The sequence below is a fragment of the Proteus sp. G3927 genome, assembly GCF_963894685.1.
Taxonomy (GTDB): domain Bacteria; phylum Pseudomonadota; class Gammaproteobacteria; order Enterobacterales; family Enterobacteriaceae; genus Proteus; species Proteus mirabilis.
In genome coordinates this window covers 1-115,343 of record NZ_CAWQGX010000024.1, presented here as the reverse complement: position 1 = coordinate 115,343, position 115,343 = coordinate 1, and the positions used below count along the sequence as shown (strand labels likewise).

110 protein-coding genes and 1 other RNA gene (1 of these 111 running past the window's edge) are annotated in these 115,343 nt (G+C 40.8%); 58 read left to right on the top strand and 53 right to left on the bottom strand.

Going from position 1 to position 115,343, the window contains the following annotated elements; genetic code table 11:
- The 3 genes from AACV00_RS08005 to AACV00_RS07995 all read left to right on the top strand — a co-directional run.
- On the top strand, window positions 1-912 hold the 3' end of the coding sequence (locus AACV00_RS08005; protein WP_161679955.1) for a TonB-dependent receptor. It extends 1,839 nt beyond the left edge of the window; only the last 912 of its 2,751 coding nucleotides appear in the window; the start codon falls outside the window, past its left edge; it ends in the stop codon at window positions 910-912.
- 62 nt (window positions 913-974) lie between these two features.
- On the top strand, window positions 975-2,684 hold the full coding sequence (locus AACV00_RS08000) for an ABC transporter ATP-binding protein/permease (protein ID WP_104459381.1): 1,710 nt from the start codon (window positions 975-977) through the stop codon (window positions 2,682-2,684).
- A complete protein-coding gene (locus AACV00_RS07995; protein WP_036971268.1) occupies window positions 2,674-5,472 on the top strand; it encodes a M16 family metallopeptidase in 2,799 nt (932 codons plus the stop codon). Before AACV00_RS08000 ends, AACV00_RS07995 begins: the two co-directional genes overlap by 11 nt.
- A 116-nt stretch (window positions 5,473-5,588) precedes the next feature.
- Here the strand turns inward: AACV00_RS07995 and AACV00_RS07990 are convergent, their stop codons facing one another.
- Window positions 5,589-6,005: a DoxX family protein gene (locus AACV00_RS07990; protein ID WP_004245241.1), complete on the bottom strand. Its 417-nt coding sequence runs from the start codon at window positions 6,003-6,005 to the stop codon at window positions 5,589-5,591.
- A gap of 269 nt (window positions 6,006-6,274) precedes the next feature.
- Between AACV00_RS07990 and AACV00_RS07985 the strand changes: the two genes are divergently transcribed.
- Window positions 6,275-8,293 (top strand): oxidoreductase, encoded by a 2,019-nt coding sequence (locus AACV00_RS07985; protein ID WP_104459382.1) that lies wholly within the window; start codon window positions 6,275-6,277, stop codon window positions 8,291-8,293.
- Between the two features lie 138 nt (window positions 8,294-8,431).
- Here AACV00_RS07985 and sstT read toward each other — a convergent pair whose 3' ends face one another.
- Window positions 8,432-9,685 (bottom strand): serine/threonine transporter SstT, encoded by a 1,254-nt coding sequence (sstT, locus tag AACV00_RS07980; RefSeq protein WP_004245243.1) that lies wholly within the window; start codon window positions 9,683-9,685, stop codon window positions 8,432-8,434.
- Between the two features lie 723 nt (window positions 9,686-10,408).
- Between sstT and AACV00_RS07975 the strand changes: the two genes are divergently transcribed.
- The 5 genes from AACV00_RS07975 (at window position 10,409) to AACV00_RS07955 (ending at window position 12,897) form a co-directional block, all read left to right on the top strand.
- Window positions 10,409-11,077: a DedA family protein gene (locus tag AACV00_RS07975; protein WP_004245245.1), complete on the top strand. Its 669-nt coding sequence runs from the start codon at window positions 10,409-10,411 to the stop codon at window positions 11,075-11,077.
- Between the two features lie 244 nt (window positions 11,078-11,321).
- Window positions 11,322-11,627: a DUF883 family protein gene (locus tag AACV00_RS07970; RefSeq protein WP_004245246.1), complete on the top strand. Its 306-nt coding sequence runs from the start codon at window positions 11,322-11,324 to the stop codon at window positions 11,625-11,627.
- Window positions 11,628-11,633: 6 nt separating this feature from the next.
- Window positions 11,634-12,044 (top strand): phage holin family protein, encoded by a 411-nt coding sequence (locus AACV00_RS07965; RefSeq protein ID WP_004248939.1) that lies wholly within the window; start codon window positions 11,634-11,636, stop codon window positions 12,042-12,044.
- Window positions 12,028-12,333 (top strand): YqjK-like family protein, encoded by a 306-nt coding sequence (locus AACV00_RS07960; RefSeq protein WP_049203185.1) that lies wholly within the window; start codon window positions 12,028-12,030, stop codon window positions 12,331-12,333. Before AACV00_RS07965 ends, AACV00_RS07960 begins: the two co-directional genes overlap by 17 nt.
- A gap of 171 nt (window positions 12,334-12,504) precedes the next feature.
- Window positions 12,505-12,897 (top strand): DoxX family protein, encoded by a 393-nt coding sequence (locus tag AACV00_RS07955; RefSeq protein WP_004245249.1) that lies wholly within the window; start codon window positions 12,505-12,507, stop codon window positions 12,895-12,897.
- Window positions 12,898-12,969: 72 nt separating this feature from the next.
- Here the strand turns inward: AACV00_RS07955 and AACV00_RS07950 are convergent, their stop codons facing one another.
- Complete coding sequence (locus tag AACV00_RS07950; RefSeq protein WP_017827065.1) at window positions 12,970-13,872, bottom strand: LysR family transcriptional regulator; 903 nt, start codon at window positions 13,870-13,872, stop codon at window positions 12,970-12,972.
- A gap of 114 nt (window positions 13,873-13,986) precedes the next feature.
- Here AACV00_RS07950 and AACV00_RS07945 point away from each other — a divergent pair, with 114 nt between their 5' ends.
- Window positions 13,987-14,691, top strand: a complete 705-nt coding sequence (locus AACV00_RS07945) for a pirin family protein (RefSeq protein ID WP_108717134.1) — start codon at window positions 13,987-13,989, stop codon at window positions 14,689-14,691.
- A 105-nt stretch (window positions 14,692-14,796) separates the two neighbouring features.
- Here AACV00_RS07945 and rnpB read toward each other — a convergent pair.
- Both rnpB and rsmI read right to left on the bottom strand, forming a co-directional pair.
- An RNA gene (gene rnpB, locus AACV00_RS07940) (RNase P RNA component class A) lies at window positions 14,797-15,171 on the bottom strand.
- 59 nt (window positions 15,172-15,230) lie between these two features.
- The gene (gene rsmI / locus AACV00_RS07935) at window positions 15,231-16,109 is read right to left on the bottom strand and encodes a 16S rRNA (cytidine(1402)-2'-O)-methyltransferase (RefSeq protein WP_004245252.1); all 879 of its coding nucleotides are present in this window, start codon (window positions 16,107-16,109) and stop codon (window positions 15,231-15,233) included.
- Window positions 16,110-16,170: 61 nt separating this feature from the next.
- Between rsmI and AACV00_RS07930 the strand changes: the two genes are divergently transcribed.
- From AACV00_RS07930 to dolP, 4 genes are all read left to right on the top strand, one after another.
- A complete protein-coding gene (locus tag AACV00_RS07930) occupies window positions 16,171-17,943 on the top strand; it encodes a penicillin-binding protein activator (protein WP_074561702.1) in 1,773 nt (590 codons plus the stop codon).
- 104 nt (window positions 17,944-18,047) lie between these two features.
- Window positions 18,048-18,425 (top strand): YraN family protein, encoded by a 378-nt coding sequence (locus tag AACV00_RS07925; protein WP_108717135.1) that lies wholly within the window; start codon window positions 18,048-18,050, stop codon window positions 18,423-18,425.
- A gap of 22 nt (window positions 18,426-18,447) precedes the next feature.
- Entirely contained in the window at window positions 18,448-19,038 is a 591-nt protein-coding gene (diaA, locus tag AACV00_RS07920) for a DnaA initiator-associating protein DiaA (protein WP_004245257.1), read from the top strand.
- A 9-nt stretch (window positions 19,039-19,047) separates the two neighbouring features.
- Window positions 19,048-19,626: a division/outer membrane stress-associated lipid-binding lipoprotein gene (gene dolP / locus AACV00_RS07915; RefSeq protein ID WP_004248935.1), complete on the top strand. Its 579-nt coding sequence runs from the start codon at window positions 19,048-19,050 to the stop codon at window positions 19,624-19,626.
- Between the two features lie 94 nt (window positions 19,627-19,720).
- On the opposite strand, the gene ureG is transcribed toward dolP, so the two are convergent.
- From ureG to AACV00_RS07880, 7 genes are read right to left on the bottom strand one after another with little or no spacing between them, the layout of a single operon-like run.
- On the bottom strand, window positions 19,721-20,338 hold the full coding sequence (gene ureG / locus AACV00_RS07910; RefSeq protein WP_004245259.1) for an urease accessory protein UreG: 618 nt from the start codon (window positions 20,336-20,338) through the stop codon (window positions 19,721-19,723).
- A gap of 9 nt (window positions 20,339-20,347) precedes the next feature.
- Window positions 20,348-21,016 carry an urease accessory protein UreF gene (locus AACV00_RS07905; RefSeq protein WP_012368848.1) on the bottom strand — a complete coding sequence of 223 codons (669 nt, stop codon included), beginning with the start codon at window positions 21,014-21,016 and terminating at the stop codon, window positions 20,348-20,350.
- Window positions 21,017-21,043: 27 nt separating this feature from the next.
- Window positions 21,044-21,529 (bottom strand): urease accessory protein UreE, encoded by a 486-nt coding sequence (gene ureE / locus AACV00_RS07900; RefSeq protein ID WP_004245261.1) that lies wholly within the window; start codon window positions 21,527-21,529, stop codon window positions 21,044-21,046.
- A gap of 27 nt (window positions 21,530-21,556) precedes the next feature.
- Window positions 21,557-23,260, bottom strand: a complete 1,704-nt coding sequence (ureC, locus tag AACV00_RS07895; RefSeq protein WP_004245262.1) for an urease subunit alpha — start codon at window positions 23,258-23,260, stop codon at window positions 21,557-21,559.
- Window positions 23,257-23,583: an urease subunit beta gene (locus AACV00_RS07890; RefSeq protein ID WP_004245263.1), complete on the bottom strand. Its 327-nt coding sequence runs from the start codon at window positions 23,581-23,583 to the stop codon at window positions 23,257-23,259. The genes ureC and AACV00_RS07890 overlap by 4 nt, the downstream gene beginning before the upstream one ends.
- 8 nt (window positions 23,584-23,591) lie before the next feature.
- On the bottom strand, window positions 23,592-23,894 hold the full coding sequence (gene ureA, locus AACV00_RS07885) for an urease subunit gamma (protein ID WP_004245265.1): 303 nt from the start codon (window positions 23,892-23,894) through the stop codon (window positions 23,592-23,594).
- A gap of 21 nt (window positions 23,895-23,915) precedes the next feature.
- Window positions 23,916-24,740 carry an urease accessory protein UreD gene (locus tag AACV00_RS07880; RefSeq protein WP_004248933.1) on the bottom strand — a complete coding sequence of 275 codons (825 nt, stop codon included), beginning with the start codon at window positions 24,738-24,740 and terminating at the stop codon, window positions 23,916-23,918.
- A 493-nt stretch (window positions 24,741-25,233) separates the two neighbouring features.
- Here AACV00_RS07880 and AACV00_RS07875 point away from each other — a divergent pair, with 493 nt between their 5' ends.
- Entirely contained in the window at window positions 25,234-26,115 is an 882-nt protein-coding gene (locus tag AACV00_RS07875) for a helix-turn-helix transcriptional regulator (protein ID WP_004245268.1), read from the top strand.
- 3 nt (window positions 26,116-26,118) lie between these two features.
- On the opposite strand, the gene mtgA is transcribed toward AACV00_RS07875, so the two are convergent.
- From mtgA to arcB, 3 genes are all read right to left on the bottom strand, one after another.
- Complete coding sequence (mtgA, locus tag AACV00_RS07870; RefSeq protein ID WP_004252674.1) at window positions 26,119-26,820, bottom strand: monofunctional biosynthetic peptidoglycan transglycosylase; 702 nt, start codon at window positions 26,818-26,820, stop codon at window positions 26,119-26,121.
- A 20-nt stretch (window positions 26,821-26,840) separates the two neighbouring features.
- Window positions 26,841-27,491, bottom strand: a complete 651-nt coding sequence (gene elbB, locus AACV00_RS07865) for an isoprenoid biosynthesis glyoxalase ElbB (protein ID WP_012368845.1) — start codon at window positions 27,489-27,491, stop codon at window positions 26,841-26,843.
- Window positions 27,492-27,727: 236 nt separating this feature from the next.
- Window positions 27,728-30,064, bottom strand: a complete 2,337-nt coding sequence (arcB, locus tag AACV00_RS07860; RefSeq protein WP_004245272.1) for an aerobic respiration two-component sensor histidine kinase ArcB — start codon at window positions 30,062-30,064, stop codon at window positions 27,728-27,730.
- A gap of 665 nt (window positions 30,065-30,729) precedes the next feature.
- Here arcB and gltB point away from each other — a divergent pair.
- The 5 genes from gltB to AACV00_RS07835 all read left to right on the top strand — a co-directional run bounded on the left by gltB (window position 30,730) and on the right by AACV00_RS07835 (window position 40,849).
- Window positions 30,730-35,187, top strand: coding sequence for a glutamate synthase large subunit (gltB, locus tag AACV00_RS07855; RefSeq protein WP_161679957.1), 4,458 nt, complete (start codon window positions 30,730-30,732; stop codon window positions 35,185-35,187).
- Between the two features lie 10 nt (window positions 35,188-35,197).
- The gene (locus tag AACV00_RS07850; protein WP_026090455.1) at window positions 35,198-36,595 is read left to right on the top strand and encodes an FAD-dependent oxidoreductase; all 1,398 of its coding nucleotides are present in this window, start codon (window positions 35,198-35,200) and stop codon (window positions 36,593-36,595) included.
- Window positions 36,596-37,118: 523 nt separating this feature from the next.
- Window positions 37,119-38,393, top strand: a complete 1,275-nt coding sequence (dcuC, locus tag AACV00_RS07845) for a C4-dicarboxylate transporter DcuC (RefSeq protein WP_004245277.1) — start codon at window positions 37,119-37,121, stop codon at window positions 38,391-38,393.
- A 14-nt stretch (window positions 38,394-38,407) separates the two neighbouring features.
- Window positions 38,408-39,673 (top strand): amidohydrolase, encoded by a 1,266-nt coding sequence (locus tag AACV00_RS07840; protein WP_161679959.1) that lies wholly within the window; start codon window positions 38,408-38,410, stop codon window positions 39,671-39,673.
- A 150-nt stretch (window positions 39,674-39,823) separates the two neighbouring features.
- A complete protein-coding gene (locus AACV00_RS07835; RefSeq protein ID WP_004248926.1) occupies window positions 39,824-40,849 on the top strand; it encodes a MerR family transcriptional regulator in 1,026 nt (341 codons plus the stop codon).
- A 78-nt stretch (window positions 40,850-40,927) separates the two neighbouring features.
- Here AACV00_RS07835 and sspB read toward each other — a convergent pair whose 3' ends face one another.
- The 5 genes from sspB to zapE all read right to left on the bottom strand — a co-directional run bounded on the left by sspB (window position 40,928) and on the right by zapE (window position 45,125).
- A complete protein-coding gene (sspB, locus tag AACV00_RS07830; protein WP_036894177.1) occupies window positions 40,928-41,437 on the bottom strand; it encodes a ClpXP protease specificity-enhancing factor in 510 nt (169 codons plus the stop codon).
- A gap of 6 nt (window positions 41,438-41,443) precedes the next feature.
- Window positions 41,444-42,085 carry a stringent starvation protein SspA gene (gene sspA, locus AACV00_RS07825; protein WP_004245282.1) on the bottom strand — a complete coding sequence of 214 codons (642 nt, stop codon included), beginning with the start codon at window positions 42,083-42,085 and terminating at the stop codon, window positions 41,444-41,446.
- A 635-nt stretch (window positions 42,086-42,720) separates the two neighbouring features.
- On the bottom strand, window positions 42,721-43,113 hold the full coding sequence (rpsI, locus tag AACV00_RS07820) for a 30S ribosomal protein S9 (RefSeq protein WP_004245284.1): 393 nt from the start codon (window positions 43,111-43,113) through the stop codon (window positions 42,721-42,723).
- 15 nt (window positions 43,114-43,128) lie between these two features.
- Window positions 43,129-43,557: a 50S ribosomal protein L13 gene (gene rplM / locus AACV00_RS07815; protein WP_004245285.1), complete on the bottom strand. Its 429-nt coding sequence runs from the start codon at window positions 43,555-43,557 to the stop codon at window positions 43,129-43,131.
- Between the two features lie 449 nt (window positions 43,558-44,006).
- Window positions 44,007-45,125, bottom strand: a complete 1,119-nt coding sequence (gene zapE / locus AACV00_RS07810) for a cell division protein ZapE (RefSeq protein WP_036894175.1) — start codon at window positions 45,123-45,125, stop codon at window positions 44,007-44,009.
- A 202-nt stretch (window positions 45,126-45,327) separates the two neighbouring features.
- Between zapE and zapG the strand changes: the two genes are divergently transcribed.
- The 3 genes from zapG to degS all read left to right on the top strand — a co-directional run bounded on the left by zapG (window position 45,328) and on the right by degS (window position 48,613).
- Window positions 45,328-45,732, top strand: coding sequence for a Z-ring associated protein ZapG (gene zapG / locus AACV00_RS07805; protein ID WP_004245287.1), 405 nt, complete (start codon window positions 45,328-45,330; stop codon window positions 45,730-45,732).
- A gap of 227 nt (window positions 45,733-45,959) precedes the next feature.
- A complete protein-coding gene (gene degQ / locus AACV00_RS07800) occupies window positions 45,960-47,351 on the top strand; it encodes a serine endoprotease DegQ (RefSeq protein WP_004248924.1) in 1,392 nt (463 codons plus the stop codon).
- A gap of 191 nt (window positions 47,352-47,542) precedes the next feature.
- Window positions 47,543-48,613: an outer membrane-stress sensor serine endopeptidase DegS gene (degS, locus tag AACV00_RS07795; protein WP_004245290.1), complete on the top strand. Its 1,071-nt coding sequence runs from the start codon at window positions 47,543-47,545 to the stop codon at window positions 48,611-48,613.
- Between the two features lie 40 nt (window positions 48,614-48,653).
- Here the strand turns inward: degS and AACV00_RS07790 are convergent, their stop codons facing one another.
- From AACV00_RS07790 to mlaF, 8 genes are all read right to left on the bottom strand, one after another.
- The gene (locus AACV00_RS07790) at window positions 48,654-49,703 is read right to left on the bottom strand and encodes a hypothetical protein (protein ID WP_049219494.1); all 1,050 of its coding nucleotides are present in this window, start codon (window positions 49,701-49,703) and stop codon (window positions 48,654-48,656) included.
- A gap of 205 nt (window positions 49,704-49,908) precedes the next feature.
- On the bottom strand, window positions 49,909-51,171 hold the full coding sequence (gene murA, locus AACV00_RS07785) for a UDP-N-acetylglucosamine 1-carboxyvinyltransferase (protein ID WP_004245292.1): 1,263 nt from the start codon (window positions 51,169-51,171) through the stop codon (window positions 49,909-49,911).
- A gap of 48 nt (window positions 51,172-51,219) precedes the next feature.
- A complete protein-coding gene (gene ibaG, locus AACV00_RS07780; protein ID WP_004245293.1) occupies window positions 51,220-51,474 on the bottom strand; it encodes a BolA family iron metabolism protein IbaG in 255 nt (84 codons plus the stop codon).
- Window positions 51,475-51,614: 140 nt separating this feature from the next.
- Window positions 51,615-51,908 (bottom strand): lipid asymmetry maintenance protein MlaB, encoded by a 294-nt coding sequence (mlaB, locus tag AACV00_RS07775; protein ID WP_036894171.1) that lies wholly within the window; start codon window positions 51,906-51,908, stop codon window positions 51,615-51,617.
- 1 nt (window position 51,909) lies between these two features.
- Window positions 51,910-52,539 carry a phospholipid-binding protein MlaC gene (gene mlaC / locus AACV00_RS07770; protein WP_004245295.1) on the bottom strand — a complete coding sequence of 210 codons (630 nt, stop codon included), beginning with the start codon at window positions 52,537-52,539 and terminating at the stop codon, window positions 51,910-51,912.
- Between the two features lie 73 nt (window positions 52,540-52,612).
- Window positions 52,613-53,149, bottom strand: coding sequence for an outer membrane lipid asymmetry maintenance protein MlaD (gene mlaD, locus AACV00_RS07765; RefSeq protein WP_004252690.1), 537 nt, complete (start codon window positions 53,147-53,149; stop codon window positions 52,613-52,615).
- A gap of 3 nt (window positions 53,150-53,152) precedes the next feature.
- Window positions 53,153-53,932, bottom strand: coding sequence for a lipid asymmetry maintenance ABC transporter permease subunit MlaE (gene mlaE, locus AACV00_RS07760; RefSeq protein WP_004248921.1), 780 nt, complete (start codon window positions 53,930-53,932; stop codon window positions 53,153-53,155).
- Between the two features lie 3 nt (window positions 53,933-53,935).
- Window positions 53,936-54,748, bottom strand: a complete 813-nt coding sequence (gene mlaF / locus AACV00_RS07755) for a phospholipid ABC transporter ATP-binding protein MlaF (RefSeq protein ID WP_004245298.1) — start codon at window positions 54,746-54,748, stop codon at window positions 53,936-53,938.
- Between the two features lie 243 nt (window positions 54,749-54,991).
- On the opposite strand from mlaF, the gene AACV00_RS07750 reads away from it, so the two are divergent.
- From AACV00_RS07750 to rnk, 12 genes are all read left to right on the top strand, one after another.
- On the top strand, window positions 54,992-55,972 hold the full coding sequence (locus AACV00_RS07750) for a calcium/sodium antiporter (RefSeq protein WP_004252691.1): 981 nt from the start codon (window positions 54,992-54,994) through the stop codon (window positions 55,970-55,972).
- A 17-nt stretch (window positions 55,973-55,989) separates the two neighbouring features.
- A complete protein-coding gene (kdsD, locus tag AACV00_RS07745) occupies window positions 55,990-56,964 on the top strand; it encodes an arabinose-5-phosphate isomerase KdsD (protein WP_017628220.1) in 975 nt (324 codons plus the stop codon).
- A 27-nt stretch (window positions 56,965-56,991) separates the two neighbouring features.
- Complete coding sequence (gene kdsC, locus AACV00_RS07740; protein ID WP_004245301.1) at window positions 56,992-57,549, top strand: 3-deoxy-manno-octulosonate-8-phosphatase KdsC; 558 nt, start codon at window positions 56,992-56,994, stop codon at window positions 57,547-57,549.
- 17 nt (window positions 57,550-57,566) lie between these two features.
- Window positions 57,567-58,145: an LPS export ABC transporter periplasmic protein LptC gene (gene lptC, locus AACV00_RS07735; RefSeq protein ID WP_004245302.1), complete on the top strand. Its 579-nt coding sequence runs from the start codon at window positions 57,567-57,569 to the stop codon at window positions 58,143-58,145.
- Entirely contained in the window at window positions 58,126-58,659 is a 534-nt protein-coding gene (gene lptA, locus AACV00_RS07730) for a lipopolysaccharide ABC transporter substrate-binding protein LptA (protein WP_004245303.1), read from the top strand. Before lptC ends, lptA begins: the two co-directional genes overlap by 20 nt.
- Window positions 58,660-58,665: 6 nt before the next feature.
- Window positions 58,666-59,391, top strand: a complete 726-nt coding sequence (lptB, locus tag AACV00_RS07725; RefSeq protein WP_004245304.1) for an LPS export ABC transporter ATP-binding protein — start codon at window positions 58,666-58,668, stop codon at window positions 59,389-59,391.
- 59 nt (window positions 59,392-59,450) lie between these two features.
- Complete coding sequence (gene rpoN / locus AACV00_RS07720) at window positions 59,451-60,926, top strand: RNA polymerase factor sigma-54 (RefSeq protein ID WP_004248917.1); 1,476 nt, start codon at window positions 59,451-59,453, stop codon at window positions 60,924-60,926.
- Window positions 60,927-60,949: 23 nt separating this feature from the next.
- Window positions 60,950-61,237 carry a ribosome hibernation promoting factor gene (gene hpf, locus AACV00_RS07715; protein ID WP_004248916.1) on the top strand — a complete coding sequence of 96 codons (288 nt, stop codon included), beginning with the start codon at window positions 60,950-60,952 and terminating at the stop codon, window positions 61,235-61,237.
- A 155-nt stretch (window positions 61,238-61,392) separates the two neighbouring features.
- The gene (ptsN, locus tag AACV00_RS07710; protein WP_004245307.1) at window positions 61,393-61,860 is read left to right on the top strand and encodes a PTS IIA-like nitrogen regulatory protein PtsN; all 468 of its coding nucleotides are present in this window, start codon (window positions 61,393-61,395) and stop codon (window positions 61,858-61,860) included.
- An 84-nt stretch (window positions 61,861-61,944) separates the two neighbouring features.
- Window positions 61,945-62,799, top strand: coding sequence for an RNase adapter RapZ (gene rapZ, locus AACV00_RS07705; protein WP_004245308.1), 855 nt, complete (start codon window positions 61,945-61,947; stop codon window positions 62,797-62,799).
- Window positions 62,796-63,068 carry a PTS phosphocarrier protein NPr gene (gene npr, locus AACV00_RS07700; RefSeq protein WP_004245309.1) on the top strand — a complete coding sequence of 91 codons (273 nt, stop codon included), beginning with the start codon at window positions 62,796-62,798 and terminating at the stop codon, window positions 63,066-63,068. The genes rapZ and npr overlap by 4 nt, the downstream gene beginning before the upstream one ends.
- Window positions 63,069-63,242: 174 nt before the next feature.
- Complete coding sequence (gene rnk / locus AACV00_RS07695) at window positions 63,243-63,653, top strand: nucleoside diphosphate kinase regulator (RefSeq protein WP_004245312.1); 411 nt, start codon at window positions 63,243-63,245, stop codon at window positions 63,651-63,653.
- A 105-nt stretch (window positions 63,654-63,758) separates the two neighbouring features.
- Here the strand turns inward: rnk and pmbA are convergent, their stop codons facing one another.
- Complete coding sequence (gene pmbA / locus AACV00_RS07690; protein WP_004248914.1) at window positions 63,759-65,087, bottom strand: metalloprotease PmbA; 1,329 nt, start codon at window positions 65,085-65,087, stop codon at window positions 63,759-63,761.
- 186 nt (window positions 65,088-65,273) lie between these two features.
- Between pmbA and yjgA the strand changes: the two genes are divergently transcribed.
- The gene (yjgA, locus tag AACV00_RS07685; protein WP_004248913.1) at window positions 65,274-65,834 is read left to right on the top strand and encodes a ribosome biogenesis factor YjgA; all 561 of its coding nucleotides are present in this window, start codon (window positions 65,274-65,276) and stop codon (window positions 65,832-65,834) included.
- 90 nt (window positions 65,835-65,924) lie between these two features.
- Here yjgA and AACV00_RS07680 read toward each other — a convergent pair whose 3' ends face one another.
- From AACV00_RS07680 to mreB, 10 genes are all read right to left on the bottom strand, one after another.
- On the bottom strand, window positions 65,925-66,206 hold the full coding sequence (locus AACV00_RS07680; RefSeq protein WP_004245317.1) for a barstar family protein: 282 nt from the start codon (window positions 66,204-66,206) through the stop codon (window positions 65,925-65,927).
- Window positions 66,206-66,712, bottom strand: a complete 507-nt coding sequence (locus tag AACV00_RS07675; RefSeq protein WP_004248912.1) for a ribonuclease — start codon at window positions 66,710-66,712, stop codon at window positions 66,206-66,208. The genes AACV00_RS07680 and AACV00_RS07675 overlap by 1 nt, the downstream gene beginning before the upstream one ends.
- An 87-nt stretch (window positions 66,713-66,799) precedes the next feature.
- A complete protein-coding gene (gene tldD, locus AACV00_RS07670) occupies window positions 66,800-68,245 on the bottom strand; it encodes a metalloprotease TldD (protein WP_004245322.1) in 1,446 nt (481 codons plus the stop codon).
- Complete coding sequence (gene nit1, locus AACV00_RS07665) at window positions 68,242-69,102, bottom strand: deaminated glutathione amidase (RefSeq protein WP_004245324.1); 861 nt, start codon at window positions 69,100-69,102, stop codon at window positions 68,242-68,244. Before nit1 ends, tldD begins: the two co-directional genes overlap by 4 nt.
- Entirely contained in the window at window positions 69,099-72,902 is a 3,804-nt protein-coding gene (gene yhdP / locus AACV00_RS07660; RefSeq protein ID WP_161679961.1) for an AsmA2 domain-containing protein YhdP, read from the bottom strand. Before yhdP ends, nit1 begins: the two co-directional genes overlap by 4 nt.
- 44 nt (window positions 72,903-72,946) lie before the next feature.
- A complete protein-coding gene (gene rng / locus AACV00_RS07655; protein WP_004245326.1) occupies window positions 72,947-74,416 on the bottom strand; it encodes a ribonuclease G in 1,470 nt (489 codons plus the stop codon).
- Window positions 74,413-75,000, bottom strand: a complete 588-nt coding sequence (locus AACV00_RS07650) for a Maf family protein (RefSeq protein WP_004248907.1) — start codon at window positions 74,998-75,000, stop codon at window positions 74,413-74,415. The genes rng and AACV00_RS07650 overlap by 4 nt, the downstream gene beginning before the upstream one ends.
- Window positions 75,001-75,051: 51 nt before the next feature.
- Window positions 75,052-75,540, bottom strand: coding sequence for a rod shape-determining protein MreD (gene mreD / locus AACV00_RS07645; protein ID WP_026090452.1), 489 nt, complete (start codon window positions 75,538-75,540; stop codon window positions 75,052-75,054).
- 5 nt (window positions 75,541-75,545) lie between these two features.
- Window positions 75,546-76,592, bottom strand: a complete 1,047-nt coding sequence (gene mreC, locus AACV00_RS07640; RefSeq protein ID WP_004248904.1) for a rod shape-determining protein MreC — start codon at window positions 76,590-76,592, stop codon at window positions 75,546-75,548.
- 101 nt (window positions 76,593-76,693) lie between these two features.
- The gene (mreB, locus tag AACV00_RS07635) at window positions 76,694-77,737 is read right to left on the bottom strand and encodes a rod shape-determining protein MreB (protein WP_004245330.1); all 1,044 of its coding nucleotides are present in this window, start codon (window positions 77,735-77,737) and stop codon (window positions 76,694-76,696) included.
- Window positions 77,738-78,423: 686 nt separating this feature from the next.
- Between mreB and acuI the strand changes: the two genes are divergently transcribed.
- The 9 genes from acuI to fis all read left to right on the top strand — a co-directional run bounded on the left by acuI (window position 78,424) and on the right by fis (window position 86,569).
- Window positions 78,424-79,398 (top strand): acrylyl-CoA reductase (NADPH), encoded by a 975-nt coding sequence (gene acuI / locus AACV00_RS07630; RefSeq protein ID WP_004248901.1) that lies wholly within the window; start codon window positions 78,424-78,426, stop codon window positions 79,396-79,398.
- A gap of 433 nt (window positions 79,399-79,831) precedes the next feature.
- Window positions 79,832-80,275 carry a type II 3-dehydroquinate dehydratase gene (gene aroQ / locus AACV00_RS07625; RefSeq protein ID WP_004245332.1) on the top strand — a complete coding sequence of 148 codons (444 nt, stop codon included), beginning with the start codon at window positions 79,832-79,834 and terminating at the stop codon, window positions 80,273-80,275.
- A gap of 32 nt (window positions 80,276-80,307) precedes the next feature.
- The gene (accB, locus tag AACV00_RS07620; protein WP_004245333.1) at window positions 80,308-80,778 is read left to right on the top strand and encodes an acetyl-CoA carboxylase biotin carboxyl carrier protein; all 471 of its coding nucleotides are present in this window, start codon (window positions 80,308-80,310) and stop codon (window positions 80,776-80,778) included.
- 12 nt (window positions 80,779-80,790) lie between these two features.
- Window positions 80,791-82,140 (top strand): acetyl-CoA carboxylase biotin carboxylase subunit, encoded by a 1,350-nt coding sequence (accC, locus tag AACV00_RS07615; RefSeq protein WP_004245336.1) that lies wholly within the window; start codon window positions 80,791-80,793, stop codon window positions 82,138-82,140.
- Window positions 82,141-82,369: 229 nt separating this feature from the next.
- Window positions 82,370-82,618, top strand: a complete 249-nt coding sequence (locus AACV00_RS07610; RefSeq protein WP_004252713.1) for a YhdT family protein — start codon at window positions 82,370-82,372, stop codon at window positions 82,616-82,618.
- Window positions 82,608-84,053 (top strand): sodium/pantothenate symporter, encoded by a 1,446-nt coding sequence (gene panF, locus AACV00_RS07605; RefSeq protein ID WP_004245338.1) that lies wholly within the window; start codon window positions 82,608-82,610, stop codon window positions 84,051-84,053. The genes AACV00_RS07610 and panF overlap by 11 nt, the downstream gene beginning before the upstream one ends.
- A 24-nt stretch (window positions 84,054-84,077) precedes the next feature.
- On the top strand, window positions 84,078-84,959 hold the full coding sequence (gene prmA, locus AACV00_RS07600) for a 50S ribosomal protein L11 methyltransferase (RefSeq protein ID WP_004245340.1): 882 nt from the start codon (window positions 84,078-84,080) through the stop codon (window positions 84,957-84,959).
- Between the two features lie 321 nt (window positions 84,960-85,280).
- A complete protein-coding gene (dusB, locus tag AACV00_RS07595) occupies window positions 85,281-86,252 on the top strand; it encodes a tRNA dihydrouridine synthase DusB (RefSeq protein WP_004248899.1) in 972 nt (323 codons plus the stop codon).
- A gap of 20 nt (window positions 86,253-86,272) precedes the next feature.
- Window positions 86,273-86,569 carry a DNA-binding transcriptional regulator Fis gene (gene fis, locus AACV00_RS07590; RefSeq protein WP_004245342.1) on the top strand — a complete coding sequence of 99 codons (297 nt, stop codon included), beginning with the start codon at window positions 86,273-86,275 and terminating at the stop codon, window positions 86,567-86,569.
- 40 nt (window positions 86,570-86,609) lie between these two features.
- On the opposite strand, the gene AACV00_RS07585 is transcribed toward fis, so the two are convergent.
- Together AACV00_RS07585 and AACV00_RS07580 are read right to left on the bottom strand one after the other, a co-directional pair.
- A complete protein-coding gene (locus AACV00_RS07585; RefSeq protein WP_004248896.1) occupies window positions 86,610-87,044 on the bottom strand; it encodes a DUF1240 domain-containing protein in 435 nt (144 codons plus the stop codon).
- 86 nt (window positions 87,045-87,130) lie between these two features.
- Window positions 87,131-87,451 (bottom strand): hypothetical protein, encoded by a 321-nt coding sequence (locus AACV00_RS07580; RefSeq protein ID WP_017628214.1) that lies wholly within the window; start codon window positions 87,449-87,451, stop codon window positions 87,131-87,133.
- A gap of 38 nt (window positions 87,452-87,489) precedes the next feature.
- Here AACV00_RS07580 and AACV00_RS07575 point away from each other — a divergent pair, with 38 nt between their 5' ends.
- On the top strand, window positions 87,490-87,906 hold the full coding sequence (locus AACV00_RS07575) for a hypothetical protein (protein ID WP_107337075.1): 417 nt from the start codon (window positions 87,490-87,492) through the stop codon (window positions 87,904-87,906).
- A 30-nt stretch (window positions 87,907-87,936) separates the two neighbouring features.
- Here AACV00_RS07575 and AACV00_RS07570 read toward each other — a convergent pair whose 3' ends face one another.
- The gene (locus AACV00_RS07570; protein ID WP_237584905.1) at window positions 87,937-88,818 is read right to left on the bottom strand and encodes an acetyltransferase; all 882 of its coding nucleotides are present in this window, start codon (window positions 88,816-88,818) and stop codon (window positions 87,937-87,939) included.
- A 371-nt stretch (window positions 88,819-89,189) separates the two neighbouring features.
- Between AACV00_RS07570 and AACV00_RS07565 the strand changes: the two genes are divergently transcribed.
- Window positions 89,190-90,386, top strand: a complete 1,197-nt coding sequence (locus AACV00_RS07565; RefSeq protein ID WP_004248890.1) for a cyanate transporter — start codon at window positions 89,190-89,192, stop codon at window positions 90,384-90,386.
- A 62-nt stretch (window positions 90,387-90,448) separates the two neighbouring features.
- Here AACV00_RS07565 and AACV00_RS07560 read toward each other — a convergent pair whose 3' ends face one another.
- Complete coding sequence (locus tag AACV00_RS07560; RefSeq protein WP_004248889.1) at window positions 90,449-91,165, bottom strand: glycerophosphoryl diester phosphodiesterase; 717 nt, start codon at window positions 91,163-91,165, stop codon at window positions 90,449-90,451.
- Between the two features lie 175 nt (window positions 91,166-91,340).
- Between AACV00_RS07560 and ugpB the strand changes: the two genes are divergently transcribed.
- From ugpB to AACV00_RS07535, 5 genes are all read left to right on the top strand, one after another.
- A complete protein-coding gene (gene ugpB, locus AACV00_RS07555; RefSeq protein ID WP_004248888.1) occupies window positions 91,341-92,645 on the top strand; it encodes a sn-glycerol-3-phosphate ABC transporter substrate-binding protein UgpB in 1,305 nt (434 codons plus the stop codon).
- 67 nt (window positions 92,646-92,712) lie between these two features.
- Entirely contained in the window at window positions 92,713-93,597 is an 885-nt protein-coding gene (ugpA, locus tag AACV00_RS07550) for a sn-glycerol-3-phosphate ABC transporter permease UgpA (protein WP_161679963.1), read from the top strand.
- The gene (ugpE, locus tag AACV00_RS07545) at window positions 93,597-94,445 is read left to right on the top strand and encodes a sn-glycerol-3-phosphate ABC transporter permease UgpE (RefSeq protein ID WP_012368825.1); all 849 of its coding nucleotides are present in this window, start codon (window positions 93,597-93,599) and stop codon (window positions 94,443-94,445) included. Before ugpA ends, ugpE begins: the two co-directional genes overlap by 1 nt.
- A 1-nt stretch (window position 94,446) precedes the next feature.
- Window positions 94,447-95,541: a sn-glycerol-3-phosphate ABC transporter ATP-binding protein UgpC gene (ugpC, locus tag AACV00_RS07540; protein WP_004248885.1), complete on the top strand. Its 1,095-nt coding sequence runs from the start codon at window positions 94,447-94,449 to the stop codon at window positions 95,539-95,541.
- A gap of 489 nt (window positions 95,542-96,030) precedes the next feature.
- Window positions 96,031-96,783, top strand: coding sequence for a M48 family metallopeptidase (locus tag AACV00_RS07535; RefSeq protein WP_161679965.1), 753 nt, complete (start codon window positions 96,031-96,033; stop codon window positions 96,781-96,783).
- A 39-nt stretch (window positions 96,784-96,822) separates the two neighbouring features.
- On the opposite strand, the gene AACV00_RS07530 is transcribed toward AACV00_RS07535, so the two are convergent.
- On the bottom strand, window positions 96,823-97,299 hold the full coding sequence (locus AACV00_RS07530; RefSeq protein ID WP_017628211.1) for a MarR family transcriptional regulator: 477 nt from the start codon (window positions 97,297-97,299) through the stop codon (window positions 96,823-96,825).
- A gap of 114 nt (window positions 97,300-97,413) precedes the next feature.
- Between AACV00_RS07530 and AACV00_RS07525 the strand changes: the two genes are divergently transcribed.
- Together AACV00_RS07525 and panM are read left to right on the top strand one after the other, a co-directional pair.
- Window positions 97,414-98,601: an MFS transporter gene (locus AACV00_RS07525; RefSeq protein WP_004252729.1), complete on the top strand. Its 1,188-nt coding sequence runs from the start codon at window positions 97,414-97,416 to the stop codon at window positions 98,599-98,601.
- 11 nt (window positions 98,602-98,612) lie between these two features.
- Entirely contained in the window at window positions 98,613-99,029 is a 417-nt protein-coding gene (gene panM / locus AACV00_RS07520; protein ID WP_161679967.1) for an aspartate 1-decarboxylase autocleavage activator PanM, read from the top strand.
- On the opposite strand, the gene AACV00_RS07515 is transcribed toward panM, so the two are convergent.
- The 5 genes from AACV00_RS07515 to ftsY form a co-directional block, all read right to left on the bottom strand.
- Window positions 99,005-100,153: a glycerate kinase gene (locus AACV00_RS07515; RefSeq protein ID WP_004245382.1), complete on the bottom strand. Its 1,149-nt coding sequence runs from the start codon at window positions 100,151-100,153 to the stop codon at window positions 99,005-99,007. The two genes, panM and AACV00_RS07515, sit on opposite strands and share 25 nt — an antisense overlap.
- Before the next feature lie 94 nt (window positions 100,154-100,247).
- Window positions 100,248-101,102 (bottom strand): RNA polymerase sigma factor RpoH, encoded by an 855-nt coding sequence (gene rpoH / locus AACV00_RS07510; RefSeq protein WP_004245383.1) that lies wholly within the window; start codon window positions 101,100-101,102, stop codon window positions 100,248-100,250.
- Window positions 101,103-101,443: 341 nt separating this feature from the next.
- On the bottom strand, window positions 101,444-102,421 hold the full coding sequence (gene ftsX / locus AACV00_RS07505) for a permease-like cell division protein FtsX (RefSeq protein WP_004248880.1): 978 nt from the start codon (window positions 102,419-102,421) through the stop codon (window positions 101,444-101,446).
- Window positions 102,414-103,079, bottom strand: a complete 666-nt coding sequence (ftsE, locus tag AACV00_RS07500; RefSeq protein ID WP_004245385.1) for a cell division ATP-binding protein FtsE — start codon at window positions 103,077-103,079, stop codon at window positions 102,414-102,416. The genes ftsX and ftsE overlap by 8 nt, the downstream gene beginning before the upstream one ends.
- A gap of 5 nt (window positions 103,080-103,084) precedes the next feature.
- The gene (ftsY, locus tag AACV00_RS07495) at window positions 103,085-104,869 is read right to left on the bottom strand and encodes a signal recognition particle-docking protein FtsY (RefSeq protein WP_161737334.1); all 1,785 of its coding nucleotides are present in this window, start codon (window positions 104,867-104,869) and stop codon (window positions 103,085-103,087) included.
- A 227-nt stretch (window positions 104,870-105,096) separates the two neighbouring features.
- On the opposite strand from ftsY, the gene rsmD reads away from it, so the two are divergent.
- Together rsmD and AACV00_RS07485 are read left to right on the top strand one after the other, a co-directional pair.
- A complete protein-coding gene (gene rsmD, locus AACV00_RS07490) occupies window positions 105,097-105,681 on the top strand; it encodes a 16S rRNA (guanine(966)-N(2))-methyltransferase (RefSeq protein ID WP_004252744.1) in 585 nt (194 codons plus the stop codon).
- Between the two features lie 17 nt (window positions 105,682-105,698).
- Window positions 105,699-105,992: a DUF1145 family protein gene (locus AACV00_RS07485; RefSeq protein WP_004248877.1), complete on the top strand. Its 294-nt coding sequence runs from the start codon at window positions 105,699-105,701 to the stop codon at window positions 105,990-105,992.
- Between the two features lie 63 nt (window positions 105,993-106,055).
- Here the strand turns inward: AACV00_RS07485 and AACV00_RS07480 are convergent, their stop codons facing one another.
- Window positions 106,056-106,460 carry a DUF2500 family protein gene (locus AACV00_RS07480; protein WP_017827656.1) on the bottom strand — a complete coding sequence of 135 codons (405 nt, stop codon included), beginning with the start codon at window positions 106,458-106,460 and terminating at the stop codon, window positions 106,056-106,058.
- A 146-nt stretch (window positions 106,461-106,606) separates the two neighbouring features.
- On the opposite strand from AACV00_RS07480, the gene AACV00_RS07475 reads away from it, so the two are divergent.
- Window positions 106,607-107,233, top strand: a complete 627-nt coding sequence (locus tag AACV00_RS07475) for a lysoplasmalogenase (RefSeq protein WP_004248875.1) — start codon at window positions 106,607-106,609, stop codon at window positions 107,231-107,233.
- A 170-nt stretch (window positions 107,234-107,403) separates the two neighbouring features.
- Window positions 107,404-109,794 carry a zinc/cadmium/mercury/lead-transporting ATPase gene (locus AACV00_RS07470; protein WP_017628206.1) on the top strand — a complete coding sequence of 797 codons (2,391 nt, stop codon included), beginning with the start codon at window positions 107,404-107,406 and terminating at the stop codon, window positions 109,792-109,794.
- A gap of 86 nt (window positions 109,795-109,880) precedes the next feature.
- Here the strand turns inward: AACV00_RS07470 and AACV00_RS07465 are convergent, their stop codons facing one another.
- From AACV00_RS07465 to AACV00_RS07455, 3 genes are all read right to left on the bottom strand, one after another.
- A complete protein-coding gene (locus AACV00_RS07465) occupies window positions 109,881-113,015 on the bottom strand; it encodes an efflux RND transporter permease subunit (RefSeq protein WP_004252755.1) in 3,135 nt (1,044 codons plus the stop codon).
- A gap of 25 nt (window positions 113,016-113,040) precedes the next feature.
- Window positions 113,041-114,180 carry an efflux RND transporter periplasmic adaptor subunit gene (locus AACV00_RS07460; protein WP_049210239.1) on the bottom strand — a complete coding sequence of 380 codons (1,140 nt, stop codon included), beginning with the start codon at window positions 114,178-114,180 and terminating at the stop codon, window positions 113,041-113,043.
- Window positions 114,181-114,923: 743 nt separating this feature from the next.
- Window positions 114,924-115,343 (bottom strand): RNA-guided endonuclease InsQ/TnpB family protein (locus tag AACV00_RS07455; RefSeq protein ID WP_161680061.1); only part of this gene is annotated, 420 nt, incomplete at its 5' end.

Here is a 115,343-nt window from a genome sequence, read left to right as displayed (position 1 = left end):
AACCGTTACTATGGACGTTCAATGCTCACTTACGCCCTTTATGGTGCGCAAAATGCCGGTTTACAACACTGCTATTTTGACTGTCAAACATCGGAGGAAAAGTGGACTAATCGTACCGACTTTGATGGTGTTGATTCACTAAAAACCCCTTATAACGATGAATTCACTCTAGGTCTACAACAAGAGATAGCCTCAACCACTTGGCGTTTACAGTATGTGCATCGCAATGGTCGTGATGAGGTGCGTAGTGATACTAAATATCCAGACTCAACCATTGATGAAAAACGTGCTATTCGCCACTTCAATAATAATGGTCGTAGTACACACGATACCTTAACGCTCTCCGTGAGAAATAGCCAACCATGGGAGCTTGCTAAAGCCGATCACGTCTTTAATGCTTCGATTAGCTGGCAAAAAAGCAAAACCAATACGCCAAAAGACTCAGGTTATGCCAATTTTGATCCCAGCGTTCAAGGGATGAACTATGACAAGGTGTGGTATGGCGGAAAAATTATCAATGCCAAAGACTTACCCTCTGACAACTTTAACTCGCCGTTAAAAGTGACCGCTGAGCTAACCAGTGTTTGGGATGATGTAGGAGTGACTTGGTTTAACCGTTTGCAATGGAATGGAGCTCGTTCACAAGCAGAGAAAGCCAATAATGGTGCGCCAAAACCAAGTGAGTACGGCCCGCTATTTGAATATAAAAAACGTCATTACAGTAGTCGTTTTACTTGGGATACCAAGCTCAGTTGGCAGCCTGAATTTGCTTACGGTGTAGGTATTTCCGTTGAAGTGAATAACGTACTCAATACCAAAAATGTCAATGATTACATTACCTATCAAGATAAAGAGTACAAATCTTACGAGCCAGGTCGACAGTTCTGGCTACAAGTCAGCTATGACTATTAAAAATTGATGAAGTTAATGTGAGCAACCGAGTCAATAAACAATAAAAACATGACAAATAAGCAATGAAAACAATAAAACAATTTTTCTATTTGGTTTCACCTTTTTGGGGGCGGCGTGCCGCCCTTTACTGCTGGTTCCTATTAATTCTCTCTTTAACGTTAACCCTCTCATCCGTTTGGTTTAACGTCAAAATGAATGAATGGAATGGCAGCTTCTATAACGCCCTACAACAACTCGATGGGCAAGCCTTATATAAACTGCTTCAACAGTTTGTGATTATTATTGCCGGATTAATTACCGTAGTCGTGATGGGTGATTTCTTACGCCAAAAAATGATCATTCGCTGGCGTGAAGGTATGACAGAGCAAGTGCTTGAGCGCTGGCTATCAAAAAATAGTAAACACTATATATTGCGGTTAACCTCACAAGAGCCAGACAATCCCGACCAACGAATTGCCGAAGATATTCGTTTACTGATTGAATCGACAATGCGCTTAACAGTGACCTTTTTACATTCACTGTTAACACTTATCTCTTTTGCCACTATTTTATGGTCACTCTCTGGTGCACTCTCTTTCTCTTTAGCAGGCAAAGAGTGGAATATACCGGGTTATATGTTCTGGGCCTGTATTATTTATACTCTTATCGGGATCACCATCACCCAGCTCATTGGTTCTCCATTACGTAAAATCAATATGGATAAACAGCGTAAAGAGGCGGATTACCGTACTGCGCTTATCACACGTAAACAACATGGTGATGCTATTGCTGGTCAACGGGGTGAAATGAGCGATCGTCATGAACTGATGGGACGCTTTTTAGAGGTGATCCGCAACTGGAATAACCTTATCCGTTATGAAAGAAACCTTGCTTTCTTTACTGTGGGTTATCAGCAAGCCACGGCAATGGCGCCAATTATTTTTGCTTTGCCAAAATTCCTCGCCGGCGAATTAATGCTAGGGGGATTAATGCAGTTACGACAAGCCTTCTCCAGTGTTGCTGGAGCATTAAGCTGGTTTATTTTCTCCTATAAAGAGATTGCCGCATGGCAGGCAACGGTTACCCGTCTTTATCATTTTGTGGTGTTGTTAGAGCATGATCACCAGCCTGAGATCACCGAATTAGATGATAAACAAACTAAGCTGACAGCCAATTTATCGTTGTTTATGCAAGACGATAGATTATTAATTAACAATATTCACTTTTCTCTCAAAGCGGGTGAATTGGCGGTAATTGAAGGTAGCTCAGGTATCGGGAAATCAACGCTGTTACGTGCGTTAAGCGGCCACTGGCCTTATTTTAAAGGAGATATTCAACGGGTAACCAATATCAGTTGGCTCCCACAACGTATGTATCTGCCTGTTGCCCGCTTAGATAGCTTATTAGCTTATCCTTGCCAAGCATCTCAGTTCTCACAACAAGAGTACCAAGAAGTGCTTCATTGGGTGGGGCTAGATAAAATAAAAAATCAGCTCTCACTGGAAACAGATTGGACAACACGCTTATCCGGTGGTGAACAACAACGTCTTATCTTTGCCCGTTTATTACTCAATAAACCCGATCTTATTTTATTAGATGAAACCACATCCGCTCTTGATGAACAAAATGCCCTACATATGTTGTTATTACTTAAACAGCATCTACCAACCTCGGGCATTGTCTTAGTCAGTCATCAGCGTTTCACTCACGCTATTGCCGAGCAAGTAATTTCATTACAAGCGCCGACTGCGTCCTCCTCTCAATCAGCTGGAGTTACTGAATATGTATCGTAAGTTACTGATTATCTCAGTCAGTTTATCACTTCTGGGTTGTGCAACAGGCACCTCGTCTGAGCATACCAATAATGCCCTTTCACTGCGCCCCGATATTCGCCATTTTACGCTTGATAATGGCTTAAATGTCTATTTGCTACAACGCCCACAAACGGGGGTTGAAATGCGTTTACTGGTGAAAAGTGGCTCGGTACAAGAAGATGAAAAACAACTTGGCTTTGCCCACTTTACCGAGCATATGGCCTTTAAAGGCACGACTCATTTTCCGGGAACAACTGGGTTTAAACAGCTTGAAAGCCTAGGAATGAAGTTGGGGAGTCATGTTAATGCGGCAACGAGCTTAAACTCAACAACCTATAAATTATCCCTGCCTAATGCCAATCCGACCCAAATAAAAACAGGGCTGAGGATCTTATCCGATTGGGCCTTTGGCATGACATTTGATCCCGTTGAGTTTGATAAAGAGCGTCCGGTGATCGTCGAGGAGTGGCGATTACGCCAAGGTATTGGTTTTCGTATTAATCGCCAACTTGAAGAGTTACGTTATTATGGCAGTCGTTATCTAGATCGTGATCCCATTGGGGACTTAGATATCGTTAAGCATGGTGATGTCAAAGAAGCAAAACGTTATTACGATACTTGGTATCAGCCTGAAAGAATGGCATTGGTGTTAGTGGGTAATTTTAATCAAGGTGATGCGATTGCTGATATTACCCAGATGTTCAATGCAAAAAATAGTGAAAACAAAGGCGTTGACTCTCCATCATGGCACCGCTTTATCGACAATAAAGATTTATTAGTAAAGACGATTTTTGATAAAGAGCAAGGCTCACGCATTGTGCAATTCACTCTACAGCGTACACTGCCTGCACCATTAAATAGTCGCCAAGGTCAATATGATGATTTAATGGACTCGTTGTGGCTCTCCATCTTAAACCAGCGCTTTTCAACCATTGTTGATAATGGGTTAGTGCCTTCCGTCAGTGCCAATACACAAGGTGCGATGTTAGATGCCCGTCGCTCACAACAATTGATGATTGCCCATCCTAAAGGGGATGATTATCAAGGTACATTAGATATTCTATTTACTGAAGTACAGCGTTTAGCCTCACAGCCAGTATCTCAGCAAGAGTTAGATAATGCCCGCAATGCGCTGTTAAAACGTCTTAGCCAACAAGCTGCTGGTGAAGAGCGCTATGAGCATGGTTATTTAGCTAACCAAATTACTACGGCACTTGAATTAGAAATGCCAATCCAAAGCAAAAAGCAGGCGTTAAACTTAAGTTATCAACTAATAAATAACGTTACACCTGATACCTTAAAACACTATTTTGCCCAATACCTAACACAAGCTTCACCACGAGTGGCAATTATCGGCCCAGATAGTGATAGTCAGGTATTTAGTGCCACTAAAGCCTCGCAACGCTGGCAAGAGATTAGACAATCTGATCCCGGTGCGTTTACATTGAAAACCCATGCGGTGGTATTAGATATTAAACCTGAGCAAACCGGTACTGTTGTCACCACACAAACACTTCCGATTGAAAAAACACAGCTGTGGACACTGAGCAATAACGTAAAAGTTATTATTAAAAATGACCAGTGGCTAAAAGACAATATCCAAGTATCACTGCGTATTCCCGGAGGTGTTTCTCTGGAAACAGGACAAAGTTTAGGCTTGGTACAGTGGGCATTAAACTTACCAGAAGTGAGTGGATATGGGCATTACAACGCAAGAGAGTTAGCGTTATTTAGTAAACAGCATCAAATCAGTTTGCGTCCATACAGTGAGTTGTTATTCCACGGCTTGCGTGGCGAAGCGCCTATTGATGAGTTAGACACCTTGTTGACCTTATTGCATTTAAAAGTGACGGCACCACAATTTAATGGGCAAAAATTAGAGCAACAAAAACAAGCAACAGCATTAGGGATCGCCAAAACACCGGTTGAACGTATTTTCTTAGATCATATTAATAAAGAGAGCTATCAAAACGGTGAGCGTTTAGTAATTTCGCCACAAGGCCCTTGGCAACAGTTTACCGCACAACAATTACAACAAACGAATCAATCACTTCTAGGACAGCCTGCCGATATGGTATTGGTGATTAGTGGGCCTATTAACCTAAATCAGGCTAAACCGATGATCGAACGTTGGATAGCAACGCTACCGACACGTTCATCGCAACGTCTATTTTGGGCTGATCCGGCGATTAATCCCAAATTAAGCTCATTTAATAAAACCTACCCTATTGCCAGTAGCGATAAGAGTATGATCAGTATTCAATACGCAGCCAAAGCCCAATGGTCACAACAGCAACTGTTAGCACTTAACTTGCTTGATACCGTTGTCAGCCAACGTTTAAGACTTAATCTTCGTGAACGAGCGGGCGGGATCTACTCGCTAGGCTTTTCTGAGTCACTAACCAAGCTGCCAAGTAGTTTTTATACCGGACGTTTAAACTTTACCGCATCACCACAGCGGGCAGATGAATTAATTGCACTTGCGCGTAAAGTGGTCAATGACGTAAAACAAGCGGGTATTACCGATAAAGAATTACAAGAGGCAAAAAATATTTGGTTAACTGAATATGGGCAAGCCAAAGAGAGTGCTAGCTATTGGACTGATGCACTTGCTCAAGTGGCAACAGATGACCAACAATATCAACGACTATTAACTGAGACTGCGATTGTCAACGGAATAAGTGTCAGTGATGTTAATCAAGTTGCTCGTCAGTGGTTGGGTGAAAATGAAAAAATCTTCAAACTAACACCACCAACAAAGCAATAAATTTCTATTTATCACTTTAATAATAAACGCCCAGCATATCTTTATTCTGGGCGTTTATTCATCTAACCTGAATAACTTAGCAATGTTTCATTCAATATTATTGTCTATTAAATTTATTAATCTTTTTTGAGCGCCCAACGACCACTCCCCAAAAACATCACCGCAATCGCAGCAAACATATAGAAGCCAGCACTTTCAGGTGCCCATCCCCCCGTTTTGGGATCTAAGGCTAAAAGATCACCGGAATGTACCATCAGCACCGCAACCCCCATGGTTGCCGCCACAACAAATGCTGAAAATCGAGTAAATAAACCGATAATCAGTAAGATAGGACATAGAACTTCACCCAGTAATGTGCCATAAGCAATAAATGCAGGTAAGTTAATATTTGCCAACATTCCCTGTATACCGGCAAGTCCTCCTGGCTCCATTTTGTGTAATCCGTGTAATAACATTAAGACACCTAGCGAAACACGTAAAACAAACTTACCTAAATCGGGGTGGTTTGTAAGCTGATTAAATTTATTAATCATAACGTCTCCAAAATCAACAATGTGATGGGCATTTTTAATACGTATTAATGGGTATTTATTATTATATGATTAAAAAATATGAATGAGTGCAATTTTTATTATCATTATTTGTTATGGTTGACGAGGCATTTAGATTATTATCGTTTAATTAGGAGCTATTCACCTTTTCCATGATTAAGATCACAACTTATTAACATAATCAACTCTTAATCAGCAACTTCTCGTTATGCTATAGATATCTCATCTGACCAGTATAAAAAAGGTATCTGATGGCACACTATTCTTATTTATTTACTCCCCTTGATTTAGGGTTTACTACGCTTAAAAATCGTATTTTGATGGGCTCGATGCATACCGGACTAGAAGAAGATCCACATGATGCACCTAAGCTTGCTGAATTTTATGCTCAAAGAGCTGCAGCAGGGGTGGCACTTATTGTCACCGGTGGGATCTCCCCTAATAAGCAAGGTGTATTGTTGCCACATGCAGCAACGCTAATGTCAGAAGATCAACTCGCTTCTCATCAATTAATCACTGATGCGGTACATAAACAGGATGGGAAAATCGCTTTACAGATTTTACATACTGGTCGTTATAGTTATCAGCCTAATTTAGTCGCCCCTTCAGCGATCCAATCGCCTATCACCCCTTTTATGCCCCAAGCAATGAGTCATGAGCAGATAGAACAGACTATTGAAGATTATATTCATTGCGCTAAGTTGGCTCAGAAAGCAGGCTATGATGGTGTTGAGATCATGGGATCTGAAGGCTATTTAATTAACCAGTTTTTAGTAAGTCATACGAATCAACGCGATGATCAATGGGGTGGCTCTATTCAAAATCGTTGTCGTTTTGCATTACGTATTTTAGCTGGCATAAGAGAAGCTGTGGGTGAACACTTTATCATTATCTATCGTTTATCAATGTTAGATTTAATTACCGAGGGAGCTAATGCCTCAGAGGTATTTTATCTTGCTCAAGCAGTAGAAAAAGCCGGAGCAACCCTAATCAACAGTGGTATTGGTTGGCATGAAGCCCGTATCCCCACTATTGCCACTATGGTGCCAAGAGGGCAATTTGCTTATGTCACTCGCCAATTGATGGGGAAAATCAATATTCCTCTTATCACTTCTAATCGTATCAATACACCTCAAGTGGCTGAAGCTATTTTAGCGGAAGGCTGTGCAGATATGGTGTCTATGGCGCGTCCTTTTCTTGCCGATCCGCAATTCGTATTGAAAGCGCAACTTGGTCGCGAGGATGAGATAAACACCTGTATTGCCTGCAACCAAGCCTGCTTAGATGAAATATTCAGTGGTCACCCGGCATCTTGTCTTGTAAACCCTTTTGCCTGTCGAGAAACAGAGCTTATTTTAACCCCGACTCAAGCCCCTAAAAAAATTGCTGTCGTTGGCGCAGGCCCCGCAGGATTAGCATTTGCCATTACAGCAGCTAAACGTGGTCATCATATTACTTTATTTGAAAAAGAAGACCGTATTGGTGGACAACTCAATATTGCCAGTCAAATTCCGGGTAAAGAAGAATTTAAAGAGACATTGCGCTACTTTAAGCGGCAATTGCAAATCACAGGGGTGATCGTAAAAAATAATACGGAAGCGACACTTTCCCATCTGCAACATTTTGATGAAATTATTTTAGCCAGTGGTGTTATCCCTCATATTCCAGAGATTGATGGCCATGATAATCCGATAGTAAAAACCTATCTTGATGTCCTTAAATACCATCAGCCAACCGGCGAAAAAGTGGTGATTATTGGCAGTGGTGGTATTGGTTTTGACACTGGCCTTTATCTTACCCAAACAGGCCAATGCAGTAGTTTAAGCCCTTGTGCATTTAATAAAGAGTGGGGAATTGACCCAACACTTACGCATCGCGGAGGGATCACCTCAGCCGATCCTTTTATTAAAAAAGACAAACAGATTGTTATGACGCAACGTAAAAGTGGGAAATTTGGCTTAAGTTTAGGTAAAACAACAGGCTGGATACATCGCTTAACATTGCAGAAAAAAGGGGTCAAATGGCTAACGGGCTGCCATTATCAAAAAATTACCGAGCAAGGAGTAATAATTGAACATAATGAACAACAGCAACTGCTCGCGGCTGATAGCGTGATTTTATGTACCGGACAACAATCTTATCGTCCGCTACTGCAAGCGTTACAACAAGAAAATAAAACCGTCCATCTTATTGGCGGGGCAAAAGAGGCTAAAGCATTAGATGCCAAACGAGCCATTAAGCAGGGAACAGAATTAGCACTTACTATTTAACACTCGATTTATCATATCAATAACCAGAAACCCCATATAGTTTCCTATATGGGGTTCTGTTTTTATTATTAATTTTTGTTGTTACTTACTACCCTTCCTGTCTTACTACTCTTTATATCTATTTACTACTTATACTCTTTAGCCATTATTTTTTTCAGTTAATGGGTTGGCAACTAAACGCTCATCTTCGGCTATGCAGACCGTTGCGGTAAATAGCACATCAGTTGATGAGTTTAATGCAGTCTCTGCTGAATCTTGTAAGACACCAATCATCACACCTACCGCAACCACTTGCATCGCAAGATCATTACTAATACCGAACATGCTACAAGCAAGCGGAATTAACAGTAACGAGCCACCAGCAACCCCTGATGCACCACAAGCACAAATAGCAGCAACAAGGCTTAGCAATAAGGCTGTTGGAATATCCACAGGCATACCCAAGGTATTTACCGCAGCAAGTGTTAAAATAGTAATAGTGATTGCCGCTCCCCCCATATTAATGGTCGCACCTAATGGGATCGAGACAGAATAGGTATCTTCATTTAAATTCATACGACGACACATTGCCATATTCACCGGAATATTAGCCGCTGAACTACGCGTAAAGAAGGCAGTAACACCACTTTCACGTAAGCAAGCCCATACTAATGGATAAGGATTACGGCGAATTTTCCAAAATACAATCAATGGGTTGACAACGAGCGCAACAAACAGCATACAACCAATTAAAACAAGTAAGACATGCAAGTAGCCAGCTAAAGCTTTAAAGCCAGTCGTAGCAATGGTTGATGACACCAAGCCAAAAATCCCGATTGGCGCTAAACGGATCACCACACGCACAAGGTTAGTTACCGCATCTGCAAAATCTTGTGTTAATGCTTTAGTCGTATCACTTGCATGGCGTAACGCTAAACCTAAGCCAATAGCCCAAGCTAAAATCCCCATATAATTGCCGTTAATCAGTGCATCTACAGGGTTAGCCACCACATTAATTAATACACCTTTTAAGACTTCAGCAATATTTTCAGGTGGCGATAGTTGTGAATTATTGACAACTAGCGTTAATACTGAGGGAAACACAAAGCTTGCCACTACTGCTGTTAGTGCAGCAAAGAAAGTCGCGAGCAGATAAAGCACTAATATGGGACGTATACTGGTTTTTTGTCCTTGACGGTGGTTGGCAATCGAAGCCATAACTAATACCCAGACTAAAACAGGCGCAACGGCTTTTAAGGCACTAATAAATAAGTTACCTAATAAGCTCATCATTTTAGCCACTTCTGGTGCTAACCAAGCCAGTAAAATACCCGCAATTAAACCAGCAAGTATTTGTTTAACGAGACTTCCCTGAAAAAGCAGGTTAAGTACTCTGGATTGTTGTTTATCCATAGTTATTCCATTACTTAAAATAATATTTAAAAAAGCAATTGTGTGCTTGCTTTTGCCAGTATAAGGAAATGAATCTTGCTGAAAAGCTTATTTTGCAAAATATACATCATTAGCTATTTTTGTTAACAACAAAATAACACAATTGTGATCATAATAGGATTTTGTTCTTTTTAACGTACAGTCCACAAATGAAAGAAATTATTATTATCATAAGGTTAGATTTAATCGTTAAATAAAAAACTAACTCTTATACTATTTACCTTGATTTTTCTTAATCACTTGATGAGTTTAATTTTAACTTTTTAATAACATTTTAATCAGTTTAACTAGCCAATTGGCAACTTTAAAACACTTTTTTTGATAAATAAATAACCATGACATTAGCTTCAATCAGCAAGGAAAAATAATGCTTTTTTATCTCAGTAAAACATCATCATAGTAATTCTATTATTACGTTTTCTTAAGGTTTTTTCTTTAAAACAACGTATCCTAAACTGGAAAACAAAAGTGAATGTCTTTTTTCAAATATTCTTGCTCAATGAAGCGCTTGTAGGGTATTTAAGTGAAAAAATTTTCTGTCTAGTTTTTATTGATTTTGTTAGAGTGTTGCTGTTTTAAACAATGAAAAATAAACCCTATGATATGTATTACGGGTAAATAGATAACAAGAGAGAATGTTTTTGTATTTACCCCCGAATGACTCAGTTTTAGGAAGCCTTTTATATGGAAATCGTAAGAGAGCTGTTCTTGGCGCTTTGGCATCAAGATTACGAAACCTTAGCGAATCCCTCACTGCTTTGGATTATTTACATTTTATTATTCAGCATACTATTCCTAGAAAACGGAGTACTACCCGCAGCTTTCTTACCAGGAGACAGCTTATTAATTTTAGTGGGTGTGTTAATTGCTAAAGGAACCATGGATTTTCCATTAACCTTACTTATTCTAACGGCAGGTGCTAGCTTAGGTTGTTGGCTGGGTTATCTGCAAGGGAAGTGGCTTGGTAACACCCGACTTGTACGAAGTTGGTTATCACATTTACCAGAACACTACCACCAACGAGCCCATGGACTTTTCCATCGACATGGCTTGGCGGCGTTACTTATTGGTCGTTTTCTCGCTTTTGTTAGAACATTATTGCCGACTATTGCCGGCCTTGCTGGCTTACAAAACGGTCGTTTTCAAGTTTTTAATTGGCTAAGTGGTCTGTTATGGGTTGGTATTTTAACCACCTTAGGCTATTTATTAGGAAATAGTCCGTTATTCCGCCAATATGAGCATCATTTAATGAATTTTCTGATGCTACTGCCTGTTTGTTTATTAGTGATTGGCCTAATCGGGAGTGTATGGGTCGTCATTAAGAAGAAAAGTAAACAGAGTAATCAACCGTAATCTGTCGCTATTTCTATTATTTTCTATAGCGTTAATATTTAGCATCTTAAAGCCTGTTTTATGATTAAAACAGGCTTTTGTTTTTTATTTCAAGCTATTACTGATTATTTTTTTAATATCACCCTTGGCAAGAATAAGACTTTTCTCTTTTTTAGGGAATTAAGTCATTATTTAATTTTATTATATGGTAAATCTAGTCTATTGTTATAGGTATAACCTCATATCTTGATTAAAGGAGTTACTCATGTCACACCAACGTTCAAATGAAGATCTGCGTAGTGAATTAAAATCTCTGGCTGATACTCTAGAAGAAGTTCTGAACTCCTCGGCAGATAAATCAAAAGAGGAATTACAAAGTTTACGAGAAAAAGCTGAATATGCGCTACGTGGCTCTCGTGCAAAACTCAGTGATGCAGGTAGAGAAATCGTCGATAACACTAAAGAAATGGCGGGTAAAGCGGACAACTATGTGCGTGAAAACCCATGGACAGGTGTTGGTATTGGCGCGGCAGTAGGTGTCGTACTCGGTGTTCTACTTTCGAAACGTTAATCCATAATGAGTGATACTCAAAGACCACAGGGCCCCGCATCCGGGGTTCTGAATTCTCTTAGTCGTATTGGCGCTGTTATCGTTGGCATGGTTGAAACCCGCCTAAAATTAATCGCCATCGAACTAGAAGAAGAAAAAATTACACTTATTCAGCTTATTTTAATGGCGGGGATCACCTTATTACTCACCGCCTTTGGCTTAATGAGTCTACTTATTCTCCTCTTTTGGGTGATCCCACCTGAATATCGTATTCATGCTTTAGCGATTACAACGGCTATTTTGCTAGTTGGTGCCTTAATAGGTGCTATCATGACATTGAGAAAAGCCCGTAATTCAACGCTGTTAGGTGATACTCGCCAACAACTAGAATTAGATAAGCGTCTTTTGGAGCAATACCGCGATGAGCAAACAAAATAGACGCACCCTAGCATTAGCAAGACGCAAAAAGCTGTTGTTGGATGAAATTCAACAACAGCGCACTCAATTAGCGCAAGAGGGGCAAACATGGTTAGAGGTCACCGCGCCTTATGATAAAGCATGGAATATCTTAACCTCGTTAAAACCTATCTTGTTAATAGGGGCAAGCGCGGTATCTCTTTATAGCATTAAGCACCCTAAAAAACTGGTTCGTTGGGGACGACGGGCGATAGGCGCTGTTGGTTTAATACGTACATTACAGAAGTCTGTCAAAAAAACCGCTGACTAAACATCAATTTTTTTGTGTAAGAATGTTAATTCTTCTTAATATCCTCCATATTATTTTTTCTTTATTGTATACCTCAAGCCAAACAGTGGTTATTTACACTAAAAACTGGCAATTAAACAAATAAAATACAGATATATTAAATAATATAAAATTTTATCAGGAATAAACATCATGAAGAATTTTGAAAACATTGCCTTATTAATCGCACGTATTCTCATGCCAATTTTATTTATCAGCGCAGGGTATGGAAAAATTGAAGCCTATGAAGGTACTCAACAATATATGCAATCAATGGGTGTGCCGGGAGCCTTATTACCTTTAACCATTTTATTAGAGTTAGGGGGTGGATTAGCCATATTATTCGGTTTCTTAACTCGCACAACGGCTATCTTTACCAGTGTATTTACGCTGTTAACCGCACTACTGTTCCACACTAACTTTGCAGAAGGTGCAAATCAGTTAATGTTTATGAAAAATATGACTATTGCGGGTGGCTATTTATTACTGGTTATCACAGGTCCGGGTAAATGGAGCTTAGATCGCCTATTTAAGAAAAATTGGTAATAATAGATTTAATAATAAAAAGATCCTCTAGGGGATCTTTTTTAATTGCATTATCAAACTCTAGCGAACAAACTATTTTTTATCCGTGGCAAAGAGTTTAGGAATTTCGCGTAAACACCAGGATTTAGCTTCTCCCATACTGTCTCTGCGCCACGCCATAATAATATTATTTTCATGATGATATTCAGGGCCAACCACACGTAAACGCCCCTCTTTTAAATCATCTTCAATTAAATCAATAGGCATAGTAGCAACCCCTAACCCTGCAATTAATGCTCGACGTTTATCTTCAATCGAACTCACCGTTAAACGACGCTGTTTATCTAATAACAGTACAGTTAAAACAGGTCGTTCTCTTGCGGTATCGGCGATAGCAATACCGCGATATTTTAAGCGAGTTTCTTCTGCAAGTGGTTCAGGTTCATTATGGATAGGGTGATCAGGGCTGGCAACATAGACACTGGTGGTATTATATAAAGGGCGGAAATTGATTTCTGATGAAGAACGAAAATGCATATCCGGTGAAATAACAATATCACATTTACCACTTTCCAAGCTTTCCCATGCTCCAGCAAGCACTTCGGTGACTAAAGAGAGTTGTGTATTGGATTTTTCAGCTAATTTTTCAACTAACGGGAATAAGCGAGATGCGGGTGTTAATGCTTCACACACAATCGTAATATGTGGCTCCCAACCGCGAGCTAGCGCTTCAGCATCAGAAGTTAATTTATCTGCAGCTTCAAGAAGAATACGCCCTCTTTCAAGTAACATTCTTCCCACATTAGTAAATTTAGTTCGATGTCCTGAACGGTCAAATAGCACAACATCCAAATCTTCTTCTAATTTCTGCATGGTATAACTGAGTGCTGATGGGACGCGATTTAGCTCATCAGCGGCGGCAGCAAAACTTCCTCTACGATCAATGGCATCCATCACTCGTAGAGATTCCAATGTAATGGCTTTATCTTTACTCATTATACTTATCTCTATCAAATAATTTGATTATTGGCACCAGATTAACTTGCTAACAATCTACAGTCCATATCTCTATGATGAATATATTGATTAATCGACTCGAAAAGTACCGCGATGATAAAATACAGAACAGCACAACAGTGTGGCAAAGCGGACTATGGCTGGCTACAAGCTCGCTACACATTCTCCTTTGGCCACTATTTCGATCCTCATTTTTTAGACTATGGCACATTAAGAGTACTGAACCAAGAAGTGCTCGCACCAAATTCTGAGTTTAAAGCAAAAACCTATCCTCATGTGGATGTCGTCAACCTGATCTTAAGAGGTGAAGCGACTTATCTTGATAATATGGGGCGAACACTTACCGCCAAACAAAACGAGTGTTTATTAATTTCGCCTCATAATACAGAAACTTACATTGAAAGAAATAGTAGTCCAGATACCCCATTAACTCGTATTCAATTATGGCTAAACGCGTGTCCACAACAAGAGAGCATCGCTTCACAAAAATTAGCTTTAAATGAAGATTTAAAATATCAATTATTGGCTTCCCCATCAGGGGGTAATGGCAGTTTGATGCTAAGGCAAAATATCTGGCTCTATCATATTAATTTAGCGCAAGGGGATGAAATAACCTTGCCGATACAGGGTCAGAAAGGCTATTTGCAATCTATCAAAGGCGGTGTCCATTTCCAAACCTCAGAGCAAGAGCTTGGGGAAATCCGTTGTGGTGATGGTGCTTTTATTCAAGATAGCAATATGCTAGCGCTAAGATGTCAAAAGGCTTTTCGTGGTCTTTTTATTGATATCGTTTCTTAATCAGCTAGCGATATCAGCGAGCAATCATTTATCATCACACTAGCAATAGCAATAGCAATAAAGCAGAAAACCCTCGAGCCACAGAGTGAATCGAGGGTTTTATATAAGGTGAGTTGACCGTTAAGCCGGGTTCTGTCGTGGACAACCATTCATCTAGGCCAGAACTTGCGCGCTGGCTCCAGCAACCTACCCGGGTTCAATGCGGGCCGCACCATAAGAACCCCTATTTGGTCTTGCTCCGGGTGGAGTTTACCATGCCACAAACTGTTACCAGTTGCGCGGTGCGCTCTTACCGCACCCTTTCACCCTTACCTGATCCTGTAAACAGGCCATCGGCGGTTTACTCTCTGCTGCACTTGTCGTAGGCTCGCGCCTCCCAGACGTTATCTGGCACCCTGCCCTATGGAGCCCGGACTTTCCTCCCCTCTATCCGTCTCCCCGAAGGGACAACGATAAAGCAGCGGTTGTCTAGTCAACTCAGGGGGCGGATTATAAGGATTTTCCGCGTTAATGTATAGCGAAAGAAACAAAAAATCGTTTTACTGATCTTGTTCCGCTTCATTTTGCGCAATGACGTGTTTGTACAATGCATTTTTCTTCACGCCATAAATCTCAGCGGTAACTGCTGCCGCCTTTTTCAAAGGTAACTCTTTTTGTAAAATCGCCAATGTGCGTAATACTTCTGGGGCAAAATGGTCTTCTTGTGGCTTTTGATACCCTTCCACAATTAATACCATTTCCCCTTTACGGCGATTTTCATCTTCACGAACCCAGTTAAGTAATTCCCCAACAGGCATTCCTTGAATGGTTTCCCACGTTTTGGTTAATTCTCTTGCCAATACAACATAGCGCGCTTCCCCCCAAACCGTCACCATATCCGCTAAACTATCTAATAAACGGTGGGTGGACTCATAAAAGATTAAAGTACGAGGCTCTTGTGCTAAATCACGCAAACAATCTTGACGACTTTTTGTTTTTGCTGGTAAAAAACCTTCATAACAAAAACGGTCAGAAGGTAATCCGGCGGCTGATAGCGCGGTAATTGCCGCACATGCCCCAGGTAATGGCACCACTTTTATACCGTTTTTGCGACACTGATTGACTAAATGATAGCCGGGATCATTAATTAATGGTGTACCTGCATCAGAGACTAATGCGATACTTAGCCCTTGTTGTAATTTGCTAATTAATTGATCTGCTTTTTGCTGTTCATTATGATCATGTAACGCAAACAAACGTGCGTTAATGGCAAAATGCTGTAATAGAAGCCCTGTATGACGGGTATCTTCTGCAGCTATTAAATCGACATGAGACAGCACATCAAGTGCCCGCTGGGTGATATCGCCCAGATTACCAATGGGTGTGGGTACTATGTACAGTGTGGATGTCGTTACCGCTGCTCGATTAGGTTGATTCATTGTTTATTCCGAATGACCGATTTAAAATTGAGCATAATTATAAAACATCACTGGGTACAGTATGCTTTCCTCAATTTTTGTGCGTTTTAAAACAGGTTTATCCTATACTGCAATACTTTCTGCCTTGATTATGTCAGGTTGTACCCTGACGGGGCAACAACAACAGCCACTGACACCTGCTGAAAAAGCGCAAGTGGAAATGAAACAATTTCAGAAAGTCATTGATGATGCGAACGGACAAGCCTCTTTAGATGTGATCCGTGCCTATATTGGCCTAGAACCCCTTATCACTGATCCTGTATTACATCAGCAAAATATTGATGATACTTGGTTAACACTCACGAAGCTTACGCCTGAACAACGTCGTAGTGTGGTAATCAAAGCTGATGAAAATACATTACAAGGCTGGTTAGATTTACTCAACACTTATGAATATAACCAAGATGATGCGGGTAAATTATCCCAAGCAATACGCGAATGGCAAACACGCTATCCACGCAATCCAGGAGCGCTAACATTACCGACGCTGTTATTGCGCCAATCACAATCTGCCGTCAGTAACAGCGGAAAAATCGCATTATTATTACCGTTAACAGGACAAGCTAAAGTGTTTGGTAATGCTATTATGCAAGGCTTTACCGATGCTAAAGAAGGTTTACCTCAACCTCAAGCTAACGCAGCGCCAGAAGCGCCCCAACAAGATAGTTTAGCTTCCATTTTAGCAGAATTAGGTATTTCATCTCCGAATGCAGACACAGCAACAACGGAAAACGATAATTCAACGGATGATAATACAGCGGAAGGCGCTGAAAATAGTGATGCTACTTCAGCAAAAGAAACCGAAGCCTTTGCGGGTAATAGCCGCGTGCAATTAGATCCTATTGTCCAAAATAATCGCCAAGTGATTATGTATGATACCAATAGCCAACCCATTGATCTGTTACTGAAACAAGTGCAACAAGAGGGTGCTGATTTAATTGTGGGGCCACTATTAAAACCCGAAGTGATCAAAACTATTGAATTAAAAAGTGGTTTACCTGTTTTAGCACTAAATGAAGTTGATAATATTCCTCTGGCTACTACAGTGTGTTTCTTTTCACTTTCCCCAGAAGATGAAACTCGTAATGCGGCTCAACACTTACGCCAGCAACAAAAATCTAACCCACTCATTATCGTTCCTGACAATAAATTCGGTCAAAGAATGGCACAAACTTTTGCGGATGAGTGGCAGCGTAGCGGGGGTGGAACCGTCTTACAACAAACTTTCGGCTCTCTTGATAGTCTAAAAAGTTCAATTAATCGTGGCGTGGGTATTCGAATGACAGGAACCCCTGTATTGCCAACAGACAATGCACCACTGCCATTAGATACCGCTTCAATGCCAACAACAAACGGTGCTATCGATTCTGTGTATATCATTGCCACTAGCGATGAGTTAACATTGATTAAACCAATGATTGATATGGCAATCAGTACCAAAAAACGCCCACCGATTTATGTCAGTTCACGCAGTAATCAAGGAGGAATGGGGCCAGATTTTCGTATGGAAATGGACGGTATCCAATTTAGTGATATTCCTCTTATGACGGGAGCAAATTTACCGTTAATGCAAAAAGCATCCAGTAAATTTGCGAACGATTACTCATTAATGCGCCTTTACGCTATGGGTATTGATGCATGGTCATTAGCAAACAATTACAATGAACTCACCAAAGGAACCTTACAGTTCAATGGTGTTTCTGGCTCTTTACGTGTGGAAGATAATTGCACTATTTATCGACAACTCCCATGGATGCAATTTAAACAAGGTAAAATTGAACCTGTGGGACAATAAGTAAGCAATTTCCCCCATAAACCGCCTCTTTGAAGTCTCCAGATAAGGAGCTGACTTTATCTTGAGGCGGTTTATTTATAAGAGATAACATCAGGAAATCATGGATGATTATTCCTAAAAGTACTTATCTAGTCGGACAATATTATGAGAGAAAAGCGTTAAATTACTTGCGCCAACAAGGGTTAAAGTTAATTGAGCGTAATGTCCGATATCCCTGTGGAGAAATTGATCTTATTATGCAGGGTAATAGAACATGGATATTTGTTGAAGTCCGCTTTCGGCGTAGTGCACAATTTGGTGATGCAATCAGCTCAGTGACCTGCAGTAAACGGCGCCGCTTATGGTACGCCGCCAATTGTTGGTTAGCTCAACGCCAACAAAGTATCGAGACGGTTAACTGTCGCTTTGATATTTGTGCATTTGATCAACGCCAGTTAATATGGCTAAAAAACATTCTCGATCATACGGAATTTATTCGTTAAATTAGATTATATAGGTCTTAACGTGCTTGATAGAATAAAAGTCTGCTTTACAGAGAGTATTCAAACTCAAATTGCAGCAGCAGAAGCGTTACCCGATGCCATTTCCAGAGCTGCCATGATGATGGTTCAATCTTTGTTAAACGGACATAAAATATTAAGCTGTGGCAACGGTAGCTCAGCAGCAACGGCTCAACGCTTTGCTGCTAGTATGATCCATCGTTTTGAAACAGAGCGCCCAAGTTTACCGGCATTATCTTTAAATACCGACAGTGTTGTGATGACCGCCATTATGGGAAATCAGCAACATGATGAAATTTATGCCAAACAAGTACGGGCATTAGGGCAAGCAGGTGATGTACTGTTAGCTATTTCCACTCATGGTAATAGCAGAAGCATTATTAAAGCTGTTGAAGCCGCTGTTACTCGAGATATGACCATTGTTGCACTGACTGGCTATGATGGCGGTGAGCTTGCTGGATTACTAGGCCCTCAAGATGTGGAGATCAGGATCCCCTCTCAACGTACAGTCAGAATACAGGAAGTGCAGATGTTAACGGTCAATTGTCTCTGCGACTTAATTGATAATACATTATTCCCACATCAGGATGACTAAGGAGTTACTATGAAATTGCTTCCGATTACCGCAGTACTTTGTTCCGCGCTATTGCTACAAGGCTGTATTGGTGCCGCTGTGGTGGGTACTGCTGCCGTTGCAGGCAAAACCGCAACCGATCCTCGTTCATTAGGACAACAAGTTGATGATGGCACATTGGAAGCCCGAGTTTCTGGTGCTCTAAATAAAAACCAACAGATCAAGAACAGTAATGCGCGCATTGTCGCCACCGCTTATCAAGGTAATGTATTGTTAACTGGGCAAAGTCCAGATATGTCGGTTGCTGAGACGGCCAAACAAGTTACCAGCAAAGTGGAAGGAGTAAACAATGTTTATAATGAAGTTCGCCAAGGTGAGCCTGTGACATTAGGCACTGCTTCTTCAGATACATGGTTAACCACTAAAGTACGTTCACAAATTTTAGCTAGCGATGCCGTCAAATCATCTTCCGTAAAAGTGATCACCGAAAATGGCGAAGTATTCTTGTTAGGGATATTGACCCGTCAAGAAGGGGCTGCAGCCGCTAAAATTGCCAGTGAAACCAAAGGTGTTGTTAAAGTAACAACGGCATTTACCTATCTAAACTAAATGTATCGCTGATGGGTATCACGTGGTGATAGCGTATTATTTTACCAGTATCGGTCATTGTAACAGCGATAACCGATACTGGTACTCATAGTGATTAACGTCTCAACATACCCTTATCAATAATAAAATCGATAATCGTCTCTAAACCTACTTTCTCTTTTAAGTTAGTAAAAACATAAGGTTTCACAGGACGCATTTTTGCTGTATCCGCTTCCATCACTTCTAATGACGCTCCCACATAAGGCGCAAGATCGATCTTGTTGATCACCAGCAGATCAGAATGTGTGATCCCCGGCCCCCCCTTGCGAGGGATCTTCTCACCTTCTGCAACATCAATAACATAAATAGTAAGATCAGCCAATTCAGGGCTAAAGGTCGCACTTAAGTTATCTCCGCCACTTTCGACAAAAACAATATCTAAGTTTTTATGGCGCATCGCCAACTCTTCTACGGCAGCCAAATTCATTGAAGCATCTTCACGAATAGCCGTATGAGGACATCCTCCTGTTTCAACACCAATGATCCGATCCGCATCAAGAGCCTGCGCACGAGTTAAAATTTTTGCATCTTCTTGTGTATATATATCATTGGTAACAACGGCGATTTGGTAACTATCGCGCATAGCTTTACAAAGAACTTCTAATAGTGCTGTTTTTCCTGATCCAACAGGGCCACCAACACCAATACGCAGTGGTTGATTATATTCTTGCATCTCTTTATCTCATGAACGAAAAAGTCGAGTATATTGAGTTTCATGGCGACTACTGGCGATCACTTGAGCTGGCGTAAAACTGCCAATATCCTCTTGTGGCCAATGTGCCGATAACTCAACAATAGCGGGGATCTGCTCAGCTAGAGCAAACAACATTTTTTGCCCTGCGCTTTGCCCTAATGGCACCAGTTTTACCCCAGACATCACCGTATTTTCTAACCAGCCCCAAACATAGGCACAACAGAGCTTTTCACTATCGATATGCCAATGCACGGCAGCTAACGCAAACGCCATTAATTGCGTCTGTTTAACCCGCTGTTGTAACGTATCGTCTAATTCAATGCCTAATTGAGGAAGTAAACGGGCAAAAGCGATCCCCCGTTGACGCTCTTCCTGCCTTAACTCTTTGGTTTCGCGACTTGCGACCATAAAGTCACACCAATATTTCACTGTATCGCTATCACCCTTTGCCAAACTCGTTTGTAATTGCCGCAATATAGGAAGCTCGAGTGTGGCTAATGTTCCGGTCATTTGTGCGCTTAACCAATCTGACAAGGTTTCTGCTGAGCATACCCAACCTTTTTCAATGGCCCACTCTAACCCTTGAGAATAAGTAAAAGCACCTACCGGAAGAGAGGGGCTAACTAATTGATATAAGCGCAGATCAGCTAGCATCATGCACCTCCTTTGATGATCGCAGTGCCATTAATGGTGGTGATCATGGTGGTGGTGATGACCACCGGATGACCCACCATAAGCCCCCGGCTCAGGTTGGTATTTTTCTAAGCCAACCACCACCGTAGCCCCTAAGCCGCGAGCCATATCATCTAATACATGATCGTGAAAATAACGACACCAACCCGCTTCTATTTGCAATGGTACATGTCGGTTACCTAAGTGATAACAAACACGAGCAAGCAATAATGGATCGTCACTATAAACCGTTGATACTTGCTCTTTAGCCGCTTCAATGGTGACAACATCGCCCTCTTCTGACAGCAGAATATCCCCCTCTTTAAGTACGGTGCCTCGAGGCAAAAATAGCCCGGCTTCTTGCCCGTCACTTAAAGCCACTTTTAAGCGACTTTTGGTGCGCTCATCCATGGTAAGACAAAGGGTTAACTTTGGCTTTTCTGTAGAGGTTAGTTCAAGCGCTTTTTGTTGATCAATAATCTGAGTAAATTTTTTCATTCAATAAATTCTCAATAAAAACGCTGGTTAAAATAAGAAATAGCGTTGAGCCATCGGTAATTCAGTCGCTGGCTCACAAACCAGTGGTACACCATCCGCTTTAACAATGTAAGTTTGTGGATCTAATTCGATATGAGGAACATAGTTATTGTGGATCATCGAAGCTTTTGTGATATGACGACAGCCCTCAACACGACCAATTAAGCTTTTTAAGCCTAATTTTTCTGGCACTCCCGCCTCAATACCCGCTTTTGACATAAAGATCATCGACGTTTGATATTTTGCTTTTCCTAGACAGGCATACATTGGACGATAATGAACCGGTTGCGGTGTTGGAATAGCCGCATTAATATCCCCCATTGGCGCATAAGCGACCATACCACCTTTTATGATAAGTGCCGGTTTGACGCCAAAGAAAGCGGGATCCCATAGCACGATATCCGCAAGTTTACCTTTTTCTATTGATCCCACCGTATGAGCAATGCCATGTGCCAGTGCCGGGTTAATCGTGTATTTAGCGATATAACGTTTAATACGATTATTATCATTATCTGCGCTATCACCCGCTAATGTGCCTCGTTGCAATTTCATTTTATGTGCACACTGCCAAGTGCGTAAGATAACTTCTCCGACTCGTCCCATGGCTTGTGAGTCTGACGACATCACCGAAATTGCCCCCATATCATGTAAGATATCTTCTGCAGCAATGGTTTCGCGACGAATACGAGATTCAGCAAATGCCACATCTTCAGGAATAGAGGGATCGAGATGATGACAGACCATCAACATATCAAGATGCTCGTCCACGGTATTAATGGTATAAGGCATCGTTGGGTTGGTTGATGCAGGTAAAATATTGGGCTCTCCTACCGACTTGATCACATCAGGGGCATGACCACCACCTGCGCCTTCGGTATGGAATACATGGATCACTCGACCGGCAATGGCTTTTACTGTCTCTTCATAAAAACCACCTTCATTTAAGGTGTCAGAGTGAATAGCCACCTGTACATCCATTTCATCGGCGACATTAAGGCAATTGTGAATTGCCATTGGCGTTGCCCCCCAGTCTTCATGTATTTTAAGACCTATAGCACCCGCTGTTATTTGTTCGCGGATTGCTTCGGGCTGACTGACACAACCTTTGCCAAATAAACCCACATTAATAGGTAATTCATCCACCGCCTCTAACATGCGGTACATATTCCAAATACCGGGGGTAACTGTGGTTGCATTAGTACCCGCCACAGGGCCTGTTCCTCCACCAATAAAGGTGGTTACGCCAGAAACGAGACCTTCTTGGGCTTGTTGTGGACAAATAAAGTGGATATGGGTATCAATACCACCAGCAGTGACTATTTTACCTTCTCCAGCGACAACTTCTGTTCCGGGGCCAATGACAATATCCACATTGGGCTGAACATCTGGATTACCTGCCTTGCCAATACCGACAATACGGCCATCTTTAATGCCAATATCTGCTTTTACAATGCCCCAATAATCTAAAATAATGGCATTGGTGATCAGAACATCGACACACTCAGCACTAACAACTTGGCTTTGCCCCATACCATCACGAATAACTTTACCACCACCAAATTTGACCTCTTCGCCATAAGTGGTGAAATCTTTTTCAATTTCAAGAAACAGCTCGGTATCTGCTAATCGCAAACGATCGCCTGTTGTTGGGCCAAACATATCCGCATAAGCTTGACGTGAGATAGTTTTCATTTTTTCTCACTCTCCAATTTACCCATCACTTTGCCATGAAAACCATAAATTTCACGTTTTCCTGCAAAAGCCACTAACTCAACAGTGCGGCTTTGACCGGGCTCGAAGCGCACAGCCATACCAGCAGGAATATTTAAACGAAAACCTAATGTCTCTTCTCGTGCAAACCTGAGTGCCTCATTAACTTCATAAAAGTGGTAATGAGAGCCGACTTGTACAGGTCTATCGCCATGATTAGCCACCTGTATGGTTTTTGTCTCGCGACCAGCATTCAGTTCAATATCGCCTAATGCTGCATTAACTCTAATTTCACCGGGGATCATGTTATTACCTACACAATAGGTGAGTGAATTGAAACCAATTTGGTGCCATCGGGGAAAGTGCACTCTACTTGAACATCTTTTATCATCTCTGGCACCCCTTCCATTACTTGCTCTGCGGTTAAAACAGTACGTCCTTCACTCATTAATTGAGCAACTGTTTTCCCCTCTCGTGCGCCTTCCATAATGGCGCAACTAATCAAGGCGACAGCTTCAGGGTAATTAAGTTTTAATCCCTTAGCTAAACGTCTTTCTGCAACAAGGCCTGCAGTAAAAAGCAGTAATTTATCTTTTTCTCTTGGTGTTAATTCCATTTCTGCTCCTAAAATAAACGATTATGTCGCCCAGATCCGCGGTGGCTCAGGGCAATAACCTAGCCAGTGCTGTCTGACGATTTGCCATACTTGCGCAAAACACGCCATCATCGGCTCGGTTTGCGTCCCTAATACACGTAAAACTAAAATGCCATCAACATCCGTTAAACCATATTCAACTAGGGGATTTACCTTCTCTAAATGGTGTTGAATAATCTCTTTTAATGCATCGGTTGCAGGATAAATATAAAGCGAGCCAAACATAGGAAATTCACGCATTGCGGCAGCTTGTTTTTGTAAGCCTTCAACCCGCATTGACTCTGTTAAAATTAATCTCTCATCAACATAAAAATTTAAGCGCCCTTTTACCTTGCCAGTTTCAAACCACTCATTTAAAACTGGGCGTCCAAAACACTGCATTTCCCAGCCGATAAATTTCGCTGATGAGGCTAAATGAATATGTGTGGTTAAACACACTTGAGCATCAGGAAAAAAGATATTCTCTTGGGGTAACCACTCTAAAAAGCCCTCTTGTGCAACCGTCAATGTCTGCGTTTGCGATGCAGTGCCTCCTGCACTACGATAAAATTTTGTCGCCCCCGGCGTTGTTAATAGGGCATGTGCGTAAGGTTGCACATTAATATTAATGGATAACGTATCACCACCGACCACCCCACCAGGAGGATGCAACAAATAGGTATGTGCAACACCTTGCTCTGGATAAAAAGGTCGCTGAACCATTAAGGGGCCGAGATGACGTTTTTCAGTAAGACATGTCTTTCCTCGCTTTAACTCATATCGTAAAGCGATGTCAGCAAGCCAACCCTTCTCAGAAAAGTCAGGCATACCCACTCCTGCCAACTTGGCAAAATTGATCAAATAAATCAGGAAATAGACGAATATATACCGCACTACCCATCAGATTATGTCATTCAATATCACCGAGAAAATAATGAAATGAATGTTGGGTAGGGTGTGAATAAAGATAAATTGCATTTTCCTCAAACAGGATAAAGCGCTCCATCAATGCCGCGCGATTTTACACCGAGTTTCAAAAAATGCGTTTTAAATAAACAGCAATTTGTTTAGAAAAAATAACAATGGTAAAAATAAAAGTAAAAAATGAACAGATATCGATATTGTTATTGCTCAGCAACAAGATTATATTCTGAGCCACTCTTATACTATTCGGTATAACGACGCGGTTTCGCAATAGGAATATTGTGATAATAAAACCCATGCTTACTGCTTATAAGTTCACAAATTAAGTGGTTAACTTTAAGCTTTGTTTATTTTAACCCATGTTCATTTTGAACTTGCCTGTGGTATATCTAAGACAATGGAATACAAACACATACTTTCTTCTAACCAAATATCCTTAAAAACGTTTTACATCGAAAACCCGATGATCGCGATGGTATATGGTGCAAAAGGTGAGATTTGTATTAATGGGCAAACTATCACAGTCACCACTAATCTCACGTTGATTATTCCTAAATATAGTCAAGTTTCTTGTGATGTGACAAATTTTTTCCCGACTAAACCGATTGAATTACATACCTTAGTACTGTCTGAAACTGAATTACAATCTGTGTTCTCTTTACTTAAACCATTAATAAAATCAGGGGCGCCGATTACTCGTCATCTTCCTGATTATCATCTATCAACACCTGAGGTGGTTAAAACTAATTTTACGTTACTTCAGCAATGTCTACCGCTTGAACATGGCACCCCCTCTCAAGAGACCCTGTTTATGCAACAGAGCCTCTTTTTTATTTTGCTGGCGGTTTATCACGAAGGGGTCGATATTCTTAATATTTTTCGTTTTAATTATGATGAGCCAAAAAATCAGGCGATTACTCATCTAATAACACAAGATCCGCAACGTAAATGGCATTTAGAGGATGTAGCAAAAACGCTCTATACTACGCCATCAACATTACGTCGCCATTTAAGTAAAGAGGGCGTTTCGTTTTGCCAATTACTGTTGGATGTCAGAATGGGGATCGCATTAAATTACCTCACCTTTTCTAACTATTCTGTGTTTCAAATTAGTCATCGCTGTGGTTTTGGTAGTAATGCTTATTTTTGTGACGCATTTAAACGTAAATATGGTATGACACCATCGCAATTTCGCACCCAATCTCGCCAAGCAAACGATCCGAATGCAATAGCAACAATGGCGTCACAAAATGACGAGTCAATAAAAAAAGTATTTTAATGGTTATAACAACGCATTTTTGCTTAAAAACGAAGTTCCTCCCATTAATCGCATTTGATTTAAGATCCACTGCTGTCGTTTTAGCAAATACGCGGAAGGCTTATTAACATGAAGAATATGTGGATTAGGTAAAACAGCGGCTAATAAAGCCGCCTCATGGGCGGTGAGTTGTTTAGCAGGCTTGCGAAAATAGTGCTGAGAAGCCTGCTCAACCCCAAAAATACCGTCGCCAAACTCTACGATATTCAGATAAACGGTTAAAATACGTTTTTTAGACCAAATTAGCTCCACCACTGGCGTCATTCCGGCTTCAAGTCCTTTTCTTATCCAACTACGCCCATCCCACAAAAATAAGTTTTTGACCGTTTGTTGTGAAATAGTAGAGGCACCTCGTATCGTTTTTGAGCTTTGCAGGCTATTTTGGAAAACTTTTTCAATCGCATCGAAATCAAATCCCCAATGTTTTGGAAAATTTTGATCTTCAGAGGCTATTACCGCTAAATAGATCTGTGGGGATATCTCATTTTCATTAACCCATGTAGAATGGGATACATAAGAAAAATCAAACTTACTCCACGAAGAAATTTGTCTTTGTAGCATTACAGCAGAAAAAGGCACCGGTAAAAAAGAAAACAGGACAACTATCCCTAACCATAAAGCAATTAGAATAATTAATAGTTTCTTTAACTTTCTCACTAGTACCATCTGCTGTATTCACTCTATTGTTATGCCATTTCTAGTACTTTTTTAACCAGCTTCTCAATCCCCACCTGAGCTTGTGCTATCGATTCTGCCAGCATATATGCAGGGGTGGTCACAACCCGATACTCATCATCAACCACTATTTCGTCGACAGGACAATTAATATGTATCCCTCCCATTTCGGTGATCATTTCTGCCGTTTTTGCATCATTACCAATGGTTAGTTTTACTGGGGCATTTAACATCTTTGGTAACATAACGGGGGCGATACACATTAAACCTAGTGGTTTTTTCTGTTGATGCATCTTTTGAACAAAAGTTAAGAGCTGTTGGTTAATTTCACACTGAACACCTTTCGTGGCGAAATTACATAAGTTCTTTGCTGCACCAAAACCTCCGGGGATAATTACTGCATCAAAGTTTTCAGCCTTAGCATCTGATAAAGGCGATATTTTCCCACGAGAAATACGCGAAGCCTCCTCCATCATATTCCTTTTTTCTGCTTTTTCTTCTCCAGTAATATGATTAATTACAGTAGGTTGAAAATCATTAGGTGAAAAATAATGAACCTCAGCTTTATTTTGGCTTAAAGCAAGCATTGTGAGCACTGATTCGTGAATTTCACTGCCATCAAAGACACCACAACCACTTAAAATTACCGCAATTGATTTCATATCTTTCTCCATTTGTAGTAGATTACTAGTTACCCATTTATAGGTGTAAACACCAATCGCCATCACATATTTAAATGTTTCTTGTAACAAAAAAACTTATATTTGCTATTTTGTTGCTTGTATGATGTATGGAATAGCTTCATCCTATTCGCCTATGTAATGATAATCAAAAAAGCGAGTAGAAAAGTTTCCCTGGTGTTGGCGCAGTATTCGCGCACCCCAACCTTCGGTTGGGGTTATTTTTTTCTAGCGTCTGCCAACCAGTTTCTTAAACTTTCTACATCCTTTCTCCAATCTCTTTCTAACTCATCTACCCATTCCTGAACATTATCCCACCATGCAGGTAATTCTGGAGATTGGATCTGTTTTGCCAGTTGCTGTAAATGTTTTAAACCTATAGAGCCTGCCGCGCCTTTGATTTTATGTCCTTCCTCAGTGATGCCCTTTTGATCACGTGCCGTCAGATTAGATTCAAGGACAGACAGGTAACTTGGCATCATCTTTTCAAAAACATCTAAACCATCCGTGATTAATTGAGGTCCGACAAGTTCGATGTATTGATTCAGCATGTCGATATCGAGTAACTCTTCATTTTTACTCAACAATTGAGGTGACTCACTCGATGTCACGGAAACCGCTTCATCTCCCCAGAATTTATTAATAATGGCTGTCAACGCATCCACAGAAAGCGGTTTACTGAGCACATCATTCATTCCAGCGTCTAAATACTCTTTTTTGTCTTTTAAGACATTGGCGGTTAAGGCAATCAATGGCGGCAATTCACTGCTATCAAACTCTTGACGTAATTTTCTTGAAATATCAAATCCGGTCATATCAGGTAATTGAATGTCTAACAATACTAAGTCATATTCACCCGGCTTAAACATTTGCAAAGCCTCTTGCCCAGTCATCGCCACATCTACCGTGTTGCCTAATTTTTCTAATACTGAACATGCTACGATAACATTTAGCTCAATATCCTCAACCAGTAAGATATTAAGGGCAGGAAGCAATAATTCATCATCCTCTTCAAAATCACTTTGCTCTTTAATCGCAGGAGCGACAATGGAAAGCGTAAAGATAGAACCATGTCCTAACTCACTCTCCACATGAATATCGCCTCCCATATGCTGTGCTAAGCGTTTTGAGACAGCAAGACCAATACCTGTTCCCGTTGCAGAACGTCCACCTTGACTGTCGTTGACCTGATAGTACATGGCAAAGATTTTCTCAAGTTCACCTTGAGGGATACCAATACCACTATCTTTCACCTCAAAGAACAACTTATCAGGCGCTTCTTGCCAAATGCGTACTTTAATTTCCCCTTCTTGGGTAAATTTCACCGCATTACCAATTAAGTTCCATAAGATTTGACGCAAACGAGTCCCATCGGTGGTAATTTTATGCGGTAACGTTTCTTGCGCTTCTAAGGTGAATTTTAACCCTTTAGGTTGGACTAATAATCCCGATAGGTTTTCTAAATCAGAGATAAATTCAGTAAAGTCGATAGGTTGGTTATCAAGCTGGATCTTTCTGCGCTCAATTTTATCCATTTCAATCACATCGTTAAAAATATTACCTAACGTTATGGCACTGACATGGATAGTTTTTAAGTAGTTGAGCTGTTCTGGTGATAATTCGGTATCCAATAAAATACGACTTAACCCCACAATCCCATTAAGCGGCGTACGTAGCTCATGGCTGATTGTAGAAATAAAGGTGGTCTTATCACGGCTAGCATTTTCTAACGCGTCTTGATAGCGCTTACGCTCTGTAATGTCACGTCCAAAGCCCATTAAGCCGTGACGCTTACCAATTCGGTCATAAAAGGGCACTTTGCGTAACTCAAAACACGCTTTACGCCCATCCGGATACACCAACCACTGCTCATAAGTGAGTGACACATTATGGCGAAAGACTTTCTCATCGGTTTCCATCACTTTGACGGCGATATCTTCGTCATACACATCCAGTGGTGTTAAGCCAATTAATTGCTTTTCACTTTTACCGGTCAATAGCTCTGTAGCACGGTTACAACCAGAAAACTCATTATCTTCGTTGCGATAGTAGACCAGATCTGGCGAGGCATCTAAGAAGGAGCGTAACAATGAAGATTGTTGCTCTAGTTCAATTTGCGTCAATTCACGACGCTTCATTTCGCTTTTGAGTTTTTCCAATAGTTCAAGATGGGCTTTTTCTACTTTTTCACGCTCTTGGATCTCTAAATTTAATTGCTCAATATTCTCTTTTAATTGTGAATTCAGCTCTAAGTCTCGCTGTCGCATTACGCCTAATTTATCGACCATCCGCGATAAACGACGTCGTGATTCTTCAAGTTGCTCTACCACCACGGAAAGAAAATAGACAGCCCAAGGGGTAATAATCAAACCAAAGAAGATAGAGCGTACCAGATCGATACTAGTGACATCACCGGCAAGTAGGAATGTCACGGCCATCTGTACGACCATCGCTAATACAACCAATGCGGATGCTAACAGTAATGAGAAGCGGATTAACCCTAGCCTCATCATTAAATCTACATAATATTGGGCAAGCCCTTTGAGCAATTTCATTGAAAACTCCAATAGATTGAATCTAGAGAATGATACCTTAAAAATACATTGACGAAGTGGTGAACATTCAGAAAATTGTAGCCAAAACACGATTTTTCACCTTGTATCTTGCCTTTGCATTATTTTGTATCAGTGATCCTCCTTTTCCCGCGGGTATTTATAAAAACAATTTATAGAGGCATTACATAAATAATAGTTATATTCTTTACCAAAGAGAGAAATTAAAAAATGCAATTTGTCTTTTTTTAGATAAAAAGTATAAAAACAATAAAATACTAAAATAGATTAATAATTAAGATAAATTCACTGGCATTACCTAACATCAAAGAATGCAATAAAGCAGAACCCCATAAAAAAAGTGAGATAGCTCACACTCACTATCCCATAACCAATGAAATAATTTTCAAATAATATTTTTATTTATCAAATAATTAAAGAAAAAAAACGCTCATCACGCTGGCTATAGTCAAATATCCTTGCTGATTGACCTGTTTTTTATTTATCGATAATTTGACTAGTAGCTTAGCAAAATAAAAAACCGAGATAGCAAAGCTAAAGACACCATCACCCGATGAGCACCCATAAATTTACCTACACCCTTGAGACAAAATCGTTCCTTTTGCGCTCGTTCTTGAGGTGCCCATAAACTAAGTAGGAAGCAAACTATGCTCTATCAAAAAACAGCGGAAAAAGAGAATTGTGGTTTTGGGTTAATAGCCCATATTGAGGGGAAAGCCAGCCATAAAATTGTCAGAAATGCGATCCATGGCCTTGCCCGTATGCAGCATCGTGGCGCGATCCTTTCTGATGGAAAAACCGGCGATGGTTGTGGATTATTATTACAAAAACCAACGCGTTTTTTTCAGTTAATTGCCGAGGAAAATGGCTGGCATTTAGCGAACAATTACGCAGTAGGCATGCTGTTTCTAAGCCAAGATAATGCTATCGCTGCACAGTGCCGTCAAATTGTTGAAGAAGAATTGCAACGAGAAACACTCTCTATCGTTGGCTGGCGTAAAGTACCAACTAACACAGATATTTTAGGCAGTATCGCCCTCTCTTCTTTACCGTCAATAGAACAAATTTTTGTCAATGCACCTGCCGGATGGCGTATTAATGATATTGAGCGTCGTTTATTTATCGCTCGTCGCCGAATTGAAAAACGTATTACCGATAATGATTTTTATATTTGTAGCCTCTCTAATTTAGTGACTGTCTATAAAGGGCTGTGCATGGCAATTGATTTGCCTCGCTTTTTTACTGACTTAGCGGATTTACGGATGGAATCGTCCATCTGTCTTTTTCATCAACGTTTTTCCACCAATACCACCCCAAAATGGCCGCTTGCGCAACCTTTTCGCTATCTTGCCCATAATGGTGAAATCAATACCATTACCGGAAATCGTCAATGGGCAAGAGCAAGAGCCTATAAATTTCATACGCCGCTGATCCCCGATTTACAAACTGCAGCGCCTTTTGTAAATGAGAGTGGCTCAGACTCAAGCTCACTGGATAATATGCTCGAACTCTTTCTTAATGGGGGGATGGATATTGTCCGCGCTATGCGCCTATTAGTGCCACCTGCATGGCAAAATAATCCACAAATGGATGATGATCTACGTGCTTTTTTTGATTTTAACTCTATGCATATGGAGCCTTGGGATGGACCTGCGGGGATCGTGTTATCTGACGGTCGCTATGCAGCCTGTACACTCGATAGAAATGGCCTGCGTCCAGCTCGCTATGTTATCACGACCGATAATATTATTACCTGTGCTTCTGAAATTGGCATTTGGGATTATCAACCTGATGAAGTTCTAGAAAAAGGGCGTGTCGGCCCTGGCGAACTAATGGTAATAGATACTTATCAAGGTCGCATTTTACATTCTGCTGAAACTGACGAAGATTTAAAAAGGCGACACCCGTATAAACTTTGGTTGGAGCGTAACGTTAAACGCCTGATCCCTTTTGAGCAATTGCCTGAGCCACAAGCGACAGGAGAGCGCGCTTTTGATGATAGCTTACTGGCGACATACCAAAAACAGTTCGCTTATAGCCAAGAAGAGCTGGAAACGATTTTGCATGTACTGGCTGAAAATGGGCAGGAAGCCACCGGCTCGATGGGAGATGACACGCCCTTTGCCGTGCTTTCTCAGCGCCCACGCTTAATTTATGACTATTTTAGACAAAAGTTTGCGCAAGTGACCAATCCGCCGATTGATCCATTAAGAGAAGCGCATGTGATGTCTTTAGCAACCTGTATTGGTCGCGAAATGAATGTCTTTAGTGAAGCGGAAGGACAAGCCCATCGCCTCAGTTTTAAATCACCCATTTTGCTTTATAGTGATTTTCAACAACTACTCAATCAAGAAAGCCCTTATTATTCATCCATCACGCTAGATATCACCTATCAACCGACTGAAAATAATTTAGAAACCGCACTACACATCTTATGTGAAACGGCGCAACAAGCGGTTAATCGTGGCGCAGTATTACTGGTTTTATCCGACAGAAATATCACTCAAGCGCGATTACCTATTCCTGCGCCTATGGCGGTAGGTGCGGTACAAAAAGCCTTGGTAGATAATAATTTACGCTGTGATGCCAATATTATTGTTGAAACTGCAAGCGCCCGTGATCCCCACCACTTCGCTGTACTATTAAGTTTTGGCGCAACCGCTATTTACCCTTACCTGGCTTATGAATCCTTAGCGCAACGAGTCGATAAAAAAATATTGTCGGGTACTTATGCGCAAGTCATGCTCAATTATCGTAATGGGATCAACAAAGGTCTGTATAAGATAATGTCCAAAATGGGGATCTCCACCGTTGCCTCTTACCGTTGCTCACAGCTATTTGAAGCCGTAGGGTTGCATGATAATGTCGTTAAACGTTGCTTCGATGGGGTTGATAATCGTATTAACGGTGCAGATTTTAGCGATTTTGAACAAGACTTATTTAATCTATCCAAACGTGCTTGGCTAACTCGCTATCCTCTAGACGCTGGTGGGTTATTAAAATATACCCATCAAGGAGAATATCACGCCTATAATCCTGATGTGGTTCAAGCGTTGCAAAAAGCGGTAAATAGTGGTGACTATGCTGATTACCAACATTATTCCCAATTAGTGCAACAACGCCCTATTACCACCTTACGTGATCTATTAGCTCTCAATGACACAACCCCTATTGCAATTGAAGATGTCGAAGCAGAAAGTGAACTGTTTAAACGCTTTGATACTGCGGCGATGTCAATTGGTGCATTAAGTAAAGAAGCCCATGAAGCCCTTGCGCAAGCAATGAATACCTTAGGCGGATTTTCAAACTCTGGAGAAGGTGGTGAAGATCCGGCACGCTACAACACCAACAAAGTTTCGCGTATCAAACAGATAGCTTCAGGTCGTTTCGGTGTCACGCCGTCTTATCTAATGAGTGCGGATGTATTACAAATCAAAGTGGCACAAGGGGCAAAACCCGGTGAAGGTGGCCAGTTACCCGGTGATAAAGTCACGCCTTATATTGCGCAACTGCGTTATGCCGTACCGGGCGTCACACTGATTTCCCCGCCTCCCCATCATGATATCTACTCTATTGAAGATTTAGCACAACTGATTTTCGATTTAAAACAGATTAATCCCCGTGCGCTTATTTCTGTCAAACTGGTCTCTGAGCCGGGTGTTGGTACAATCGCCACCGGAGTCGCTAAAGCTTATGCAGACTTAATTACTATTGCAGGTTATGACGGCGGTACTGGTGCCAGCCCATTAACGTCAGTTAAATATGCAGGTAGCCCTTGGGAACTAGGGCTAGTAGAAACGCAACAAGCATTAGTTGCCAACAATCTGCGTCATAAAGTGCGCTTACAAGTTGATGGTGGATTAAAAACGGGGGTTGATATTATAAAAGCGGCCATTTTAGGGGCTGAAAGTTTTGGTTTCGGTACCGGGCCAATGGTGGCGTTAGGCTGTAAATATCTGCGAATTTGCCATTTAAATAATTGCGCTATGGGGGTTGCAACCCAAGATGAAACCCTACGCCGCCAACATTTTCATGGTTTACCTGAGCGCGTTATCAACTATTTCCGTTTTATTGCCCAAGAAACCCGTGAGCTTATGGCACAACTTGGCGTAAGGAAAATAACCGATTTAATCGGCAGAACGGACTTGCTTTCTTGCTTAGAGGGGATAACCAGTAAGCAGCAAAAATTATCACTCACAGGATTATTAGAAACCGCGACCTCTCCTACAGGTAAAGCGCTCTATTGTCAGGAGCACAATGATACTTATGATAAAGGAGAATTAAATCAACGTATTGTTGCGCAAACCATCACGGGCGTCGAACAAAAGATAAGCCAAACCCACTATTTCGCCATTCGTAACACAGACCGTTCAGTGGGAGCCACGTTATCCGGGATCATTGCCAAAACCTATGGTGAAAGTGGTTTATCTGCTACACCAATAAAACTTCACTTTACGGGTACTGCTGGTCAAAGTTTTGGCGTTTGGAATGCGCAAGGGGTGGAATTAACCTTAGTGGGTGATGCCAATGATTATGTCGGGAAAGGCATGGCGGGTGGACGCATTGTTATTTCACCGCCAGTCGGTTCTGCCTTTAAAGCCCATCAGACCACGATTATGGGAAATACCTGTTTATATGGCGCAACAGGTGGAAAACTCTATGCATCTGGATTAGCGGGTGAACGTTTTGCAGTCAGAAACTCTGGCGCCATTGCGGTTATTGAAGGGGTTGGGGATAATGGCTGCGAATATATGACCGGCGGTATTGTCTGTATTCTTGGTAAAACAGGGATTAACTTTGGTGCAGGGATGACGGGGGGCTTTGCCTATCTGTTAGATGAAGATACCACACTATCACAACGGATCAATAACGCCTCTATTGAGCTTCTTCCCGTGGCTAATTATGCGATTTTGGCAGAGCATCTTCGCGGTATGATCGCAGAGCATGTACGGCTAACTGGCTCCCAACAAGGAGAAAGACTACTTTCTCAATGGGAATATTGGTCACAACACTTTAAATTAGTCAAACCTAAATCGAGTGATGTTCATGCCTTATTAGGTCATCCTCGCCGTTCAGTCGCTGAATTACGCGTTCAGGCACAATAGGAGAAAAATGATGGGTCAGAATGTGTATCAATTTATCGACTTAAATCGCGTTGAACCGACTAAAAAACCGTTAGCTGTGCGTAAAATTGAGTTTGTCGAGATTTATGAGGCATTTTCTGCTGAGCAAGCCTCTGCACAAGCCGATCGCTGTTTAGACTGTGGTAATCCTTATTGTGAATGGAAATGCCCGGTGCATAACTATATCCCTAATTGGCTAAAATTAGCCAATGAAGGACGAATAATAGAAGCAGCAGAGCTTTCTCATCAAACCAATAGCTTACCGGAAATCTGTGGTCGTGTTTGTCCACAAGACCGATTATGCGAAGGCGCTTGTACGTTAAATGATGAATTTGGTGCGGTCACTATTGGTAATATAGAACGCTATATCAATGATACCGCCTTTGCGCTGGGCTGGCGCCCTTCCCTGTCTCAAGTCACCATGACAGATAAAAAAGTCGCCATTATTGGTGCAGGCCCTGCGGGATTGGCTTGTGCTGATGTGCTGATCCGCCAAGGAGTAAAACCCGTAGTCTATGATAAACACCCTGAAATCGGTGGATTACTCACTTTCGGTATTCCCTCTTTTAAACTTGAAAAATCGCTGATGGTAAGACGACGCGAGTTATTTAGCGAAATGGGAATAACCTTTTGTCTTAATACAGAAATAGGCAAAGATATCTCACTAAAAACACTGACGGAGCAATATGATGCTGTTTTCCTTGGCTTGGGTACTTATCAAAGTTTGAGTGGTCATTTTGCCCATGAGAACGCAATGGGGGTTTATAATGCCTTACCTTATTTAATTGGTAATACTCGCCATTTAATGGGTTATGCAGAAGATCCCCAATCACCTTATATCGACCTCAATAAAAAGCACGTGGTGGTGCTAGGGGGTGGGGATACGGCGATGGATTGTGTACGAACCGCGATCCGCCAAGGTGCCACTAAAGTAACTTGTGTTTATCGTCGCGATGAAAATAATATGCCCGGCTCTAAACGTGAAGTAAAAAATGCCAAAGAAGAAGGTGGCGAATTTTTATTTAATCGCCAACCCCTTGATATTGAAGTAGATGCTAATAATAACGTCATCGGTGTTCGTGTAATAAAAACACAAACCAACGGGGAATTAAAATATATAGAAGGCAGCGAACATATATTATCCGCAGATGCGGTTATTCTTGCATTTGGTTTTAAACCTGCACACTATCCGTGGTTAGATGAAAATAATATTCAATACGCATCATCGGGTAGAATTATTATTAATGATGATCCACTATTACCTTTGCAAACGACCAATCCTAAGGTGTTTGCTGGAGGTGATATTGTAAGAGGCTCCGATCTGGTGGTCACCGCGATAGCACAAGGAAGAGAAGCAGCGGAAGGGATCTTGCGTTATTTATCTTGTTAAAGATAGCAATATTCAATATTACTTATCTTTAATACTAAAATAGTAACAATACAATTTTATTTATAAATTACCCTGTTTTATTAAAATGGGGTAATTTATTTTTAACTATTATAAATATTAATCCCCCCTCCTAAAAACAACTATTTTAATAATTATTCTCATTATTGTTTAATAATAATTTCCTCCAACACCTTTCTACAAAAAATAGTTGTTTTATTTTGTATAAAAATAACATCTATGCTCTATAGTTAATTTAATTTATTTTCCTAATTTTTACTTTATCTGTTTTTATTTAACTTTTACGCTAATTTTTGTCCATCATTATTTGACTGCAATTGTTAATAACATCACAGTCTAAAAAAATAGATTTTATTTCAGTGCGCAAACTTGATAACAATCAAATATTGTCAGCCTAGCAACTTCATAATGGAATTACCTGATAACTTTACCGAAAAATATAACTTATTGATATTGGGTTATTTTATTCATTAAGCACATTGTCATAATTAACTAGGGGATCACCATGGTGATGCAACTTATAGCCGTAGCCGTTATTATCGTAACGGTCTATTTGCTAATAAAAAAATATGAAACCCGTATGGTATTGATCGGTGCCGGCTTATTGTTATGTATTTTAAGTCTGACACCGCTTGATGCTTTCACTGCATTTAGTGATCGCATGGTTTCATCATCATTAATTCAAGCTATCTGTTCAAGTATGGGTTTTGCCTACGTGATGAAATACACCAAGTGCGATATGCACTTAGTCCATGTTTTATCAAAAGTCCTGACTCGTCTTGGTTTCTTTCTTATTCCAGCAACAGTGATCGTCACTTATTTTATTAATATTGCGATCCCATCAGCAGCCGGATGTGCAGCGGCCGTTGGTGCAACACTTATTCCGTTATTAATCGCGGCACGTATTCACCCCGCAATCGCAGGTGGTGCGGTGTTATGTGGTACTATCGGTTCCATGTTAAGCCCTGGTATGTCACATAACGCTTTTGTGGCGAATATGGCCAATATGGAAGTCGTCGATTTAATCGCTCGCCATAGCCCATATAGTTTAATGGCAGGAGCAATAGCAGCAGTTTCACTCGCTGTTGTCGCTTTAGTGAAAAAAGAGTTTAAAGTCTCTTCTGTAGCCACAGATGTCGCCAACTCATCTTCTCAAGCAACACCAGAAGCAGTACGCCCTAATTATTTATATGCAACTGCGCCTTTTATCCCATTAATTCTATTAATACTACCTTTCTTCGAAACATTTAGTACTTTTAAACTATCTGTGCCAGCAGCAATGTTAATTGGTGCCATTTATGCACTGATCATCACATTAACCAATCCGGCTCAAATTACTAAAGAGTTCTTTAAAGGGATGGGTAATGCTTATGGGGATGTACTGGGGATCATTATCGCAGCAGCCGTATTTGCAGCCGGTCTAAAAGCATCAGGTCTGATTGATGCCTTTATCAACTTCTTAACTCACTCACCTGAATTTGCCCGTTGGGGTGGTACATTAGGGCCATTCTTAATGGGGATTATTACTGGCTCTGGTGATGCTGCAGCATTTGCTTTCAACGAAACCGTCACACCACACGCTGCACAATTTGGTTATGAAATTCCTGACATGGGTATGGCAGCAGCATTATCAGGTGCATTAGGTCGTACAATGTCACCATTAGCAGGGGCAGCCATTGTTTGTGCTGGTCTTGCCAATATCAACCCTATGGAAATCGCAAAACGTACTGCACCGGGTATGATTATCGGCGTCATCGCTGTTGCGTTATTCATGTTATAAGTGGAGAAATGATTATGTCAGTTTCACTAGAACAATTAATTAAATGGCGTCGCGAATTTCACCAATACCCTGAAATTGGCTGGTCTGAATTTTTAACCACTGCCAAAATCGTCAAAGTGCTACGTGGCTTAGAATTAGAAGTTAAAGTCGGCCCTGAAGTTATTAACCAAGACTTTGCTTTTGGACGCCGTCGTCAGGTGGTTGAAAAAGGATTGGCTGTAGCAAGAAAACACCATGTTGACGAAGCACTGCTTGATGAAATGCAAGAGCTTACGGGTTGTGTCGCTATTTTCGATAGTGGCAAACCAGGGCCTACTGTTGCACTACGTTTTGATATTGACTGTGTTGGGGTAACAGAAACAACAGAGACTCAACATCGTCCACAGGTAGAAAATTTCGCCTCTTGTCATCCTGGCGAAATGCATGCTTGTGGTCATGATGGTCATATTACTATTGGTTTAGGGGTTGCTCACTGGTTAGTCGACAATAAAGATAAAGTGAGCGGTAAAGTAAAAATTTTATTCCAACCCGCAGAAGAAGGCGTTCGTGGTGCAAGAGCAATGGCGGAAAGTGGCATTGCTGATGATGCAAATTACTTCTTAGGCTCACACTTAGGCTTTATCGCCAATAGTGGTGAAATCGTTCTTAACCCAACACATTTTTTATGTACCACTAAATATGATTTCCGTTTTAAAGGTACTCCTTCTCATGCGGGGGCAGAGCCAGAGCTAGGTCGTAACGCATTAGCAGGTGCTTGCCATGCCGCAACACAAATGCTGGGGATCTCTCGCCATGGTAAGGGGATGTCTCGTATTAATATTGGGGTATTAAAAGCCGGTGAAGGTCGTAACGTCACTCCTGCCAATGCCGAAATGCAAATCGAAGTGCGTGGTGAAAATGAAGAGATCAATAGCTTTATGGCTGCCAATGCTGTACGTATGGCAGAAGGTGCCGCACATAGCTTCCAATTAGAAATGGAAAGCGAAGTGATGGGGGAAGCGGTTGATTTAACCAATGACCAAGAACTGATTGATGTGATGGCCAAAGTGGTGGGTAAACACCCAGAACTCACTGCGATCCCAACCCGTCCATTCGGCGGAAGTGAAGATGCAACGGTGTTAGCAAAACGAGTACAACGCTGTGGTGGTAAATCTCTTTACTTTATTGTTGGTGCCGATAGAACTGCCGGACATCACCAAGCAGGCTTTGATTTTGATGAACAACAACTGATGACTGCGGTAAATCTTTATACGGGTTGTTTAGAAGAATTACTGAAATAATCTCTTTTATTTAATTGACTCATTAAAACGCTCTATATCACTATAGGGCGTTTTTTTATGCTGTTTTATCGTACAAAAAAATTTAAATTAACCTATTGACCCTTACGTTACGTGAGGTTTTAACCTGCATGACATACAGGAGGTGAAGATATGCTATTTCAAGTAGGAGAGATCGCTAAAAAGACGGGATTAACGGTCCGTACTCTCCATCATTATGAAGAGATAGGTTTATTGCAACCGACTGCAAGAACCGATGCAGGTTATCGACTCTATGATATGAAAAGCATAGAGCGATTAACGCAAATTCAAATGCTACGTCAAATTGGCGTCAAACTGAAAGACATCGGTCATATTCTTAATGGTCATAGTGCAGAGATAGCTTGTTTAATTGAAGAGCGCATTAGCCAATTAACCACGCAAATGCAACAAATTGCCAAATTGCGTTATCAGCTAGAGCATGTTCAACAACAAATACAAACAGGCACTCCATTTACGCAACATGACTGGTTTTCTTTATTGGAGATGATGTCTATGTACGATAAATATTTTACTTATTCTGAGTTAGCGCAGTTACCCCTCTATACTGCGCACACATTAAAAAGCCAAGCATGGCAACAGCGTATTTCAACTGTCAATAATTTGATTAAACAAGGTAAATCAGCCGATTCAAATGAAGCGATGCAAGTTTCAAGAGAGTGGATGATAGCTTTAGAGCAAGATACTGGGGGAAATCCCGACTTTTTTGTCCGTTTAAATAAAATGCATATTTCTGATGATAAGTTTGCGACGGCTACCGGTATTACTAAACAGATGATAGATTTTGTTGCTAAAGGCTTTAGCGAATATCAATTATCTGTTTTTAAACCTCATCTGACTCCGGAACAATTTGCCGTAGTACATCAGCACTATTTTGATGCTGGCAGTGTCTGGCCTGAGCTTATTTCTGGATTATATAATGCACTCACTTGCGGAGAAAAAGCAGATTCAGAGCAGGTGCAAAACCTCGCTAAGATGTGGCTAAATATGTTCAATCAGTTTACACAGGGTGATAGTGATATTCAGGCCAAGATCCGTACCATTTATCAAACTGATCATGAAATCGCTAAAGGTACATGGATGACACCTGAGATTGGTCAATATTTATTTACGGCTATTAGTTTGCTAGTGCAAAAATAGCGTTAATTGAAAAATCAAATAGATATAAAAAAGCCCAGTATTTAACTGGGCTTTATGCAATGAAAATAAAAACGTTATTTATTTCACTACACGCAATGATGGGCGACCTGTTGGGCGAGGAGGTTCAGGATCATCATCTGGAGAAGATGGGTTTTCAACCTGTGTCTCATCTTTCACTAAAGACAATCCTTCAGTGGCCGAAGCTGAACTGCCGTCTTGCTGCTCATCATCCACCAATGATGGTGTATAACCTTCCTCATAGGCTGGCTCTGGCTCAAACATCATACCCGCACCATTTTCTCGCGCATATATTGCTATTACAGCCGCCATAGGTACGCGCACTTTACGAGGTACACCACCAAAGCTTGCACTAAATAGTACCTGATGCGGCATCAATTCAAGATGACTTACCGCAAAAGGAGAAATATTTAGTACGATTTGACCATCGTGCGCATATTCCATAGGGACTTGAACACCCACGACATTAACATCTACCACTAAGTGGGGGGTTAACTCGTTTTCAAGGATCCAATCATAATGCGCACGCAATAAATGCGGACGGCGCGGAGACATATCCTTAATCTCCATGCTCTATTATCCTCTTGAAGGTAAACGCATTTCGCGCTCTGCTTCGGTTAATGACGCAAGGAAAGAATCCCGCTCAAAAACACGTTGCATATAAATTTGTACATCTTTCGCACCTGCACCGCTTAAATCCACGCCTAATACAGGTAAACGCCATAAGAGAGGAGCTAGGTAGCAATCCACTAAGCTAAACTCTTCACTCATAAAATAAGGGTATTCTTTAAATACCGGAGATACCGCCAATAGCTCTTCGGCGAGTTGTTTACGTGCTGCATTAGCTTGTTGATCGTTACCCTTTTCAATAACATTCATTAAAGAGTACCAATCTTGTTCAATGCGATGCATCATTAAACGGCTACTACCACGAGCAACAGGATACACTGGCATCAAAGGAGGATGAGGGAAGCGTTCATCAAGATATTCCATAATAATACGTGAATCATATAAAGTCAGTTCACGATCGACCAAAGTCGGCACACTCTGGTACGGGTTAAGATCGATAAGATCTTGTGGAAGATTACCAGCTTCAACCTGTTCAATTTCAACACTGACACCTTTCTCCGCAAGGACAATTCTGACCTGATGGCTGAAAATATCAGTCGGACCGGAAAACAAAGTCATTACCGAACGTTTGTTGGCAGCGACAGCCATGAAAACCTCCAAGTTAATCAATTAAAGGAACAAACATGCTTATGCATCTTCCATTCCCCCATTCCTACAAGACAAACGCACTCATGCCGTTAACTTAAAAAGTTATAAATAACTTAACTTCATTGAGTACGACATTGAGTACCACCTGCATAATAGTCTTATCCTAAGATAATTGTATTTTACAGGTTCAAAAAACCGTTTGTCTTTGCGGCACATATCATAATCAAGCAATACCAAAACAATCACAATATCAATTTGTCATAATAGTTTTGGTATGACTGTCAAATTCTTTATGGACATTAACCACAGTAAAATGGCCATAGGCAGCATGCAGCATTAAGAAATCGTCGAAAGAAAGACACTAAAGCAGGCTATTCTATCAGATTTCATGTCACTTAGGGTGAACAATGCGAATAATTCAATTCAATCTGCTAATATACACAAAAACTAAGTTTATAATATCATAAAAAAAAGATATTAAGGATTAAACTCTAAAAAAACGTATTTTTGATCTGCTTTTAATCCATGCTTTTTTCGGCCACAACACCACATTTTCAAAACAATTTTAAAAATAAAAAAACCCGCCTGTAAAGACGGGTTTTTCAACATCAAATTGATATCTAAAAGATAACAAATTAACGTTTTGAGAACTGTGGACGACGACGTGCTTTGCGCAGACCCACTTTTTTACGTTCAACAGAACGCGCATCACGGGTAACGAAACCAGCTTTACGCAGATCAGAACGTAGAGTCTCATCGTACTCCATCAGTGCACGAGTGATACCGTGACGAATCGCACCTGCTTGACCAGAGATACCACCACCTTTAACAGTGATATATAAATCCAGTTTACCAAGCATATCAACTAATTCCAGCGGTTGACGAACAACCATACGTGCTGTTTCGCGGCCGAAGTAAACTTCAAGGCTACGTTTGTTGATTACGATATTACCGCTACCTGGCTTAATGAAGACACGTGCGGAAGAACTTTTGCGGCGACCTGTGCCGTAGTATTGATTATCAGCCATTGCCTATTATCCCGATTAAATGTCCAGAACTTGCGGTTGTTGTGCCGCGTGGTTGTGCTCAGCGCCTGCGTAAACTTTCAGTTTACGGTACATAGCACGACCCAGAGGCCCTTTTGGCAGCATGCCTTTTACCGCGATTTCGATTACACGCTCAGGACTACGGGCGATCATCTCTTCGAAAGTCGCTTGCTTGATACCACCTACGTGACCAGTATGACGGTAGTAAACTTTGTCAGTACGTTTATGACCAGTTACCGCTACTTTCTCAGCGTTTAAAACGATGATGTAGTCACCAGTATCAACGTGCGGAGTGTATTCCGCTTTATGTTTACCGCGTAAACGGCGTGCGATTTCAGTTGCTAAACGACCTAAAGTTTTGCCGTCTGCATCAACAACATACCAGTCGCGTTTTACGGTTTCTGGTTTAGCTGTAAAAGTTTTCATTATTGAAAATTACCCAATGTTTAGTTACACGTTGGTGAACACTCGGTTCAAATGCTATTGAGGTTCACACGACTCTTGTGTCCAGCAAACCTACCCCTTCGAGTAGCACTGCTGACTCTAAAATGCGAGTTTTTTGGGAAATAAAAAACTTGCTGCAACGTGGGGTCGCAAGATTATAGAGAAGTCAGAAAAAAAAATCGAGTCATAATTGAAAAACAATTGGATTCTTTTTCAATATTTCAGCAAAAAATACCTTATGGCGCTATTTTTGTTAGCCTACTCGCCATCTCTGTCATCAACTATTACCACCTGAAGAGAAGCATTCTCCCTTGCCAAAGCGATTGTAATCACTTAATAAGTACCGTTTTGCCATTTTTATAACAATCAATAGCATCAAGCGTTACAATGAGCGCCATCCTACCATAATCAAAACAGAGTTTCTTTAACAATTAAGCGAGATGAGGCTGTGAAAGATACTCTTCACTTTGCATTTCTTGCAAACGCGATAAACAACGTTGGTATTCAAAACGTAAAAATTGCCCTTGATAAATCTCGCTCATCTCAACATCAGCATTAATAATTAGTTTCACCTTACGCTCATAGAACTCATCAACCAATGCTAAGAAACGACGGGCAACATCTTCATTTCTACTCCCCATCTGCACCATTTCATAAAGCAACACAGTGTGATAGTGCTTTGATAATTCAATATAATCAAGTTGACTCCGCGCTTGTACACATAACGTATCAAAGTTAACCGCCAGTACACCATTAGCCACTTTTCTCATTACCATTGGACGATGATTAATGGTTAATGTCGGCGCGAATACAACTTCACTACTGCTGGCAAGCTGAGTAAAAATTTTATCCATCTGCTGGCGGTTATACTCTGTTAATGGAGATAAAAATAGATGGGCTTGAGTTAATGTTCTTAAGCGATAATCAATCCCCGCATCAACATTCAAAATTTCACAATGGCTTTTTATTTGTTCTATAGCAGGTAAAAAACGTGCGCGTTGTAGTCCATTGCGATAGAGATCATCAGGGGGAATATTAGATGTCGCCACTAAAGTAATACCTCTGGCAAATAACGCTTCAAGTAATGTTCCTAAAATCATCGCATCAGTAATATCTGAAACAAAGAACTCATCAAAACAGAGTACATCGGTTTGCGCTTTAAAGCCGTCAGCAATGATATCCAGTGGATTTTCTTGCCCTTGTAAGCCTTTTAATTCATCTTGCACCCGTAACATAAAGCGGTGAAAGTGCAGACGCAGTTTTCGTTCTGTGGGTAAGCTTTGATAGAACATATCCATCAACCAGGTTTTACCTCGCCCAACCCCTCCCCACATATAAACGCCACGCTCAGGGACAATTGCGCTTTTTTTCGCACGAAACTTTCCTAACAACCGCTGAGTAATAGAACTTTTTTCTGGTGATGTCCGGTTTAATAATGCATGGTATAACTGTTGCAGATGGAGAACGGTTTGTCGCTGAACCTCATCAGGTTGATAATCCCCTTGCTGTAACGCGGTTTCATAAAGTGATAATGGCGTGCTAACGGTCATGGATGCTCTCTTATCCTTAAAATTTTGACATAAGTAAATACCTTGCGAATGCCTCTATTATAAGCAGTAAGAATTGTTTTAACATCGATGTAACACAGGAATTTTCATATTAAGCTTAAGGATATTATTCCACCCATGCCTTTTAGCGGTTATGATGTTATAAGAATCCATCGTCCTCACTATTAGATGAAAAGGAGTTGCCATGGTTTGGGTTTATGCACTGATTGGATTAGTTGTTGGTCTTATTATCGGCGCACTGGCAATGCGTTATGGTAATAAAACCATGCGCCAACAAGATGCTATAAAAGCAGAATTAGATACTAAAAAAGAAGAACTTGATACATATCGCAACGAGCTTGTCAGCCACTTTGCTCGAAGTGCTGAACTACTGGACAATATGGCGAAAGACTACCGCCAACTTTATCAACACATGGCAAAAAGCTCCAATGAGTTAATGCCAGACATGCCTGTTCAAGATAACCCATTTAATTATCGGTTAAGTGAATCAGAGGCAGCCAATGATCAATCCCCGATCAAAATGCCGCCACGGGATTATTCCGAAGGGGCATCTGGATTATTTAGACCTACCGATAAAAAAGATGATTAACACACAAACGCCACAACTATTGTGGCGTTTATTTTATATTATTTTGTAAAAAGTTAATGATTTAATGGGACGGTTTAAAGATAGCTATTGTCTTGTAAATCCATGTAAAAGAAAGCCCTACTGATAGCTTACCAATGAACTTTCCTTTATTTCTATATGTCTTAGTAACATCGAGCTCATATTGAGCAATAAATATTTTTGATAACAATATCAAGAGACTCATATTCATGTTGACTAAAAAAAGAAAATTACTACTTAGCGCATTAGCGATGAGTGTTGGTTTATCACTCTCTACTCTCCCGGCAACCAGTATGGCTGCCCTGCCTTCGGTAATGCCATCTGGAGAACAACTACCTAGCTTGGCTCCGATGCTAGAAAAAGTCTTGCCCGCTGTGGTCAGTGTGCATGTTTCTGGAACTCGAGTGCAAAGCCAGCAGGTTCCAGAAGAGTTTAAATTTTTCTTTGGTCCAAATTTTCCTTCACAACAACAAAGCATCCGCCCTTTTGAAGGCTTAGGTTCAGGGGTGATTATTGATGCTGAAAAAGGTTATGTATTAACCAATAATCACGTTGTTGATGGAGCCGATAAAATTCAACTCCAAATTAATGATGGCCGTGAATTTGACGCCAAATTAATTGGTAGCGATCCACAAACAGATATCGCCCTGCTACAAATTGAGAAACCCAATAACTTAACCGCCATTAAAATGACTGACTCGGATAAATTACGTGTTGGTGACTTTGCGGTTGCTGTGGGTAATCCATTTGGTTTAGGTCAAACCGCGACTTCCGGTATTATTTCAGCCTTAGGTCGTAGTGGTTTAAATCTGGAAGGGTTAGAAAACTTTATTCAAACTGATGCATCAATTAACCGTGGTAACTCTGGTGGTGCTTTAGTTAATCTCAATGGTGAACTTATCGGTATTAATACCGCAATTTTAGCACCAGGTGGTGGCAATATTGGTATTGGTTTCGCGATCCCAAGTAATATGGCGCGTGATCTCAGCCAACAACTGATTACACATGGTGAAGTGAAACGCGGTATTTTAGGTATTCGCGGTACTGAAATGAATGCTGATTTAGCGAAATCCTTTAAAATTGATGCCCAACGCGGTGCTTTTGTCAGTGAAGTATTGGCGGACTCTTCCGCAGCTAAAGCCGGTATCAAACCAGGTGATGTCCTTATTTCTATTGATGGTAAACGCATTAATAGCTTTGCTGAATTAAGAGCAAAAGTTGGTACAACACCACCAGGTAAAGAGATCCTGATTGGTTTGATCCGCCAAGGAAAACCAATGGATGTCAAAGTTACACTAGAGAAACAATCAGCAGATGCAACGCGAGCGGATAACTTCTCTCCCGCACTTCAAGGGGCAACGCTCAGTAACTATGTTAACAAACAAGTTAAAGCGGTTGCTGTAGATTCTGTGGAGAAAGGCTCAGCGGCAGCAGCATCGGGGTTACAAAAAGGCGACCTTATTATTGGTATCAACAATATGCCAATTGGCTCCTTAGGTGACTTACGTAAAACCATCGATGCTAAACCACCGGTTCTTGCATTAAACATTAAACGTGGCAACGAAGAAATTTATCTTCTGTTACGTAACAGCTCGCGTTAAACCCCACTTACTAGTATCTAATTTATTTGTTCCTTTCAGCCCTATTACTTCGGTAATAGGGTTTTTTTCTTGATTTCATATCACTAAAAAACGATTTTCTACGCTGACATATCCTTTCAAAAGCGAAACTGTGCTATTCTCATGACACTTACGACGCTATCCTCTTATTCAAACATAAATACAGGATTTTTATGTTAAGCAAGCTACTGCGATCTACCTTGATTGGTGTTTTAACAGCTGCCATTCTTTTGGTTGCGGTACCTTCTATCCGCCCTATCTTTATTGAACACCTGATTAATGGTGATTTTCTTAATGCCCCATTTAGCTATAACAAAGCCGTGCGCCGTGCGGCACCTGCGGTAGTTAATGTCTACAGCAGCACAATGGGAAGCTTTTCTCAAGAAGGGCGCGAGCTTACCTCGCTAGGTGCGGGGGTGATTATGGATCCGCGGGGCTATATTCTTACCAATCAGCACGTTATTAATAATGCAGATCAAATTATTGTGGCTTTGCAAAATGGTGATCTCTATGAAGGGTTATTGATTGGCTCAGATCCCTTAACCGATCTTGCAGTATTAAAAGTTGATGCAGAAAAATTACCTACCATCCCCATCAATAGTAAGCGTATTTCTCATGTGGGTGACGTCGTTTTAGCCATTGGTAACCCATTTAATATTGGGCAAACTATCACACAAGGTATTATTAGTGCCACAGGACGTGTCGGCTTAAGCCCAACACGTTACCAAAACTTCCTTCAAACCGATGCGTCAATTAATGAAGGAAATTCAGGGGGGGCACTGATTAATACTGAAGGTGAGTTAGTGGGTATTAATACCATGACCTTTGATTCAGGCACCTACAATGGCTATCGCCCCAGTGCGGAAGGACTTGGCTTTGCTATTCCAACACAATTAGCCGTAAAAATTATGAATAAGCTTATCCGTGATGGGCGAGTTATTCGTGGTTTTATTGGTATTACCGCGAAAGAGCTACCTAAAATTCGCTCTTCAAATACCGATATTAAACAGATCCAAGGATTACGTATCTTCCGCATTACGCCCAATAGTCCTGCTGATAAAGCGGGAATGAAAATTGGCGATATCATTTTAAGTATCGACCATGCTCCGGCTAAATCAGCTATGGAGATGATGGACTATATTGCAGAAACACGTCCTGGTACCGTTTTACCGGTAACCTTATTACGTGATGGTAATGAAATAAATGTTGATGTCACAATTTCAGAATATCAGCCAGAGTCATAGCCATAGCTAACTTTCGCGAGTTACCTCGTTATTCACGACATTATTGCTTATTTACCATGCGGCTATTTTCAATGGCATGCCAAATTTTTTCTGCTTTACGTCCAATAAAAATCAGTGAAATAGCCAAAATAAAAAAGAAAATTGCACTATGTAAGCTATTCCAGAAATATTCAAAAAAGCGGGTATAAAGATTGATACCAAGGAATGTTAGTCCAAAGCCTCTCAACATACCATCATCGGTTTTTAAGCTGATATAAATACAAATGACAGCAACAACAGCAAATAATAAAGCCCAAGGTAATAACTGCACACTTGAAATGTAATACCACGTATCCGGATCGTAATTACCAAAAATAGACATGATCCACAACGCAATAAAGAGATAAGACAGTCCCATTATCTTTGTCATAAAAAATAAGCGACGGCGCATTAAAATATTTTGCAAAAAATAGCATCCCGCTAATAATGCAGAGCCAAATAACACAAAACGAATAGGATAATTCATGCCTAGCCAATAAGCGCCCCAACCGGACATATAACCCGTTTTAGCACCAAACCAATTGCCCAACATTAATAAGAAAAATAACCACACTAATGAAGAGCGACTGATAAAGCCAATCACAGCATAAATAATGCAACCCATTAAAAGAAGTGGCGCAATATTACCACTACCATCATCTAACAACTCACCGAGTTGCCAAAGAAAAACCGCCGTAAATAATATCCCTAAAAAGAGAATAAACTCAGTACTGTAATGCCATAGTATTTCTTTGCGTTGGCGTTTAAAGCCCCAAAAATAAAACATACCAGCAATAAGTGCAGGAAATACCACACGCATAATCTCAGAAATACTAAATAATTCGATAAGATAATGAATTAACGCAGTATCACTAAAAAGGTTAACGGCAGCAATAATTAAGCAGGCAATAGCTATCCAAAAAGCATAGCGACTCAATCTTTTCCAATCAAAGGGAAGGCGTTGTAATGTACTTTCTAGTTGTTGATGCTGTTGTGCTGATAGCTCACCAGATTGTTGCCAATGATCAAGTGCTTGACGAATAACACGCTCTTGTTTCCTTGTGACCTGCATGGCGTTTTTTCCTTTTTTATTGGTAAGCGGTTAATAAAGAGTGACCTAACACAGGCTGATTTTCTTTACTGTATCCTGCTATCAAAGAATTACCTTATGAATTATCTTATTCTGTTGCATTATTAAACAGAAGAAATACAAAAAAACCATAGCACCAATAAGGTGCTATGGTTTTTAATCGCTATAATAGGGTAACTAAACTTAATTAGTCATTAGAATGTAGACGTTCGATTTTAGCCCCTAAACCCTGTAATTTGGCTTCGATATTTTCATAGCCACGGTCTATATGATAGATACGATCAACAATCGTCGTACCTTCCGCAATGCAACCGGCTAATACTAAGCTGGCAGAAGCACGTAAATCGGTAGCCATCACTTGAGCGCCTGAAAGCTTATCAACACCATGGCAAAGTACAGTATTGCTTTCGATTTCAGCATGAGCCCCCATACGGATAAGTTCAGGAATATGCATAAAACGATTTTCAAAAATCGTTTCTGTGATCATTCCTGCTCCATCAGCCACAAGATTTAAAAGACTAAACTGAGCTTGCATATCGGTTGGAAAACCAGGATGTGGTGCCGTACGCAGAGTGACCGCTTTAGGACGTTTACCATGCATATCAAGGCTTATCCAGTCTTCGCCCGTTTCAATATCAGCACCCGCTTCACGTAATTTAGCTAATACCGCATCAAGCGTATCTGGTTTAGCATTGCGACAAACAACACGACCACGAGAAACCGCCGCCGCGACTAAGAATGTCCCTGTTTCAATACGGTCTGGTAAAATTTGATAGGTTCCACCACCAAGGCGTTCGACCCCTTCAATAGTAATGCTATCGGTGCCTGCACCACTGATTTTTGCGCCTAAGGTATTAAGAAAATTCGCGGTATCTTCAATTTCTGGCTCTCTCGCCGCGTTTTCAATAATGGTTTTACCTTCGGCTAAAACAGCAGCAGTCATAATGGTAATAGTGGCACCTACGCTCACTTTATCCATTACAATATGTGCCCCTTTTAAGCGACCATCAACACGCGCTTTCACATAACCTTCATCCAGCGTAATTTCCGCACCAAGCTGCTCTAAACCTGTAATATGCAGATCAACTGGGCGCGCACCAATCGCACAACCACCCGGCAAAGAAACCTGACCACGTCCGAAACGTGCAACTAATGGCCCTAATGCCCAAATAGAGGCACGCATCGTTTTAACTAATTCATAGGGAGCACAAAATTCGTTGATATGACGAGCATCAACAAAAACAGAGCCGTTGCGTTCGACTTTAGTACCTAAACGATTAAGTAACTTAATGGTGGTATCAATATCTTTTAGCTTAGGAACATTGGTTAATTCTACTGGCTCTTCGGCAAGGATAGCAGCGAACAGAATTGGTAGTGCAGCATTTTTTGCGCCTGAAATAGTGACCTCACCGGATAAGCAGGTAGGCCCTTGTACTCTAAATTTATCCATCTGTAGAACTCTCTTTTTTATTTTGCTGTACGCTGTATACCTACTGAATTAAAGCCCGCTGAGTTTACGATCCCTTTTCCACTCTTCAGGTGTGTAGGCTTTAATAGATAAAGCGTGAATACGATTATCTGCGATATATTCCATCAAAGGGGCATAAATGGTTTGTTGTTGTTTCACTCTGCTCATTCCTTCAAACATCGCGCCAACAACCACAACCTGAAAATGACTGCCATCACCATTAACAATGACTTCATCTAAAGATAGGGTATCCATTAATACTTGTTTGATTTCATTTGTATCCATAATTGCTCAATCTCAACGTTAAAATAATAATCAGTTGCCTATCCTAATAGAATCCGGCCTACTCTTAAACCATGAAAAACCCCCTTAATGATAAAAGTATCAATAAGGGGGATTTTTTTATTGCTTTATCGGGAAAAGCATTAAGCAATATTCATAATTTCATCAAGATCATAGAGTGTGATTAGCGTTTGAAAGCGCTCACTAACACCTTGAATAATACATTGACGATCAAGTGCTTCCATTTCGGCCTTTAGATGGACAAAAAGTGCTAATCCGGTTGAGTCAATATGATCAAGTTGAGAAATATCGATGATATTAATATCAGCTAATAACGCTTTACGTTGTTGCCAAACTGGCAATAACGTTTCTCTATCTAGCGTTCCTTGGAAAGAGAGTATTTCACCCTCTTTTTGCCAATTTAACGAAGCTGACATACTATTTTTTCTCATCTAATGTAATCGGTGTTTTGGCACTAATTTCTAATTGCTTAGTTAAACCATCAACCCCTTTCGCACTTAAAATATCAGACCACTCATTTTGTTTGGTGGTGATCATGCTAACGCCTTCGGCAATCATATCATAGGCTTGCCATTCACCCGTTTTACTGTTCTTGCGCCATTGAAAATCAAGGCGTACTGGTGGTCGACCATTTTTATCAATAATAGTGACACGAATAGTCAGGTTTGATTTATCCGCAAAAGGTTTGGCAGGTTCAATGCGATATTCTTGCCCTTCATACATTGCTAATGCTTGGCCATACACTTGTGCAAGATAATCTTTAAAAGCGGCAAAGTAAGCATCACGCTGAGCCGGCGTTGCATTACGATAATAAGGCCCCAACACTAATGCTCCGGCATATTTGATATGCACATAAGGTAACAACTCTTGTTGAACAATCTCACGTAACAGTTCTGGATTTTTACGAATTTCTGGTTGCTCAGTTTTTAATTTATCAAAGGTTTTTTGCGCGGCATCTTCCATCAATGCATAAGGATTGGTTTTATCGACCGCCATCGCAAAAGGTGTTATCACCAATAATGCGACCATTAATAAGCGTTTAAACATACTCGCTTCCTCTTGGGATTATATTTCAGTAAATACGGTGCACTAAATAAACCACACCGTAAGCGAATGAGCATTAAGGTAATGCTGGTTGTTCGGTTTGCGTTTTTGAGTCAGAGGTTGTTTTTCCATCTCCGTCACCGGTTTTATAAAGGAACTGACCAATCAAATCTTCAAGCACCATGGCTGAATGGGTATTGGTAATTCTGCCACCATCCTTTAGAAAATCAGAACCTAAATCTTCATCATAAAAGCCGAGATTTAAGGCCAAAAACTGTTCACCTAATAAACCTGATGTGCGAATAGAAAGAGAACTGCTGTCAGGAATATGGTCATAAATGTTTAAAATATCGAGAGCAACTTCAGGACGATAGTTACCTTCCATCTCTTCTTTTAAGGTAATAGAGGCAACGCGACCAATTACCACCCCACCGATTTTAACCGGTGAACGCTCTTTTAAACCACCAATATTACCAAAACTTGCGTAGACACGATAAGTAGGTTGATTACCCACTTCTTTAATATCAGCCACTTTTAAGCTTAAAAAGACAACCGCTATCAGTGCAATAACAACAAATAAACCAACCCAAACTTCAATTTTTTTACTTTGCATGACTTAATTCCCAAACATCAGTGCAGTTAGCACAAAATCTAAACCTAATACGGCTAACGATGAATGAACAACGGTACGCGTTGTTGCTCTGCTAATCCCTTCCGATGTTGGGATTGCGTCATATCCGTTAAACAGCGCTATCCAAGTCACGGTAATGGCAAACACGACACTCTTAATAAAACAATTCACTAAGTCTTTTTGCCACTCAACCGCACCTTGCATTGATGCCCAGAAAAAGCCTTCATCAATGCCTTTCCAATCCACGCCGACAATAGCACCACCCCAGATCCCCACCGCAACAAAGATCAGTGAAAGTAATGGCATACTAATAAACCCGGCCCAAAAACGTGGCGCAACCACTCGTCTAAGAGGGTCGACAGCCATCATTTCTAAACTGGATATCTGCTCTGTTGCTTTCATTAAACCTATTTCTGCGGTCAGTGCTGAGCCTGCGCGTCCAGCAAATAATAGTGCTGTCACCACAGGGCCTAACTCTCGTAACAAAGAAAGCGCCACCATCATACCTAGGCTCGCTTCCGCACTAAATGTCGTCAGTACTAGATAGCCCTGTAAACCAAGAACCATGCCAATAAAAAGTCCAGAAACCATAATGATCAGTAGCGACTGAACACCAACACTGTACAGTTGCTTCATTAATAATGGCCACTGCTTACGAAACTCAGGCTTACCGATCAATGCTCGAAATAGCATGATGCCGGCTCTACCAAAAGTCGCAAAAATCGACAGTGATCGCGCGCCTAACCGCGCTAGTAAATTAACCACGTACTAATTACCTCGTCCTAATAGATCATCCTGATAGTTCCCCGCAGGAAAACGGAAAGGTACAGGTCCATCAGCAATACCATCTAAAAACTGTCTTACTTGTCTGTCTGGATTTTCCTGTAGCTCTTTTGCACTTCCCTGAGCAATGATTTTCTGTTCTGCAATAATATATGCATAATCGGCAATACTCAGTACTTCAGGGACATCATGAGACACCACCACACAAGTGACCCCTAATGCATGGTTTAATTCATCAATCAGTTTTACTAATACCCCCATGGTAATGGGATCTTGTCCAACGAATGGCTCGTCAAACATGATTAAATCTGGATCAAGGGCTATCGCTCTTGCTAAAGCGGCTCTGCGCGCCATTCCCCCCGATAATTCAGATGGCATTAAATTAGCAGCCCCTCTTAACCCTACCGCTTCTAACTTCATCATCACGGTAGTGTGAATTAACGCCTCGGGTAAATTAGTATGCTCTCTTAATGGGAAGGCGACATTTTCAAATACATTCATATCAGTAAAAAGGGCGCCTGATTGAAAAAGCATACTCATTTTTTTTCTTGACTGATATAAAGCAGAGCGTGATAACTTAGGAATATTGTCACCATCAAACCAAATATCACCACTATCAGGCAGAATTTGTCCCCCCATCAAGCGTAATAAGGTGGTTTTACCTATCCCTGAAGGCCCCATTATTGCAGTCACTTTTCCTCTAGGCACATCCAGATTGATTTGCGAAAAAATCTTTCTGCTACCGCGAGTAAAGTTCATATTGCGCACTTCAATTAAATTGTCTGGTTGTGCGTTCATGAATAAAACGTCCTTAAGCCTGTCTGCATAAACAAAATTTATACGCTATTTTGGCAGGTCATTGTCAATGTTACAAAGAAATCACCACTATTTAGCAATTTATTGCACGGTTGATTTTACTTTTCGTGCTTGGCTAGTCAAAATATGGTGAATTAGCAAAACCTTTTGACAATAATGTTTTTTATCAGCCCTGTCTTATTGGTTTTTTCTTTATTTTTCACTCATTGTTGGAAAACTGATGGCATGTTGATTACTTTGTCTCTTCTCATTGTTGGGTTGATGTTATTAGTCTATGCATCAGACCGACTGGTGTATGGTGCAAGTGTGTTTGCTCAATCATTAAAGCTCCCTCCTGCCGTTATCGGTATTGTTATTGTGGGAATGGGCACTTCATTGCCGGAGCTTTTTGTTGCAACCGACGCGGCCATCCACAATTTACCCGAGATAGCGATAGGTACAGCAATAGGATCTTCATTAACGAATCTGCTACTGATTGCTGGGATTGGAGCGATGATTTATCCCATGAATATCCAATCTGCGGTACTAAAAAAAGAACTTCCTTTGATGATTATAGTCATCTTATTAGCAGGACTGGTGGTTTCTAATGGTCATCTAGGGTTGAGAGAAGGCTGTTTACTTTTTTTCATCGGCTTCGCCTCTCTTTTTCTAATGATAAAAATGCTCCATAAAACCTTAACACAAGTGCGCCATGTGTTACCGCTAGAGACACTTTCACGTTTTGAATTACAAACTAATCCACGTAATTCTGTTGCCCTATTTTGGGTGGTAATTGCATTACTGATAATCCCTGTTGCAACAAGAATGATCATTGATAATGTTTTTATCATCATGCAACAGTATCATCTCAGCGGTTTTTTAGTTGGACTAACCTTGCTATCTATTGGCACCAGTTTACCTGAATTAGCAACGACCGTTGTGGCAGCCTTAAGACGTGAAAATGAACTGGCTCTAGGCAATATTATTGGCGCTAATATTTTTAATCTCACCTTTGTGCTAGGCATGCCCGCATTACTCTCTCCTAGCACATTTAATATGCAAGCATTCTATTTTAGTTTTACTGTGCTGGTGGTCGCGGGCCTACTTTTCTCACTCTTTTCATTGGGGCGCAAACAGCGGCTAAACCGTGGAAAGGGGATTTTCTTATTAGTTTGTTTTATTGTTTATATTACGGTGTTGTGCGTTGCACATTCTCTCTTAACCTAAAATAAATGGTACAAAAAATGACCGGATTTGATTTTCAGCAAGCAGGTAAAAAGGTTCTTCAAATTGAACAAGAAGGATTAGCTGAGTTAGCACAATATATCAATGACGATTTTTCTCTTGCCTGTGAAAAAATCTTTCACTGTCAGGGAAGAGTGATTGTTATGGGCATGGGAAAATCAGGTCATATTGGGCATAAAATTGCCGCCACCTTTGCCAGTACCGGCACCCCTTCTTTTTTTGTTCACCCCGGTGAAGCCAGTCATGGCGATTTAGGTATGGTGACAGAAAAAGACATTGTGCTGGCAATTTCAAATTCAGGTGAAGCCAGTGAAATTCTCGCCCTTATCCCTGTCCTCAAGCGTAAACAGATCCTTTTAATTTGTATGACACGCTCACCTCAAAGTACAATGGGGAAAGCTGCTGATATTCATCTTTGTATAAAAGTCCCTAAAGAAGCTTGTCCGTTAGGTTTAGCCCCTACCACCAGCACGACGGCAACACTGGTGATGGGAGATGCCTTAGCTATCGCTTTATTGCGCGCTCGAGGTTTTACGGCGGAAGACTTTGCACTATCGCATCCCGGTGGTGCATTGGGGCGTAAATTATTGCTTCATGTCAGTGATTTAATGAATAAAGATGATGATATTCCACGCGTCAGCAAAGAAGCGACATTACGCGAAGCACTGGTAGAGATCACCCGTAAAAAATTAGGTATGACCGTTATCTGTGATGATAATATGTTGATTAACGGTATTTTTACTGATGGTGATTTGCGTCGTATCTTTGATTTAGGTATTGATCTTAATAATGCCAAAATATCAGATGTAATGACGAAAGGCGGAATTCGCATTTCCCCAGATAGCTTAGCGGTAGAAGCGCTTAATTTAATGCAAGCAAAACATATCACTTCACTGTTAGTCACTGAACCAGATAGTGATATTTTATTAGGTGTTTTACATATGCACGATTTATTGCAAGCTGGGGTTGTTTAAGCTTGTTATGCGTTCATAAGGATAAAGATGAATACAATGATAGAGACCTGCTACGGTGCAGTAAGTAAGCAAATAATGCAAAAAGCAGAAAAAGTCCAATTGCTGATTTGCGATGTTGATGGTGTGATGTCTGACGGACTTATTTATATGGGCAATAACGGTGAAGAGTTGAAAGCGTTTAATGTCCGTGATGGCTATGGCATTCGTTGTTTACTTACATCGGGTATTGAGGTCGCTATCATTACGGGTCGTCAATCTAAGCTTTTAGAAGATAGAGCCAAAACACTTGGCATTACATATCTTTACCAAGGACAGCATAATAAGCTTTTGGCGTATCAACAACTGTTAGATACACTAAACCTTAAACCAGAACAGACAGCCTATATTGGCGATGATCTGATTGATTTACCGGTAATGGAAAAAGTAGGACTGTCAGTTGCCGTTGCTGATGCCCATCCATTACTCACACCTCGTGCCGACTATGTTACCCATATTTTAGGTGGACGCGGTGCAGTACGAGAATTATGTGATTTGATCCTATTAGCCCAAGGTCGACTTGAAGAAGCTAAAGGTTTATCGATTTAAACGTATAACGACACAGAATGAATAAATTAAAATCCTGGTTTACCCTGATTTTAGCCATTATTGCTCTTGGGCTGATTGGCTGGAACTATACTAACAATACTGAGCTTGATGATGGAAAGATTGTTGAAGATGGTCAACCCACCTACCAATCTAAATCATCAATATCCTTTGTTTATGAACCAACAGGTATACTGGGATATAAACTAGTTGCTGATGATGTCAAAAACTATGCTCAGCAAAAGTTTACATGGTTTACTAATCCTGTCTTAACGACTTATTCGCCGACAGGAGATGCAACATGGACCGTGCGTGCAAATAAAGCCAAACTGACAAACAGTAAAATGCTCTATCTTTATGGCGACGTTCAAATTGATAGTTTAACTGATGACTCCCAACTTCAGCGGATCAGCACAGAAAATGCTATCGCAGATCTGGATACACAAGATGTTTCCTCTGATGATGAAGTGACTATTATCGGCGTCGGACTGAAATCAGTCGGCTTAAAAATGCGAGGCAATCTGCGTGAAAAACGTGCAGAGCTGATTGAACAGGTGAACACCTATTATGAGATCCCTAATGAATCGAAAAATCCGTAATACACTAATTATCAGTACGTTATTCTCAATAAGTGTCCCAGTTATGGCACTTAAAGATGATACACAACAACCTATTGTTGTTAATTCCGAGAAACAGTCACTTAATTTAGAAAAAAACATTACCACTTTCACACAAAATGTTGTGGTAAAACAAGGCTCTATTGATATAAGAGCTGATAAAGTAGTGGTTACACGTCCTGGTGGCGATTCTAAAAAAATCGTGATTGAAGCTTTTGGTAACCCTGTGACATTCTATCAGTTACAAGATGATGGTAAACCAATCAAAGGTCGTGGTGATAAAATGACCTATGAGATGGACAAAGAGCTGGTGACCTTAACAGGTAAGGCTTATCTTGAACAATTAGACAGTAATATCACCGGTGATAAAATCACTTATCTCGTACCGACACAACAAATGGAAGCATTTAGCGGTAAGGGAAAACAAGTCACCACCGTTTTACTCCCTTCTCAGTTACAAGAGAAAGGTCCCGGTGTTAACAACAAAGGTAAGTAACACTTTATGGCGCTGTTAAAAGCTGAAAATTTAGCAAAAGCATACAAAGGGCGCACCGTTGTCGGTGATGTGAGCCTCAATGTTAACTCCGGTGAGATTGTTGGCTTACTTGGCCCTAACGGTGCGGGGAAAACCACCACCTTTTATATGGTGGTAGGTATTGTCGCCCGTGATGCGGGTAGCATTACTATCGACGATGAAGATATTACCTTACTCCCGTTACATGAGCGTGCGCGTAAGGGTATTGGTTATTTGCCACAAGAAGCCTCTATTTTTAGACGCTTAAGCGTTTATGACAATATCATGGGAATTTTAGAAATACGCCATGATTTAACGGCCGAACAACGAAAAGATCGTGCAGAAGAGCTACTTGAAGAGTTTAATGTCAGTCACTTACGTAATAGTTTAGGGCAATCTTTATCAGGGGGTGAACGCCGTCGTGTAGAGATAGCACGGGCGCTAGCGGCAAATCCTAAATTTATTTTATTGGATGAGCCTTTTGCCGGTGTTGACCCTATTTCCGTTTTAGATATTAAGAAAATTATCCAACATCTACGCGATTATGGCTTGGGCGTATTAATTACCGACCATAATGTACGCGAAACCTTAGATGTGTGTGAACGTGCTTATATCGTCAGTCAAGGACACCTTATTGCCCATGGTTCACCAGAAGAAATTTTGGCAAATGAGCAAGTTAAACGTGTTTACTTAGGTGAAGGCTTCCGCCTGTGATCTGAGTGACACTTTTATTTCGTCACGGATGACAACATAAGAGGATCCATCGCATCACTATGAAACAAAGTCTGCAACTTCGTCTTAGTCAGCAATTGGCCATGACGCCACAGCTCCAACAGGCTATTCGTTTGTTGCAACTTTCTACGCTTGAATTACAACAAGAAATTCAACAAGCCCTTGAATCTAACCCATTGCTTGAACAAGAAGACGATCAAGCGGATGTAACGCATTCTGATAGCTCATCAACACAAGAGAGTGATGATAGTACACCAGACAATGAGCGTGATAATGAGGTGTTAGATACCCTAGATGCACTAGAGCAAAAGGAGATGCCTGACGATCTTCCTCTCGATACCCAATGGGAAGAAATTTACACCGCAGGCACCCCTTCAGGCACCAGTAATGATTATGCGGCTGATGAATTACCACTCTATCAAGGTGAAACCACGGCTTCACTGCAAGATTACCTAACTTGGCAAGCTGACCTAACACCTTTTACTGATACTGATCGTGCTATCGCGACAAGCATTATTGATGCTGTCGATGAAACAGGATATTTAACAGTTTCAACAGATGACATTCTTGCCGGAATGGGTGATGATGAGTTAGAGCTTGATGAGATTGAAGCGGTATTAAAGCGTATTCAACGCTTTGATCCCGTAGGTGTCGCTGCCAGAGACTTAAAAGAGTGTCTGTTAATTCAATTGTCGACATTTCCAACTAATACACCTTATTTGAAAGAGACTCAACTTGTTATTGAGCACTATTTAGCGTTATTAGGTAATCGTGATTTTCGCCAATTAATGCGTCACACTAAGCTACGTGAAGAGACATTAAAAGTAGTAATTGAGACCATTCAATCTCTTGATCCAAAACCGGGTTTAAGTATTGATACAGAGGAATCACAGTATGTTATTCCTGATGTACTGGTAAAAAAATCAGGAGAACACTGGCAAGTTGAGTTAAATACGGATAGCATTCCCCGCCTACGCATAAATGAGACTTATGCAGCGCTTGGGCAATCAGCTCAAAACGAAAGCGATGGGAAATTTATTCGTGACAATTTACAAGAGGCTAAATGGCTGATAAAAAGCTTAGAAAGCCGTAATGAGACATTATTAAAAGTCGCTCATTGCATTGTTGACACACAGCAGGCGTTTTTCGAATTCGGTGAAGAGCATATGAAACCCCTTGTTTTGGCCGATATTGCAGAACAGGTTGAGATGCACGAGTCCACCATTTCTCGCGTTACAACGCAAAAATATTTGCATTGTCCTCGGGGAATTTTCGAATTGAAGTATTTTTTCTCAAGCCACGTAAATACTGATAACGGAGGTGAAGCCTCTTCAACAGCAATTCGGGCTTTAGTGAAGAAACTAATCGCAGCAGAAAACCCAGCGAAACCACTAAGTGATAGTAAACTGGCAAATATGCTCGCCGAGCTTGGTATACAGGTTGCTCGACGAACTGTTGCGAAATATAGAGAGTCATTATCCATCCCGCCTTCAAATCAACGTAAAGAGTTGGTTTGAGCATAATTGAGAAGGAAGACACTATGGAACTTCAAATCACTGGTCATAATATTGAATTAACTGATGCTCTGCGTGATACCGTCAAAGCAAAAAGCGCTAAATTACCTCAGTTCTTTGACAAAATTAATAACGTCCAAGTTATCCTCAAAGTCGAAAAAGTGACTAAAATTGCGGAAGCGACGATTCAAGTAAATGGCGGTGAATTACATGCCTCTGCGGAAGCAGAAGATATGTACGCAGCAATTGATGGATTAATGGATAAACTGGCTCGTCAATTAACCAAACACAAAGATAAACTGAGACAACATTAATTCATTTCCCATTGTAAAATGGGAATACAATCGGCGATGTTAGGGTGTTATTGATGTCGCGTTTGTTCAATTAAAAACAGCGCCTAAATAATCCGCTAACAAAAACCAGGTGTCACTCTGTGGCATCTGGTTTGCTGGTCTAAGTGAATAAGACAATGAACAACGATACAAAGATGAATATTAGCGACGTACTTACTCTGGCATGTACACATAACAATGTGCATTGCACAAGTAAAAAACGCGCGTTAGAAATTATCAGTGAGAATGCAGCTCAAGCACTGAATTTACCAGAGACACTGATTTTTGAGGCTTTATTAACGCGTGAAAAAGTCGGTACAACAGGGATTGGGGGTGGATTGGCTATCCCTCATGGGCGTATTGAAAGTGATGAAACTGAAAAAGTTGTTGGTGTGTTTCTTCACCTAAGCGAGCCTATTGCCTTCGACGCTATTGATAATCAACCTGTCGATTTGTTGTTTGCATTACTCGTTCCTGCAACACAATGTAAGGAACATTTACACACACTGTCTTTGATTGCAAAACAGTTGGCTGACAAAAATTTATGTCGCCGACTACGCTCCGCACAAAGTGATGAAGAGCTTTATCAGATTATCACAGAATAAACCTAATGGGTTTGGGTTTATCAGGACGCGAATAGCATACAGTGGAATGATATTCATCACTGGGAAATTAAGGGGAGCTACCTCATGGTGCTGATGATAGTCAGCGGACGCTCTGGTTCAGGTAAGTCAGTCGCTTTGCGTGCGCTTGAGGACATGGGATTTTATTGCGTTGATAACTTACCTGTCGATCTGTTACCGGAGCTTGCGAAAACACTGGCTGAGCGTGATGCTGCCGCTGCCGCAGTCAGTATTGACGTACGTAATATGCCAGAATCACCGGAGATTTTCGAAAAGGCGCTGGAAAGTTTACCCGCGGAATATTCTCCACAACTGTTATTTTTAGATGCTGATAGAAATACGCTGATCCGCCGTTATAGTGATACTCGACGCCTACACCCTCTTTCAACGAAAAACCTCTCGCTAGAAATGGCGATTGATACAGAGAGTGATCTGCTCGAACCTTTACGATCACGGGCTGATCTGATTATTGATACCTCAGAGATGTCAGTGCATGAATTAGCCGAAATGCTACGTACTCGCTTACTCGGTAAACGTGAACGCGAATTGACCATGGTATTTGAGTCTTTCGGTTTTAAACATGGTATTCCTATCGATGCTGATTATGTCTTTGATGTACGATTTTTACCTAATCCCCACTGGGATCCCAAATTACGCCCAATGACGGGGTTAGATCGTCCAGTCGCAGCCTTCCTCGATCGCCATACCGAAGTGCATAACTTTATTTATCAAACAAGAAGTTATCTAGAACTTTGGCTACCGATGTTAGAGACGAATAATCGTAGTTACCTAACTGTTGCTATTGGTTGTACTGGCGGCAAACATCGTTCTGTTTACGTGGCTGAACAACTGGCTGACTATTTCCGCTCTAGAGGGAAAAACGTACAATCACGCCATAGAACACTTGAAAAGCGCAAATGACCCAATATCGACGCGTAGCGATAAAAAACCGTTTAGGCATGCATGCAAGGCCTGCCATGAAATTGTTTGATTTGGTCAATACATTTCAATCAACGGTGACGTTACGTAACCATGAAGGCGTTGAGGCGCAAGCAGATAGTGTGATTGCGATGTTGATGTTAGATTCCGAACAAGGCAGTCACATCGATATAGAAGCCAGTGGCTGTGATGAAAAAGAAGCGATTGATGCGATTATTGCATTATTTGAATCAGGGTTTGATGAAGATTAATTCTAATTAAAAACAATAGATTAGCATTTCTTAACAAAAATCCCAGAAAGAGACTGTGATCACTGCCTCTTTCTTTTTGCTACAGAACCGCCTATTATCTTACATAGAGTTTAACAACACCCCCACCTAATCCGTGGGGGTGTTGTTTTGCATTGGAACAAATTGGAGTGTGGTATGACAAAGCCAACAATTATCATCAATGAACTTGATGCAGAACGTTTAGATTCATTACTAGAGCAACCTGCCTTTGCAGACAGCCCAATTGCAGAAGCTTTAAATGAAGAGTTAGATCGTGCTGACATTGTTACACCAGCTGATATCCCTGCTAACATCGTCACCATGAACAGCAAAGTCCGTTTTATGGACTTAAAAAATAATGAAGAGCGTATTCGTACTTTAGTTTACCCTGCTTCATTAAAAGATAGTGCGACTGAATTATCAGTCATGGCGCCAATGGGGGCTGCACTATTAGGTTTAGCTATCAATGATGAGATCAGTTGGCAGCTTCCTAATGGCCTTGAAACTAAGGTCAAAGTATTAGAAATTCTCTACCAACCTGAAGCTGCTGGTGAATTACACCGTTAAGCAATGCTGAAGGTTCGCGTGTTATTTTTTATCTTATTAACGCAATAAAATACAAGTAAGCGCGATATCTCAGCCCACTTATGGGCTGAGATTAAAGGTAAGGTGCTACTGACCTGCGATACTCATTTCTGGTAATAGTAGCGATCCACACTGAATATTACTGCGGGTTTCAATATCATCACCTATTGTGGCAATATTCGCCCACATCTCTTTCAAGTTACCGGCAATAGTCACTTCACTCACTGGATACTGAATTTCACCATTTTCGACCCAGAAACCGCTCGCACCACGGGAATAATCCCCTGTCACCGTGCTAACCCCTTGTCCCATTAATTCAGTGACCACAAGCCCTGTGCCCATCTCTTTTAACAATTCATCAAAGGAGAGGCCTTGCCCTGGGATACGCCAGTTATGAATGCCCCCTGCATGTCCATTGCTTTTTAACCCTAATTTTCTTGCGGAATAGCTAGTAAGGAGCCACTCTTGCAGTACCCCATCTTTAATAATATCTGCATCTGATGTGCGTACCCCTTCACTATCAAAAGGCGTTGATGCTAATCCTCCCACAATATGTGGACGCTCTTGAATATTTAACCATTGAGGGAAAATCTGTTTTCCTAAGCTATCTAACAAACAAGATGACTCACGGTAGATCATGCTACCACTGATGGCTGCCACTAAATGACCGAAGATCCCCGTTGCTACTTCCGCTGAGAAAAGAACAGGCGCTTTCATGGTGGATAATTTACGGGGAGCTAGACGAGATAAGGTACGGCGTGCACACTCTTGTCCTACCCATTCAGGAGATTGTAACGCCTCAAAACGGCGACTAATGGTATAGGCATAATCGCGCTCCATATCCTCACCCTCACGAGCGATAACGCAACTCGACATTGAATAACGAGATGAAGAGTAGCTTTTTAATAAACCAAGGCTGTTACCAAAGACGCGAGTTCCACTATGACTATTAAAGCTTCCTCCTTCGGTATTGACGATACGGCTATCACTGTCTAATGCAGCTTGCTCCGCACGAGACGCCAGCTCAATCGCTTTATCTGCTGTTATGTCTGTTGGGTGGTAGAGATCAAGAAAAGGGGCATCGAAGGCTAACAGGGCTTTATCAGCAGGCCCTGCATAAGGATCAACAGAAGTGTAGCGCGCAATATCTACAGCCGCTTGTACTGCACGTTTAATCGCATCAGGACTTAAATCTGTAGAAGATGCACTCCCTTTACGTTGTTGCTGATAGACGGTGATCCCTAATGCACCATCACTATTAAATTCAACATTTTCTACTTCACCATAGCGTGTACTAACGCTTATGCCTGTTGATTTATTAATTGCAACTTCTGCACCGTCACACTGTTTTGCGGCGATCTCCAGTGCAAGAGAAACTGCCTCTTCCAGCTGTTTTACCTGATCTGTATTATTCATTGAGAACCATTTTCCTAAGGAGAACATCACTTTTTACTTATTTTTGCTAAAGTAAATCAATTGACAGGTGGTCAACAAGCGATTTTCCCAGTTACAATAGAAGATATATGAATGTTATCACCCGTCGGGCTTTTGGTCATTCACCAAATCACACTCCCGGCTTACTCTGCAACAGGAATTTTTATTATGGCAAAGCAGCCAGAAGAGTGGCACTACCTCAATCCTGAATTTGACAATACACCGTTAGAAGAGGAAGAAGAGGAAGAGATCATTTGGGTCAGCAAAAGTGAAATTAAACGTGATGCTGAAGCGTTAAAGAAATTAGGCACCGAACTTGTTGAGTTAAGTGCTCAAGAGCTTGAACGTGTTCCTCTTGATGAAAAACTACTCGCTTCAATTAAATTGGCGCAAAAGGTACAACGCGAAGCGCGTCGTCGCCAAATTCAATATATCGGTAAGTTACTCCGTAATGTTGATGAAGAGCCGATCCGCCAAGCACTAGATAAACTAAAAAATCGCCATAATCAGCAAATTTTAGTGTTACATAAACTAGAAGATCTGCGTACACGTCTGATTGACGGTGGTAATGAAGTGATTGAGGAAGTGGTAGCGCTTTATCCTATGGCCGATCGCCAGCAATTACGCACACTTATTCGTAATGCTAAAAAAGAGAAAGAAGCCAATAAACCGCCAAAATCATTCCGCTTATTGTTTCAATATCTAAAAGATCTCTCAGAGTCAGCTTAACGACTGATGCTCCTGAAAACGCAGTGCTAAATCATGATACCACTGCGGTTTTCAGGATACCTTGTAATACTTATGGGCTTTCAGCTAGCTCTACTTGGCTTTTTTATGTTCACAATGAAAGCGAAATAGCTCTTTACCGAGCGTCTCTTGCGCTTCTTGCATTATCTCAATAATGGGCTGGAAGGTGCGGGAATGATGCGGTGCATGTCTGAAAACAATATTAACAGGCAATTCAATTTCTCCTGTTAATACATCCCATAACGCATCAAGATTATTACCGAATGCTTCATCTAATTGAAATTGCTGAGCAAACTGATGATAAAAAGCATCTCGATCCGCCAATGTGCTGAAATCAAAAATAATCTGTTTCATTAAGGTGCAACTCTTTGCATGGTACGGTAATGATCGGTGGTTAAATAAATTAATCCGTCATTAGAATATAGCAGGCGATCGCTACCACGATGTCCACATTGATAATTGACATCTGCTTCAAACCATTGACGCCCTACTTCTTCAGGTAACTGTTTTTCACGGTTCATAAAGCGATCACCACCAATCGCCCGTCCTGGTAAAACGTCACATAAATTGCCCGCTTTCGCATTCCAACCTTTAGCACGAGCCTCTTTTTTGCTGATATAAAAATCAGGTAAGCGGGCGTGTTGTTGCAAATAATCAGCCACTTTATTGGCTTGGGTCTTTTCATCAATTGCTAAAGGACGTTGAGGCTCAGGCTGACTGATTGAACTCTTTGACGATGTAGATGTTGTCGATGTAGGAGGCGCTGTTGCTGGTATCTGCGTTTCAGGTACTAATCCTTTATAAAGAACAAAAAATAAAACAGCCACAACAATAAGAACAGGGAATAGACGTTTGCCCATAAATAGCTCCATTTACTCACTTAAATAGAAACTCCATCATAGCGATGGAGTTTTATTGGGGTAATTTGTATAAATAGATAACAAGTGTTAAGCAGTACCACCAACGGTTAACTTATCCAATTTCAGTGTCGGTTGCCCAACCCCTACCGGCAAGCTTTGCCCCTCTTTGCCACACACCCCGACACCTTTATCTAATGCGAGATCATTACCCACCATAGAAACTTGTTGCATCGCTTCAATACCTGAACCAATCAAGGTTGCGCCTTTAATTGGTTTAGTAATTTTACCCTTTTCAATTAAATAGGCTTCTGAAGTTGAGAAAACAAACTTACCGGAGGTAATATCAACTTGCCCACCACCAAAGTTTGGCGCATAAATACCGCGATCGACACTGGCGATGATCTCTTCAGGAGAAGATTTACCCGCAAGCATATAGGTGTTGGTCATACGTGGCATTGGCAAATGTGCATAGGATTCACGACGCCCATTGCCCGTCGGTTTTACCCCCATTAAACGCGCATTCATCTTATCTTGCATATAGCCTTTTAAGATGCCATTTTCGATTAATACGTTGTATTGACCCGGTACGCCTTCATCATCAATCGCCACGGAGCCTCGTCGGCCTTCAATTGAACCATCATCCACGATAGTACATAACTCAGAAGTTACTTTATCGCCAATACGCCCAGAGAATACCGATGTTTGACGACGATTAAAATCACCTTCTAAACCATGTCCAACAGCTTCATGTAATAAAACACCTGGCCATCCGGCGCCTAAAACCACAGGCATTGTACCTGCTGGTGCAGCAATAGCCGATAAATTAACTAATGCCATGCGTACCGCTTCACGGGCATAAGTCGCTGCATGGGTTTCGCCATTTTCTTTAGTCAGAAAATAATCATAACCAAAACGACCACCGCCACCACTTGAACCACGTTCACGTTTACCGTCATCTTCGACCAGTACGCTTACTGAAAGACGTACAAGAGGACGCACATCCGCCGCTAAAGTACCATCCGTTGCAGCAACTAGCACATGCTCATACACTCCCGTTAATGAGGCATTGACTTGTTTAACACGTTTATCTTCAGCCCGTGCCACACGATCAACGTCATGTAATAGTGCTATTTTTTCTTCACGAGACAAACTTTGTAATGGATCATTTAGGTTGTATAACGGAGTATGTTGAATAGCACCCAGTGTATGGATCTGCCCATTGCCTTGTGCTTGCACAATACTACGCGCAGCATGAGCACTTTGGTTAAGTGCGTTGAGTGTTAATTGGTCTGCATAAGCAAAACCTGTTTTTTCACCATAAATCGCTCTAACGCCAACCCCTTGGTCAATATTGTAAGAGCCATCTTTAATTATCTGATCATCTAATATCCATGCTTCGTGGTAGCTTGATTGAAAATAAAGATCACCATAATCAATTTGACGCTGTGCAAGCTGCTCTAGTGTCGATGCTAAATCATCTAAACTCAGGTTGTTCGCTTCCAACAGACTTTCGCTGACAACAGCTAAACTCATAATTCTTTTTTATCCTTAACTTTTTTTATTAAGTGTGTCAGTTTCGGGCGAAAGCGATTATGTTTCACAACCCGTATCTGTTCACGCATACCTTCTAAACTATCGACTCGAATATTGAGCGTTAGGGCACTGACCGCATCAGGGTTCTTTTTCAATACTTTCCCCCAACCATCCACAGCCATTGTATGACCCCATGTGCGACGAGCATCATGGGTACCGACTTGAGCCGGTGCCAAAATAATACACTGATTTTCAATAGCCCGCGCGCGTAACAATGGCTCCCAGTGCGCTTTACCCGTTAAACGAGTAAAGGCTGCCGGTACAGAAATAATTTCAGCACCTTTTTCTCTTAATGCTTGGAAAAGACCGGGAAAACGTAAATCATAACAAATCGTTAAACCTAATTTCCCCACAGGTGTATCCACTACAGTCAAGCGTTCACCACGTTGATAAATGGCTGATTCATTATATTCGCCTTGTTCATCATCAATGTTCACATCAAACATATGAATTTTGTCATAACGAGCGCGGATCACCCCTTCATCATCAAAAACTAAACTACTACTGGTGATCTGCTCAGGAGAATCTCGGCTAATCAATGGCATTGAACCCACTAAGATCCACACCTTATAGCGCTGCGCCATATTAGCAATCGCATCTTGTAATGGCCCTTTCCCCTGAATTTCAGCATGTTTATGATAATCTTTTGCGCTGGAGAAAAGTAATGCATTTTCAGGCGTTAATACAAGCTTGACTGAATCGGGGAGTTGCTTAATCTGTTGCTCTATTTGCGCCAGATTATTTTTTATATTTTTTCCGCTACAAAGCTGCAAAAGTGCGACATTAACTTTTTTCATAACGCCTGATCCTCCTTAAGTTGACGCAGTACTTCGTCAATCTTGGGTTGTTCTACCGTTCCGGTAACATGATAACGTATAACTGAAATCTTACTCCAAAGTGGCCCCAGTACTTTTGAAGCTGCAAATACAGCAGCACCAGCGATGGGGTTAATAGCAAATGCGGTAGCAACGCCTACTGTAGCTGATATTTCAGGAGTTACCACTACTTGTAAGTCCATTTTACGCGCCAACAGATCCACTTGACCTTTTATAGCAATATCGGCAATAACACCATCTACAGCAACACTTTTCGCGTTTAAAACACCTTGTTTAACCGTCAGATCACCTTTAATGGAATCATACTCAAAATTATCACTAAAAGTATCTCTAAAGTCGAATTGCAACTTACGTAGCAGAGCATCAAAACTGACTAGACGTAATAATTTTCCCGCTTGCCCAACATCCACCTTTTCAATACGCCCTTTTCCAAGAGAAGCATTCACTTCACCATAGAGTGTTTTTAGATCAAAATTCCAAGGGGTATTGTGCCACTGCAGTGAGAAATCTGCCGTAAGTGGTGACTGAACAATCGGAATGATATAACCAAAGTAAGCCGCCATTTCATCGACTTCCGGTGCCGTTAGTTTACCTGCCAACTTAGTGATACTGTTGCCTAAACTATCTTCTGACCACACACCACTCACAGATAGCTCGCCACTGCTATTTTTAAGCTTACCTGCAGTTAACAATAATGCTCCGTCACGAGGCTGTATTGCACCTTCAATATTCCCTAGTAATAATCCATTCACCCAACACTCTTGGCAGGCGAAATTGATAGCAGGAATATCTTTAAGTGAAAATTGAACTGCTTTTTTGGCGTCAGGCTCATTTGCCATTTTTAAGGATTTATTTTCTTCCGTTGGGCTAGCGCCATTAAAATAGAGATAGGTAATATTCACCTGCCAAGGTTGTACCGTATTGGGTACAAATAAGTCACCTCGTAACTCACTCCCTGAGAAGGATAATTTTACACCATCATCAGCACGCATAATTTCTGTTTGTGGCGCAATCCATTGCTGACCAGCAAAATTAAGTTCAGGCAGACTAATATGAATATTGGTAGGGAAACGTATCGCGTTTTCAGAAGGGGCTAATGATGAAAAAGCCATTAAAGTAGGTAGCCATTTATCGCCTTGCAATCCCTGCAATGCAATAGTCAATCGTGATTGATCATTTAATTGAGGTAGTGTGAGCGAGGAAGAAACTAAATTACCTTGTAATAGACGTAATGGTTCACCTAACGCCCATTCACTATTTAATGACCACTGATCTTGTGCATCGGCACTAACGTTAAGTTTTTCACTATTCCCTTTTGCTGAAATCACAATGGGGGAAGCGTTTTTAAAGTCATCGGTACTTGGCGCAGCTAACTGACTTTGTAGCGCATTCACTTGTCCGGTCAGATCCACTTGATAATTAACATCCGCTGTTTCTGGAATATTAACACTCACCACGCCATGCCAAGGTAAAAAACCGCTTAATTTATGTTGTATATCATTAGGTAATCCCTTAATTTTCGCGATATCCCATTGTCCTTTTAGATCAACACCAACTTGATAAGCATCCCGTTGATCACCACCAGCAAAAGAAAATGTCAGAGGTTGACCAAACCAATTCGCGGTTAAAGTATCACTCTCTAATTTATCATTATGGTAACGAAATTGTCCCGTAACACCTTCTAGGGTGGTATCCATAAAGGCTAATGTGACATCATTATTGTTTAAGTTTACCTGACCAGAAGCGACCACCTGCTCGCCATCAAAAGGAATGTCGAGATGCAAACTCCCGTTAATTTTTCCAGCCACTTTTAGTATTTCAAGTGTATGACCAATCGTTGCCATTTGCGAAGCTAGAAAATACTCTTTTAAATCATCACCCGTGGCTTCAATATCTGCATCAATAACAATTTTTTCTTTGTTATAGTCCTCAATAATCGCCGTCAAGTTTTTAGCGGTGGCTTTACCAACCTGAACATTATCAGAGGACATCCATAAGCCGTTATTCTTAAAATTAAGATTAACATTAAGATCAAACAGTGCCGGCCATTCACTATCATATTTGAAGGTCGCCTGTTTTACTGGTGCATAGACTTGAAACCAACCATTATGTTGTTCAAAAGGGAAATCCCGCGGATCACCATGAAAAATAAACGTACCGTTTTTAACGTTTCCAGCAATAATCGCGTCAGAGAGATATTGTGTTAAATCTTTACCGACATATTTTTCAGGTAAATAGCGCCATGTCTCACCGGCATCGGTCACATTCACTCCCGAAAGAATAGACAGTTGTTGATGCTCTCCTTGTTTTTGATAACGAAAATCACCGGCAACCCAAGCGGAGGTGGCTTTTATATCAATCCCTTGACTCCATAACGACAGAGAATCTCCCTGATGCTGCCAGTAAACCGTACCAGTGCCTTTTTCTATATTAAGTGGCGCTTTAAAAAGCCCAGCAGTATCAATTTCACTGTTATTAAGCGCAAAATTAAGCGCTCCTTGCTGTAATGTGCCCTTTAAATGACCATTAAAATGTGCCACAGAAGGGATTTCTTGCCAGCGTTTCCAAGCAACATTTTGCCAACTGATATCAATGGCACTACGTTTAAAATCATCGGGGGCTAAATCAAGAGCAAATGAGTCGACCATGCCAGAAAATTGACGATACTGCCATTGGCGCACGACATCAGGCGTTAAAAAGGAGAACAAAGGCAATAACGCAGATAACCGTTCTAATTCAATATTTTTAGCACGGATACGCCAAGCTTCATCCTGTTGTTTTTCTTTAGGTTGATAAAGTACCGCTAAATAACCATCTGGCCATTCATCACCATCCATCGTTATTTTTCGGGTATAAGGGATATCAGCAAGCCAGCCATTTTCTTGGCGTCTCATACGTAGAATTAAATCTTCTACCTTTAATACATGTGTGCGCCCTTCATTACGCCAATCCATTTCACCTTGATGGATTTGTAACTGGCTACCCGTGATCCGCCCATTGCTGATCTCTATCCAATTAGATAGGCTGGCTTTCGCTTCACCAAGGCCACTGTTACTTTTAACCCATTGGCTTAACCAAGGGGAAATATCAACCTCATCAGCGGTGACAAACACCTGTCCTTTATCGAGTGCCCCCTGCTTTTTCGTATAGAGATCAAGACGTACTTTTAGTCCACCATAGTGATTTATTGGGGTATCTAAAGTAACTTCCCCTTGCGCACGATGGCGGTTTTTCTGATTGAGCCACATTAATTCGGGAATATGGAGCGTGCTAGTGTCACCAGAAGGTGATAAAAACACGAAACGGCTATCAACCAATTTAAATCGATCAAACTGTTTTAAGAAAATGGAAGAGATATCATCGGGTTCAGTGAAGGTAATATCACCATTTTGCCCAGTAAAAATAGGTTTTTTATAATTTACAGCTAACTGTTCAAAGGTTAATTCACGAAAATAGAGTTGAAAATGAAGCAGTGAACGCCAAACATCAAAGGAGAAAGTGATCTGTTCAGCACTCACTTCAACACTGTTATTATCAATATACAGCCCAGTAATTTGGATATCAGGACCAAAGTTTTGCCATTCCCCTTTCACCTGTGTCATGGTGACTGGGCTATTGAACTGTTTAGATAAATAGGTTTCAATTTCAGGACGATAATTATCTAAACGAGGCAGAAAATAACGAAATCCACTTAATACTACGGCGAAAATAATCAGGCAAAAAAGGGTTATCAATAATAAAGATTTAGACAGCCGCTTCATTTAGTCTCCTTTCTGCCATCATATTTATTAGCAAGGCGAATCCATTACATCATCACCACATCAAACTGCTCCTGACTATAGAGTAGCTCAGTTTGCACTTTGACTTGCTTCCCAACAAAAATTTCCACTTCGGCTAAAGCATGTGATTCATCACCTTTTAGTGCTTCCACAACAGCGGGGGCGGCATAAACCAAAAAGCGATCTGCGTCTATGGTTTTATGAACACGAACAATTTCTCGTAATATTTCATAACATACCGTTTCAACTGATTTTACTGTACCACGGCCTTGGCAAGTAGGACAGTCATCACAAAGTACATGCTCGAGACTTTCACGGGTTCGTTTACGTGTCATCTCAACCAAACCTAATTGTGAAAAACCATTGATGGTCGTTTTCACGCGATCTTTGCTCAATGCTTGTTCTAAGGAAGCTAATACTCTACGGCGATGATCTTCATTACTCATATCAATAAAATCAATAATGATAATGCCGCCTAAATTACGTAATCTCAGTTGCCGCGCTATCGCCTGACTCGCCTCAACATTGGTATTAAAAATCGTCTCTTCTAAATTACGATGACCAACAAAAGCGCCCGTATTGATATCAATCGTTGTCATTGCTTCGGTTTGGTCGATAATCAGATAGCCTCCTGATTTTAACTCGACCTTTCGCTCTAACGCGCGCTGAATTTCACTTTCAACCCCGTAAAGATCGAAAATAGGTTGATTACCTTGGTGTAATTCAAGTTTAGCGGTTAATTCAGGAATATATTCACCAATAAACTCCTGTAATTGATGATAAGTTAATTTAGAGTCAACCCGAATGCTATCTAATTCAGCCCCTGCAAAATCACGTAAAATACGTTGTGCTAAAGCGAGCTCACCATAAATTTGAATGCGCGTTTTATTTCTTTTTTTACGCTCAATGATTTTATTCCATAGGCGCTTTAAAAAAGCAGCATCTTGTTTTATTTCATGTTCGCCGACACCTTCAGCGGCAGTGCGAATAATAAACCCACCATTTTCATCACAATACTCTTCTACCAAGCGTTTTAAGCGCTCACGTTCTTCTTCACTTTCAATACGTTGTGAAACACCCACATGAGAAGCCCCCGGCATAAACACCAAGTAACGTGATGGTAATGTGATATCTGTTGTAAGACGTGCCCCTTTTGTACCTAGAGGATCTTTCACTACTTGTACAATCAAGTCCTGACCTTGATGTACAAGTTGCGCAATATCACGAACATTAAATTTTTTCTGCTCTTCACCCGCGATACATTCCGTGTGAGGCATAATATCAGAAGCATGTAAAAAAGCGGCTTTCTCAAGCCCAATGTCAATAAATGCAGCTTGCATCCCAGGTAATACACGACTTACCCGACCTTTGTAGATGTTTCCGACAAGACCTCGTTTGGCTTCTCTTTCAACGTGGATCTCTTGTAGTATGCCCCCGCTGATATAGGCCACTCGGGTTTCAGAGGGAGTCACATTCACTAATAGCTCTGCTGTCATGAAATCTCCTTATCATTCGCTAGAGACAAAAATTGAGCTATCAATGCTTCGGTTTCAACAAGCGGTAAGCCGACAACAGCATGATAGCTACCCTCAATCCGTTGTACAAAACGGCCTCCTTTTCCCTGAATACCGTAAGCGCCAGCTTTATCCATTGGCTCTCCCGTTTCAATATACGCACTAATTTCACTTTCTGTCATCTTTCTAAAAGTCACATCCGTGACAACTAATTGGCTTATTGTTCGGGTTTTATCTGAAATAGCAATCGCCGTCATCACTTGGTGGGTTGCACCTGAAAGATTACTTAGCATTTGTGCTGCATGCGCTTTATCTCGTGGTTTTTCCAGAATACGACCTGCTTGAACCACGATAGTATCAGAGCCTAATACCGGATAGTCATTTGTCGCTTGACGTACCCCCTCTTGAGATTTCTCCCTCGCCAAACGGATAACATAATCTTCCGGTGCTTCACCTTGTTGCCAAATTTCATCAATTGCCGGTGTAATGGTGCTAAATTGAACATCCAACAGTGACAGAAGCTCTCGCCTTCTGGGGGAACTCGATGCAAGGTAAAGAGTGATCACAATAATATCCTCATGACGGTGACACAAAAATACCGTCATGATCCAGAGAGGTTAATGAACTGAAAACTGGTGACGGACTTTGCGAAGCAAAAAATAAAGCCATGGCCAAAGAATACCACTGACTGGGCTATTCCAGAATACTTGTGGGTGAAAAGTCACGGGAGAAAGCAAAAATTCTGCCCAAAATACAGTAAGATCAACCACACCAATCGCTAACATTACCACTAATGACTGTTGCCATAACGCTAAGTTACAAAATAATTGATATTTAAAGGCGATAACATAACTTACTAGGGTATAAGCCAACGCATTCACCCCTAATGTTGTCCCTTGCACTAAGTCCATGCTCATCCCAAGAACAAATGCTGTTCCAACGCTAATACGATGAGGTAATGACGTTATCCAATAAATCAGAAACAACACCGGCCAAATAGGGCGATAAACTTCTAGTTGCTCAGGCCAAGGCATAATTTGTAACACCAAAGCTATTAGAAACGAGAGCCAAATAATCCAACGCCCACGGCTACGATAAGGATTGATTGTCACTATCTACCTCGATTCGTATTAGGTTGAGGTTTATTGTTTTCCGTTGGTGCTACTGGTGCTATATCACTTGGGGTGGCGCTATTTTCCGTTGGCTCTTGTGACATAGAACGAGGCAGTGGTGGCCCCGCTTGTTCATAGTTAGGCAGTACCTGTGGCATTAATTGCATCAAACGTTCATTGGCAGCACGGTAAACCTCTGAAGGTAACGGTGGCGCTTGTTTCTTCTCTGAGGCGTTCCATAATAGCAACAGATAACGTAAACGTTGTAATTCAGCAGAAGGTCGCACATTAATCACCGAATAAGCACGTTGATTATCGACTTTTACCGAAGAAACAACCCCAACAGGATAACCTTCAGGAAAGCGTCCCCCTAATCCTGAGGTGACTAACACATCCCCTACACGAATATCGATATTCGCAGGTAGTGCCTCTAACAGTAGATCATCCGCACACCCAGCCCCTGAGGCAATAACGCGAATATCATTGCGTAATACTTGTACCGGTAATGCATGAGAGGTATCACAAATTAACAGTACTCGGCTGGTTAACTCACTTACGGCAATAACTTGTCCAACAACGCCTTTATCACTAATAACAGGCTGACCTTCATACACCCCATCATTAGTGCCTTTGTCTATCACCACTTGATCTCGATAAGGCGTACTATTACCAGACAACACTTGTGTTACCGTCATTTGTTCATTTTGACGTAAAGGTGAACCAAGTAATTCTCGTAAGCGGGCATTTTCTTGTTTAAATTGTTCCAGTAGCTGACTTTCACCACTGCGAACAAGAAGCTCTTTTCTTAGCGCTTGATTTTCAAATTGTAAACGTTCGCGAGTTGCAAAGGTTTCAGAGAGTTGATCAAGGAAACGACGAGGCCCATTTGCAAGAAAATAGAAAGGACTCACAGCAGTATCCAAATACTGACGGACTTTTGAAAAAGCACCTATGCGATTATCAGCAATTAACAACGATATCGCGATAATCACAGCGATTATTAATCTTAGTTGCAGGGAAGGCCCCCGACTAAAAATAGGCTTCATAAACTCTAAGATCACTCACACGGAGAAGTAAAAGAACAGGTGTTAATATTGTTATATTGTGATTAAGGGGGAATCCTTTCTCCCTTACTCGCACAATAATATTAATCTTCGCTAAATAGATCGCCACCGTGCATATCGATCATTTCTAATGCTTTACCACCACCACGAGCCACACAGGTAAGCGGATCTTCAGCCACAATAACAGGAATACCTGTTTCTTCCATTAATAAACGGTCTAGGTTACGTAACAGTGCCCCACCACCCGTTAAGACCATACCTCGTTCTGAAATATCAGAAGCAAGCTCTGGCGGACACTGTTCTAAGGCAACCATCACAGCACTTACAATACCTGTTAATGGCTCTTGTAAGGCTTCGAGGATCTCATTGGAATTTAAAGTAAAGCTACGTGGTACCCCTTCTGCTAAATTACGTCCACGTACTTCAATCTCATTTAATTCGTCTGAAGGATAAGCCGAGCCAATATCATGCTTAATACGCTCAGCGGTTGCTTCACCGATCAATGAACCGTAGTTACGACGTACATAATTAATGATAGCTTCATCAAAACGGTCTCCCCCAATACGTACAGAAGAGGAATAAACCACACCATTTAATGAGATAACCGCAACTTCTGTAGTCCCACCACCAATATCAACGACCATTGAACCCGTCGCTTCAGATACCGGTAAACCTGCACCAATTGCAGCAGACATAGGTTCTTCAATTAAAAAGACTTCGCGAGCACCCGCACTAAGTGCCGACTCGCGGATAGCCCTACGCTCAACTTGTGTCGCACCAACAGGTACACACACTAATACACGAGGGCTTGGACGCATAAAGCTGTTGTTATGAACCTGTTTTATGAAGTGTTGAAGCATTTTTTCGGTTACATAAAAATCAGCGATAACACCGTCTTTCATTGGACGAATAGCTGCGATATTCCCAGGTGTACGCCCTAGCATCTGTTTGGCTTCATGCCCGACGGCTGCAACACTTTTTGATGTACCTGCGCGATCTTGGCGGATCGCAACTACAGAAGGTTCATCGAGAACAATACCTTGTCCTTTGACATAAATCAGGGTATTGGCGGTACCCAAGTCAATAGACAGATCGTTGGAAAACATGCCACGAAATTTTTTAAACATACGAAAGGATAATCCTGCAAGCCGGGACGGAAAAATCCGTCTACTCTACCAACCACAATAAGCAGCGACAAGGCGCGATCCGCTACTTAGTTAAAAGTGGACACGTGAATAATCATAAAGGCACAATATTCTACGTTACTTTTCCCAATTGGAGCAGAAAAAAACTGCATAAAAATGGGCTAATTAAAACGATTAACGCATAAATTCGATCCTACGTAAGATTTATTTGACTTAATCACAATACAAATCACGTAGATATCGACAAAGAAAAATCTTACTTGGTTGCCACACTGTGACACAAAAGTAAGGGTTCAAGTTCAAATAAAATTTATTCATTTAATTATTCACATCAGCAATATCTATTTTCGATAACATTTACCCCATCATTTGATGAAGATAGCGATCATCATACTCATCTTGATGGTGGACAAAACAACCTATTAGCTTAATTTCAATAAACGAAGATAAATGTTATTTTTGGCCCAATCGTAAAATATTTTAAGTATCAACTCACAACAAAAATGTAAAACTCAGAATAATCTCTGCTTAAATGAACATAGAACCCATCGTTTATACACTAAAAAGCGTTAATTTGTCTCATTATTACACGAGATATTGTGCACAATCACAACGCTTGCTAAAAAATCACCTATCATGACAGAAACGGATAGCAATAAGAGGTCATCATGAAAGCATTATTAGTCGAACAACACAGCGATAAACTTAGCGCCGGCGTCCAACATATCGATGAATCACAACTCCCTATTCATGAGGTCATTGTTGATGTCCACTACTCGACACTAAACTACAAAGATGGCTTAGCCATAACAGGTAAAGGAAAAATTCTACGCCAATTTCCAATGGTTCCCGGTATCGATTTTTCAGGAGTGGTTCACCATACAGAAGATCCCCGCTTTCATATTGGACAACATGTGTTACTAACCGGTTGGGGGGTAGGTGAAAACCACTGGGGCGGTTTAGCACAAAAAGCGGGCGTTAAAGGTGATTGGTTAACGGCGCTGCCTGAAGGACTGTCGTTAAAAAATGCCATGATCATTGGTACCGCTGGTTTTACTGCCATGCTTTGTGTGATGGCGTTAGAACAAGGTGGCATAACACCCGATAGTGGTGAGATTTTAGTTACAGGTGCCAGCGGTGGTGTCGGTAGCACCGCAATTAGTTTATTAACCGCACTTGGCTATCAGGTTACCGCTCTCAGTGGCAGAGCCAGCAATCACGATTATTTACGTCAACTGGGGGCCGAGCATATTATCACCCGTGAAGCATTTGAGGCTGCGGGTAAAGCATTAGATAAACAGCGTTGGGCAGGCGCTATTGATACCGTAGGTGGACAAATCCTTGCCAATATCTTGTCACAAACACATTACAATGGCACCGTTGCCGCCTGTGGCTTAGCAGGAGGATATACGTTACCTACTACAGTTATGCCATTTATTTTACGCAATGTTCGTCTGCAAGGTATCGATTCCGTCTATTATCCAGCAGAAAAACGCGCTCAAGTATGGCAACGTTTACTGCAGCTATTGCCTGATACATTTTATCAGCAAACAGTAACCGAAATTACACTCGATGAGGTGCCACGCTATGCTCAGATGATAATGGATAATCAAGTAACAGGTAGAACCTTAGTTAAGTTGTAATTATTTATCATGATTTTGAGCTAATTTCTGGCATTAAACAGATTAATTTAATGCCAGATTATTGCGTTTTTAATATTAAGCCTGGTTAGTAATGTGATCTAGATCACATTTATAACATATATTATCGATCTAGCTCAAAGAAGCGTAGATTTCCTGTCACATCAATAAATAACGTCATGTTATGATTATTTTTTAAACTTCTGTTTATTTTACTTTCTTGGTTTTACAATCTTGTAAAAACTTTTAACTTTTCATCAAAATAATCCCATCTTTCCCTGATTAGACCAGTATTTTGCTGTTATCTTCTGTGAAATGTCTATAATGTCGGACTTTGTGATTTGTATCGTAACATTCGATACAATAAAAGATGACAAAACGAAAAGCACAGGTTATTTTGTCATTTCGTTGACGAATTGACGGAGATAGAAGCATAATGTCGGAAAATTTTCATATTTTGCTCCTGAATGGTCCGAACTTAAACCTGCTTGGCACTAGAGAGCCGGAAACTTACGGACACCTAACTCTGAATGATATTGTTCAAAGTTTGTCAGCGGATGCTCAAGCATTAAATGTGAAACTGACTCATTTTCAATCAAATGCTGAACATGAGCTAATAAATAAAATTCATGCGGCGCGGGGAAATGTTGATTATATTCTTATCAACCCTGCAGCATTTACGCACACCAGTGTTGCACTGCGTGATGCATTATTAGGGGTGAATATTCCATTTATTGAAATTCACCTATCCAATGTCTACAGTCGGGAACCTTTCCGTCACCACTCTTATCTTTCTGATATCGCAACTGGCGTAATCTGTGGATTAGGTGCTGAAGGGTATCGATTTGCTTTACAGGCAGCGGTCAACCGCTTGTCTTAATAAAAAACATCAAAAGAGTACGGAATCAACTCATGGATATTCGTAAAATTAAAAAACTGATCGAGCTAGTCGAAGAGTCTGGCATTTCTGAACTGGAAATTTCTGAAGGTGAAGAGTCAGTACGCATCAGTCGCAACTCTGGCGTTCAGGGTCAAATGGCTCCTCAGCAATATTTTGCGGCACCAGCAGCACCTCAACCTGCATTAGCAGCTGCTGTGGCACCTGTAGCACCAGAAACACCAGCGGCTACAGCAACGCAAGAAATTAGCGGCCATGTTGTTCGCTCACCAATGGTAGGTACCTTCTATCGTTCACCAAGCCCAGAAGCAAAAGTCTTTGTTGAAGTGGGTCAGCAAGTCAATGTTGGCGATACACTGTGTATCGTTGAAGCAATGAAAATGATGAACCAAATCGAATCTGATAAAGCGGGCGTTGTTAAATCTATCCTTTGCCAAGATGGCGATACTATTGAGTTTGACGATCCACTCTTTGTCATCGAATAACGAGGCAGGCCCATGCTAGAAAAAATCCTCATTGCCAACCGTGGTGAAATTGCACTGCGTATCCTAAGAGCTTGTAAGGAACTTGGGATCAAAGCAGTCGCCGTTCACTCCACGGCAGACCGTGATTTAAAACACGTTCTGCTGGCAGACGAGACTATCTGTATTGGTCCCGCTGCTTCAGCAAAAAGTTACTTAAATATTCCGGCAATTATTGCCGCGGCAGAGATAAGTGGCGCGCAAGCCATTCACCCAGGATATGGCTTCCTGTCTGAAAATGCCGATTTTGCCGAACAAGTTGAACGCTCAGGCTTTATTTTTATTGGCCCTAAAGCGGAAACCATTCGCCTAATGGGTGATAAAGTTTCGGCTATTGAAGCGATGAAAAAAGCCGGTGTTCCTTGTGTACCAGGCTCAGATGGCCCATTAGGTAACGATACCGCCAAAAATATCGAAATCGCCAAACGCATTGGTTACCCTGTTATCATCAAAGCATCAGGTGGTGGCGGTGGTCGCGGTATGCGTGTTGTTCGCTCAGAAAAAGACTTAGCGCAAGCAATCTCCATGACCCGTGCGGAAGCCAAAGCGGCATTTAGCAACGATATGGTCTATATGGAAAAATACCTTGAAAATCCACGCCACGTCGAAATTCAGGTGATGGCCGATGGACAAGGTAATGCTATCTATTTAGCTGAACGTGACTGCTCAATGCAACGTCGCCACCAAAAAGTGGTTGAAGAAGCACCAGCACCGGGTATTACCCCTGAGATCCGTAAAAATATCGGTGAACGCTGTGCAAATGCCTGTATTGAAATTGGCTACCGCGGTGCGGGTACGTTTGAATTCCTCTATGAAAATGGCGAATTCTACTTTATCGAAATGAATACCCGTATTCAGGTTGAGCACCCTGTTACTGAGATGATCACCGGTGTTGACCTTATCAAAGAGCAACTGCGTATTGCATCAGGCTTACCATTATCGGTCACGCAAGATCAAATTCACGTTCATGGACATGCTATTGAGTGCCGTATCAACGCAGAAGATCCAAAAACCTTCTTGCCAAGCCCGGGAACCATCACTCGTTTCCACTCACCAGGCGGATTTGGTGTACGTTGGGAATCACATATTTACGCAGGTTACACCGTTCCACCACACTATGATTCAATGATTGGTAAATTGATCACTTACGGTGAAACACGTGAAATTGCGATTTCTCGTATGAAAAATGCGTTGGCAGAACTTATTATTGACGGCATTAAAACCAATATTGAGCTACACCAATTCATTATGAATGATGAGCAATTCCAAAAAGGTGGTACTAATATTCACTACCTAGAAAAACGCCTAGGTTTAACTGAAAATTAATCTTTTTAGCTTATCAGTAAAAGGCATAGTTTATCGACTATGCCTTTTTTATTCGACTAAATAGTCTATTAAATAACCAAATAAGTTCCTGCAGCACACTCAACCGCCAATCAATTCCTCATCATTTGATGCCACCAATAAGTTTATGATCAATTTTCACTGAATCACCTCTCACTTTCCCGTACAATCCTTCCCATTCGTTTTAATCCTATAAAGATTGGGAGAACAGATGGACAAGCGTTTTGTTCAGGCCCACAAAGAAGCCCTCTTGGCCTTAGTGCTTACTTTTATCTACTTATTGGGTTGGTTACTTACTGCCTATTTACCCGATAATAGTGTGGGACTAACCGGCCTACCGGTTTGGTTTGAGCTTTCATGCCTATTTTTACCTGTGCTATTTTTTTTACTGTGTTATCTGATGGTACGCTATTTTTTCAAAGATATGCCGTTAGGAGATGAGCATGACAATGCAAACTGAGGTTATCGTGCCACTGGTTGGCTATCTCTTATTGGTCTTCCTATTATCCGCATACGCATATCGTAAACGTGAAAAAGGGCAATTTCTTAACGAGTATTTTCTTGGTAACCGCTCTATGGGTGGATTTGTCCTTGCAATGACCATCACGGCAACCTATGTCAGTGCTAGCTCTTTTATTGGTGGACCAGGAGCGGCTTACAAATACGGCATTGGTTGGGTACTTCTTTCGATGATCCAGCTCCCCGCTATTTGGCTCTCCCTCGGGGTACTAGGTAAAAAATTTGCTATTTTGGCGCGTCGTTATAACGCCGTCACCCTAAATGATATGCTCTATGCTCGCTACCAAAGTCGCTTTTTAGTCTGGTTTGCCAGCTTAAGTCTACTGGTAGCTTTTGTCGGCGCCATGACCGTACAATTTATTGGTGGTGCTCGCTTATTAGAAACCGCGGCGGGTATTCCCTATGAATTTGGTTTGCTGATATTTGGTATCTCAATCGCATTATATACAGCGATTGGCGGATTTAGAGCCAGTGTATTAAATGATGCCTTACAAGGCCTTGTGATGTTATTGGGCACCTTTATTTTGCTTTTTGCCATTATCTACAAGGCGGGTGGTTTAGATATTGCAATACAAAAACTAAATGCTATCGATCCTGCCCTTACCTCTCCTCATGGTGCTGACGGCATTTTAACTGGCCCCTTTATGGCGTCATTTTGGGTATTGGTCTGTTTTGGGGTTATCGGCCTTCCCCATACTGCAGTGCGCTGTATCTCTTATAAAGACAGCAAAGCCATGCACAGAGGGATCATCATCGGCACCATCGTGATGGCGTTATTAATGTTTGGTATGCACTTTGCGGGCGCATTAGGTCGGGCAATCATTCCTGATCTCACCGTGCCAGATCAAGTTATTCCAACCTTAATGGTTGATGTATTACCACCTTTTGCTGCCGGTATATTTTTAGCGGCACCGATGGCAGCCATCATGTCAACGATTAACGCACAACTGCTACAATCATCAGCGACATTGGTCAAAGATCTCTATCTCAATCTCGCGCCTCATGCCATAAACAATGAAAAACGCATTGCGCGTTTATCTAGCCTATCTACTTTGATTTTAGGGATCTTATTGCTATTTGCTGCATGGAACCCGCCATCAATGATAATTTGGCTCAATTTACTTGCCTTTGGTGGACTACAAGCGGTTTTCTTATGGCCTCTAGTACTTGGCCTTTACTGGAACAAAGCAAACCGTTATGGCGCGATTGCGGGCATGATAACCGGTGCCACACTCTATGCTACACTGGCAACATTTAATATCCAGATTGCTGGATTTCATCCTATTATTCCTGCGCTGTTATTGAGCTTAGTGGCTTTTCTTGTCGCAAATAGGTTTGGAGAACAAACCTTGCCTCAATCTGCTCCATTACAGTGAACTTGTTTTTAAAAGAGATTAATTATGCCTTGGATACAATTAAGACTAAATGCCACCTCAGAAAACGCCGAAGCCATTGGTGATGAGTTGGTTGAAAGTGGCGCGGTATCAGTAACCTTTCAAGATAGCCACGATACCCCTATTTTTGAGCCATTACCGGGAGAAACTCGCCTCTGGGGTGATACCGATGTTATTGGCTTATATGATGCAGAAACCGATATGAGTATCATCGTGGCTATGTTAGAAAACACGGCGGTGCTGGGTAAAGGATTTGTACATAAAATCGAACAATTAGAAGATAAAGATTGGGAGCGCGAATGGATGGATAACTTCCACCCTATGCGCTTTGGCGAACGTTTATGGATTTGCCCAAGCTGGCGTGAAGTGCCTGATCCTAACGCTGTAAATGTCATGCTCGATCCAGGTCTGGCATTTGGTACTGGTACTCACCCAACCACCTCTTTATGTCTACAATGGCTCGATGGTTTAGATCTCGCAGGTAAAACCGTTATCGACTTTGGTTGTGGCTCAGGTATTTTAGCCATTGCAGCATTAAAACTGGGGGCTGCGAAAGCGATAGGTATCGATATCGACCCACAAGCTATCCAAGCAAGTCGCGACAATGCGCAACGTAACGGTGTCGCTGATGCACTGACGCTATACCTTGCTAAAGACCAACCAGACAATCTCAGTGCCGATGTAGTGGTCGCAAATATCTTAGCTGGCCCATTACGTGAATTAGCACCTATTATCAGCACACTGCCACGTCAAGGGGGGCATTTAGGTCTTTCCGGTGTTCTTGCCACACAAGCTGACAGTGTTGCACAAGCTTATCAAGAACAATTTACTTTAGATCCTGTGGCTGAAAAAGAAGAGTGGTGTCGTATTACCGGAGTGAAAAAATAACATAGATTAAATATTAAACAATTTGCGATAATATTAAACAGTTAAAGTTTCACTTAATGATTATTTATCAGGCATTAATCACAATTTTGCCTGATAAATATCACCTTGTTGCTTGAGTTTGTTACTTCTCTATATTTAAATTTAAAATTTTAGAAAAACAGTAACACTTTGTTTTTATTGACTAAATAATCTATTTATAAAAAATCAAGTATAAAAAAGTAACTTTTTTTCGCGATTTGGTTAAACTTTGTCCTTTCATATCTGGTAAAAAATGCGTAATATACGCGCCCTTGCAGTCACAGTTTGGCCCTCTTTTCATCTATGCGAATCGGACAGTATCAGTTAAAAAATTGCCTCATTGCAGCTCCAATGGCTGGCGTTACAGACCGACCTTTTCGGTCACTTTGCTATGACATGGGTGCGGGGATGACAGTTTCTGAAATGCTTTCTTCTAATCCTCAGGTTTGGAAGACAGACAAGTCTCGGTTACGGATGGTACATAGCGATGAATTGGGGATCCGCTCCGTACAAATTGCGGGAAGTGACCCTGTTGATATGGCTACAGCTGCGAAAATAAACGTAGAAAGTGGCGCTCAGATTATCGACATTAATATGGGTTGTCCGGCAAAAAAGGTGAATAAAAAGTTAGCAGGCTCGGCATTGCTGCGTTATCCGGATTTAGTCGCAGAGATCCTTTCTGCGGTGGTCAATGCGGTTGATGTACCTGTTACACTCAAGATCCGTACAGGATGGTCACCTGATGAACGAAACTGTGTAGAGATTGCCAAATTGGCTGAAGATTGTGGTATTGCGGCTCTCACCATTCATGGACGTACGCGCGAGTGTTTGTTCAAAGGTGAAGCTGAATACGACAGTATTCGGACAGTTAAGCAGAGTGTCTCTATTCCCATTATTGCGAATGGAGACATAACTGACCCGCTAAAAGCCAGAGCAGTGCTTGACTACACTGGAGCCGATGCTTTAATGATCGGTCGCGCTGCTCAGGGAAGACCCTGGATCTTTCGGGAAATCCAGCACTATCTGGACACAGGTGAACTGTTGCCTCCTCTGCCGATTGCAAAGGTGCAACAAATAATGCAAAAGCATGTGCGTGAATTGCACGACTTTTACGGTCAAGGCAAAGGAACTCGCATTGCACGCAAGCATGTCTCTTGGTATCTCAAGGAACATGCCCCTGATGACCAGTTTCGGCGCTCCTTCAACGCCATAGAGGATGCCAGCGAACAGCTGGAGGCGTTGGAAGCATATTTCGAAAATTTTTTGCGTAAATAAATAAAAGAGCTGACAGAACTATGTTCGAACAACGCGTAAATTCAGACGTACTAACCGTTGCCACTGTAAATTCACAAGATCAGGTAACCCAAAAACCTTTACGTGACTCAGTTAAACAAGCACTGAAGAACTATTTTGCTCAATTAAACGGTCAAGATGTTAATGACTTATATGAGCTGGTATTGGCTGAAGTTGAACAGCCATTGTTGGACATGGTGATGCAATACACCCGTGGTAACCAAACACGTGCTGCGCAAATGATGGGCATTAACCGTGGCACACTGCGTAAGAAACTGAAAAAATATGGCATGAATTAATAGAAGTCGTATAATACATTGAATTAAAAAGCCCTTTTCATTATTTGTTAAGGGCTTTTTTGTTATTGCAAAACGATAATTCTTTTACATATGTAGTGGGTGATAGCCACGAAATTTTATCACACGTTTTATATCCTTCATCAAGAAGAAAGATATTTACTACAAATGAGATAGGAAAACTGAGCAATACACCGGCAAGTCCTAAATAGACTAAATATCGCATTATTAATTTATTAAATGTCATTAAAGACATAAAAACAATTGATTTTACACCAAGAAAAAACTCAATTGTCATTGCGAAACAAGTATATATGACAAGTGGTACCCCCAGTGTTAACATAACAATAGGCTCTGAAAATATAATAATATCTTCCATCAGAAATAACGAAATAGTGTAACCATAAACAAGTATTCCAATTACGATAAATAAAATAAGAAAGAATATGGAAACTATTATTTTATCCCATCTTGGCATAATCAAAACCTTGGCCATGAGTGAAATATTTTATTAACATCAACCTCAGGTGTTCTTGGTTTTCTTTTTGACTCCTCTCTCAAGTATTAAATGACTTTTTCACTTAAGCCATATTGCTTATCTATATAATCTAAAGTCATCGTGATACCAACCCCTACAAGAAAGACAATTAACCCAACAGCTACTACACTGCCTCCTACCACAGCGCTTGATAATAATACTGTGCCTACAGCCCAAGCTCCAGCAGCAGCCAAAGCTGTTTTTGCCATATCAACCGTTACATTTCCCAAAAAATCGGCTAAATGATATTGATCCTTAAATGCCCATTCCAATCCTTTATAAGCAAATGAAAAAATTAGACAGAATTTAGCACCCTTGACAATGCCATCACATTGAAGATAAAACAAGATATAATATCAATTTCGTAGAGATATGGAGATCAAATTTGAATAAGGTTATTAAATTTATTTTTATTGTTCTATTACTTGTAGGGTCTATTCTGAATATACCCATTTTATTTGTAGATAATCATTTTTCATACACAAAACATGATTTCATTAGGTATAATTTATTTACCTTTGATGAAATCAAAAACGCTCCTATTATTTCAAGCAATTACATTATATTTTACGACTCACCTGATGGTGTAGCACCAATGACTAATTCAATTCTATTTTCAAATGTAAATCCAAACCGTAAAATAGAATTGATAAATTATATTGAAAATCTAGGTTATGTAAAAGATATAAATGCATATAGGAATACAGATGGAAATGAATCCTGGCGTAAAGACAATTTATTTATACAAATAAAACAAATTAATAGTGAACATACGATTTTATTCTTAGTGGAGAAAAATTAATGACATTTTTCTCCACTCATGTTGACTAAGCTATCGGATATTAAAAGTTGGGCTAATAAACCAATGAATAAGCTTAATTGATGCCAATAATAGTGCTAGGCTAATGGTGATAACAGTGAGTGCAAAAACCATCGGTAACGTAAGGGATAAATGAAAAAAGATTATGCCTTGTAAAAGGATAAAACAAATAATTGGATGAATTAGATAAACACCTAACGCATTATTGGCAAGAGAAGCGTATTTTTGAGTGGTTGGTGCAAGGTAAATAATCCCTGCGCTTAAAATAAAACTTATCAATAAAGAGATAATATATATAATTAATTTTGCAAAAAATAGACTCCCTTCTAATTTTGTTATTATAATATAATTGATATTAGATTGATAATAAAGTATAAATATTGATAATAAACTTATTAAAGCAATAACCACCAAAGATTGACTTCTCAATTTAGCAATTGTTTGTTGGTCTACTAAATAAGCGATAATAAAAAATGGAAAATATTGTATTATAGCCAAGAAAGTAGATAGTTTAGATTCATAGCCTTTAGTTAACAACGATAGCAAAATACTGACAAGCAGAAGAGAGAATAATATTGGTTTATGATGTCTGATATATGAAGGTAACAATAGGAAAAAAGCTTGCCAAATAGGTGTAGCAAGAAAAAACCAAACACCATTTTGAGGAAAAAGAAGGTAAGTATTAAGGTCAAATTGCCCTGAATAATAAAGAGGGATCATATCAATAGTTTGGAAAGTCGCATAAATCACTAAGGCAGCCAATAAATTATCACGCCAACTTTTCCATGTCCCATTTTTAGTAATAAACCCGATAATAAAAACAAACATAGGAATTAATGTTAAATCAAATATATTAATCAGTAATGAAAAGTCAGGGGTATGGCTTTGTTTCAAATAGAAACTAAAAACAATAAGTGAACTTAATATCAATTTTAATGCTGGCTAATAGGGTTGCTTAATTTTTTCCATACTCAACATTAACTTACCTTAGTTATTTATATTTTTCGGTATAAAATAATAAACCAGTTTACACCTTCCTGCTAATATTAATATAAAAGAAACCAAATATCATTTAGATAAATTTACTTAGGAAATAACTGATAGATCAAATTCGGGAAAATATCATCTTCAGATTAGAGTTCTATATTCTGTCAATAATGCTAACCTCAACTGAAAACAATGATACTTTATCTTTACTATTAGCATTTTTTTAGACAAACTTTGCCTATACAATAGACAAAGTTGATGTTTATCAGGGAATTACTATGACAGCCTTACCACGAAAAAATATGTGGCAGATTGTCCTTACTATCATTTTAGTAGGAATAAATTTACGCCCTTTTTTAACCGGGCCTGGTCCTGTTATTGACAATATTATTGCTTCAACAGGTATGAGCTATAGCCAAGTCTCATTACTCACGTTATTACCCATGATTTTAATGGGAGTCGGTGCTTTGGTTGTGCCCTTTTTACAACCTTATATTCAAGCTCGTAGAGGGCTACAAGTTGCGATGCTTATCTTATTATTAGCATCGTTTTCTCGTGCCTATGTTTCTGATGGTGATCAGTTACTTATTACTGCTCTATTTTGTGGTTTAAGTGTCGCTTATATCCAAGCGGTTTTCCCTGGCATCATCAAAGCGTGGTTTGGACAGAAAACTCCCATTATGATGGGTCTCTACTCAGCCATGCTAATGGGAGGAGGTGCATTAGGTGCTCAGTTATCCCCTGTTCTTACGGCATCTGATGGCAATTGGCAACAGGCTCTTGCTTGGTTTGCGTTACCCGCGAGCGTCGCATTAGTTGCTATTACGCTATCAATTAAAAAGAATATTTCCGAAACCAATAAACTGCCACTTAATACATTGATTTGGCGACCAAGAACAGCCTTATTAATTGTTGGATTTGGCTTTGTTAATGCCGGTTACGCTTCGATGGTGGCATGGTTAGCTCCCTTCTATCAATCATTAGGTATGCCAAGTGCACAAAGTGGCTCATTAGTTGCTATTTTGTCACTCTTTCAAGCATCAGCAGCATTAATTATTCCATTTCTTGCTGCCAAAAATCATGATCGCCGTTTTTGGCTACTTTTAACACTGACAAGCCAACTTATTGGATTTTTAGCGCTGATGACAATGCCAATGAGCGCCCCTTATCTATGGAGTATCTTTTTAGGCTGTGGGTTGGGTGGTTGTTTCTCAATGATGATGATTGCCGCATTAGATCATGTTCCTCATCCATTACACGCAGGAGCACTATCAGCCTTGATGCAAGGTGGCGGATTTATTATTGCCTCTTTTGGGCCGCTGATCGCAGTATGGCTACAACAAGATGATGGTAGTTTTACCTATGCTTGGGCTTTTCATGCTGTCTTAGTGATATTAACTATGGGATTATTTGCACGGTTAAATCCTCATAATTATAATAAGGCCTATCCTACTAGCCATATATTGACAGATTAGTGATAAAAATAAGCATTATAAGGCATCTGTGTCATTCACTCAGATACCTTATAAAAAGCACATTAATTCTGTTGATAAATATCTGGGACATCAGTGATCAACATATCGACTCCCCATGCTTCAAAATCTTTCACTTCTTTAGGATCATTGGGGGTATAGCAATAAATTTCATAGCCTGCTTGTTTCAACATAGCCGCTTGTTGCTGCGTTAAATATTGATAATTACAATGCACGCTAAACCCCTCTATAGCTTGTAAAGTTTCTAGTGCATTATCAGGAATATCATCCCATAGCTGTCCTCGACGAATGGCGGGCAGATAACGTTTCATCACCATTAATGCGTGAGTATCGAAAGAGGAAAACAGGATTTGTTCGTTAGGGATATCTGCGCTTTTTATCATTTCAGATACCGCTAAACATAAGCGCTCTACATCATCATCAGGCCATGTTTTAAGTTCGATATTGAGCTTAGTGCCTGAGCGCTTTATCAACTGCAAACCTTGTCTTAGTGTGGGAATTTTTTCCCCTTGATAAAGTGAACTAAACCAACTGCCTGCATCAAGGCGGTGTAAATCATCCAAACTATGAAAGCGCACCGCACCTTGTCCATTCGTGCAACGATTAACCGTCTTGTCATGGATCAGTACAGGTACATGATCTGCCGTTAATTGCACATCGGTTTCAATCCATTCACACCCAAAATCAATTGCCATTTTAAATGCAGCTAATGTGTTTTCAGGTGCCTTTCCAGAAAATCCTCTATGAGCGGCTATTTTCATCTTTCTCTCCTTATTCGTTGATATCGCCATCATGACAACCATTTATGACAGCAATTTGACAGTCACACCATCAACATATCTTCATTTAATTGTCACCCTTTTGTCATAAAGAACGCTTAGGGTATTTCTTAAATTAGATTGCGCCTTTCGTATTTAAATAAAAAGGAAATTTTGCATGTCGATTAAATCCTTCAGTACGCTTGCCATAGCAATAGCATTATTTACTTCACCAACCTACGCAAAAACCGAAATAGAGTGGTGGCATGCTATGGGAGGCGCCTTAGGTCAAAAAGTCAATCAAATTGCCTCAGACTTTAATGCCAGCCAATCAGAATATGTGATCAAACCTGTCTATAAAGGGACTTATCCAGAAACGATGACCAGCGCTGTTGCTGCATTTCGAGCCAAAAACCAACCTGCGATTGTTCAAGTGTTTGAGGTGGGAACAGCAAGTATGATGGGAGCTAAAAAAGCCGTTTTTCCTGTTTACCAATTAATGGAAAAAACCAACGAGCCATTTGATCCTAATAGCTACCTCTCGACAGTTACCGCTTATTACACCACCAGCGATGGTAAAATGATATCTCTACCTTTTAATAGCTCAACGCCTGTGCTTTATTACAACAAAGCACTATTTAAACAAGCAGGCATAGCGCAACCTCCTAAAACATGGAAAGAGATGGGGGCTGTCTCTCAGAAACTACTTGATGCTGGCGTGAAATGTGGTTTTACCACCACTTGGCAATCATGGACCCAAATAGAGAATTTTGGCGCTCGTAATAACTTACCTATCGCCACCAAAAATAACGGCTTTGATGGGACTGATACCTCATTTTTATTTAATCAGGCACCGTTTGTTACTCATATCCAACGCATGGCGGATTGGTCTAAATCCGGTATTTTTAAATATGGTGGCCGCCAATCTGATGCTATGCCGCTATTTTATACTCAAGAATGCGCCATGGTGATGGAGTCATCTGCAGGCTTTGCGGGTATTAAAGAGAATATGAAAGGCATTGATATTGGTGTTAGCCAATTGCCTTATGACGATACTTTAGTTGATAAACCTGCTAATAGCATTATCGGAGGTGCCTCATTATGGGTAATGGCAGGTCGTCCTGATGCTGAATATAACGGTGTCGCTAAATTCTTTACCTATCTTTCTAGTCCTGAAGTACAAGCAGATTGGCATCAAGCAACCGGTTATTTACCTGTGACGAAAGCCGCTTATGCATTAACACAACAACAGGGGTTCTATCAGCAAAATCCTGGTGCTGATACGGCTATTTTACAAATGACCACCTCTGACTCTACAGCAAACTCAAAAGGCTTGCGCTTTGGTAACTTTTTACAAACGCGAGAAATCGTCGATGAAGAATTAGAAAAAGTGTGGTCAGGCAAACAGAGCGCACAAGCCGCCTTGGATAATGCGGTTAAACGGGGAAATGAACAACTACGCCGATTTGAACGCACTCAGTAAGGTATTTGGTATTCGGCGAACATCAATAAGTGTTCGCCTGTTATTTTGTCAGATCTCTGGATACAGTATGGCTTCCCAATCCGTTTACTTTAAACAAAAATGGTTACCTATCGCGCTGATCTTCCCTCAATTAGCCATTACTTTAATTTTCTTTATTTGGCCGGCTGGACAAGCATTGTTGCAATCTTTTCAGTTAGAAGATGCTTTTGGCCTTAGTCGTGAATTTGTTGGTTTAGAAAATTTTCAGCGCTTACTTAATGATAATTATTATTTTGACAGCTTAATCACCACGCTTATTTTTAGTACCAGTGTTGTATTACTTTCAATGTTATCTGCGGTTATTTTAGCGGGTATTGCTGAGCAAATATTACGGGGTAAATTGTTTTACCGCACAATACTTATCGCTCCTTATGCTATTGCTCCTGTTATCGCTGGTTTTCTCTGGTTGTTTATGCTCGATCCTACCATTGGTGTATTAAGCCGAGTATTAAACAAAATCGGTATCAATTGGGAGCCGGTCTTAAATACATCTCATGCAATGTGGATGGTGATTTTAACCGCCACATGGAAACAGATAAGCTATAACTTCCTGTTTTTTCTTGCCGCATTACAATCTGTGCCTAAATCGTTGCTAGAAGCAGCAGCCATTGATGGCAGTGGTCCAATTAAACGTTTTATTACCATTAGTTTGCCATTAATTTCGCCGACAACTTTTTTCTTATTGGTGGTGAATTTTGCCTACGCCTTTTTTGACACCTTTCCCATCATTCATGCCATGACCCAAGGTGGCCCCGGTAATAGCACCTCAACATTAGTTTATAAAGTGTATAACGATGGATTTGTTGGATTAGATTTAGGCTCATCAGCGGCACAATCGGTTATTTTAATGTTGATTGTTGCCATATTGACCATTATTCAATTTCGTTATGTTGAGAAAAAGGTGGCTTACTAATGGTTGAACGTAGACCTCTCTTCCACGCTTTTTGCCATCTTATTCTGATTGTTGGCATTCTTTCTGTAGCATTTCCGGTATGGATCGCTGTTGTTGCGACTACCCACCAAAATACCGAATTTGCCACAGGCTCGCCTCTTTGGTTTGGTCAGGAGGGTATCGAGGTTTTTAAAACGCTCTTTTCATCAGCGGGAACGACTCAAAATAGTGCAATTACCATTAATGGTATGCTATTGAACTCTTTAGTTATGGCGTTAGTGATCACTATTGGTAAATTGGTTATCTCTATTGCCTCCGCTTACGCCGTGGTGTTCTTTCGTTTTCCTGGCAGAATGCTGGCTTTTTGGACAATCTTCTTTACCTTGATGCTCCCCGTCGAAGTGCGGATCATGCCGACCTTTGAGGTAGTGACAAATCTTAATATGTTGAACTCCTATGCAGGACTGACCATTCCACTGATTGCGAGTGCAACGGCTACATTTTTGTTTCGCCAATTTTTTCTTACTATCACCCCAGAGCTGATTGAAGCGGCCAAAATTGATGGTGCAGGGCCAATAAAATTTTTCTTTACTATTTTATTGCCTTTATCCCGTACCAATATTGCCGCACTTTTTGTTATCACCTTTATCTATGGCTGGAATCAATATCTTTGGCCAATGCTTATCACCACAGATACTCAGTACTACACCATTGTCATGGGCATCAAACAGATGGTGGCCGTATCTGATGGCGTGATTGAGTGGAACAAAATTATGGCAACCACTTTAATTGCAATGTTGCCACCTGTCTTTATCGTCATTTTGATGCAAAGAGCCTTTGTTAAAGGCTTTGTTGATACGGAGAAATAATATGACTACCGTAACACTGACTAATTTAGAAAAACGTTATCCTAATGGTTATCAAGCAATTTCCACGCTCAATCTCTCTATTGAGCAAGGCGAAATGGTGGTTTTAGTAGGGCCTAGTGGTTGTGGAAAATCAACACTACTGCGCATGATAGCGGGATTAGAAACCATCACAGATGGCGATTTACTGATTGATAATCGACGCGTAAATGAACATGAGCCTAGTGAGCGAGATATTGCGATGGTTTTTCAAAATTATGCCCTCTACCCACATATGTCTGTCTATGACAATATGGCGTATGGTTTGCGTAATCGAAAAGTCCCCAAAGCTGAAATCATAGCCCGAGTCGATCGCGCTGCTCATATGCTAGAAATAAGCCATTTACTGGATAGAAAACCTAAAGAGCTTTCTGGTGGACAACGCCAACGCGTTGCCATGGGCAGAGCGATTGTCCGTGATCCCAAAGTCTTCTTATTTGATGAACCGCTCTCTAACCTTGATGCCAAACTACGCGTACAAATGCGTCTTGAAATCAAAAAGCTTCAGCAAAAATTAGCCACTACTTCTGTTTATGTCACTCATGATCAAGTGGAAGCCATGACCTTGGCGGATAAATTAGTAGTACTAAACCAAGGTCATATAGAACAAGTTGGCTCCCCCTTAGAGATTTATGAAAGCCCAGCTTCTGTATTTGTGGCAACATTTATGGGATCACCGGCGATGAATATTTTAACCACTCATATCAATCGCGGTATTATTGAAATTGCGGATGGTCATCTTGCTATTTCTGCCCACTCATTACCTAATGGTGAGATCCAACTAGGATTACGTCCTGAACATTTGCTCATAAATCAACAAAATCCACTGTTTCATGCTAATGTCGATTTTATTGAAGCTTTAGGGGCTGATGTTTTAATTTACGCCACCACTTGTGACCAACAATCTATTGTTATTCGAGCCGCAAACGATCATGGTGTTAATGTGGGTAATAGAATAGGTGTTGCTATTTATCCAGAAAATCTACATTTTTTTGATCGACAAACCCAAAAACGGATTGAACGTCCTACCATGTTGTTAAGTGAACGATTAGTCTCTTAATTTATTCTCACTGTGATTCATTTTCAGTTTAATCTTAATAGCAATGTTTTTAGCATTGCTATTATTTTTTCATCGATGAGAAAACACACATAACATCAATATACTTAACACTTAAAATGTATAAAGTAGATTATTTTGATGCTATCCATTGCGATTAATCTTTGCTAAAAGAGAGATGATAAAAAATTTACAACATATTAAAATTTAATAAAAATTTTACAATAAATACCTTTAAATCCATTTTAAAAACCATGATTACTTACATTAATAAAAGTACACTTATTAAGGATTTTAATATTTTATATAATAAGTTTAAAAAATAGAAAAATACGCGTTTAAAATAATAAAAATAATTTTTTATAGCAGTAGAATAATATCATTAGAATATCCGCATATTGCACCACTAGATAAGCACTGCTATTCTTTTGCTCGCATTTAATGTGCAACTAATAATATTAAACTGCTAAGCAGAAAAGGACTTAATTGATAATGAAAATAAAACTACTTGCGACAGTGATGGTATCCGTGGCATTACTCTCTGGCTGTAAAAATCTTGATACTTCTATGTTAGCGCAATCAGGTACACAACTTTTCCAAGCGGCAACATTAAGTGATGACGATGTCAAAGCGCTAACTAATGATGCATGTAAAGAAATGGATGCTAAAAACAAAATTGCACCTGCAAATAGTAACTACACTAAACGCTTAAATAATATCGCGAAAGCGTTAGGTAATGAAGTTAATGGTACTCCAGTAAACTATAAAGTTTATCTCACTAAAGATGTCAATGCATGGGCGATGGCAAACGGCTGTGTGCGTGTTTATAGCGGTTTAATGGACATCATGACTGACAACGAAGTGGAAGGTGTATTGGGCCATGAAATGGGACACGTGGCATTAGGCCATACACGTAAAGCAATCCAAGTAGCACATGCCACCGTTGCGGCACGTACTGCAGCCTCTTCAGCGGGGGGAGTAGCAGCACAATTAAGTAGTTCCCAGTTAGCAGAAATGGGTGAAAAACTGGTTAATGCCCAATTCTCTCAACACCAAGAAACACAAGCTGATAACTTCTCTTACGATCTGCTGAAAAAACGCGGTGTCAATACTTCAGGCTTAGTGACTGGCTTTGAAAAATTAGCTAAATTAGGTGGTAGTGATTCAAGCATGTTTGATTCTCACCCACCATCAAAAGAGCGTGCTGACAATATTCGTAACCGCATTGCCGAAGATAAAAAATAAACTTTATCGCCCCTATATTTAACCATATGGGGGTTTTCTTTATGCTTTTTCCTTGTGGCGAAAACGATTTGCAACATCAGCTAAAAAGCGTTTAATTGCCAGCCTTTCATTTTGATCATACTGTTCAAATAAGGTTATCCATTTTGCCTGAGATTGTTGATGTAACAATTCATGAGTGTGAAACAGCTTTTCCCCTTCAGTAGTTAAAATAAAAAATATCTCTTTTTGGTTATCCGCTAATTTTATTTTCTCAATAGCGCCTTTACTCTGTAAGCGACGACAAATTTTTGAGACTGCCCCACGTGTCATTGCCATATAATCACTGATCGTTGTGAGGTTGCGCATACTCTCTTCACCAATACAATGGATCACATGAAGCTCTGTGAGTGAATAATTTTCTAACCCCTTCTCTGCTAATACTTTCTTATGACCTTCATCATTATTCGCTTCTTTTAAGTGCAACAATTCACTTAAACCATTAAGCAATTCCTGTGTGGTTACTTGCTGTCTTGTCATTTTGTTTCCTTGGAAAAAATATTTTAAAAAAATAATACCAAAACTATTTACAACAATCAAAATATCGCTATTATCTATTTTGTTTCCATGGAAACAAAACTAAGAGGCAATATAATGAAATTATCAATCCGTAGTCTGTTTTACCTTGTTTGCTTTAGCGCTTTATTAGGCTCTCTAGCACAAAATATTTATACTCCTGTGCTGCCATTGATCCAGCAGCAATTTAATACCACATTATCACTGGTTAACCTTACGGTATCAGCTTTCACTTTTGCTATGGCTGTTATGCAGTTATGTTATGGTTCATTGATTGACAAATGGGGCAGAAAACCTATTTTGCTCAGTGGGTTAACGATTTCAATTATCGGCGCACTTATTTGTATATGGGCTAATTCTATTAACCTATTAATTTTTGGACGAGTGATCCAAGCCATAGGTATCGCTGCCATCCCTGTTGTCGCAGCAACTATTTTAGGCGATCTCTATCAAGGGAATGAGCGTGCTAAAGCAATGGGAAGTTATCAAATGTTGCTAGCATTAGCTCCAGCGAGTGGTCCTTTATTGGGCGGCTATTTAGCACAACATTATCACTACCAGAGTATTTTTGTTTTCTTAAGTATAGTGGGACTTGTTTTGCTGATTGCCCATCTGTTTTATTTACCTGAAACTCGCCCAGAACAAAAACAGTCCGTTAAAAGCTTATCTGCTATGCGACAAGTGCTCGCCGCCCCAGAGGGTAAATCTGTTTTTGTGATAAGTTTTATGGTGTTTTATAACTACTTCTGCCTATTAGTATTTTTACCTTTAATTGCTTTTCACCTTTATCACTTAAATAGCAGTGAAATTGGTGGACTTTATGTTCCTATGTCCATTGCACTGGTGTTAGGCAGTTACCTTTACCGTAAGGTTTGTCATTTGTTTAGCGCTGAATATGGTGTGATCATAACTTCATGTATAAACCTTGCCATGTTGTCGTTATTTGCCCTATTTTGGCAAATCTCATTACCAATAATGTTAATATTAACGGTGTTATATGGTCTCTCTTTAGGATTAACTATGCCTACACACACGACCTTATTAACCAGCCACTTTAGTTCAGTAAGAGCAACGGCAATGGGTATTTATAATTTTATCCGCTACTGTGGTATGGCAGCAGGGCCTATGGTCGCAAGCTATTTTGTCACCGATAATCATTATCAATATGTCTTTTATTCTTGTGTGATCTTAACAAGTTTGGCATTGTGTTTTGCCATCAAAACGCTACTTTCCACATTAAAACAACAACGACAAACCATCGACTAACAGGACATTTGATGAAACTAACCATTGAAAATCTGCCGCAGCTTTCAGCACAAGATAAAATAGATTTAGGGAAAATTTGGCAAGATAGTGAGTACCAAATGGCACTCACTGCACCAATCACCACAGAGCATACTCTTTTTGTCGCCCGTTTTAACGGGCGATTGCTAGCGGCTTGTCGTATAAAATACCAAGCAAAAACAGCGCTTATCAGTGATTTTATGGTAAGAGAAGTGACTCGTCGTCGTGGTGTTGGGCATTACTTACTAACACAATGCCTTGAAAAAAATCCAACCATTACACATTGGCAAGCTTTATTGAAAACAGGGCAAATCAACGATCCTGTAGCACAGGCTTTTTTAGCGCATCATCATTTTGCTACTTCATTACAGGCTGATACTTATGATTATTTCTGCAATGATAAAGCATAAAGCCTCGCTACATTATAAGCGGTTTCCTGTAAGTTTTGCTCAGCATTATCAAAGGCTTGCTGTAAAGTGGCAACACCAGGCATGATAGAGAAAACCGCATCAATACCCTGCTGATGGACCACATCATAATCCGGTAAATAACCACCAACTAATGCAATCACTGGGCGATGGTATTTTTTAGCTAATTTAGCAACACCTATCGGGGTTTTACCTTGCGCCGATTGGCTGTCCATTCGCCCTTCGCCAGTTATGACCAAATCTGCATCGATTAACTGTTTTTCTAATTCAACAGCGTTAGCAACCAAATCAATACCTGGTGAAAGTGTTGCTTGCGTAAATGCCAGCAAAGGCAGAGCCAATCCTCCTGCCGCACCACTTCCTGCAATATTGATAAGAGTGCGTTGTGTCATTTTCTCAAGATAAGTACCAAAATGGTGTAGTGCGCTATCCAGTTGCGCAATATCTTGTTCTGTCGCCCCTTTTTGTGGGCCAAAGACTTTTGAAGCCCCCAATTCGCCACATAATGGATTAGTTACATCACAGGCGATCTCTATATCAACAGAGGCAAGTTTTGGATGTAGTTGATTGATATCTATAGAATGAAGTTGACTTAATGCATGTCCACCAAAAGGCAGAGATGTTCCAGACTTATCTTTAAGACCAAGACCGAGCGCTTGCATCATACCTGCACCGCCGTCATTTGTGGCACTTCCTCCTAAGCCTAAAATGATCTTTTTAACCCCCAAATCTAGTGCGGCACAAATTAACTCACCGGTACCATAACTCGTCGTTAAATTGGGATTGCGTTGAGATGAAGGGATAAGATGAAGACCTGATGCCTGTGCCATTTCAATCACGGCAGTAGTATTATCGCCTAACACTCCCCAAGTGGCTGTTACCTGTTTACCTAATGGATCACAAACTGGCGTTGTGATAAAACGACCATGGGTAGCATCAACTAATGACGTTACTGTACCTTCACCGCCGTCGGCCATAGGAATACAACAATAATCAGCATCAGGTAAATAACGTGAAAAGCCTTGTTTAATCGCCTCTGCCACCTCTTTGGCACTTAAGCTCTCTTTAAAAGGATCTGGGGCGATAACTATTTTTATCTCTTTCACGTCATGTTCTCCGCGTATAAAAAAAGCGATATATCAATATCGCTTTTATATCATACTCTACAATCAGAGAGGTTGGATTGGCTTTAAAATGTGATTAATCTTCAATCGCTAAACGCAATTTTTTCATCGCATTTTTTTCTAACTGGCGAACTCGCTCAGCAGAAACACCATATTTATCTGCAAGCTCCTGTAAAGTTGATTTATTATCATCTTCTAACCAGCGAGCGCGGATAATGTCTTGGCTACGTTCATCCAGTGTTTTTATCGCTAAAGTCAGTCGGTCAGCCGCATGGTTATCCCAGTTATCTTCTTCAATACCATCAGCAAAGTCAGAAGATTTATCTTCTAAGAACAGCACCGGAGCTACAGGATGTGAGTCATCACTATCATCAGCACTCATGTCAAATGCCATATCTTGTGCCGACATGCGAGATTCCATTTCACGCACATCGCTCTCAGAGACCCCAAGCTCTTTCGCGACTAGCTCGACTTCATCTTGGTTAAACCACCCTAAGCGTTTTTTGTTTTTTCTTAAATTAAAGAACAGTTTACGCTGTGATTTCGTTGTCGCGACTTTCACGATACGCCAATTACGTAACACATATTCATGAATTTCGGCTTTGATCCAATGCACGGCGAAAGAAACCAGTCTAACCCCAACTTCAGGGTTAAAGCGACGCACCGCTTTCATCAAACCAATATTACCTTCTTGGATAAGATCCGCCTGAGGTAAACCATATCCTGAATAACTGCGAGCAACATGAATAACGAAGCGTAAATGAGAAAGGATCAGCGTTTTCGCTGCTTCCAAATCGCCCTCGTAATGCAGCCGTTCAGCCAGTTCCTTTTCTTCCTCTGCCGTTAACATCGGATAGGAATTGGCTGCACGGATATACGCTTCAATGCTGCCTTGCGGAACCAATGCTAAGGATTGCATTTCTTTTGTCATTCAAATCCTCATGAAAATCAAATAGATAATTAATATTAATACTGTATGGTGAGCAGGAAGAACCTTTTAATAGTACTTAACAGGTCATCGTTGGTGGTAGATATTATGTTTTTACAACATTATTGACCAGCATAAAGACTAAAGGTTCATATCGCATCTATGTTTACATATCTTTGTACTTTACCAAGCAAACCGCAAATTCATCTATTAAAAATAGTACTCAATTCATCTAGGTTAAGTGTAGAACATTATTATGCCAAAGATAGGGGTTTGATAAAATGGCAAGGTTGCCATAATAATGCAACCCGCCATAATAAAAAGGAAAAAAGGGACTAATATGGCTATTCTGGTGTGAATTGACGTAAATGTTGCATGGTGGTCAACCAAGCAGCAAACCAGCCAATGGTCATCGAAACGAGGATCAAAATAACCGATTCATCAAAACCTAATCCAGATATTGAGAAAGTCGTTCCAAATACGGTCGCCGCTTGCGTAACGACATCAGATAACTTCCATACCAATAATGCAGAGAAAATAATCGCAAAAATAGCCCCGATAAAGCCGAGTACTAAACCCCAATTTAAAAAGGGGCGCATGATAAAGCCATCAGTAGCACCAATTAATTTCATCACATTAATGGTATCACGACGACTGAAAATATTAAGACGAACACTATTACCAATAACCAATAGCAGTGCCACAATCATTAAGCTACCGATCACCATTGCGATTTGTCCAACTAATGAGGTTAAAGTAGATAACCGAGTAAACCAGCTATCGTCCATTCTCACTTCGTCAACACCGGCAATATTTGCCACTGCATCACGCAGATTAACCATTAATTGCTCGTCATTAGGATCCATAACAGGAGTCACAATCGCGACAGCGGGTAATGGATTTTCTTCTAGCATATCTAATGCGCTACTAAATCCAGACCATGAGCGAAACTCCACTAATGAATCTTGACGAGAAAGATAATTAACCTCTTCAACTTTATCTAATGCCTCGATATTTTTTATCGTTGCCTGCGCTAAGCTGTCATCTAGAGATTTATCAAGATAGACCGTCAGTTGCGGAGTGGGATACCACTGCTCTGCGGCTGTTGATACATTTTTCCAGACAATGTAACAGATACTAGGTAGTGTTAATGAAATCGCTACTACCATCACCGTTAAGAAAGAAGAGAGAGGTTGGCGTAAAAAGTCTGCCATGGTATTACGCCATGCATAACGCCACTGCTCACGGCGTCCACCACGTAATGCTTTTGTTTTCGCTTTTGGTGTTGGCATTGCCTTACGGGAGTGTTTTCCTTTAGCCATTTTGTCCTCCCACCATACGCCCTTGACCTAAGGTTAGAATACGGTAATTCCTGCGCTCTACAAGTGTCATATCATGCGTTGCCATTAACACGGTAACCCCCACGCGATTAAACTCTTCAAACAGACGCATAATGCCTTCTGAAAGTTCACCATCAAGATTCCCTGTTGGCTCATCAGCCAATAACACCGTGGGTTTATTCACAACAGCACGAGCTATTCCCACCCGTTGCTGTTCACCCCCTGAAAGCTGGATAGGGTAATTTTTCGCTTTATCAAGTAGTCCGACTTTATCCAAGGCGGCTGAAACTCGGCGTCGAATATCCTCTTCACTTGCGCCTGCAATAATCAAAGGTAGAGAGACATTGTCATAAACCGTTCTGTCCATCAGCAAATGGTGATCTTGGAAGATCATCCCTATTTGACGACGCAAAAAAGGGATCTCACTATTTTTTAGCCTACTGATATCATGACCAGCAAACCAAATAGCGCCATCACTTGGACGTTCTATGCCACAAATTAATTTAAGCAATGTACTTTTACCAGCACCAGAATGTCCGGTTAAAAAAGCCATCTCACCAGGGCGAAGATGAAAATCAACCCCCTGTAATGCTTGTCTTCCACCTAAATAAGCCTTGCTGACGTGTTCGAAGCGGATCATTACAACTACTCCTCGCGGGCAAACAGAGCCTCAATAAAATCGTCGGCCTTAAACGGACGTAAATCTTCAATACCTTCACCGACGCCGATATAGCGAATAGGAATACCAAACTGATCAGCGATAGAGAAGATAACGCCCCCTTTTGCAGTACCATCCAGTTTCGTCAAGGTTAATCCTGTCAGCCCAACCGTTTCATTAAACAATTTTGCTTGGCTAACAGCATTTTGCCCTGTACTGGCATCGAGTGTCAGCATCACTTCATGTGGTGCTTCCTCGTCTAATTTTTTCATTACACGGACGATTTTTTTCAGCTCTTCCATTAAATGAGATTTATTTTGCAATCGTCCCGCGGTATCCGCAATCAGAACATCGACACCTTTTGCTTGCGCCGATTGAATAGCATCAAAAATAACCGATGCTGGATCAGCCCCCGTATGCTGAGCAATAACAGGGATATGATTACGCTCACCCCAAACTTGTAATTGCTCAACCGCCGCTGCACGGAAGGTATCTCCCGCAGCTAACATCACCGATTTACCTTCAGCTTGGTATTGGCGGGCTAACTTACCGATAGTGGTCGTTTTACCGACCCCATTAACTCCGACCATTAAAATGACAAAAGGTTTTTTACCTTCAATATTTAATGGTTTATCCACTTTATTTAAAATATCGCCCATCTCTTCACGCAACTTACCATAAAGAGATTCAGCATCTTTGAGATCTTTACGACTAGCATGCTGAGTCAAACTGTTAATGATCTTGCTAGTGGTATCCATTCCCACATCGGCAATTAACAACTGCTCTTCTAACTCTTCGAAAAGCTCGTCATCAATTTTCTTACCGCGGAATAGCCCCATAAAACCGGAGCCTAAATTTTGTCGTGTTTTTAATAATCCCTTTTTCAAGCGAGAGAAAAAGCCTTCTTTTTTCGGTCTCTCTTGCTCTACGGGTTTATCGACTAATACCTCTTCGCGTAACGCGACAATATCTTCCGCTTCGGCTTGTGCTTGTGCAATACGCGCTTTTTCTTCAGCTTCAGCTTCTTGGCGTGCTTGTTCAGCTTCAAGTTGCGCTTGACGTTGGGCTTCTTCTTCGGCTAAACGAGTCTGCTCTGCACGTTCAGCAGCTAATCGTTCTGCCTCTGCTCTTTGCGCTTCTTGGCGTGCTTGTTCAGCTTCAAGTTGCGCTTGACGTTGAGCTTCTTCTTCGGCTAAACGAGTCTGCTCTGCACGTTCAGCAGCTAATCGTTGTGCTTCTGCTCTTTGCGCTTCTTGGCGTGCTTGTTCAGCTTCAAGTTGCGCTTGACGCTGGGCTTCTTCTTCAGCTAAACGCGCCTGCTCTGCACGTTCAGCAGCTAATCGTTCTGCCTCTGCTCGTTGCGCTTCTTGGCGTGCTTGTTCAGCTTCTTGCTGCGCTTGACGCTGGGCTTCTTCTTCGGCTAAACGTGCCTGCTCTGCACGTTCAGCAGCTAATCGTTCTGCCTCTGCTCTTTGCGCTTCTTGGCGTGCTTGTTCTGCTTTTAGCTGTGCTTGACGTTGAGCTTCTTCTTCGGCTAAACGTGCCTGCTCTGCACGTTCAGCAGCTAATTTTTCAGCTTCTACTCTTTGCGCTTCTTGGCGTGCTTGTTCAGCTTCAAGTTGCGCTTGACGTTGAGCTTCTTCTTCGGCTAAACGTGCCTGCTCTGCACGTTCGGCCTCTAAACGTTGTTGTTCTTTCTCTTGTGCAGTATTTTCTTCTTTATTACGGCCAAATCCGAGCCACGAGAAAAAACCTTTTTTTTCTTTTGCCATTAGCTACTAAACTCCTCGCACTAAATCATGGCGCGATAACATTGACGATATTAAAAATAATAATGAAGTCTATCATTTGATCGAGGATAAACGCATCTTTTATACGAATTTTATGGTAAATTATTCGCGCTTAAATCAAGGTAAGTTATCAAGTTATCAACAAACTTGTTCCTTGAAACATTAAAACACGCCAAAATTCACGCTTAAACGATATATATCAGAAAAATATGGCTAAGAAACCACAAAAAACGCCGATGGGACAAATCAGAATAATCGGAGGTAAATGGCGTGGTCGGAAACTTCCTGTGCTTGATAGCCAAGGATTACGTCCCACCACCGATAGAGTCAAAGAAACACTGTTTAATTGGCTTATGCCCGTTATTCAGGACGCTCGTTGCTTAGATTGCTTTGCCGGCAGTGGTGGGCTAGGTATTGAAGCACTCTCTCGCTATGCAAAAGAAACGACATTTATTGAGTTCGACCGTAAAGTCGCGCAACAAATTACTGCTAATTTAGCGCTGCTTGGCGCTGATAATGGGCATGTTATTCAAGATAGTGCGTTAAATTATCTAGCTAAACAAGGTACTGCATATGATGTGGTGTTTTTAGATCCTCCTTTTCATCAAGGTATGTTGGCAAACACCCTGCAATTATTAGAAAATAACCAATGGTTAGCCGAAGGTTGTTATATTTATATTGAAGAAGAAGTAAACGCACAGGTTTATTCTTTACCAGAAAATTGGCGATTACATAGAGAAAAAATCGCAGGCCAAGTCGCCTATCGTCTTTATATTCGCAATTTATCTGCTTAATTTGTTATGGAGCTGCTATGTTAATCTTTTTAGGTCGATTTTTAATGATCGGTGTGTGGGGATTTCTTTGTTTAAATCTTATTTCCCCATTCCCTAAACCTTTAAAGTACTTTATGGATATCGCATTAATCTTTATGGTGATTATGCACGGCTTACAAATTGCCATGTATAAAGCAGGCCAACCCGAAGATAAAAAACCTTCTGGCTTACTCCAATTTAAGATCTTCTTTTTTGGTATTTTTGAGCTATTGAGAATACAAAAAGAGTTGCGCAAAGAGTATCTAGAAAAACAAAAAAATAAAAACCAATAATCATCGTCTATTCAAGTCACTGGGGATAACACGCTAACTCCCCAGTTTCTTATGCTCTGATGCTTATTTAGTTGATGTTTTACCACTCTCATTATCTGGTGCATCGGTTTCAAACTGCACGAAACGACTACCTTGCATAAATAATCGCCCTTTCATCTCCAGCGCTACATTTGAGAAAGTGGTTTTATCCACACGTAAGATAATATCTTGCTGAGAGTCCGTTGTTAAACGAAAAGTCACTTGATAGTAATAGGTTGTTTCTGGCCCATTAACATCATTTTCTCTTGAACGTCGATCGTTTTTCGGTATTTGTTGCTTATCAACAACTTCTACCATATATAATTTAACGGGTGAATTATCATCACTGATACGCTGTTTTCTTTGCTCAAAAAAACGATATGTTGCGCTAGCGATAATGATAATCAGCACCGCGATACCTAACATTCCCGCTTTATTCATTACACTCATTCCTATTATCGTTATAAATTCACATTGTGCTTATCTGTAGTTAATTTTAATTAATACGCCAGTTTCTTCATTAATCGCTATTCTTAAATTATGCTTTCTGTTATGAATAATAAAAGAGTTCTCTATATAAGAATAAGGAAGATATTATGAGTTGGCCTTTTCTCGCTGTCTTATTTTCTGGGTGGCTTTATATCGATGCCGCGTATCGTGGCCCTAATTGGCAACGATGGCTATTCCGTCCTATTACACTACTACTATTACTCCTTTGGGCATGGCAAGTCCCTGAGCATAGCATTAATAGTTATCTTATTGTCGGCGCTTTATTAGCAACATTACTTTCTGATGTATTAAAAATGTTTGAAGGTAAGTATTTACTACCTTCTTTAGCCTTGTTATTCCTAAGTTATATTCTCTACCTAATTAGTTTTGCCTTACCATTACAAATCTCTTTTTATCTTCCTTTGCTTGGTTTTGTTATCGTTGCCGCAATTATCGTGTTAGCCATCATCTGGACTAAACTGGATAAATTTGCCATTCCTGTATTACTGACTTTATTAGCGGCTTTTGCGATGTTTTGGGTTGCAGGAGAGAAATTCTTCTACCTGAGCAACGACTACAACTTTTCTATCATGATAGGCTCACTCTTGTTAGTAATTGCTTACTCTATTTGGCTTATCAACCGTTTCCGCTTCTCTTTTTCAGCCTCTAAAGGACTGGTAAGTGCCTGTTACTTTATTGGTCACTTCTTTATTGTTAGAGCCCTTTTTCTGTAAAACCCTGATCCCTTGTTTCTTTATCAATAGAAACAAGGGATTAATTGATTTAACAAATCCGCACTTTTTGACAATCAATACGCTCTGTTTATCTTGACTCTGGACTCTACTCCAAGCTGTAAAGTATCGGTAATTGATAAAACTGTACTTTGTTGAACGAGGAGAGGCGTATGTCTAAACACGCTCATCAACACGATAACCATAAACATACCGATGCTTGCTGTTCAAGCTCTCAATGCTGCTCTAATCAGGCAGATAATAGTAGTATGCACTCACATACTGAAAGTGGACACACTCATAGCAAAATCGATAAGAGTGATCCTGAATGTGAAGAAGAACATCATCATGGCCATCAACATGAGCATAATCATCACGCTCATGATGGTCATGATCATGCCCATGGCTGTTGTGACAGCAACGCCCCTGTCTCTAATGTAGAGCCTGAAAAAATTGCACAGCAACGTTTTAGTTGGAAAGTGCAAGGAATGGATTGCCCAAGCTGCGCGCAAAAGATAGAGACAGCAGTACTGAAAGTGGTCGGCGTTAAACAAGCGAAGATCTTGTTTGCCACTGAAAAACTGGTTGTCGATGCTGATACCGATTTACGTACTGATGTGATTAGTGCCGTTAAAAGTGCCGGTTTTGAACTATTTGATATCTCATCAGCGGGATCTCAGCCTCCTGCAAAACAAAGCCTCTTAAAAGAGAGTTCATTCGTCATTATCTTAGCGATTTTAATGGCGATAAGTTGGGGTGCCGAGTTTATTGATCCACAAGCAGGTCGCGCTGCCTTTATTGCAACGACATTAATCGGGTTATTCCCTATTGTAAAAAAATCGCTACGACTCATTCGTAGTGGTACCCCATTCGCGATTGAAACCTTGATGAGTGTTGCGGCTATTGGGGCACTGTTTATTAATGCCACCGAAGAAGCGGCAATGGTAATTTTGCTGTTTATGATTGGCGAAATGCTTGAGTCTTACGCTGCGGGTCGTGCACGCCGCGGAGTCAGCGCATTAATGGCTCTTGTACCAGAAGAAGCGGTGGTAATCAAAGAGGGTAAAAAACAGACAGTCCCTGTAGCTCAATTGCGCCCCGGCGATATTATTGAAATTGCACCAGGTGCGCGCTTACCCACAGATGCCGAATTAATTACTGCTTTTGCAAGTTTTGATGAAAGCGCATTAACGGGTGAATCGGTGCCGGTCGAACGTTTACAGGGTGAAAAAGTCGCTGCTGGCTGTTTATCTGTTGATCGCTCGGTGCAAATGAAAGTGGTCTCTGAACAGGGGCAAAATGCCATCGACCGTATTTTACAACTGATCGAAGAAGCGGAAGAGCGTAAAGCGCCCATTGAACGTTTTGTTGACCGTTTCAGTCGCTATTACACACCACTGATTATGCTGTTTTCCGCATTAGTGATCATTATTCCACCTTTGTTATTCGCTCAACCTTGGGAAACTTGGTTCTACCGTGGTTTAACACTGTTATTAATTGGTTGTCCTTGTGCTCTGGTTATTTCAACACCAGCCGCCATTACATCAGCACTGGCAGCAGCAACAAAACGAGGTGCCTTAATTAAAGGTGGTGCAGCACTTGAACAACTGGGCACAGTCAATACCGTTGCTCTAGATAAAACAGGCACATTAACAGAGGGTAAACCTCAAGTCACTGATGTCATAGCAAATGCAGGCTTTAATGAGAAAGAGCTACTGATGTTGGCTTCTTCTGTAGAAGTTGGCTCTCATCACCCTCTCGCAAAAGCCATTATTAATAAAGCACAAGAGCAACAAATTGATGTTGTGGAAGCCGATAATCGCAAGGCTTTAGCGGGTAAAGGGATTGAAGGTTATTTAAATAATCAGCATATTCTGGTCAGTGCCCCAACACAATTATCAGAAACCACACCATTATCTGCACAATGGCAACAACAAGTCGCTCGTCTTGAAGATGAAGGCAAAACCGTTGTGGTGGTATTAAAAGAAGATCAGTTCATTGGTGTGATTGCGATGCAAGATACATTGCGCAACGATGCTATCGAATCAATGAAAGTGTTGAAATCGATGAATATCAATGCCGTGATGTTAACCGGTGATAACCCAAGAGCAGCGGCTGCGATTGCACAAAAACTGGGTATGGATTTCCGTGCAGGATTGCTCCCTGAAGATAAAGTCACCTCAGTAATGGAAATCAGTCAAACACATAACACAATGATGGTGGGTGATGGTATTAATGATGCACCAGCAATGAAAGCGGCTACCATTGGTGTTGCGATGGGAAGTGGTACAGATGTCGCCTTAGAAACTGCCGACGCAGCATTAACCCATAATCGTTTAACTGGCTTACCCGAAATTATTCAGCTATCTCGTGCAACACGTAAAATTATACGTGAAAACATTACCATAGCATTGGGTTTAAAAGCGATATTCTTAGTCACCAGTTTATTCGGTATCACTGGACTTTGGGTTGCCGTATTGGCTGACTCAGGAGCAACAGCTTTAGTAACCGCCAATGCCGTAAGACTATTAAAAGTTAAACTAAAATCTCCTCACCAAGATTAAACTAACCTAAAAATAAAACCCAAACCACAGTCATCGCTATGGTTTGGGTTATTTTTACGCTTAAATCTCACTGCGAGATAATTCTATTACTTATCTATTTCCTCAATACTCACATGTGCTTTTTTTCGTGAAAATAGTTTAACCACAAAGACATAGAACAGTGGTACAAAGAAAATAGCCAAGAAAGTGGATGCGAGCATACCGCCAATTACCCCTGTTGCGACAGAGTGCTGACTACCTTGCCCTGCGCCTGAAGCAAGTGCCATAGGTAATACCCCAAAAGTAAAGGCGAGTGAGGTCATAATGATAGGGCGTAGTCTCATTCTTGCCGCTTCTGCTGCCGCATCGATTAATGGTTTACCATCCTTCTCATAAAGATGTTTAGCAAACTCAACAATTAAGATGGCATTTTTCGCTGATAGGCCAATGGTGGTCATCAAACCTATTTGGAAATAGACATCTGAGGATAAACCTCGTAACAGTGTTGCGATAACAGCCCCTAAAATACCAAATGGCACCACTAAAGCGACAGAGAAAGGTACTGACCAACTTTCATAGAGTGCCGCTAAGCTTAAGAAAACAAACAGAATTGTCATCACATATAATGCAGGTGCTTGGTCTTGTGTTTGAATTTCTTCATAAGACAGACCGCTATAGCTTAGGCTGATTTCAGATGGCAATTGTTTCATAATATCTGCAATTGCCAGCATCGCGTCACCCGTACTGTAACCTGGCGCTGGTTCACCTAAGATCTCAATCGCTGATAGCCCATTAAAACGCTCTAATTTCGGTGGCCCCATATACCATTGTGTTGTTGCAAAGGCATTGAATGGGATCATTTCACCGCGCTGATTACGAACATGCCATTTATCCAGATCGGTTGGCAACATACGCGCTGAGGCTTCCCCTTGTAGATAAACACGTTTAACACGACCTTCATCAATAAAATCATTTACATACATCGATCCCCATGCGGCAGATAATGTATCGTTAATATCAGATAAACGCAGTTGTAATGCTCTTGCACGCTCTTTATCAATCACAACACGTAATTGAGGTTCATCGTTTTTACCGTTCGGGCGAACATTAGTTAATACTGGACTTTGTGCTGCTAATTCGAGGAATTTATCACGAGCTTTAACCAATTCAGTATGGCCTAAACCCGCATTATCTTGTAAGTAGAAATCAAATCCCATCGCATTCCCCATCTCCATAATAGCAGGTGGTGGGAACGCAATAACCATACCATCACGGATAGAGTTAAAGTGTTGCTGTGCTCGTGCCACTAATGAGAAAACATCTTCTCCTTTTCCTTTACGCTCTGACCAATCAGCCAAGTTAACAAATGCCATACCCGCATTTTGACCACGACCTGCAAAGTTAAAGCCATTAACAGTAAATACTGTTTTAACCAGATGTTTTTCTTCGGTCAGTAAATAATCCCTAAATTCTGCCATGGTTTGTTCCATACGCTCAGCGGTACTATTTGCTGGCATACGGACTTCAATCATCACAACCCCTTGGTCTTCATTTGGTAAGAAGGCTTTAGGTAATTGCGTAAATAACCACCCTGTTCCAACGGTAATAATGAGGAAAATAAACATATAACGGCCTCGACGGTACAAGATATTGCGTACCCCCTTCTCGTAATAGTTAGTTCCTCTATCAAAGAAACGGTTGAACAGCCAGAAGAATCCACGACGTTTCTTCACCTTAGGTTGTGGCTTTTTCAATATGGACGCGCATAATGCGGGTGTAAATGTTAATGCGATAAGCACTGATAATGCCATCGCGACAACAATAGTCGCTGCAAACTGGCGATAAATAATCCCAGCCGATCCACCAAAAAATGCCATTGGCACAAAGACTGCTGATAAAACAAGACCAATCCCCACTAACGCCCCTTGAATTTGCGTCATCGAGAGAATAGTCGCTTCTTTTACCGAAATCGCCTGTTCATGCATGATCCGTTCAACGTTTTCAACCACAACGATGGCATCATCCACCAGCAAGCCGATTGCGAGCACCATGGCATACATCGTTAATACGTTGATAGTTAAACCTAATGCGGCTAATACACCAAAAGTTCCTAATAAAACAACCGGTATAGCCAATGTTGGCACCAAGGTTGCCCGAATATTTTGTAGGAACAGGAACATAACCAAGAACACTAAGATGGAAGCTTCGACAATCGTTCTTACCACAGAGCTAATGGACGATTTTACAGAAGGCGTTGTGTCATAAGGGAAAAGGGCTTTTACACCTTGAGGGAAAAACTGCGACTGAGCTTCCACAACCTCTTTTACTTTTTTAGACACATCAAGTAGATTAGCTCCGGGCGCTAAGCGCATAGCCATACCCGCAGACGGTTTACCATTGTATAAGCTTGAAATAGAGAAATTATCTGCCCCTACTTCGACTTTCGCTACATCTTGTAACAGAACTTGTGAGCCATCAAGATTCACTTTTAATAGAATATGGTTGAATTCATCTACTGATACCATACGTGATGAGCTGGTAATGGTTGCGTTTAACTCAACACCTTTTAATGCCGGTAAGCCCGCTAACTGCCCGGCGGACACCTGTACATTCTCATCTTGGATAGCCGCGGCAATATCTTTCGGCATCAGGTGATAATTGGTCAGTTTATCCGGATCAAGCCAAATACGCATAGCGCGTGGTGATCCCAATAACAGAATATCCCCCATACCATCAATACGAGAAATAGGATCTTTCATATGTGAGGCAAGGTAATTACCTAAATCAAAGGCATCTAATTTTCCAGATTCATCTACAAGGGCAACCACTTGCATAAAGTTAATCTGGAATTTCACTACCCTCATCCCTTGTCGTTGTACTTCAAGGGGTAACTTAGGTGTTGCTAATTGCAGTTTATTTTGTACCTGCATCAACGCAATATCACTATCCGTACCTTGTTCAAAAGTGGCGATAACTTCAAAGCTACCATCCGTATTACTATTTGAACTTAAATAACGGAAGCCATCTAATCCGCTAAGCTCTTGCTCAATAACTTGAACAACCGTGTCTTGCACTGTTTCAGCCGATGCACCGGGATAAACTGCGGTGATCATTATCGCTGGAGCTGCAATTTCAGGATATTGACTCACAGGAAGTTTTATTAACGACAATCCTCCTGCAATCATAATAACAATAGCCATCACCCACGAAAGTATTGGCCGATTAATAAAAAATCGAGACATAATAATGTATTACCTAAATGAAGACTTACTCTAAGGTGGTCTTTAATGAAATGTTGTTAGCAGGAACCGCATTGACTTTTACGCCCGGTTTTGCACGATGATGACCTTCTGTCATGATCCTATCGCCAGCTTGTAATCCCTGTTTTATGATCCATCCATTACCTTGTGGTTTTAATATTTCAACATCTCTTGCTTGTAATACTTGTTGTTGATCAACGATATATGTGATGGATTTACCACGGGCATCAAAGGTAATCGCTTGTTGTGGCACAACAATCGCTTTCTCTTGAGTCCCTTGCATAATGCGAGCTTTGGTATACATTCCTGGTAATAATTGGTGCTGTGGATTAGGGAATTTGGCGCGTAATGTCACTGAGCCTGTACTTGGCTCAACTTGGACTTCGGAAAAACTTAATGTACCGGTATAAGGGTACTGAGAGCCATCTTCTAAAAACAGCGTCACATCCATTTTATCTTCACTATCAGTGACGACACCTTGTTGGATCAGTGACTTTAATTTCAGTTGGTTAGTAATAGGTTGAGTAATATCCACATAGATAGGATCAAGCTGTGTGATGGTCGCTAATGGCTGATTTTGTCCACTACTCACTAATGCCCCTTCACTAACAAAAGAGCGACTGATTTTGCCGCTAATAGGTGATAAAACTTGGGTATAGCCAAGGTTAATCTTTGCTTGATTTAAATCGGCTTTAGCTTGATCAAGGCGTGAAACTACATCGTCATATTCTTGCTGACTAATGGCATTAGTGGCACGTAAAGATTTATAACGGGCAGCTAATTTTTTCACATTATCGTAAGCCGCTTGTGCTTTAGCTACCTGAGTTTCGTAAGGTTTTTTATCTATTTGATACAGTGGTTGATCTTTTTTAACATCACTACCTTCAGTAAATAGACGTTTTTCTAAAATACCATCGACTTGTGGGCGCACCTGTGAGACACGATAAGATGCCGTTCTTGCTGGCAAATCGACCGTTAATGGAAGAATTTCCTCTTTGACAGTATAGACTCCCACTTCTGGGATAGCAGGCTTGGTTGGCTGAGTCGATTGATCGTTACAGCCCATTAAGACAAAACTTACCATCATCACAGAAGTAAAAGGAATATTACAACCCTTTGTTTTAAATAAATGTTTTGTTTTTTTCATAGTTAGTGGAATTGTGCTGATAAAAAAAATACCGTACTCCCTATGCGAATGGTTTCCGGTACAACGAATTAATTAAGAACGTCATCTATTTATGGCTATTAAAATAAATAGTCTAAATATTAAATTAATAACACATACAGTTGAGATCCTTATTTATTAGAGGTTTTTGTATTTATTAATACGCTGTGAATAATGAACTTTTCAAGATATTTTAACAAGATTATAATTTATCAATATGTGGCATTTTCAATAAATGAAAACACATCTTATTGAAAATAAACAAATTAAACAAAATAAACCCTATTATAAAAAACACTAAAATAGCATTTTTAGGAAAAATAAAAAGAGCAAAAAATTAACTAATAATTATCCCTTCATCATTAAAACGATGAATAAACAAACATTTTTAAATACTATTTTCACAATAATACAAAAGAGATAAATAAAATTATTTTAATTGTTTCTTATACGAAACTAATATAATAAATCTATTAATTCACACAAATCTATAAATATAGAAAAATAATCTCTTAGAAAAAACATGACTAATTCATCATAAAACCATTGCATTTATTCATGGGGTAAATAGATTTTATATGAGGTATAAAAAGGGAAGGAGAGCTACTTTTGCCTTGAAAGAAAGAGCCACAAGCGAGACAAGCCATGCTTTATCTCGCTTGATAAGCGTGTTTTTTACCAGTTGACATCCTCCACGCCCTAAAGGACGTGGATCCCTACTGCGTTCAGACTGATGTCTGAATCACCTCGGCGGGTTCCTGCTTCGACGGGCGGTCTGACTGCACCCTCCCTCCACTGGCAAGCACGGCATGTCCTGCCGCTAAAATGTTACGTGCCCCGTTGATATCAGCATTCGCTGTATATCCACATTCAAGGCACTCGAATTGACTTTGTGACTGCCGGTTTTCCTTTGCTGTATGACCACAGCAAGCGCACTTCTGACTGGTGTAGGCAGGGGGTATTGCCAGTACCTGACCTCCTCGCCAGAGCTGCTTGTACTCAAGCTGACGGCGCATTTCATACCAGCCCTGCTCCAGTATTGAGCGGTTTAAACCAGATTTAGCTTTTACGTTCCGTCCATACCGTTCTGTCGTACCTTTTGCCGATTTAGACATGTTACTGACCTTTAAGTCCTCAATGACAAT

Bases quoted from the DNA above. Each gene is read 5' to 3' on its own strand.
- rpsI (WP_004245284.1), bottom strand. From the start codon at position 43,113: ATGGCTGATAATCAATACTACGGCACAGGTCGCCGCAAAAGTTCTTCC.
- prmA (WP_004245340.1), top strand. From the start codon at position 84,078: ATGCCTTGGATACAATTAAGACTAAATGCCACCTCAGAAAACGCCGAA.
- degS (WP_004245290.1), top strand. From the start codon at position 47,543: ATGTTAAGCAAGCTACTGCGATCTACCTTGATTGGTGTTTTAACAGCT.
- murA (WP_004245292.1), bottom strand. From the start codon at position 51,171: ATGGATAAATTTAGAGTACAAGGGCCTACCTGCTTATCCGGTGAGGTC.
- rnk (WP_004245312.1), top strand. From the start codon at position 63,243: ATGACAAAGCCAACAATTATCATCAATGAACTTGATGCAGAACGTTTA.
- AACV00_RS07585 (WP_004248896.1), bottom strand. From the start codon at position 87,044: ATGCCAAGATGGGATAAAATAATAGTTTCCATATTCTTTCTTATTTTA.
- AACV00_RS07535 (WP_161679965.1), top strand. From the start codon at position 96,031: ATGAAAATAAAACTACTTGCGACAGTGATGGTATCCGTGGCATTACTC.
- rsmI (WP_004245252.1), bottom strand. From the start codon at position 16,109: ATGAATCAACCTAATCGAGCAGCGGTAACGACATCCACACTGTACATA.
- aroQ (WP_004245332.1), top strand. From the start codon at position 79,832: ATGTCGGAAAATTTTCATATTTTGCTCCTGAATGGTCCGAACTTAAAC.
- AACV00_RS07955 (WP_004245249.1), top strand. From the start codon at position 12,505: ATGAAGAATTTTGAAAACATTGCCTTATTAATCGCACGTATTCTCATG.
- pmbA (WP_004248914.1), bottom strand. From the start codon at position 65,087: ATGAATAATACAGATCAGGTAAAACAGCTGGAAGAGGCAGTTTCTCTT.
- kdsC (WP_004245301.1), top strand. From the start codon at position 56,992: ATGAATACAATGATAGAGACCTGCTACGGTGCAGTAAGTAAGCAAATA.
- AACV00_RS07835 (WP_004248926.1), top strand. From the start codon at position 39,824: ATGCTATTTCAAGTAGGAGAGATCGCTAAAAAGACGGGATTAACGGTC.
- AACV00_RS07925 (WP_108717135.1), top strand. From the start codon at position 18,048: ATGATTATTCCTAAAAGTACTTATCTAGTCGGACAATATTATGAGAGA.
- ugpA (WP_161679963.1), top strand. From the start codon at position 92,713: ATGGCTTCCCAATCCGTTTACTTTAAACAAAAATGGTTACCTATCGCG.
- fis (WP_004245342.1), top strand. From the start codon at position 86,273: ATGTTCGAACAACGCGTAAATTCAGACGTACTAACCGTTGCCACTGTA.
- AACV00_RS07840 (WP_161679959.1), top strand. From the start codon at position 38,408: ATGTCAGTTTCACTAGAACAATTAATTAAATGGCGTCGCGAATTTCAC.
- AACV00_RS07750 (WP_004252691.1), top strand. From the start codon at position 54,992: ATGTTGATTACTTTGTCTCTTCTCATTGTTGGGTTGATGTTATTAGTC.
- gltB (WP_161679957.1), top strand. From the start codon at position 30,730: ATGCTCTATCAAAAAACAGCGGAAAAAGAGAATTGTGGTTTTGGGTTA.
- arcB (WP_004245272.1), bottom strand. From the start codon at position 30,064: ATGAAATTGCTCAAAGGGCTTGCCCAATATTATGTAGATTTAATGATG.
- AACV00_RS07875 (WP_004245268.1), top strand. From the start codon at position 25,234: ATGGAATACAAACACATACTTTCTTCTAACCAAATATCCTTAAAAACG.
- AACV00_RS07610 (WP_004252713.1), top strand. From the start codon at position 82,370: ATGGACAAGCGTTTTGTTCAGGCCCACAAAGAAGCCCTCTTGGCCTTA.
- kdsD (WP_017628220.1), top strand. From the start codon at position 55,990: ATGACCGGATTTGATTTTCAGCAAGCAGGTAAAAAGGTTCTTCAAATT.
- AACV00_RS07790 (WP_049219494.1), bottom strand. From the start codon at position 49,703: ATGCAGGTCACAAGGAAACAAGAGCGTGTTATTCGTCAAGCACTTGAT.
- mlaD (WP_004252690.1), bottom strand. From the start codon at position 53,149: ATGCAAAGTAAAAAAATTGAAGTTTGGGTTGGTTTATTTGTTGTTATT.
- sspA (WP_004245282.1), bottom strand. From the start codon at position 42,085: ATGGCTGTCGCTGCCAACAAACGTTCGGTAATGACTTTGTTTTCCGGT.
- AACV00_RS07890 (WP_004245263.1), bottom strand. From the start codon at position 23,583: ATGATCCCCGGTGAAATTAGAGTTAATGCAGCATTAGGCGATATTGAA.
- ptsN (WP_004245307.1), top strand. From the start codon at position 61,393: ATGAACAACGATACAAAGATGAATATTAGCGACGTACTTACTCTGGCA.
- degQ (WP_004248924.1), top strand. From the start codon at position 45,960: ATGTTGACTAAAAAAAGAAAATTACTACTTAGCGCATTAGCGATGAGT.
- npr (WP_004245309.1), top strand. From the start codon at position 62,796: ATGACCCAATATCGACGCGTAGCGATAAAAAACCGTTTAGGCATGCAT.
- AACV00_RS07930 (WP_074561702.1), top strand. From the start codon at position 16,171: ATGCTTTCCTCAATTTTTGTGCGTTTTAAAACAGGTTTATCCTATACT.
- AACV00_RS07525 (WP_004252729.1), top strand. From the start codon at position 97,414: ATGAAATTATCAATCCGTAGTCTGTTTTACCTTGTTTGCTTTAGCGCT.
- ugpB (WP_004248888.1), top strand. From the start codon at position 91,341: ATGTCGATTAAATCCTTCAGTACGCTTGCCATAGCAATAGCATTATTT.
- ureC (WP_004245262.1), bottom strand. From the start codon at position 23,260: ATGAAAACTATCTCACGTCAAGCTTATGCGGATATGTTTGGCCCAACA.
- mlaB (WP_036894171.1), bottom strand. From the start codon at position 51,908: ATGTCAGCTTCGTTAAATTGGCAAAAAGAGGGTGAAATACTCTCTTTC.
- AACV00_RS07990 (WP_004245241.1), bottom strand. From the start codon at position 6,005: ATGATTAATAAATTTAATCAGCTTACAAACCACCCCGATTTAGGTAAG.
- AACV00_RS07880 (WP_004248933.1), bottom strand. From the start codon at position 24,740: ATGCCTGACTTTTCTGAGAAGGGTTGGCTTGCTGACATCGCTTTACGA.
- ureE (WP_004245261.1), bottom strand. From the start codon at position 21,529: ATGAAAAAATTTACTCAGATTATTGATCAACAAAAAGCGCTTGAACTA.
- ureA (WP_004245265.1), bottom strand. From the start codon at position 23,894: ATGGAATTAACACCAAGAGAAAAAGATAAATTACTGCTTTTTACTGCA.
- elbB (WP_012368845.1), bottom strand. From the start codon at position 27,491: ATGAAATCAATTGCGGTAATTTTAAGTGGTTGTGGTGTCTTTGATGGC.
- dusB (WP_004248899.1), top strand. From the start codon at position 85,281: ATGCGAATCGGACAGTATCAGTTAAAAAATTGCCTCATTGCAGCTCCA.
- accC (WP_004245336.1), top strand. From the start codon at position 80,791: ATGCTAGAAAAAATCCTCATTGCCAACCGTGGTGAAATTGCACTGCGT.
- AACV00_RS07850 (WP_026090455.1), top strand. From the start codon at position 35,198: ATGGGTCAGAATGTGTATCAATTTATCGACTTAAATCGCGTTGAACCG.
- rsmD (WP_004252744.1), top strand. From the start codon at position 105,097: ATGGCTAAGAAACCACAAAAAACGCCGATGGGACAAATCAGAATAATC.
- AACV00_RS07460 (WP_049210239.1), bottom strand. From the start codon at position 114,180: ATGAAAAAAACAAAACATTTATTTAAAACAAAGGGTTGTAATATTCCT.
- AACV00_RS07995 (WP_036971268.1), top strand. From the start codon at position 2,674: ATGTATCGTAAGTTACTGATTATCTCAGTCAGTTTATCACTTCTGGGT.
- dcuC (WP_004245277.1), top strand. From the start codon at position 37,119: ATGGTGATGCAACTTATAGCCGTAGCCGTTATTATCGTAACGGTCTAT.
- dolP (WP_004248935.1), top strand. From the start codon at position 19,048: ATGAAATTGCTTCCGATTACCGCAGTACTTTGTTCCGCGCTATTGCTA.
- AACV00_RS08000 (WP_104459381.1), top strand. From the start codon at position 975: ATGAAAACAATAAAACAATTTTTCTATTTGGTTTCACCTTTTTGGGGG.
- mtgA (WP_004252674.1), bottom strand. From the start codon at position 26,820: ATGGTACTAGTGAGAAAGTTAAAGAAACTATTAATTATTCTAATTGCT.
- mlaC (WP_004245295.1), bottom strand. From the start codon at position 52,539: ATGTTTAAACGCTTATTAATGGTCGCATTATTGGTGATAACACCTTTT.
- ibaG (WP_004245293.1), bottom strand. From the start codon at position 51,474: ATGGATACAAATGAAATCAAACAAGTATTAATGGATACCCTATCTTTA.
- AACV00_RS07905 (WP_012368848.1), bottom strand. From the start codon at position 21,016: ATGATGCTAGCTGATCTGCGCTTATATCAATTAGTTAGCCCCTCTCTT.
- AACV00_RS07480 (WP_017827656.1), bottom strand. From the start codon at position 106,460: ATGAGTGTAATGAATAAAGCGGGAATGTTAGGTATCGCGGTGCTGATT.
- AACV00_RS07475 (WP_004248875.1), top strand. From the start codon at position 106,607: ATGAGTTGGCCTTTTCTCGCTGTCTTATTTTCTGGGTGGCTTTATATC.
- rpoH (WP_004245383.1), bottom strand. From the start codon at position 101,102: ATGACAAAAGAAATGCAATCCTTAGCATTGGTTCCGCAAGGCAGCATT.
- tldD (WP_004245322.1), bottom strand. From the start codon at position 68,245: ATGAGTTTAGCTGTTGTCAGCGAAAGTCTGTTGGAAGCGAACAACCTG.
- lptB (WP_004245304.1), top strand. From the start codon at position 58,666: ATGGCGCTGTTAAAAGCTGAAAATTTAGCAAAAGCATACAAAGGGCGC.
- AACV00_RS07950 (WP_017827065.1), bottom strand. From the start codon at position 13,872: ATGAGTAAAGATAAAGCCATTACATTGGAATCTCTACGAGTGATGGAT.
- accB (WP_004245333.1), top strand. From the start codon at position 80,308: ATGGATATTCGTAAAATTAAAAAACTGATCGAGCTAGTCGAAGAGTCT.
- ureG (WP_004245259.1), bottom strand. From the start codon at position 20,338: ATGCAAGAATATAATCAACCACTGCGTATTGGTGTTGGTGGCCCTGTT.
- mreC (WP_004248904.1), bottom strand. From the start codon at position 76,592: ATGAAGCCTATTTTTAGTCGGGGGCCTTCCCTGCAACTAAGATTAATA.
- lptC (WP_004245302.1), top strand. From the start codon at position 57,567: ATGAATAAATTAAAATCCTGGTTTACCCTGATTTTAGCCATTATTGCT.
- AACV00_RS07530 (WP_017628211.1), bottom strand. From the start codon at position 97,299: ATGACAAGACAGCAAGTAACCACACAGGAATTGCTTAATGGTTTAAGT.
- rpoN (WP_004248917.1), top strand. From the start codon at position 59,451: ATGAAACAAAGTCTGCAACTTCGTCTTAGTCAGCAATTGGCCATGACG.
- AACV00_RS07465 (WP_004252755.1), bottom strand. From the start codon at position 113,015: ATGTCTCGATTTTTTATTAATCGGCCAATACTTTCGTGGGTGATGGCT.
- AACV00_RS07965 (WP_004248939.1), top strand. From the start codon at position 11,634: ATGAGTGATACTCAAAGACCACAGGGCCCCGCATCCGGGGTTCTGAAT.
- ftsY (WP_161737334.1), bottom strand. From the start codon at position 104,869: ATGGCAAAAGAAAAAAAAGGTTTTTTCTCGTGGCTCGGATTTGGCCGT.
- yhdP (WP_161679961.1), bottom strand. From the start codon at position 72,902: ATGAAGCGGCTGTCTAAATCTTTATTATTGATAACCCTTTTTTGCCTG.
- mlaF (WP_004245298.1), bottom strand. From the start codon at position 54,748: ATGAACGCACAACCAGACAATTTAATTGAAGTGCGCAATATGAACTTT.
- AACV00_RS07485 (WP_004248877.1), top strand. From the start codon at position 105,699: ATGTTAATCTTTTTAGGTCGATTTTTAATGATCGGTGTGTGGGGATTT.
- nit1 (WP_004245324.1), bottom strand. From the start codon at position 69,102: ATGAAAAAAGTTAATGTCGCACTTTTGCAGCTTTGTAGCGGAAAAAAT.
- rplM (WP_004245285.1), bottom strand. From the start codon at position 43,557: ATGAAAACTTTTACAGCTAAACCAGAAACCGTAAAACGCGACTGGTAT.
- lptA (WP_004245303.1), top strand. From the start codon at position 58,126: ATGAATCGAAAAATCCGTAATACACTAATTATCAGTACGTTATTCTCA.
- AACV00_RS07675 (WP_004248912.1), bottom strand. From the start codon at position 66,712: ATGGGCAAACGTCTATTCCCTGTTCTTATTGTTGTGGCTGTTTTATTT.
- panF (WP_004245338.1), top strand. From the start codon at position 82,608: ATGCAAACTGAGGTTATCGTGCCACTGGTTGGCTATCTCTTATTGGTC.
- acuI (WP_004248901.1), top strand. From the start codon at position 78,424: ATGAAAGCATTATTAGTCGAACAACACAGCGATAAACTTAGCGCCGGC.
- sspB (WP_036894177.1), bottom strand. From the start codon at position 41,437: ATGGAGATTAAGGATATGTCTCCGCGCCGTCCGCATTTATTGCGTGCG.
- sstT (WP_004245243.1), bottom strand. From the start codon at position 9,685: ATGGATAAACAACAATCCAGAGTACTTAACCTGCTTTTTCAGGGAAGT.
- AACV00_RS07680 (WP_004245317.1), bottom strand. From the start codon at position 66,206: ATGAAACAGATTATTTTTGATTTCAGCACATTGGCGGATCGAGATGCT.
- AACV00_RS07985 (WP_104459382.1), top strand. From the start codon at position 6,275: ATGGCACACTATTCTTATTTATTTACTCCCCTTGATTTAGGGTTTACT.
- yjgA (WP_004248913.1), top strand. From the start codon at position 65,274: ATGGCAAAGCAGCCAGAAGAGTGGCACTACCTCAATCCTGAATTTGAC.
- ftsE (WP_004245385.1), bottom strand. From the start codon at position 103,079: ATGATCCGCTTCGAACACGTCAGCAAGGCTTATTTAGGTGGAAGACAA.
- zapG (WP_004245287.1), top strand. From the start codon at position 45,328: ATGGTTTGGGTTTATGCACTGATTGGATTAGTTGTTGGTCTTATTATC.
- AACV00_RS07975 (WP_004245245.1), top strand. From the start codon at position 10,409: ATGGAAATCGTAAGAGAGCTGTTCTTGGCGCTTTGGCATCAAGATTAC.
- AACV00_RS07970 (WP_004245246.1), top strand. From the start codon at position 11,322: ATGTCACACCAACGTTCAAATGAAGATCTGCGTAGTGAATTAAAATCT.
- rng (WP_004245326.1), bottom strand. From the start codon at position 74,416: ATGACAGCAGAGCTATTAGTGAATGTGACTCCCTCTGAAACCCGAGTG.
- ftsX (WP_004248880.1), bottom strand. From the start codon at position 102,421: ATGGCTAAAGGAAAACACTCCCGTAAGGCAATGCCAACACCAAAAGCG.
- AACV00_RS07565 (WP_004248890.1), top strand. From the start codon at position 89,190: ATGACAGCCTTACCACGAAAAAATATGTGGCAGATTGTCCTTACTATC.
- AACV00_RS07560 (WP_004248889.1), bottom strand. From the start codon at position 91,165: ATGAAAATAGCCGCTCATAGAGGATTTTCTGGAAAGGCACCTGAAAAC.
- AACV00_RS07960 (WP_049203185.1), top strand. From the start codon at position 12,028: ATGAGCAAACAAAATAGACGCACCCTAGCATTAGCAAGACGCAAAAAG.
- panM (WP_161679967.1), top strand. From the start codon at position 98,613: ATGAAACTAACCATTGAAAATCTGCCGCAGCTTTCAGCACAAGATAAA.
- AACV00_RS07470 (WP_017628206.1), top strand. From the start codon at position 107,404: ATGTCTAAACACGCTCATCAACACGATAACCATAAACATACCGATGCT.
- AACV00_RS07945 (WP_108717134.1), top strand. From the start codon at position 13,987: ATGATAAAATACAGAACAGCACAACAGTGTGGCAAAGCGGACTATGGC.
- zapE (WP_036894175.1), bottom strand. From the start codon at position 45,125: ATGACCGTTAGCACGCCATTATCACTTTATGAAACCGCGTTACAGCAA.
- ugpE (WP_012368825.1), top strand. From the start codon at position 93,597: ATGGTTGAACGTAGACCTCTCTTCCACGCTTTTTGCCATCTTATTCTG.
- hpf (WP_004248916.1), top strand. From the start codon at position 60,950: ATGGAACTTCAAATCACTGGTCATAATATTGAATTAACTGATGCTCTG.
- mreB (WP_004245330.1), bottom strand. From the start codon at position 77,737: ATGTTTAAAAAATTTCGTGGCATGTTTTCCAACGATCTGTCTATTGAC.
- rapZ (WP_004245308.1), top strand. From the start codon at position 61,945: ATGGTGCTGATGATAGTCAGCGGACGCTCTGGTTCAGGTAAGTCAGTC.
- ugpC (WP_004248885.1), top strand. From the start codon at position 94,447: ATGACTACCGTAACACTGACTAATTTAGAAAAACGTTATCCTAATGGT.